The following is an 84179-nucleotide window of genomic DNA, read 5'->3' on the forward strand; positions in this document are numbered from 1 at the left end:
CTTAATTTCCCTCAGGTTTAGATGCGGATATTATGAATTCTTGAGAGTTTAGGAAGTGAATTTCTTCCCTGAAACGGAGAATTCATGAGGATCTTGGGCATTTTGCAGGACCGACTACTTAGACTAAAACAGGCGTAATAAAGGAAGTTGATTGTTGATCAGACTTATTTTGAGACAGATACTATTTACAGCATGGAGTAAATTGAAAAATCAATGATCTAGTTAAGCTGTAACAATAAAGATCCAGAACAAAACAATAAATAAGCTTCTTAATAAGAACTTACCCAGACCGTCTTAGTCTGGATAAGTTTAAGAGCACCTGAAATTCCAGATTATTTAATCTAAGCTAGATCCTTCAAAATCATTCATCAAATGGCTGAGATCTTGGAGTTTCATTATTAGAAGGTGGCAAAATCGGTAATTTAAAATCAGGCTGTTTACCAGTCAGTGTTTTCAAGAATGCTACGATATTAGCAATCTCTTCTTTCTTAAATTCGCGGTTCACTTGTATCTTGCCCATGATATTTACTGCTTCTTCTAGCGTTGCGGCACCGCCATCGTGGAAATAAGGGTATGTCAATGCTACATTTCTCAGGGTTGGAACTTTAAATACATAACGATCTTCTTCTTTACCCGTCACATCCATACGACCTACCGCAGTATTATTTGTCTCATAAGGTTTATAAACACCCATTTTTTCGAATGAATTCCCACCAACTGCCGGACCGTTGTGGCATTTTGTGCAACCACTGCTCTTGAATAATTTGTATCCATCCAATTCTGCTTCCGTCAGTGCATCTTTATCACCTTCCAGCCATTTATCGAAACGAGAATCCGGCGTAACCAAGGTTTCCTCAAAAGCAGCTATCGCAGTCGTGATTCGGTCAATATCAACCTGATTTGAATTAAAAGCTTTCTTAAATTGCTCCTGATATTCCGGAATAGAGCTAATCACTTTTACCGCCATATCGTGGATAAAAGCCATCTCACCAGGATTAGCAATCGGTCCGCCAGCCTGCTCTTTGAGATCCTTAGCACGCCCATCCCAGAACTGCGCCAGATTCATGCTCGAATTTAATACGGTGGGTGCATTGATCGGACCCTGTTGCCATTTATGGCCAATGGAAGTTTTGATATTATCAGTACCTCCCATGCTCAGATTATGGCAGGAATTACAGGAAATAAAGCCGGATTTGGATAACCGAGGATCAAAAAACAGCATCTTCCCAAGCTCAACCATTTCTGCATTCTCTGGCTTTACCGGTTTAATGGATTGTATCGGCTCATTAGCAGCAAATACATGGACGGACGTAATCATTACACCAATCGATAATAGCGAGGCAGTCAGCGTACGCATCATCATTGAGAATCTCCTAAAAAAACGCGGCTGTAATGGCGCAGCCGGTTACGCCTAAATGTACCCTATCAGAATAAAATTCAGCAAAAATGGTTGGCTATAATTTACCTGGAGCCGGCTACTCCTGTATCACACGCAGGAAAAATTATTTTTGTGTTTTCACAGAAGTGACAGCAATCTCTGGGGTGATTTGATCATTTTCCCCATAACCGAAATCGCAGCCTTGCCCAATGTCACAACTAAGTAAGTGAGATAGCTCCACAAGCGCCTGCCGATAAACCTGACGCTTAAATTCAACAACTGAGTCAAGCTCTACCCAATATCGATTCCAACGCCATGCATCAAATTCAGGGTGTAGGCTTTTTCTGAGCGACACATCGCTATCACGCCCAAGCAAACGCAGCAGAAACCAAATCTGTTTCTGCCCCCTGTAGCTCCTGCGCCATTCTCGCCTTATCCAGCACTCTGGCACGTCATAACGCAACCACTCTCGAGTGCGCCCCAAAATTTCTACGTGATAGGGTTGCAGTCCTACCTCTTCAGTTAATTCTCGATACATCGCCTGCGTTGGGGTTTCACCCGATTTAATGCCCCCCTGAGGAAATTGCCAAGAATCCTGCCTGACACGTTTCCCCCAGAAAACTTCATTTCTCGAATTCAATAGAATAATTCCAACATTAGGACGATATCCGTTACGGTCGATCATTTGATTCATCCGTCATTTGATACGTCAATTACTAACCATTTTTCCATACTTTCTCCCAGATTAAAAGTCATCATAAAATAAAAATCTGGGCATACTTTCCTTTAATTCACCCATATCTCCCTTTTTTAACTGTATATGATAAGTCGCAACAAGTTTAAACCGTATAGATAACTGTCTTTTTCAGGGTAAAATTCTTCCTCTTTATTTAATATAACGATAAAACATACGGAATCAATACATGCGTGTTTCTCAATTCTTTATTTCAACGCTCAAAGAAGCTCCCGCAGAAGCGGAATTGATTAGTCATAAGCTGATGCTACGGGCTGGTCTCATCAAGCGCCTTGGTAGTGGACTTTATACCTGGATGCCTTTAGGTTTAAGAGTACTGCGTAAAATCGAACACATCATCCGCGAGGAAATGAATAAAAGTGGCGCTATCGAGCTTTTAATGCCGGCAGTTCAACCCGCAGAACTCTGGCAGGAAACTGAGCGCTGGGAATTATTCGGGCCACAAATGTTGAAAATTCAGGATAGACACAAACACAATTATTGTTTTGGCCCTACTCACGAAGAGATTATCACTGATATCGCACGCAGGGAAATAAAAAGCTATCGCCAATTACCTTTGAATTTTTATCAGATCCAAACCAAATTTCGCGATGAGATTCGTCCCCGTTTTGGCGTCATGAGAGCGCGTGAATTTATAATGAAAGATGCCTATTCGTTTCATACTGCCCTGGAAAGCTTGGAGCAAACCTATCGCCTGATGCATGATACGTATAGCCGAATATTTACCCGTATCGGCTTGAATTTCCGAGCTGTAACAGCAGACACTGGGGCGATGGGCGGTAGCAGTTCACACGAATTCCATGTACTCGCAGACTCAGGTGAAGATGCGATTGCTTTCTGCCCTGATTCAGATTATGCAGCTAATATTGAAATGGCTGAGACCATTTCTCCTGGAAAATCTCGCGAGGCGCCAAATGGCATAAAGCAAAAAATTTCAACACCTGATCAAAAAACCTGTACAGAAGTTGCAGATTTCCTTGGCATCCCCGTACAAAAAACCATAAAAACATTGGCTATTACTGCGGACAATCAGTTTTACCTATTATTACTACGCGGCGATCACCAACTAAACGAAACAAAAGTCAGAAAAATCCCATTTTTAAGCAATTTTGAATTGGCAAGTGAAGAAAGAATTCTAGCCGAGACCGGTTCCAGACCAGGGTTCATCGGGCCTGTGGGGCTAGAAAATTGCATCATCGCTGACAAGGCTGTTATAGAAATGAGTAATTTCGTCTGCGGCGCAAATGAGGAAGGCTTTCATTTCACTCATATCAATTTCGAACGTGACTTGAAATTACCCGATCATATTTTTGATATCCGCAATATCGTTGAAGGTGATCCTTCACCAGATGGTAAGGGTGTACTGGAAATTTGCCGAGGCATTGAAGTTGGTCACATTTTCCAATTACGCACCAAATATTCTGAAAAGATGAAGGCTACTTACCTGGATGAATCCGGCCAGATAAGAGCGATGGAAATGGGATGTTACGGCATCGGTGTGTCACGTGTTGTGGCAGCGGCCATTGAGCAGAATCACGATAAGCATGGCATCATATTTCCCATCGCAATCGCACCATTTCAGCTTGCCATCATCCCAATTGGTTTGAAAAAGAATCCGCAAGTGCAAGCTGAAGCCGAAAGACTGTATCATGAACTTTCTGCAGCTCACATTGAAGTACTGATGGATGATCGTGATGAACGCCCCGGCGTAATGTTTGCTGACATGGAGTTGATAGGTATTCCCCATCGAATCGTTATTGGTGAACGAGGTCTGAAAGATGACATTATTGAATATCGTGGGCGACGTGATGAGAAATCTCAAATGATCTCTCTGAAGGAGATCACTTCATTCATCATTTCAAAAATATGCGGAAATTGATCGGCCTGATTCCGATCCTTATTCCTCCGATTGCACAGGCAGGCGCCCAAATATATGAGCCATTATCCGCCAGCACTAGAACAGTATTGCAACGGGCTGTAAGTGATCAGGCCATTTCACATTTTATTACGTTGCCTGAAGCAGAAAGTAAGGTATGGCTTGTTACTATGTCTGGGCGATTAAAAGGGCGCATGCCTGACCATAATGAACGAGAAGATTTCCTTACTACAGTTCATTATGAGGCCACCCGCGCTGGACTTGATCCACAACTGGTATTGAGTATTATCCATGTCGAAAGCGGTTTCAGAAAATATGCTATATCGACTGCAGGTGCGCGCGGCTATATGCAGATCATGCCATTTTGGGTTGATACCATTGGCAGCAAAGACCATAATCTCTTCCATCTGCGAGTCAATTTACGTTATGGGTGCACCATACTGCGCCACTATCTTGATATTGAAAAAGGCGATTATTTTCGTACTCTCGGAAGATATAACGGAAGCCTAGGGCAAGCAACCTACCCAGAGCTCGTTTTTAATGCATGGAACAAGTACTGGCGCCACCCCGCAACTCAAGAAGTAGCTCAACATTGAAAGTTCTACTCAGTATGAATCGAATCAGTTGTTTTTCCGAGCTAGCACTTTCTAATAACTCTGTATGAATTTCTCAATATCCTCTCGTGTAAGCAATCCAATCTTTCGTGCTGCGGGTTTACCGTCAGGGTCAAATAAATAGGTACTTGGCAACATCGATAACTCATCAAGCTGCGAAGCAATCTGTCTGTTACCCAATACAATAGGATAAGAAACAGACATCGCCTCGGTAAATTTCATCACGGTTTCCGTATCAGCATAATCCATTGCGATACCAATAATCATGACATCATTCCGATCTTCATAAAGCGATATCAGATCGGGAATCTCCTCCAAGCAGGGAGGACACCAGGTTGCCCAGAAATTTACCAGCACCCACTTTCCTTTATAATCGCTCAATCGGTGTATTTTTCCCTTGCTATCCTCAAATCTGAACTGAAATTCTTCCGCTTGAATACAAAAAGATAGGAAATTCAATAAAAAAAGTAAACAAAGGATAAAGTGTTTCATTTCATCAGATCTGCGGATGGGCTCTCTCAAGCTTACTGTACAGTTTATTGAATGCACTTAGATAAGCTTTGGCAGAAGCAACTACAATGTCCGTGTCCGCCCCATGACCGTTTACGATTCTTCCAGACCTCTGCAATCTGACGGTCACCTCACCTTGCGCATCCGTTCCACTAGTAATGTTATTGACTGAAAATAATTGTAATTCAGCGCCACTATTCAATATCTTCTCGATCGCACGGTAAGTTGCGTCAACTGGGCCGCTTCCTTCAGATTCGGCATGTAGCTCATTATTTTCAGCAGCAATCACTATACGAGCAAAAGGAACCTCGCCTGTCTCACTATGCGCAATCAGTGAAAGCAATCGATAATGCTCTTCAGGGGCTTGTACCTCATCCGAGACCAGTGCGTGCAAATCTTCATCAAAAATTTCGTGCTTTTTGTCCGCTAAATCCTTAAAGCGCATGAACATGGTATTCAACACTTCCTCCGACTCAAACTCAATTCCCAGCTCCTTCAAGCGGCTGCGAAACGCATTACGGCCAGAATGCTTACCAAGTAACAGTTTATTGGTCCCCCAGCCGACATCTTCAGCACGCATGATTTCATAAGTTTCACGATGTTTGAGCACGCCATCCTGATGAATTCCTGACTCGTGCGCAAAAGCATTTGCACCAACAATCGCTTTATTAGGTTGTACTGGGAAACCGGTAACTCCTGAAACCAGCTTACTGGCCGGGACGATATGAGTCGTATCTATCCGCGTATCACATGGAAAGAAGTCCTGTCGTGTACGAACAGCCATGACCACTTCTTCAAGAGCCGCATTTCCAGCACGCTCACCCAATCCATTAATTGTGCATTCTACTTGTCTCGCACCATTCATGACCGCTGATAGTGAATTAGCCACCGCCAATCCCAGATCATTGTGACAATGAACTGAAAAAACTACCTTATCTGAATTGGGGATACGCTCACGTAGCGTACGGATAAGCTGGCCAAACTGATCTGGCATGGTATACCCCACTGTATCTGGAATATTCACTGTCTTCGCACCAACATCAATTACCGCTTCCAAAACACGGCAAAGAAAACTGATCTCAGAACGGCCTGCATCCTCTGGAGAAAATTCAATATTGTCCGTATATTGGCGCGCCCATTTTATTGCTTTAACTGCTTGCTCGATCACTTGTTCAGGAGACATGCGCAATTTATTCTTCATGTGAATGGGTGATGTCGCAATAAAAGTATGAATACGCGCTGCATTAGCACCACGTAACGCTTCACCAGCACGGCCTATATCCGCTTCGATAGCACGAGCAAGTCCACAAACCACACTATCCTTAACTGTGTCGGCCACTGCCTTGACCGCTTCAAAATCTCCATTAGAAGCCGCTGGAAAACCTGCCTCAATAACATCTACTCCCATCCGCTCAAGCTGTCGAGCAATGCGCACCTTCTCTTCCTTTGTCATGGATGCACCGGGGCTTTGCTCACCATCGCGCAAAGTCGTATCAAAAATAATCAAATGATCTCGCATCATTTTCTCCATCGAATGAAGTCCGAATTATAAAACAAAGATTAAAAAATTCGGATTCCGAATTTTTTAGATTATTAATGAAATAACGTATTGAATTTAGCGCCCAGGGCGCAGCAGGAAGCCTATTAAATACAACAAGGCCAAAGAAGAGAAGAGGTCCGGAAAAATTGTAGCGTTACTTGTAAAACTTTTCATAGTGGACAATATAAATCGTTTTCGATGTTTCTGCAACAATAAGATCGCTACGTCACATTCTGATTCTGTGCTTCATCGTTCTTTTTGTTCTTACCAAGGTGCCATAATTTCATGAAATAGCCGGATAAAGCGTATAAAGAAAACAGACCAAAAAGCACAACTGGTGGATGACTCGGTATCAACACAAAAAAGAACAATAATAATAATAAAATTGAGAAAAAAGGAACTCGTCTACGCAGATTAAATTCTTTACCGCTATAGTAAGGCAAGTTACTCACCATGGTCAGTCCAGCAAATAACGTAGTTGTCCATACCACCCACTTGATGTCCACACCCTGTATTTGAAAATCCAGTGCTACCCATACCAGTCCGGCAATCAGCGCAGCAGCTGCCGGACTAGGTAGTCCTTGAAAAAATCGCTTATCCACTACTTCTATATTGGTGTTAAAGCGGGCTAGCCGCAATGCAGCACAAGCGCAATAAATAAATGCTGCTATCCAACCCAATTTATCCATATCTTTTAATGCCCACTCATACACGACGAGCGCGGGAGCGACTCCAAAGGAAACCATGTCCGACAAGCTGTCATACTCAGCTCCGAATTCACTCTGGGTATGGGTTAGGCGCGCCACTCGCCCATCTAGGCCGTCCAACACCATCGCAATGAAAATAGCTATTGCAGAATGCTCATAATTACCATTCATCGCCTGCACGATTGCAAAAAAACCCGCAAACAATGCTGCTGTCGTAAATAAATTCGGTAACAGATAAATCCCTCGCCGTCGCAATCGGGATTTGAGCACAAAGCGAGCTGAGTTTGGTTCATGCATTTTCAGTATGAACTATAAAAACTCTATGATAGGGCATAGAAAAATAAATAGCAGAAAAATAGGAGATAATATTACTCTTCCAGCAAACTATTACACAGCAATCAATAAATCTAATAAACAAGTCAAGTTTACTTAACCTCGTAATTCGGCAAGTATGGTTAGTGTCGCATAAACTTTGTCACCAATATTGACATTAATTTTAGTATCAGTGGGAAGATAAACATCTACTCGTGAGCCAAAACGAATAAATCCAAAACGCTGTCCACGTGAAAGGTGATCCCCAGGTTTGACATGACATAAAATACGCTTTGCAATTAAACCTGCAACCTGTACACAAGTAACATCAATACCTCTATCTGTTTTTATCCAGAGAGCATTACGTTCATTCTCTAATGAGGCCTTTGGCAAACTTGCATTAATAAATCTACCCGGGAAATACCAACGGTCATTTACTACACCATCAACAGGACTGCGATTAGAATGAACATTAAATACGTTCATGAAAACACTTACTTTAATTGCTTCACGATTAAGATAAGGATCTTGTGTTTTTTCTACAGCTACAATCCGCCCATCCGCAGGGGCTAATATTGCATTAGCCTGTAACGGAATAATACGGGGAGGATCACGAAAAAACTGCAGTACGAAAAAAGCAATTAACCATAAAGGCAATGCCCATAGCCAACCTAGAAATATATGAACAAATAATGCAATCAGAAACGCTATGGCAATATGAAACCAACCTTCGCGGGCAATGATAGGATGAGGATAAGATGACATAAATAACTCTGAGAAAAGGTAAACCCGATATTTGATAAAATATCGGGTTAATAAAACTGAGTATTTTAAATCAACCTTAGAGAAATGCGTAGATCATTTCTTACTAATGTTCAACTGCATTATTTCATTACATACTTTTTGAGTAAGAATTTCATTTCGGAACAAATAGTTACTCATTAAAATAAAATTACCTATTTTTGCAATCAAACATTAGTTCTTTACCTGGTCGACTAATTTGTTTTTCTTAATCCAAGGCATCATATCACGCAATTTTGCGCCGATTGTTTCAATCGGATGCTCAGCTGCAAGGCGGCGACTAGATTTGAGCATGGGCGCACCCGCATGGTTCTCAAGTATAAACTCACGAGCATACTGACCTGTTTGAATTTCACGCAGGATCTTACGCATTTCTGCACGAGTTTCTTCAGTGATAATGCGGGGTCCACGTGAAATATCACCATATTCTGCATTATTAGAAATAGAATAACGCATATTGGCTATTCCGCCCTCGTAGATCAAATCCACAATCAATTTTACTTCATGAAGACACTCAAAGTAAGCCATTTCTGGTGCATAACCTGCCTCCACCAATGTCTCAAAGCCAGTTTGAATTAATGCAGTAAGACCACCACACAATACTACTTGCTCACCAAACAAATCTGTTTCCGTTTCTTCACGGAAAGTTGTTTCAATCACTCCACCTCGTGTGCCACCATTAGCAGCTGCATAGGATAGGGCCAGATCGCGCGCTTGACCTGATTTATCTTGATGAATAGCAATAAGTGAAGGCACCCCTCCACCCTGGGTATACGTTGAACGCACGAGGTGTCCAGGTCCCTTTGGCGCAATCATGATCACATCAAGATCGTTACGAGGGGTTACCTGCCCATAGTGAATATTAAAACCATGAGCAAATGCAAGTGTTGCATTATTTTTTAAACCTGCCTCAATCTCTGATTGATATATAGCAGCAATTTGCTCATCTGGAAGCAGCAGCATAACAACATCTGCATCCTTAATTGAAGATGCAATTTCTTTTACCGTAAAACCGGCTTTTTTTGCTTTCTCCCAGGATACTCCATCCTTACGCAAACCTACCGTAACTTCGACACCCGAATCACGTAAATTATTAGCATGCGCATGTCCTTGTGACCCATAACCGACTATTGTTACTTTCTTTTTTTTAATGAGAGATAAATCGGCATCTTTATCGTAATAAACTTTCATTATGCTCCTTATTAATATGTGACAGGTGGCGCAAAAAATATCAAAACAAAACGTTAGGAACTAATACCACATGGGATTAGTTAATTATCTTTATTAAATCTATCTCTTATAACTTCAGGATTCGCTCCCCGCGACCCAAACCGGAAGCGCCAGTCCGAATCGTCTCCAGAATCATATTTCGTTCTATTGTTGCAAGAAATGCATCAAGTTTTGAGCTCGTTCCCGTCAACTCTATGGTGTATGACTTGTCTGTTACATCAATAATATTGCCGCGAAAAATATCGGCCAATCGTTTTACTTCATCACGATCACTATCGATGGCCCTTACTTTCACCAACATGAGCTCTCGCTCTATATGATCTCCTTCACTCAAATCAACTATTTTGACGACTTCGATTAATTTATTCAGCTGTTTAGTGATTTGTTCAATTACCTCATCTGAGCCTATTGTGACCAATGTCATACGAGACAAGGTTGGATCTTCCGTAGGCGCTACATTCAGCGATTCAATGTTATAGCCACGCGCCGAAAACAAGCCCGCCACTCGGGACAAAGCACCCGCCTCATTTTCCATCAATAAAGAGATAATATGTCGCATTTCTTACACCAGAATCATTTCAGACAAACCCTTACCACCCGGCACCATAGGGAATACATTCTCTGTCTGGTCAGTGATAAAATCCATAAAAACTAATCGCTCTTTGAGTTTAAAAGCTTCTTTCAGAGCAGCTTCGACATCTTCCGGTTTTTCTATCTTCATACCGACGTGACCATAACTCTCAGCCAGTTTGACAAAATCTGGAAGTGCATTCATATAAGATTCCGAATAACGGTTTCCATGAAAAAATTCCTGCCATTGACGAACCATACCCATATAGCGATTATTAAGATTAATGATTTTAAGCGGCAATTGGTACTGTTTACAGGTCGATAATTCCTGTATACACATCTGTATACTTGCCTCACCCGTAATACAAGCCACTACCCCTTTAGGATTAGCTAATTGCACACCCATTGCTGAAGGCAGCCCAAATCCCATAGTACCTAGACCACCCGAATTAATCCAACGGCGAGGCTTATCAAATTGATAGAATTGTGCAGCCCACATCTGATGTTGCCCCACATCCGAAGTAATAAATGCATCACCTTTTGTCACCGCATAGAGTTTTTCCACAACCATCTGCGGTTTGATGACTGCACTCGTACGATCATACCTCAGGCAATCACGCTCGCGCCATAAATCTATTTGTTTCCACCATTCCTTGAGTGCATGAGCATCCGTTTCTTCTTTACTGGCCTTGATCAGTTTGATCAACTCTTTCAATACTTCTGAAACACTCCCCACTATTGGAACGTCCACCTTGACACGCTTGGAAATAGACGAAGGATCAATATCGATATGAATTATCTTGCGCTCTTCACTGTAAAAATGCTTGGGATTACCAATGACGCGATCATCGAAACGCGCACCTACCGCAATCAATACATCACAATATTGCATCGCCATATTAGCTTCATAGGTTCCATGCATACCTAGCATACCAACAAACCGCTTATCTGTAGCGGGGTAACCGCCAAGTCCCATTAATGTGTTAGTACATGGAAAATTCAGCAAGCGCACCAATTCAGTCAATGCATCCGATGCATTATCCAGAATCACACCCCCACCAGAATAAATCATCGGCCGCTTTGCACTCAATATCAGTTGAGCCGCTTTTTTAATCTGCCGGGAATTTCCATCAACCACTGGGTTATAAGAACGCATACTTACGCTGCTTGGGTAAGCAAATACCGTCTTTTGTTGTGTGACATCTTTCGGAATATCAACCAGAACGGGTCCAGGGCGGCCGCTTGAAGCAATATAAAAAGCTTTTTTTATAGTTGATGCAAGCTCAGTAATGTCTTTCACCAGAAAATTATGTTTTACGCAAGGACGCGTTATTCCAACGGTATCCACTTCCTGAAACGCATCCTGGCCAATTGCCGCTGTAGGTACCTGCCCACTGATAACAACTAACGGAATAGAATCCATATAAGCGGTTGCAATACCTGTTACAGCATTCGTTACGCCAGGTCCCGACGTTACCAAAGCAACCCCTACGTTTTTACTAGAGCGGGCATAACCATCTGCAGCATGAAGTGCTGCTTGTTCATGACGCACCAAAATATGTTTTACTTTATCTTGCTTAAAAAGCTCATCATAAATAAACAATACTGCGCCGCCAGGATAGCCAAAAATATAACTTACGCCTTCTTCCTGCAGGCAACGCACCGTAATCTCGGCACCTGTTAGTTCTACACTCATACTTTGTGTATCCTGGTATCAAAAAAATAAAAAATAAGGATTTTAGCTAGATGCATCTTTGCTCTGCTGTTTCCTGTCATATAAATATATCTCGGCCATAACATCATTATGGCTCTTGGTTTACCTCAGTTTTCCTAACGCAAGCTGTAAGGAGTCATTGCCGCGATTTCGCAATACAAGAAATGCATGCATCTGCATATGTTACTAGGAATCTGGATTTTATTCCCGACTAACTAACGCTAACAAAAATACCCTGGTTTAATTAACCAGCAGCAAGATTACTGATCTCGATCTCGTTAAGAAAGCCCTGAGTAAGTGCCTCCTTAACCCCGAATATTTCATAAATTCGCGTGATGATCACGCAGGATTTTGATTAATAGGGAAGTTTTGAAAAGGAGGGGTGTAGTGACTCATACATCCGACTGAGCAAAATCTTTCTTATTAATCAAAAGACAAGTGAGGGCACGTGCCAATTTATGAAATATTCGGGTTAACTACCACTTCCTGTTCCACCTACGGTTAATCCATCCACTCGTAATGTTGGCTGCCCCACACCCACCGGCACACTCTGTCCCTCTTTCCCACATGTGCCAATGCCTGGATCAAGCGCCATATCATTACCAATCATGGAAACACGTGTCAGCACATCCGGGCCGTTACCAATTAAAGTGGCCCCTTTGACCGGATAAGTGATTTTTCCATTCTCTATCATGTAAGCTTCCGCAGCAGTAAATACGAATTTACCACTTGTAATATCCACTTGCCCGCCCCCAAAATTTGCGGCATACAATCCCTGTTTCACTGACGCAATAATTTCTTCCGGATTTTTATCTCCATTGAGCATATAGGTATTCGTCATACGCGGCATGGGAATATGTGCAAAAGATTCTCGCCTCCCATTACCTGTGAGGGGCTGATTCATGAGTCTTGCATTCAGACTGTCTTGCAGATAGCCTTTGAGCACGCCATTCTCAATCAATACCGTACATTGGGTGGGATTACCTTCATCATCGATATTCAAAGATCCGCGACGCCGGGCAATCGTACCATCATCCACGACGGTTACACCATCGGCCGCAACACGTTCGCCAACGCGTCCAGAAAACGCTGAACTACCCTTCCGGTTGAAATCGCCTTCCAATCCATGGCCAATGGCTTCATGCAGCAGTATACCCGGCCAACCATTTCCCAGGACTACTGTCATGGTGCCTGCTGGAGCAGGCTTTGCATTCAGATTCACTACAGCCTGATGCACTGCCTTTTGCGCATAATCGCTTAATATTTCATCGGTAAAGTAAGTGTAATCAAATCGCCCTCCCCCTCCAGCGACACCCTGCTCACGTCGTCCGTTTTCCTCTGCTATGACCTGTAGCGATACACGCACCAATGGCCGCACATCAGCAGCCAGCAGGCCATCGCTGCGCGCAATCATGACGATCTCATACTCTCCGGCAAGTGATGCCATAACCTGAATAACCCGTTTATCTATCGTGCGCGCAAAACCCTCAAGCTTCTCCAGCAATGCCACTTTATCGCTATCCTTAAAGTGCGCGATGGGATCCTGAGGAAGGTAAAGCGACCGATGTGCTGCCTGCTTAACGAGTTGAACTGAATGCACCTTTCCCTGGCTAGCAATGGCGCGCGTCGCTTTTGCTGCAGATACCAATGCATCAAGGCTGATATCATCCGAATAGGCAAACGCAGTTTTTTCACCGCTGATTGCACGCACCCCTACACCTTGGTCAATATTAAAACTACCTGATTTAACGATACCTTCTTCGAGGACCCAACCCTCAGAACGATTATATTGAAAATAAAGATCGGCATAATCGATCTGATGTGTCAGCATTTGCCCAAACACTTGATGTAATCTACCTGCATCCAGCTCGTATGGCATCAGCAGGCAACGATCAGCAATTGTAAAAAACTCGTTGTTCATCTTAAGATTAAACTCACTTGCCACGGTAGTAGCTTTATCAGTTTGCGGTAAAAAAATCAGACTGGAATCACGCTATTCATCGATACATCAAATTCCTCAATTCTTTCCTGTTCATAGTGAACAGTCTTCCTTCCTATATTTAACATGGCTATAAGCAACGATGTTCCAGCGCGGGCAGACTTGCACGCACGCTGGATTGGTACGCGCGATCCACCGTCGCCACCACAACCCCTGGCCCACGGGCTAATCGATCAATCACAACACCCCAAGGATCAACGATCATACTATCTCCATTGGTTTCACGGCCACTGACATGAAACCCACCCTGCGCTGGCGCAATGACATACGCTTGATTCTCTATAGCACGCGCACGGATCAAAGTTTCCCAATGGGCTTTACCCGTAATTGCAGTAAAAGCAGAGGGAGCAAGAATAATATCAACTTTTCCCATCATACGATAAAGTTCAGGAAACCTAAGATCATAGCAAATAGATAACCCTATTCGCCCAAAAGGAGAATCCAGCGCAATCACTTTATCTCCGGCCTCAATCGTTTTTTCTTCTGCAAAACGTTCATTACCCAATGCAAGGCCAAATAAATGGATCTTATCGTAACGCGCTACCTGTCTACCATCATCGTCATAAACCAGGCAGCTATTATAAATCTTATCAGGCACATGGGATACCAGTGGCACTGATCCGCCCACCAGCCAAACCCCCAAGCGTTTAGCCGTCTCACTCAAAAATGACTGAACCACGCCTTCGCCTGGTTGCTCACGAACACTTAATTTATCGGTATCCTGTAATCCCATGATACAGAAATATTCCGGTAGCACAACCAGCTTCGCTTCTTGTGATACCGCCAGCTCAATCAAACGTAAAGCCTCTTCCAGATTTGCAGACACACTCGGCCCTGATGCCATCTGAACAGCCGCAACACGCAATTCGCTACCACTCTCCTTTTCTAGCAAGTGCTCTGAGAAAATACTCGAATGGCTCAACATAGCTCCCTCCAGCACTCCTCTCCATTTCCACAGGATTCAGGCAAGAAAAGAATTTTGCTCACAAAAACAACAAAGCAATTCATGATACACCCCCCCAAAAAGCAATCCAATCAACACCGGTTAATTCATATTACGCTTGTATTCTGGCTGTGTTTCTTTAATTTCTTGTGAGCTTTGCGACTTATTCACTATGGGTTCAGCCCACGTCCCTGTTATAGCATATTCATTAAACAAAACACGATCAAATGGATCCTTCAGAGACTGGTTTGCAATCATGGAAGCAATTCCTGCCACGGGCGTAGCTAACCCAAGCGAAGGAAACATTTTGACCAGGAGCGCCTGGGTTTCTTCTACTAAATCAATTTCTCCACTCACAGCAAGATAGGCTGCGCTTCCTGCAATCTGCAGCTCATCTATCGCCGCTACCCCTCTGGTGATTCTAACATCGCCCAATATATCATCGAAACCAAAACCTTGACTGAATACATCATAAAAATCCAATGTCAGTCTGCGAGGAAGTGATTTTAGATCAAAAATCCCCAGTAATTTACTCACCCCCGGTCTGAATCGGGTAAATTGTCCTCGCTGGGCAGTTACGCGCAGATCGCCGGATAAAGAAGGAAAATCTATGGAAAAAGGCTTACCTATCCAGGCTAGCGAACCTTCCAGCTCTCCTTCCCCGCGCGCAATACGCCCCGGATAACCCAAACGCGCCAGAAATTTGCCAATGTTACTGGCTTGCAATTTAGCCTCGGCCTGCATTTGAAAAGGCGCAATGCGATTCTGCCATACGCCCTGCATCAAAAGAGAACTCTCAGCATGCGTAATCTGCAGTTTATCGATATGCCAGCCATCTTTCTGCTGTTGAGCCAGCAACATCAATTTACCTAACGGTTTTTCCCTGGCGATAAACTCGTCAGCACGCAGATCAATGGCGGGCCAATCCTTGGGCTGATGCTTTTTTTCTGCTGCCAGGTCAGACTCCGGAACCGCTTCTGGCATCACCAATTTTTTTAACCGCGCTACAGCCTTCCGTTTTACGCCTGAATCCCAGTCTATATTCCCAATGACTTCTGTGCTTGCAACAGAAGTATGCCATTGCCCGCCCTGTTTATTCGCGTTCAAGACAAATTCATTGAAGCGACTTCCCAAGAAATCAAGTCTGCCGATGTTTAGGTTGAAATTAATCTGGTCAGTCAGTAACGACTTGGTTCCCCGATCAGCCTGCCCTGATCGCGCAGCAATCTCATTATGTCGATCGAACAGCTCTCTCCACTTATCCCACTCCAGCGCGGAAATCGTGCCCTGCACCAATGTGACCGCATCCTTGGGTAATTCAACGGACGCAGCACGAAAATTCATCACGCCACGCGCTGGAGTGTAATGACCATTTTCTCCCCGTACACGTTGAATTTCTGCCGTCACGACCTCACCGTACCGGAAGCGCAGCACCTCATGGTCTGAATCAATGGATTTCCTCGCAAAACTGAAAGGAATCACCTCTGCAGCAGATTTGGAAAAAGGTTCGGGTAATAAGAAAGCAGCGCCCGCTAGCGTTGATTCAACCATCATATCCATTCCTTTCTCACCCCTATCAAAAACTGCCGACCAATCAGTCGCTCCCTGCATAAACCGCGCCCACAACTGCAAAGCACCCGCTGATTGCTCAGGTTTAAGTGAGTGCAAGCGATCGAAATTAACCTTGCCTGCCGCTACAATGCGCATCCCACCGTCCGGCGAAGCGGTAGAGTGAATCGTCACCGGCCCCCCTAGCACTTGGGCGCTCACATCCTCAATGGTGAAAGTGGATTGAGTAAAAGCAAGCAACCCGTTGACCTTACTCAAAGCAGGCAAATTATGGCCTAAATTGATCTCATTATCGATCAACTGGTAGCGCCCCATTAGCTCGATGCACCTATCATCACTGCGTGGTGAGTATATCGGCATCGTCAATTCCAGTCGCAATTTTCCATTTCCGGCAACATTGCCCAAGCTGGAGAAATCAGCAGCATGTGTATTTACTGGGTTTTTTCCAATCAAATCGATTATTTTTTGAGTCGCGCCCTCAGCATTCCCTGTCAGTTGCAAAATGGGATTTGCCGTGTGCACCTCCGCAATCTGCAGCCGCGTATCTTTCAATACAATATCCGCCATCCTTGCCCGGGAAACCGTCATGTCGAGATGATTATTCTGAAACGAAAGATTGGCCTGAATATTAGTGATATTCGGCCACCCTTCCGGCAAATTTACCGTGGCGTCAGTGATTTTTGTTGAGAGCTTTAAAGCAAGCTGATTGCGCTGCTCTGACAAGGCTTCATTCAACTCACCGCGGACATGAAACCTGGCCTCAGCTAATCGTCCCGTCACAATTGCCTTACCTAGCCAGTCTTGCGTAGCTTCCTGATCAACCAGGAGTGCCCTATACTTATTAAGATAATTGATCTCTGCATTTGCCAACTTTCCTTCCAGATCAATAGCGCTTGGTTGACCAGGCGTAGCACGATAACGGCCGTGGATCGTTCCGGACATATGGTTATTCGAAAATGAAAGGCGATTGAGTTCAAATAAAGTCATCCCCTGGCCGAGCGATGTCTGCCAATCGGCCTGCGCGATGAGTCTATCGAGTTCCAGCGGTTCATCCAATGCTTCGAGCAACTTCATGCTGGCTTTATCCGAATCAAGACTGAGTGTCCCACCCTGATGGGTTGCCTTGATCTTCCCACTCATCCCGCTCACCGAGGAAACTTTGCCCAAATCATTCATGGCCAGCTCGCGGAAGCGCCCCTCCACACGAAAAGATGAGGGCTTTGTCCAATCACCCTGCCAATAGACTTGCGCACGCTCAATTTCTCCCTTAGGGGACAATTCACCGAGCTGCTTGCGCAATGAATCCTCAATCGGCAGGTAACTCGCCAGGGAAGCAATCACACCCAGATCAAGATCATCTATCCACAGTGTGTTCTCCCCGGACGTGCCCCCGTGCCCTTCCTGCCTTCGCCACAAAATGTTTACCGGCTCAGTGAGCCATTCGTTTTCAATGGCAATGCTCAACTGCCGGGCAAACCATTCCTCTCCCTGCTGTGCCGCGCCGTCATTTCTTTTCCACCCCATACGGCCCCGCAAATGGGCAAGATCAAGCCTGGGGAGATCCTTCGCCCACTGCATACGGGCTTCATGAAGATCCACATCAGCCGTCCAAGATGTGACAAGCTGATCCTCCATGCCAATCCACGCGCGGAAAGCACCCCTGCCACGATTAAATGCCACATCTTGTGGAAACGATAACCAGGTTTGCAAGGCGGCTAAATCGACATGATCCAGTTGAGCGAATAATCGCCCGCGCCACCGGCCCAATGCATTAACCGATTTCCCCGTAAAATCACCGCGTATCTCCAGGGGAGCGGCCACTTCAACGGGCGGAGTGGCCCGCAGCCCGAAACGGTGTCGCCCGCCCTTATTATGCATGTGTAAATTTACTTTTTTCAGATACAACACTGGCGCTGCTCGCAATTCATCTAGCCAATACACATCCGCGTCGTTGATGACCAACTGGCGCTGGCGCAATAGCCAATCGAAAAAGCCATTATCCGCCTCTTCTTGATCAAAGGCGCCACCTGCCATGTGCATAACACCCTCAGCGTCACGGCGGATAATCAGAGCCGGCCGTTCAATTCTGATGTTGCGGAAGCGCAGTTCACCATATAGCAATGATCGCCAGGAAAGCGTTCCATCCAGCTCGGTCAGAATCAGCACCGGGACGCCGAGCCGATCATGCACGCGCACGCCATGCAACTGCAAGTAGGGGCGTAACCCGTCCCAATTAGCATCAATGCTCTCTATGCTGATCGCGCGTCCGGCAACCTGAGAAATGGCTGCTGCAATGTTTGGGCGATACCGTTCAATATCAGGCAGCAGCCAATAACGCAACAACAACAGCGACAAGGAAAAAAACAAGATAACAGCAAACACAGTCCATCCGAGCCAACGCAAGATGAAAGTGCTATGCTTAATAAAAGAATGCATCATGGAACCAATTTAATAAGAAACACAGCCTTATCCTGAAAAAACTGCTTAAAGCAAGTAACAAGAAGAACCTGATAACAATGAATAGCCTATCTAGCAGATTGGCCGCTTATGACACTTCGTCACTTCCGCAGCTCGAGGGCTCAGCACAGAAAACCCATTCTGTCTACGTATCTGCATAGCGGGTCTTGGCAAGTGCAAAATGGCTTATTTTAACCTTGAATATGTTTTCACACACCATCAATCCCTCTGCTGAATCAACGCTTGAGCGCACCCTGCGCTTCAGCCGCTATGCGCAACGTCTATTGGAAAGCGAACCTGAGCTACGCGCCTATCTGGTAGAAACCCTCCACAGCCCATTCTCACGCGAGGAAATGCGTGCATTCCTGGGCACGGCCTGCGCGAACTCAAGCCTGGCTGAAACAGACTTGCATAGCGCCCTGCGCAAACTCCGTAAACGGGTCATGCTGCGCCTGGCTGTCCGCGATCTGGCCGGTATGGCGGATCTGACTGAAGTCATGGTCACCATGACCAACCTCGCGGAGATTACCATTGGCTTTGCGCTCGACCATCACCAAAACTGGATGACCCAGTCCAGTCAGTTTGGTTCACCCATCGGTGAAAAAAGTGCCACTCCCCAGCAATTATTAGTGGTCGCCATGGGCAAATTGGGAGGAGGCGAACTCAATGTCTCCTCCGACGTCGATCTGATTTTCATCTACCCGGAAGATGGGGAAACGAATGGCAGAAAACCCATTTCCAATCACGACTTCTTTGCTCGGCTGGGACGTAAGCTGATTGCCAGTCTGAATGATTACACAGTGGATGGCTATGTATTCCGCGTCGATATGCGCTTGCGCCCGCATGGGGAAAACAGCCCTTTGGCCATCAGTTTCGACATGCTTGAGGATTATTTCGTCACGCAAGGGCGGGAATGGGAGCGCCATGCCTGGCTCAAAAGCCGCGTCATTGCAGGACCCGCCACCGCGACCGCGATGCTGATGGAAGACATCACCCGTCCTTTCGTCTTTCGCAAATATCTGGATTTTGAAGCCTATGAAGCCATGCGCCGCATGCATGCGCAACTGCGCAAGGAAGTGGATCGCCGTGAAATGCATGACAACATTAAGCTGGGCCCTGGCGGAATCCGTGAAATTGAATTCATTACCCAGGTTTTCCAACTGATACGCGGCGGACGGGATGCGGATCTCTGCATCCGTCCGACGCTGACCGCCCTGCAACGCCTGCAGCAAAAACCGCCTCTACCCGCCCAAACCATCACGGAACTGATCGATGCCTACCGCTTTCTGCGCAAGCTGGAACATCGCCTGCAATATCTGGATGACCAACAAACGCAGAATCTGCCGGAAAATGCCGAAGATCAGGAGCTCATTGCCGCGGCCATGGGATATCCCTGCTTTGCCGACTTCATGCAGCAATTCGATATTCACCGCAACAATGTCACCCGCCATTTTGAATTGATCTTCGCCGCTCCGCGCAAATCCCCAGCCCATGACATCCTGGCGAGCCTGTGGCAGGAACAGACCGGAGACAGCACCCAAGTAGAAGCCGCCATAGAAGCCGCCACCACGCAGCTCACGACGCTGGGGTTTACCGAGCCTGAAAAAATCTCGGCGCGCATCCAGCAATTCTATGGTGGTCATTTTTTCCAGCAATCACCGCCAGCCAATCAGCAGAAAATCAAATCGTTGATGCCTATTCTGGTCGAAGCCATTGCCCCGTTTCCGCCCGTGGAAGCCACGCTGGAACGCATGCTGCAGCTCCTGGAGCACATCGGTCAACAAACAGCTTACCTGGCCCTGCTGCAGGAACACCCGCAAACTCTGCCGCGGGTCACCAAGCTGGTCAGTGCCAGTCAATGGGCAAGCAATTATCTGGGCAGGCACCCCATCCTGCTCGATCAGCTGCTGGCGCCGCGTGGTCCGTATCAACTGCCGGATTGGCCGGCGCTCAGGCAGGAACTGGCGCGCCAGCTCAACCATGCCGACAGCCCAAAAAGCAATCTCACCGAATGGCAAATGGATGTGCTGCGGCACTTCCAGCATGCGCAGGTTTTTCAGTTGCTGGTGATCGACCTGGAAGGCAAGCTGCTGCTGGAATCGCTCAGCGATCATCTGACCGAGCTCGCCGATCTCAATCTCAGCAACGTCCTCAGCCTGGCCTGGCGAGGGCTCAAGAAAAAACATCGCGACCAGCCTGCTTTCGCCATCATCGGTTATGGCAAACTGGGCGGCAAGGAGCTCGGCTACGCCTCCGATCTCGACATCATCTTCCTATTCCAGGACAGCCACCCCGATGCGCAGGAGATTTACACCAAACTGGGACAGAGCATCAACACCTGGCTCACCAGCCACACGTCCGCCGGGGTGCTGTATGAAACGGATTTACGGCTGCGTCCCAACGGCGCCAGCGGCCTATTGGCCTGCTCCATCGAAGCGTTTACCGAATACCAGCATAACCAAGCCTGGGTATGGGAGCACCAAGCCTTGACGCGCGCCCGCTTCGTCACCGGCGATCAGCAGGTGGGGAAGCTATTCGAGCAAACCCGTAAGGAGATTTTATGTGAACCGCGCGATCTCACCCGGCTCAGGCTGGAAATCCTGATAATGCGCGAAAAAATGCTGGACGCCCACCCTAATCCCACCGCGCTGTTTGATATCAAACATGACCGCGGCGGCATCATCGATGTGGAATTCATCGTGCAGTACCTGGTGCTGGGCTATGCCCACGTCTATCCGCAGTTTACCGGCAATATCGGCAATATCGCGCTGCTGAAACTGGCTGGAGATCTGGGGCTCATCCCGGCAAAATCCGCCGAGCAGGTGCGCACCGCCTACCGTGAATTCCGCCGCCTGCAACACCGCCTGAGATTGAGCGGCGATCCCGAGCTGGCTGGCTCAGCAGCTTCCCCGGAAAAATCCGCCGGCTTTGCGCGCATCGAAGCCGATTACCTCGGCCATGCGCGCCTGGCGGTATTGCAACTGTGGGAAGAAGTGTTTGGCGGATAAACCGAGTCGAATGGACTAATTGGAAAATAGCCCTTAATAAAGCGCTTATTTCCTACTAAGCTTTTTTTTATGAAGAGTCGTTATACTTCCAGTAGCATGCTTTTTAGCAACAAAGCGGGCGCGAATTCTGCCCGTATATTCCCACACTGGGTGTGGCCGTTTTTTTTAACCCAAAGGAGTGATTCATGCAACAGATGCAAAAAGGTTTTACCCTGATCGAACTCATGATTGTGGTGGCGATTATTGGTATTTTGGCGGCGGTAGCGGTGCCCGCTTATCAGAATTACACACTTAAAGCAAGGTATACTGAAGTTGTTAATGCAACAGCCGGGGTTAAAGCTGGTATAGAGGTTTGTGTGCAATCGGGTAACTGTTTCGATCCAACTGGCCCAGCAATACGAAATGTTGCTTTTAGCGCTTTTGGAGAAATCCCAGCAGCGCCCAATGCAACTCCGCTTCTGACCAGTGTAACAGTAGCAGCTACCGGGAATATAACGGCCACGGCCACTACTGCTAATGGCCTAAATAGTGAAACCTATATTCTCGATCCTGTTGTTGATGCGCAAGGACGCGTAACCTGGACAGTAAATGCCGCCAGTACTTGTCGTACCAGAGCTGCCGGAGCAATTTGCTAATCCGCGATCGGGTCGGGGCAACGGATTGTGTCCGTTACCTCTCCCACACCACCGGACGTGCGGTTTTCCGCATCCGGCGGTTGAACCCAGCGACTCAACCCGCGTAAGGCGCAATAACCACCGGGCATTGCGCCATATGTGCCCATATTGAACTTCCGGTGCAATGCGCTGCGCTGATTGCACCCTACAAATTGTATCCCACCGCCTGAACCGCTCTCGGAAAACCTTGAGCGGCTTTTTTTACTTCCGGATATTATTCCGCCTAAACTAAAAGACAGGGTCCTTCCTTACCTCCTGTCGCTCACACCGCTTCCATCCTGCCAACCAACCCGCGTAGGGCGCAATAACCACCGAGCATTGCGCTCTATGCGCCTCATTTAACCATCCGGTGCAATGCGCTGCGCTTATTGCACCTTATAACCCAAACCGCCTAAAAAAACCCCTCGGTGGTTTTTTTATTGCTATTTTTTAATACCTCTGATGCTTTTATATCAGTATGACTTTCATGATTATCCACATACCCCCACTTCCTGAACTGAGACTGTAACTCGGGATCATCTTTAAATGCCTGAAAATAAATATACTCAGGCGCGAGATCTGCACCATTAGGCCAAACGATTGTTTCCAGTTCTTCGTCAACAACAAAGCTTGAAAATACCGATTTATCTTTTAATGGCTCAAACACCAAACCTTTTAAAGCGCCTGATAGATCGGCCACGCCCCTCCTGCCATTATTAAATGACACGGCTATTTTATAATCTTCCAAATACTCGGCGCTGATAACATGAAGAAACATAATGATCACTCCAGTGGTTCTATAGCCTTTGGGGTTTCACTTTTTTGACAAAGTTCCCAATTCTTGATTAATTCACTTTTATGCAGTTCATACCATTCAAGCACATGCCCTAATGCACGTTTTGGAAATTTTCCTTCTACCACTCCATTTAAAATATTTACAGTTATCTCATATTCTGAATATCTTGCATGAAAATGCGGTGGTGCATGATCTTCCCAATACATCACTATGATTATCCCTAGGAATCTACTAATTACCGGCATTTGAAATATTTGTTTGTTTTTCAATCACTTTCACTGGGAGCGCCTTTCAATTACATAACAATCGTAAATTACAAAACTAAAACTACCCTCTTTTCCAGGCCAGGCAGAAATTTACTTTTACTTGATGCACACCGCCCGTACCTGATGAAGGTCAGTAATGCCCTGTAACACTTTATCGATGCCATCCTGTTTCAAGGTGCGCATGCCATCATTGAGCGCGGTCACGAGCATTTCGGCGACCCGCGCATGTTCCTGGATGTTCTTTTTCAGCGCATCGGTTGCGGTCAGGAGCTCATGTAACGCCACCCGTCCGGCATAACCTGTGCCATTGCAGCGATCGCAGCCAACCGCTTCATACAGCGTGATCTGCTTTTGCTCACCGCCATATTCCTGCAGCCAGCGGCTTTCGATTTCCTGGTAAGCCGCTTCAGGGCTAACCTTGAAATGGTCGATATATTTCAATTCTTCGCAGTATTCTGTCAACAACCTTCTGATTTCTTCGCGCGGTGCGATATGGGGTTTCTTGCACTTGCACAGGCGCTTGGCCAGGCGTTGTGCCAGAATACCCAACAAGGCATCAGAAAAATTGAACGGATCCATGCCCATATCCAGCAGGCGGATAACCGATTCCGGCGCGCTGTTGGTATGCAGCGTGGCAAACACCAGATGACCGGTCAAGGAGGCTTCGATACCGATGCTGGTGGTTTCCTTGTCGCGCATCTCCCCCACCATGATGATATCGGGATCGGCGCGCAGAAAAGACCTCATCACCGCGGCAAACGTCAAACCGGCCTTGACGTTGACTTGCACCTGGCGCAATCCTTTCTGGGTGATCTCCACCGGGTCTTCAGCCGTCCAGATTTTGGTTTCGGGGGTATTGAGGTGCTTCAGCACCGAATGCAGCGTCGTGGTTTTACCGGAACCCGTCGGGCCACAGACGAAAAATAACCCATAGGGCTTGCTGATAATTGACTTGAGTTCCTGCAGATTGCGGGAAGTGAAATTCATTTTGTCCAGCGGTATCGGTTCTCCTGCAGACAGGATCCGCATGACCACATCTTCCAGTCCACCGGCTGAAGGGAGCGTGGCCACCCGCAATTCGATATCGAGCGGCGCAAATTTTCTGAACTTTATTTTGCCATCCTGCGGTTTACGCTTCTCGGAAATATCCAGATCACACATGATCTTGATCCGTGTCACCAGCGCATTGCGGTAGCTTGCCGGAATTTCGATATAGGGCATTAGCGAGCCATCCTTGCGAAAACGGATCTTAGTTTTTTCCTTGCCCGGATAAGGCTCGATATGAATATCTGAAACACCCATCTTATAGGCGTCTACGATGATCTTGTTGACCAGCTTGACGAGCTCGTTTTCAGAAGCGGCAGAAGCTTCGTCTACCTCGATTACAGACTCCTCCTCGTCCTCCTGGAGATTGAAGAGCATGTCATTGATATTGCCGGTATCTTCCAGGGCGGCGCCTTTTCCAGCCCCATAAAATAAATCCAGTGTCGCCCTGAACTCTCTCTGGGTGCAGACGGTATAGATGATGTTGTGCTTGGGAAAAATTTGATTGACGACACGCAGTGCTTTGATTCTTTCAGGATCAAGCGTCAACACCACCAGACCTTCTGCTGTGTCGTCAATCGGTAGCCAGTGGTTGCTTTCGGCAAAATCCCGCTTGAGATGCTTCAGCACTTCCATCGGCTTAAGCCGCTCAGCCTGGTACGGCTCATAGCGCACACGGAAGTAACTCGATAGCGCCTCGCCAATTTGCGCAGGGCTGATCTGAAACTCATCGATCAGCACATTTTCCAGATCACACCCTTGTTCACGTGCAGATCGTGCCGCCAGCTCAAGTTCAGAAGCTGACAGGACAGCACTTGCAATCAAATGATCATATCGGGATTTGACCAGCAATTGCTGCTTCTGGCGTTGCTTGAAAGCAATGGCCAGTGCCTGGCAGATTTCGCCTGCTCCCTCAACGATCATGTTGGGAAAAGGAGTATCCTCCTTATCATTGATGGCTTGCAGCACACCCAGCAATTCGTTATCTCCTGCATTCAGAATCGGTACTGCCAGCATTTGCCTGGTCCGGTAGCCGGTTCGTTTATCCCCTTCCTTGGAAAAGCGCAAGCTTGCGTCCACTTTCACCAGTTCATGCTGATCGTAAACATCCTTCAAATTGACGATTTTTTTGTTCAGGCTGACAAAACCCACAATACTGTGTTCGGTAATCGGTCGCTTCAAATCCTGGAATAAACCGACGCCAGTCTTCACACGTGAAATAATAGACGACTTGTCTTCACTCACCGTATAAACGATCAGACGATCTGCATTGAACAAAGCGCAGATGTCCTTACTGACTTCCAGCATGATCTCATCGAGATTGTTGGCAGCCTGAATCCTGTTGACGATCTCATGTAATTTCTGCGAAAAATTCTGCTGGCGATTGACCCCAGAAAAATTATCTGATAATGGTTCCAGTGCGATTTGCATATTCATAATGATATTTATTCAGGAAGATCTCCATGCAAAAGATTACCCATTAACCTGCGAAGATCGCGCCTGGAAATCACTTCCAGGCGCAATCAGTCAGCGCATTCTTTTATTTCAGGTGCGATCAGCTCAGCCTGCCGAGATGAGCTCGTACTGCATAGATGGCCGATCACTATTGGGAGTATTGGCAACATCGGGCTACTATGCCCATTAGACGCATGCCTAATGCGGGTTTATCCCGAATATTTCATAAATTCGCGTGATGATCACGCAGGATTTTGATTAATAGGGAAGTTTTGAGAAAGAGGGGTGTAGTGACTCATACACCCGACTGAGCAAAATCTTTCTTATTAATCAAAAGGCAAGTGAGGGCACGTGCCAATTTATGAAATATTCGGGTTATCTTTACCAGCTTACCCAGCTTGTGAATTTCAAGATGTGATTACCTTCTTGCCCTGATATTTAACACGACTTGCCTACAGGGCATTTCTGGTAACAGCAGAGGAATTACACCCGATTCCTGTTATTTGATCAAAAGGACCGGAATCGGTGAAAGATGGATCAATTTGCTCGCGACTGAACCGAGCAACACGCCTTGTACCGAGCCAAGTCCACGCGGCCCGATAACAATCTGGTCACACTGTTTTTCTGTCGCAAATTGAACGATCATTTTTGCCGCATCGCCGACTGTCACATGGTACTGATAGGCAACACCTGCCTGGTCCAGCAGATCGCGCGTTTCTTTTAAATCCTTCAATCCTTCTTCCTGATGATATTCCCGGATACTTTCCTGGCTGATAAACATAGAAACATCGCCACGCAAAGGAAACTGCACATTGAGCAAGTGAATTTGCGGCACTTCCTTATACCAGCTGAGCAGCTGGATAAAATGAACAATGGCCTTGTTACAAGCAGTGGAACCATCTACTGGCAGCAGCATTTTTAACATGATGCACTCCTCTAAATTATGTTTTTCATCACATTCCTGATAGCTAGCCCGAATATTTCATAAATTGGCACGTGTCCTCACTTGCCTTTTGAAATATTTGGGCTAGGTCGGTTTATTCGTATCATCCGTAAGATCGACTAAAGCAGTGGTATTTTTCTGTGCTTTAGCTGCCAGCCACTTTCCGCTGGCGATCACGACCAGCGCAGTAAAAACTGGCATAAACCAGTGTAGAAAAGCAGCATGAGCATTGACCCATTCTTTAGTCACCGTATCGGTAATGGCCATATCGCCCGCAATCCAGCCAAGTAATCCAGCCCCCACAAAAATGGTGACGGGAAAACGATTCATCAGCTTCATGACCAGTTTACTGCCCCAGACAATGATGGGAACACTTACAAGAAGACCAAAAATCACCAGCATCAGATCGCCTCTGGCAGCGCCGGCAATGCCTATCACATTGTCCAGGCTCATAACGGTGTCAGCGATGATAATCGTTTTAATGGCTCCCAGGAGAGTGGTATTCGCATCGATTTCATGCGCGCCGCCCGTCGATTCCGGCAACAACAGTTTGATCCCTATCCAGAGCAGCAGCAACGCGCCCACGAGTTTCAGAAAAGGGAGCGTCAGCAGATTAAGCGCGAAAAAAACCAGTCCGACGCGTATCGCTATCGCACCAAATACCCCCCAGAAAATTCCCAAATTACGTTGCTTCTCAGGCAATCGCCGACAAGCAAGCGCAATAACCACTGCATTATCTCCTCCAAGGACGATGTCAATCGCAATAATTTGTAGTGCCGCAACCCAAAACTGGGGATCAGAAAAATCCATATTTTACTTCTCTCAAGACATGGTAATAAATTTCAAAATTTCATCTTTCTGTTGCATCGTGTCACGATAACCCAGATCGATCAAAGCGCGACAATAAGAAGCTTCAAATAAAACATAACTCAACAATCTCGAGCCACTCGGCCCCATCGCGCCCACTGCCCGATATAAGAAACGCATGGTACGTGGCAAGGAATAGGCATGCTGCAGCGCAATTTCATTGATTCTTTCGCTAGGTGAGATCACCATCGATTTAATTGTGCGCAGCAAAGTACCTCCTCCTTTTCTGGTCTCAGGTGGAATGAGCGCTAAGGTTCCATTAATGCGCTGCAAACGCTCCAGATCAACTTCCAGGCTATCGACAAAAATACTGCTCATCACATGACCGGCAATTTGTGCTACGGGAGGATAACTGGTTACCTTGACGCGCTCGGTAGGAAACTCTTTTCTCTTGTTTACCCCAATCACCAGGATTCGATCTGCGCCGAGATGCAATGCCGGGCTCAGCGGCGCGAGCTGTCGCATGGAGCCGTCGCCAAAGTACTCGCGATTTAGCCGGACTGCTGGAAAAATAAAAGGAATAGACGAAGAAGCCAGTAAATGCTGAATGCCAATACGTGCTGCCACGCCCACGCGCATCACGCGGCTCCAGGGGGAGATACTTTTATTGCCTTGATAAAACGTTACCGATTGTCCTGAAGTATATCCCCAGACAGTCACGCCCAGTGCATGCAGCGCACCCATGTGGATACTCCGTTGAATACCGCGAAACGGCAGGCGGCAGCCGAGTAGTTTCCTTAAAGGGGAATTATCCAGCAACGCAAAAGGCGTTTTCGCCAGCTTTCTTGATACCAAGGAACCGACACAATGCATTGTGTTGCGAACGACACCTGGCAAATCTGCGCGGTGCACCTGGTCAACATGCAAATCCCCCCACACTGCCTCCAGTTGTCGCACCCCTGTGGCAAAATGAGTAGCCGACATGGCCAAGCCAGCTGCATTAATGGCGCCGGCTGAGGTTCCACAAATAACAGGGAAAGGACTATGTGCATGGGGAGGGAACATCTCAGCGATTGCCCGCAGGACGCCAACCTGGTAAGCAGCGCGCGCCCCCCCACCCGTCAAGACGAGACCTAACTTGGGTGATGGTGCGGCAATATTATTCGGTTCATTCACTGGCAATCGGCTTCTTTCTTACCTTCTCAAGGGCATCACACAAAGTTTCTTCCGATAAAACATTCAAGTTGACTGATAATGCACGGGCAAATTCACAAGCATTCCCAAGCAATATTTTATTATCAAGTTTAGCAATAAGTTGCGCTGCTGTGCCGGCTATTTTCAGAAGACTCTGCCGTTCACTCATCAGTATTTCTATTTCTGCACGCAACATCGAAATCTCGCGCGCTTCTAATTGGGTATGCATCATAATCGTTTCCTCCAGTCAGGTACACTGCTCCAATCATTGCCCCCACTTTAACAAAATCATTTCTTAAGCAAATAACCAAGCTCTCAGCCATTTGCTATGCTTTTCCTATACCTGCACAATCAGTAAACTACGGAACCCATACCATCAATAACCAGAGGATGACATGTCACACACTGCGCTTTACCCAGAAATCGAACCCTATCACCATGGAATGTTGCCACTCGATGCGCGGCATACCCTATATTGGGAACAATCAGGCAACGCTGAGGGAATACCGGTATTATTCCTGCATGGTGGCCCAGGTGCTGGATCAGCACCCAGCCATCGTCGTTTTTTTGACCCCGCTCACTACCGCATTATCATTTACGATCAACGTGGCGCTGGGCGCTCCACCCCTCTGGGCGAGACTCATGACAATACGACGCCCCATCTTATCGAAGATATTGAAACATTGCGGCAATATCTCGGCATCGAAAAGTGGCTGGTATTCGGGGGCTCCTGGGGCAGCACCTTGGCGCTGGCATATGGAGAAGCGCACCCGGCGCGTTGCCTCGGCTTTATTCTACGAGGCATTTTTCTGTGCCGCAAAAGCGAAATCGACTGGTTTCTCTACGGATTGCGCCATTTCTTTCCTGAAGCCTGGCAAGATTTCGTCGCACCGTTATCCCCACTCGAGCGAAATGACATTCTCGCGGCTTATTATCGCCATCTGATGGATCCTGATCCGGCTATCCATATGCCTGCCGCCCGCGCGTGGGGTCGCTATGAAGGCCGGTGCTCCACTTTGCTGCCGAGCCCGGAAACCGTCAATTATTTTTCAAGTGATACGGTTGCGCTAGGGCTCGCACGCATGGAAGCGCATTATTTCAGTCATGATATTTTCTTGCCACAAAATGCCTTGCTGGATAATGTCACAAAACTTCACCCTCTTCCTGCCATCATTGTGCAGGGACGTTATGATGCCGTGTGTCCGATCGTCAGCGCAAATGACTTGCACCAGGCCTGGCCTCAGGCTGAATATGTGATTATCGAGGATGCGGGTCATTCTGCCTGGGAACCCGGCATTCGATCGGCACTGGTTCAGGCCACGGATAAGTTCAAAGCAATGCTCTCTAATATGAAATAGCTTTACCGTTTTCTCAGTTGCGAAAGTTGCGTGATATCGAGCAAGCCGGCAAACTCTTTTACAGCTATTCTTTCGCGATACGGTAAAACGCCAAGCAGGGGACAATCAAGACGCTTTTGCAGCGCGCGAATGTTTTCTGCCTGGCTCTCCATATGAGGATCAATCTGATTGGCGACCCAGCCTGCCAGTGATAACCCGCTTGCGTGAATAGCGCGGGCGGTCAATAAGGCATGGTTGAGACAACCGAGCCGCAATCCTACTACCAGCACCACGGGCAGCGCCAATGCACGCGCCAGGTCGCTGGTATCGTGCCGCTCATCGAGAGGCACCAGGAAACCCCCTGCCCCTTCAACAATGATGATTTCCGCCCTTTCCTGCAATGCATAAAAAGCCCGTTGTATGACCGCCAGATCAACGACGATACCGGCTTGCGTCGCTGCAATATGCGGCGCAATCGGTGGCAGCAGCGCATAAGGATTGATCAGCGCACGCGCGGCTGAAACGTTACTGGCTTCCGCAAGACGTTCCACATCGACCCACTTACCCTGCTCACAGCCTGCCGCAATGGGTTTCATGCCGACCGCTGATTTACCCGTCATGGCGAACGCATGCAGCAGCGCACAGCTCGTGATGGTTTTACCCACGCCGGTATCCGTTCCGGTCACGAAATAGCCCGTTGGCATCATACTCAATGCTTTATTCCAGACCGAGTTTCCGTCTGGTTTCGGGTTTGAGTGCCGCCTGCCGCGGCTCCGGCTTCCAGGCGTGGCCATATACCACTTCATAGGTCGCTGGCAGCTTCCCTGCCTGACGCAATGATTCATAGTGGGCCACCACCTGCTGCCATGTTCCTTTTCCGGTTAGTCCCCGCCGCCTGCCATGCGTCACATTGTGCGCGCCGATTGCCTTGAGATCGCGCAGGATGCCCATGACATCATCGTAAGTAAGGGTAATGTACTCCATGTCCATCACCGGCGTGGCAAAACCGCTATGCACCAGCAGATCGCCGATATCGTGCATATCCATGAAGCGATTGATATGGCTGTAGCCATCCACCGTTTTAAAGGCCTGCTTTAATTCTTTCAGAGTATCGGGCCCGAAGGTACTGAACATCAGCAACCCTCCGCTTTTTAGCACACGGCGTGCTTCCGTGAACGCCTGCTTGAGATCATTACACCACTGTATGGTCAGATTCGACCAGATCATGTCTACGCAAGTATCCCGCAGCGGAAGCTGTTCGATATCTCCGCCCACATAATGCGCTACGCGGCGCTTTGCCAGCGGCAACCACTGCTGCCAGCGAGGAAGCGGAGGCCGCGCCTGAAGATGCATCGCCAGGGCGATATCCACTGCCACCAGTTGGCTGCGCGGATAACGCTCGGTAAGCTTACGGCTGCCATAGCCCGTGCCGCTGCCCATGTCCAATATCTGGTCAGGAGCGTATTTGATGTAATCCAGGCGTGATAGCATGCGTTCGCATACTTCACGCTGCAATACGGCCGATTGATCATAGCTGGCCGCTGCGCGTTCAAACGCCTGGCGCAACTGGCGCTTATCTAAAATGTGATCATAAATCATACAAATTGGCTACAAACTGATCCGGATACGATAAAAACGGGGCATGACCACAGTGTGGAAAGCCGATAAATTTTGCGTGAGGCAAATGCCGATGCATCCATCTGGCTGCATCCACATGCGTGATCACATCGTTTTCTCCATGCAAAAGCCATACCGGTTGAGAAACATCGGCTAATTTCTCCCGCAGATCATTCGTCAACAGAATCTGCAAACCGGCCCTGAGCGCGTGACTATCGGGTTGTTTATATTGCGACAATTGATTACGCAATTGCGCCAACACATTCGTCATGTCACGGCTGCCATTGACTTGCAGGGTAAAAAAACGGTTTAAGGTTTGCGCATAGTGGCGTTGCAGATTTTCCATGAAAAGCTGCAACGTTGGTTCATCCATTCCCCATCGCCAATTATCCCGTTTGACGAAACAGGGCGTGGTCGCCACCAGAATAAGCTTGCTTACCTGCTGTGGCACGGATAAGGCCAGCTTGATCGCGACCTGCCCCCCAAGCGACCAGCCACACACAATACTCTCCGCAGGTAAAATCTCCGCAACACTTGCCACGATCTCCTCGAACGAATAGGATTCCCAAGCCGGACTCTGGCCATGCCCTGGCAAGTCGACCAGATGCAGCCGGTAATGCCTCGCCAGTTGCTCACGGACACTGCCCCAGATACCGCTGTGCATGGCCCAGCCATGCAGCATCACGAGATCGGGGCCCTTGCCTACAATGTCGACATGGAGTCGATTCATATCATGCTGCTATTTTTCATGTTATGCGTTCTGCCTATTTCCGGTTAAATGATTTTCGCTAAATCACGTAATGTTTCGATTAATTGCTCAATGTCTTCCTTGTGGTGCGCAGCCGATAAGGAAATACGCAGCCGGGCCTGGCCCTGCGGAACGGTTGGCGGACGTATCGCCGGCACGAGAATGCCTCTGTCGCGTAACGCCTCGCTTAAACGCACGGCTTCATCACTGCGCCCTACCATCAAGGGCTGAATCGGCGTCATCGAAGGCAATAATGACCAGCGCAATGATTGCAATCCCCTTTTCAATTGCATCATGAGTCCCATTAGTTTTTCCCGTCGCCAGGTTTCCTGCTCGATCAATGACAGGCTGGCCAACAGGGTATGAGCCAATAATGCTGGTGCAGCCGTGGTGTAGCAATAGGTGCGCGCAAACTGAATGAGGGTTTCTATGATGTCGGACTGAGCAGCCACAAAGGCCCCGGAAACACCCGCTGCTTTACCGAGTGTGGCCATGTAAATAAGGTGAGATGAGTGCAGATTAAGCTCGTCAAACGAATGCAGCACCCCTTGACCGTTTCTGCCGAGCACCCCAAACCCGTGAGCGTCATCGAGTAACAGCCAGGCATCATACTGTTCACATAACGCCAATAGCTTAACGACAGGCACAATATCGCCATCCATGCTGAATACAGCATCGGTTACCACCAGTTTACAGGCTGCTTCTGATTCAGCCAGAGACTGTTCCAGTTTTGTTAAGTCAAGGTGAGGGTAACGCGTGAAGGTTGCCCTGGAAAGCAGCGCAGCATCATTGAGTGAAGCATGATTAAGCTTGTCAGCGAATACGGCATCCCCGCGACTAACCAATGCCGTCACCACCGCCATATTAGCCATGTAGCCGGTAGAAAACAATAATGCCTGGGGCAAGCCAACAAAATGCGCCAATGCCTCCTCGAGTGCGTGATGCGCCGCAGAATGGCCGCTGATCAGATGAGAAGCGCCTGCTCCCACGCCATATCGTTGCGCGCCCGTACAAATCGCTTCAATCAGCGCTGGATGGCTGGCGAGCCCAAGATAATCATTGCTGCAGAAAGCAAGATAGGGCTTTTCTGCGATCGTCACATGCGTTGTCTGAGGACCTTCGAGCATCAGCCTGCGACGGGATAGCCCCGCGTTTTCACGCTCCCTCAGTCGGACTGAGAGATTTGTCAGCATTCCAGTTATAAGGCGCGTAACCCCAGTTTCTCAAATAGCGCTTTGTCGTTTTCTGCTTCAGGATTTCCTGTCGTCAGTAGCTTGTCTCCATAAAAAATGGAGTTGGCTCCTGCTAGAAAACACAGCGCTTGCACAGCCTCTGACATTTGCCGTCTGCCAGCGGATAATCTGACCATCGCTTTCGGCATGGTAATGCGGGCGGCCGCGATGGTGCGTACGAATTCGAATGAATCAAGCGCCTCGGTACCATAAAGGGGTGTCCCCTCAACTTGCACCAGATAATTGATTGGTACTGATTCAGGATAAGGATCCAGATTGGCCAACTGGGCAATCAACCCGGCGCGCGCAAGCCGGGATTCACCCATACCGACAATCCCGCCACAGCATACATTGATGCCTGCCTTGCGCACTTCCTCAAGCGTATCGAGCCGATCTTGGTAGTCGCGCGTGGTAATGATTTCACCATAGAATTCGGGTGAGGTATCCAGATTGTGATTGTAATAATCCAATCCGGCTTGTTTGAGTTGCTCTGCCTGACCTGATTTCAGCATGCCTAAAGTCGCACAGGTTTCGAGCCCCAGTGCTTTTACCGCCTCAATGATTGCAGTCATGCGGTCGATATCTCGCTGTTTGGGTCCACGCCAGGCTGCGCCCATACAGAATCGTGTCGCCCCTTCTGCTTTGGCTGCCGCTGCAGCCTCGACAACGGTATCCGGCGACAGCATGTCCTGATTGTCAACGCCGGTATGATAGCGCGCGGCCTGCGGGCAATAACCACAATCCTCCGGGCATCCCCCTGTCTTGACAGAGATCAGGGTAGATAATTGGATCGCATTGGCATCATGATATTGCCGGTGAATCGTTTGTGCTTGATGCATCAGATCAGTAAAGGGTAAATCCAGTAAAGCCTGGATTTGTAGAATACTCCAACGCGCCACACGACCCCGGTCATACTGATTGCCAATGGGTTTCTCTTGGTTGCTTGAAATGGACTTTGTGCTAGATTCAATCATAATTAACGGTCAAAAAACTTGGCTCTATCTATAATAAGGTGCCTGAAATCATCAAGGATTAGGCTCTAATTGTCAAATTTTCTTTCTAAATTTTTGAACAGGCGATTAAATTTTACGCAAATGCTGTTACCCACAAATTGCCTGCTGTGCCTGGCATCCTGTGAAGGTGATTTATGCTGCGCATGCCATGATAACTTACCTCGGTTACCCTCTGATCATTGCCCATCATGTTTATTACCAACGAGCGATTCACGCATCTGTGGCGCGTGCTTGGCAAGCTATCCCAGTTGGACCCGCGCGATCGCGGCGTTACGCTATGCTTTCCCCATCGATGCCATAATCCATTCGCTGAAATATCAGGAAAATCTGACCGTCGCGCCTGTGCTGGCCAATTTATTAATGGCGAAAATGAATCATTGCGCTCCACCAGATGTCATCATTCCGGTTCCACTGCATCCGGTTAGATTACAAGAAAGAGGTTTTAATCAAGCACTGGAAATTGGGCGGCATCTATCCAAGAAAATGGGTGTTCCCCTCTTGCCGCATGCTTGTGTACGTACCCGAGACACGCTTTCTCAGACTGAGTTATCCTGGAAGAAGCGGCGCAGCAACCTGCGAAATGCATTTACGTGCACCACGCGCTTTACGCAAAAGCATGTCGCCATACTGGACGATGTCATGACCAGCGGGGCGACATTGAATGAATTGGCAAAAGTAGTGCGCAAGCAGGGAGCAATCGAGGTCAGTGTATGGGCTATTGCGAGAGCGATCCCGTCATCCGCTTCAATTAAAACAGTCGAACTTTGAATTATTCTGCAGGATACGCCCTATGTTTGATGTCATTCTCTATCAACCTGAAATTCCTCCTAATACCGGCAATATCATCCGGCTTTGCGCGAATACCGGCGCAACGCTTCATCTTATCAAGCCGTTAGGTTTTCTCCTGAATGACAAGCAGCTACTTCGCGCCGGGTTGGATTACCATGAATTTGCCAATGTGGTATTACATAAAGGCTGGCAAGAATGTATTCACAGCCTGCCAGGGCGGCGTATTTTCGCTGTATCCACCAAAGGCTCTCAACGCTACGATCAGGTTAGCTATGCCAGCCAAGATGCTTTTCTTTTTGGTGCAGAAAGCCGCGGGCTACCGATTGAGATTATGGAAAGTTTTTCGGATAATCAACGTATCCATATCCCGATGCTGCCCGAACGTCGCAGCCTGAATCTTGCTAACGCGGTTTCTATCGTCGTCTACGAGGCCTGGCGACAACGAGGGTTTTCGTAAGCGAGAAATTTTAAAAATACCGCTACATCTCATGCATTTAGCCCGAACAGTCAGCTACGGTTTTTTGGATTTAAACCTTTAGCGCATATTTAGGTTGTCACTCAAGATCCGTGGTGTGACAAAAATCAGGAGCTCCCGTTTGTCATCCCGTTTCGCATTATTCTTGAAGATGTTGCCAAGTAGCGGCACATCGCCCAGCAGGGGCACTTTGTTTGTAGTGACCTTTTCCGCTCGCTCGAAAATCCCGCCAATTACCACCGTTCCACCATTCACGACTAATACTTCGGTTGTAATTTGTTTGGTATCAATAGCTGGCCCAGCAGGGGTATCCGTACCACGTGTATCCTGATTGACTTGCAGTTTCATAATAATATTGTCATCAGGAGTAATCTGCGGCGTCACCTTGAGAGCCAGTACAGCTTTTTTGAATTGAATCTGCGGCCTGCCCAGTTGGCTGACAATCTGAAAAGGTATTTCAGTTCCTTGCTCAATGGTGGCTTCTACCCGGTTAGCTGTTACCAGGCGCGGACTGGCGATCACTCTACCTTTACTATCTGATTCCAGCGCGGACAATTCCAGATTGATCAGCGAATCATCGTTGATCTTGATTAAACTGAGCGCTAAAGCAGCTGGCCCTCCTGCCACACCCGCCATCGCAGCCGCGGGTAAATTGACGTTAAGATTCCCTCCACCTGCCGGAGTGGCGCCCGCTGCGAGTCCACTGGAGCTATCCAGATTGCCAGAAATTCCCAGATTACGGTTTCCAATCTGGGTAGCATTTTGTATCCCAAATCGAGCGCCCAGATTGCGACTAAACGTATCCGTCGCTTCCACGATACGGGACTCGATCATGACTTGACGCACGGAGGTATCAAGGTTGCTGACATGTTTGGCCACCTCTGCCAATCTGAGCGGAATATCGGTTACGGTTAAAGTATTGCTGATATCGTCTATTTCTACCGTTCCACGTTGACTCAAAATTCCTTTGAGAGGAATTGAACTCGCCGTGCGGTAATTTAACTTGAAAGTTTCGGTGCGCAATGGTTCTAATTCGGAAATTTGCTGACGAGACTCCAGCTCGAGTTTTTCCCTGACAGCCAGCTCCTCACGCGGGGCGACAAAAATAACATTACCCATTCGACGCTTATCGAGCTCATGAGACTGGAGCACAATATCCAAAGCCTGGTCCCAAGGAACATCTTTCAGACGCAAGGTAAGATTTCCTTTAACTGAATCGCTGGCGATAATATTCAGATTAGTAAAATCAGCCAAGACCTGCAATACCGAGCGAACCTCCACATTCTGAAAATTAAGCGATAATTTCTCACCGGTATATCCCCCAGTCACCAGTTTCTTGTGCGCAGGAACATCGGCACCCTCAACGATCGGTTTAACCTCCAGAATAAATTTAGTGCCAGCCTGATAGGAAATATGCTCCCACCGCCCTTTTGGCTCAATGACCATCTGCACGCTATCGCCTTTTGTCATTGTTTCTATGGTTTGTACCGGCGTTGCAAAATCGACCACATCCAGGCGCCGCTCTAAATTAGGCGGCAAATACGCCTGGGTGAATTCGACCATGATTCGATTCCCCTGCTGGTGGACATCGATTCCCGCACCCAGCGCGGATAGATCGACTTCCACACGGCCTTCGCCATTCGCACCACGCTTGAAATCGATATCTTGTAGGCTAGGCAGCTTTTTCTTCTGAAGTTCTGCCGTTTTAAAGGAACGAGCGGCAGTGCTGGCCACTTCTCCCGCGTCAAATCCACTTAGCGAAATAAGGACGTGATTTCCGTCAACTTTACTCTCATAAGTCATAGGCCTTAACAAATTCATCACCAGGCGGGTACGGTTTTCAGTTTGAGCAATGTTAATACTGTGCAAATCGCCGTCACCCACTTCCTGTACTTTTTTACCGAGTGCATTCACAGCATTGATAAAATCAAAATAAATCCTGGCCGGATTATTCAATGAAATGCCCACTGGAGCAGAAACAAGCGGTTGATCCAGTGATACCTTGATCATGATCCGCCTATTCCGATCGCTCATAACATCGATTGCATTGATTTTACTCTGCAGCGTTGTCCTCCCAGGCGCCAACTCATCCGCCGTAACAACGGGAATATGAAATAACAGAGACAATAACATCAATTGAGATGCATATTTCCATGCATGGAAAAATTCTCTTGCTATCGCCATTTTCATTATTTCTGTCCCTGAGCCTGTAACATGAGCGCACCACGGCGCTCGGTCCAATCATTGGCGCTGTCTTGTATGATTTCTTTTAGTTTGATTTCTGTCTCAGAAATGCCTGTAATTAACCCGAAATTCTGACCTAAGTAGTTGCCGGCCTTGACACGATACACCGTGTTATCAGGAGCTCTCACTAATGCAAAGATTTGCTTGTTTCGCTGCAGCGTTCCAACCATTGCCAGATTCTCCAGCGGGAAGTTCTCTAATGCTTCCTTGCTGCGCTTTAGGTCAGGCTGGAGTGCACCATGACGCTTTGACTGATTGTTTTTCCGGGCACTGAAAGGATCTGGAATATTAAACGCTTCATAATTAAACTGTGCAAAAGACTTGATTTCAGGCAGTGGATCAACCTTGCCACGCAATCCTTCCCCGGATTTGTTGACAAACTCCTCAAGATCGCTGTAGGTCCCTTCACTGCAGGCAGAAACCACAAGCAATAGCACACACCCTAAATGATAAGACCATTTGATCATTTATTTCCTTTGCTATTGCTCTTGCTCTGGCTGGCAAGTTCTTCGTCATCAAGATAGCGGAAGGTCTTTGCAGTAGCATTCAGTACTAGATGCTGCTCTTTCCCAGGAGTAATATCGATATCATTTAATGTCACGATACGCGGCAATTGAGAAACATCACTTGCGAAGGCGCCGATATCATGATAACTGCCTATCACACGAACAGTTACCGGTAATTCAGCATAAAATTCCTTAATCGTTTCGCTGGCCGCGGGTTTAAATAATTCAAATTGCAATCCTCGCCCCAAACCAGCCCGATTGATATCCACCAGCAAAGCATCTAATTCAGATTTATTGGGCAGCTGTTTCAGCATTACACTCAGCGCCTGTTCAATCTCCTGTAGTTGCTGCCGCATGATCTCCAAGTTAACAGCACTCCTCTTTTTAATCAGGTAAGTTTCCTTGAGTGTGACCTCCTCTGCTTGGGCTCTTTCAAGCGCTTCCGATTGCTCCTGCCAATCTAGAAAATAACCTATAACGATGATGACTACCATCAAGATAGCCAATGCGCCGGCCTTGATGACTGCTGGCCAGTCACCCGGATCATTGGGATCAAGAAGCCGCAACTCTTCCAACATATTCATTGCTATCCACCTTCGCAGCTAATTAGAAATATTCGCCGGAGTATGCTGACTATCAAAACCATTCAATAATTCAGCAAGCTTCACGTTCAAATCAAACTCATTCAAGCGCACATTGTTGACATTAGCTGCCTTGATTTCGATCAATAAAGGAGATTCAAATCTGGGTGACGCGTCCAGGTTTCGCATTAAGGTAGATACCCATGCATTAGATTGCGCATAACCAGAGAGACGAATATGCTGATTCGTCTGCTTGAGGCTCTTGAGATAAACTCCATCCGGCATGAGTCTTGCTACCTGATCTAATATATGAACGACGTTGGTACGATTGGCTTGTAATGTCTCCACTACCCCTTTACGTACCAGCAACTCCTGGATTTGCTGTTTAATTTGCTTGATTTCTTCAATTTGTTTGTCAAGAATCGCAATCTGGCTCTGCAGGTATTGATTACGCCCACTCTGATACTCAATTTTTCCCAAGATAATCTCATGCATTCCCCAGACTATCCCTACCCCCAGCACACAAGTGATTCCAGCCAGCATGGCAAACTGCTGTTGGCGTGCCTTGCGTTTAAGCTCACGATGTGGAAGTAAATTGATACGTATCATGATGGATCAAAACCCCGCATTGCCAGACCACAGGCAATCATTAACAAGGGCGCATCTACTTTTAGCTGCCTGGGAGCAATACGGTTGGATAGCTCCATATTTATAAAAGGATTGACGACTTGTGTTATCACCTGAGTACGTTCAGTTACTATCTCCTCCAAGCCTGGAATCACTGCGCATCCGCCAGAAAGAAAAATATAGTTAACCTGTGTATATTGAGTAGAAGTAAAAAAGAACTGCAAAGCACGGGTTACTTCCAACGCAAGTGTTTCGCAAAAGGGTTGCAATACCTCCGTGTGGAAGTTCTCAGATAAGCTCCCATTGCGCTTGGCTGCTTCTGCTTCTGCTTCTGCTTCTGCTTCTGCTTCTGCTTCTGCTTCTGCTTCTTCAAGTGTCAAATTAAACTGATTCTGAATTTCCTGGGTTAACTGATCTCCCCCAAATGGCTGATCACGCGTATAAACAGATTCGCCATTGTAGAGAACATTAAGGTGGGTAATGCTCGCGCCAATATCGACCAGCGCAATTACTTGGTCCTTGCCTCCTTCAGGCAGTTGACGCTCGATCAACTCAAAAGCGGTTTGGGCTGCAAAGTGCTCGACATCCATCACCGTAGCCTTCAGACCGGCAATTAATGCGGCCGCAACACGATCTTCCACTTTTTCTTTGCGTGAAGCAGCGATCATGACTTCCACTTCATCCGGATGATCAGGCATTGCTCTAACTACCTGGAAATCCAGATTTACTTCGTCCAGAGCAAAGGGAATATATTGGTTAGCCTCTGTTTCAACTTGAAAAGCCAGATCATCTTCCCGCTGTCCGGCTGGCACGACAATCCTTTTGGTAATGACAGCCGCCGCAGGTAGTGCAAGTGCGATGTTCTTCACACGTGTCCCCATACGTTTCCAGGCACGACGGATACTGTCTCCAACAACTTCAAGATTATTAATATTTCCATCGAGAATGGCTTCTTTCGGCATAGGCTCAATTACATAGCTCTCCAGGCGCAATGTATTCTCAGCTTTATTAACCATGGAAAGCTCGATCATTTTCACCGATGAGGAACTAATATCTACCCCTAGGAGCTGGGGTGACTTCGTAGAGAAGAAATTAAGGTGGATATCAAAGCTTTTATTGAACATTGATTTATTAGAAGCAATATCTTAAAGTGAAGCTTTTTTCTGGGCGGAATGCATATAGAAATCCTTATCGACGTGCGTTGAAACTGCCTAGCCAATCTATAATTTCTTTAGCAAGCTACTAGACCGGATAAAAATTCTGGCAGATCCCAAAACAGTTTGATTTGTATAAAAACAGCAGATATACCCTCTATAATTAGAGATTGATTTCTTATCTCACTTAGTTAGAAACTTTATTTCTCATGTTATTCCGTTGGCTGGCCTATCCCTTTCTAGCAGTGCTGGCAGCAAGCTTGATTGGTGTTTTGCTGATCGTTTTTGCAGCACTCATTATTATTCCGACATTACCTTCACTCGAGATATTGACTGATTATCGACCTAAAATACCGTTACGGATCTATAGCGCAGAAGGATTATTAATCGGAGAATTCGGGGAGGAACGTAGAAATTTTATAGAAATAGACGAAACACCAACCTATCTTAAGCAAGCTATTCTGGCTGCTGAAGATGATCGTTTTTATCAGCACGGTGGGGTTGATTACATCGGTGTTTTACGAGCAGCTTATTCCAATTTTACTGGAGGGGGCGCCCTTCAGGGCGCGAGTACGATTACTATGCAGGTTGCACGTAATTTTTTTCTGACCAAAGAAAAAACCTTGACCAGAAAATTCAGTGAAGCATTACTTGCATTCAAAATTGAGCACAGTCTGAGTAAAGATAAAATTCTAGAACTCTATATTAATCAGATATACCTGGGCCAGAGAAGCTATGGTTTCTCGGCAGCAGCCCAAACCTATTTTGGAAAGTCACTGGATGACATAAATCTAGCCGAAGCAGCCATGTTAGCAGGATTACCCAAAGGCCCCTCACGATTTAATCCAGTCGTCAATCCCAAGCGTGCAAAGATACGTCAGCGTTATGTATTGAAACGAATGCATGAACTCAACCTTATCTCCAGCGAAAAGTTAGCTATGGCAGAGAAGCAACCGATAGCTATACATCGCCAAGTACGGAATTTTGCCATGCCGGCTGAATACGTGGTTGAGATGGCTCGACAGGTAATATATCAACGCTTTGGCGAAGAAGCGTATACGCGTGGAATTAAAGTTTTTACAACAGTGACAAAGTCTGATCAAGAAGCGGCCTATGAAGCGCTCCGTAAAGGCGCATTAGAATACGATAACCGCCATGGTTATCGAGGCCCTGAAGCTTTCATTGAGTTACCCAGAAATGATACAAACCTGAAAAAAAATCTAGAAGAGTCTTTGCAGCCATTTAATGACAGCAATGACATCCACATTGCTGTCGTGTTATCCGCCAGTTCAAATTCTGTTAAAGCCTATCACAAAGGTGGAGAGGTTATTCAGATGAGCGGAGATGGTCTCAAATTTGCCAAAAGGTTTCTTACCGATGACCCTAAAGTGAGTAATAAACGTATTCGTCCCGGGGCATTAATTCGGATACAAAAGAACGAGAAAAATGTCTGGCAAATTGTCCAGCTTCCTCAAGTTGAAGCCGCACTCGTTGCAATTGATCCGATGGATGGAATGGTCCGTGCCTTGGTCGGAGGATTTGATTTCAATCTCAATCAATTTAATCATGTCACACAAGCGTGGCGACAAGCAGGTTCTAGCTTCAAGCCATTCATTTATTCAGCTTCATTGGAAAAAGGATTTACCCCTGCGACTATCATCAATGATGCGCCTTTATTTTTCAATGCGGCACAGACCGGCAATAAATCCTGGGAGCCTAAAAATTTTGATGGCAAATTCAGCGGTCCAATACGCATGCGCGTTGCATTGGCTCAGTCGAAGAACCTTGCATCCATTCGCATTCTCCAGGCAATCGGACCACGCTATGCCCAGGATTACATTACTCGTTTTGGTTTTGACAGCAATCGTCATCCGCCTTTTCTACCTATGGCACTAGGAGCAGGTTCCGTTACCCCCATGCAAATGGCCGTAGGTTATGCAGCTTTTGCTAACGGCGGTTTTCGTATTTACCCTTACTTCATTGATAGAATAGAAGATGATCAAGGCAGAATTCTTGATCATGCTCGACCCATGGTTGCTGGAAAAAACGCCAAGCAGGTGATCGATCCACGGAATGCGTTTCTTATGACCAGCATGATGCAGGATGTCATTCAACGTGGAACAGCCACCTCAGCAAAACGACTTGGCCGCAATGATATTGCCGGAAAAACGGGTACAACCAGTAATTTTATTGATGCCTGGTTCTGTGGTTTTCAGAAAGATTTAGTCACGATTACCTGGGCAGGTTTTGATGAACCCAGAACATTGGGCAGGAATGAAACCGGGGGACGAGTCACTTTACCCATCTGGATAAACTACATGGAAAAGGCGTTAAAAAATATTCCTGTTGCGACTTATGCTCCCCCCAAAGGGATCACTGTAGCCAGGATCAACCCGGGAACCGGATTGAGAGAACAGGGAGGAGCGATAAGTGAATATTTTTTCCACGAACAGCTTCCACCCGAGGCTGATTTACCTGTTGAGGAATTTGGGTCGATAGAAGAGCTGTGGAATCAGTCATTCTAAAATTAAGTTTTTTGGCTTACAGACTTTTCCTCAACCAGGTTGCCACATCCATTGCGAAATAAGTCAATATCGCATCTGCTCCTGCACGCTTGCAGGATAGCAAGGACTCTATGACGCAAGCCTCTTCATCTAGCCAGCCATTCATTGCAGCTGCCTTGAGCATGGCATATTCACCACTGACCTGGTAAACGAACGTGGGCGCGCCAAATCTTTCCTTTACCCTGCGCACGATGTCAAGATAAGGCAATCCTGGTTTTATCATGACCATATCGGCTCCTTCTTGCAGATCCAGCCCAACTTCCCATAGTGCTTCGTCCGAGTTGGCCGGATCCATTTGGTAAGTATATTTGTTACCGGAGCGCAGATTAGCTGAAGAACCCACTGCGTCACGGAATGGACCATAAAAACTGGAAGCATATTTTGCTGAATAGGCGAGAATGCGAGTATGAATATACTTATTGTTATCCAATGCAGCACGAATGGCAGCAATCCGTCCATCCATCATATCCGAAGGTGCAACGATGTCTGCTCCCGCTTGCGCGTGGACAAGCGCCTGTTGTTCCAGGACCCTAACTGTTTCATCATTCATCACATAACCACTAGCATCAATCAGTCCATCCTGACCATGACTGGTATAAGGATCGAGTGCAATGTCAGTAATAATCCCTAATTCCGGAAAATTCTTTTTCAATTGACTAACCACTTGAGGTACTATCCCCTCAGGATTGAACGCTTCGTCCGCAGTTAAATTCTTTAATGAAGAATCAATGACTGGAAAAATAGCTATCGCGGGAATACCAAGTTGCAAGCACTTTTCAGCCTGAGGCATGAGCAAATCGATACTTAACCGAACAACGCCAGGCATGGATGTTACTTTCTCTTTTCGTTTTTTCCCATCCAGTATAAAGACAGGATAAATCAAATCGTCTGCTCGCAAATGATTTTCTCGCACTAGGCTGCGGGAAAAATCGTCACGACGCAAACGCCGCATTCTTTTTTGTGGAAATTGACTAATAAATGACATGATTAAAATAAAAATATAATTAACTGGGAACTTACTAGGAAATTCTGTCTCTTATGCATAGACGATGTTTTTTTAATCGTCTCTCGCCTTCCCTCCCTGAGGCGGGGCCTTTGGTATAAGGCGATTCCCCCCGGTTTTTTTCCCCTTTAACCGGGGTTTTTTTCGTCTCTCATTCAATATTATCTTGTTGAATCATTGCACTGCCTGATCTGAACCAATCAGTTAAAATCGTAGTTGCTTCTTCAACGCCACTTGCCAGCATGCTAGAAAAAAGTTGTGCCGTACATTGTGGATATCGTTCAGTTAGAAAACAACTGACTTCTTTCAGTACGCAAGCAGCCTGACTGCGACTTAGTTTATCCGATTTGGTTAATAGAATATGCACCGGCTTTTTCGTTAGAGAAAACCATTCTAGCATCTGCAGATCAAGCTTGGTCATAGGGTGACGTATATCCATAATGAGCACCATACCGTACAGCACTTCACGAGTCTGCAAATAAGTGCTGAGTAGATGCTCCCAATGCTGGCGGATTGCTAAAGGCACTTTGGCATAACCATAACCGGGAAGATCAACCAGAAAATTATCATCCCCAACTCGGAAAAAATTAATATGCTGTGTTCGTCCAGGCGTTTTACTTACATAAGCAAGGCGATCACGTTTGGCAAGTGTATTAATTGCACTGGATTTACCAGCATTAGAACGCCCAGCAAAAGCAACTTCCACACCAGACGCCCGAGGTAGATCCCTCAACTGATTGACGGTAGTATAAAAGCTGATATTCTGAAATAAAAACATACACCTATTCTCTACTGAGTTATTCCAGATTTTTCTTGAGCAATTACCTTTAATCCTTCCAGTACCAAATTATCAACAAATATAGGAAGAGGTATCTTAATATGAGGTAGCAATAAAGTAGCACCGCCACCACTGATAATACAGTCTGGCGTATTACGACCCTGGTTAGCTGAAAGTAGTGTATACATATGGTCTATTGCGCCTATCAATGCGTGAATTACTCCGCTGTGAATGGCATCAGAAGTCATTTTGGGAAAATCTTGGAAATGACCTTCGGTTAACGTTAATAATGCAGTCTTATTCACGAGCGCCTGCTTCATTAAATCAAAGCCAGGCAAAATGATTCCACCTAAAAACTCGCCCCTATCAGAAAGCGTATCTACTGTCATTGCAGTACCTACATTGATAACGAGGCAGCCTTGCCGCCTCATTCTCCACGTAGCGATCAAAGCTGCCCAGCGATCGCTACCCAATTGCGCCGGATTTGAGTAATAGTTCCTGACACCACACTGATAAGCAGTAGCCGAAATCCAATATGGTATTACTTTCCAAATAACGAACAAATTTAATAGCGCCGCTTCAGCTAACGGTCCCGCTACATTGGAAACGATAATAGATGATGGCTCCGGCAACTCCCGCCAAATCTGGTTCAGCAATGCGCGTTGATTCTGAGCGATAATTCCCCGCTTATACCAGTCACTACCATTGTGTAGCCCCCACTTGATAGTAGTATTACCAGAGTCTATAGCTAAAAGATAAGGCATAGGCTTTATTTTAGCCTAATTTACGCAGACTGATTTCACCACCATGAAAACTTTGCTCGCCCGTTAAAGTGCTTACCAGCAACGACCCATCCGATGCCACACCACGCGCCATACCTTGTTCTATAAAGCCATTCGGCAAATGTAACTCAATCAGTTTATTCTCAAAGGCATGATAACGTACCCACTCATCTCTAAATGGTGAAAAACCCTGCCGATCAAAAATATTTAATATTACTGCCAGTTCTCTCAGTAAAACAGCCAATAATTTATTGCGATCAGGAATCTCATGAATAATGGCATAGATGTCTGTCGTTTCTTGATCTATCTTATTCTTAATATGCTCAGGCAACCTTAGATTGATCCCGATACCGATCACTGCAGTAGCCGGTCCAAGCATATCACCTTGTAACTCAATTAACACTCCCCCTAGCTTGATAAAATCAAACAGGAGATCGTTTGGCCATTTTAGAGTCACACCATTGATACCGACTGATGCTAATGTTCGAATGATTGCAACACCTACTGCTAAACTCAACCCGGATAGAAAATTGACACCTCGCTGAAACTGCCATGATAATGAGAAAGTCAGACTGTCTCCTAAGCCTGTATGCCATTGCCGACCGCGACGCCCCCGCCCCCCAGTTTGCAGTTCGGCGGCAATGACACGAATTTTCTCATTATGAGTGCCTTTATCCCTCGTAACGCTATACAGTAATAAACTATTAGTAGATTCAGTAGTCTCTAAAATTTCAATATGAAAGATATCTGCTTCCCTAGCGAGATGCGCCTGAATCACAGTTTTGTCTAACCACTGTACAGGATTAAGCCAGTGATAACCACGGCCTCGAATCTTGTGAAGAACCACGCCTAACCTGTCAAGGCCATATAAAGCATTTGAGATACTCGCACGCGACACGCCCAGAATTCGGGAAAGTTCTGTTCCAGAATGGAATTCGCCATCACTTAATTGTCTTAAAATAGCAAATGTAAGCGATTTCACATTCAGATCTGCGTAAGAATTTACGGGTATTTAAAGCGAGAATAGTTTATGACTAAGTATTCAATCTAAAAATTGATTTTACTTTGAATACTTTTAACCATTGGCGTCCCCAAGGGGATTCGAACCCCTGTACTCACCGTGAAAGGGTGATGTCCTAGGCCTCTAGACGATGGGGACCAGAATATAGTAATAACGGCATTGAGAGAAACTGGTGGAGATAAGCGGGATCGAACCGCTGACCTCTTGCATGCCATGCAAGCGCTCTCCCAGCTGAGCTATACCCCCGACTGAAGGAGAGAGGATTATACTGGTGCACTTGATTATTGTAAAGTTGAAGATCAATCTGGGAAGTTAAATATTTGTTGATTTATTCGTTTCAGCGTCTCTGTCTTTCCGAGCAACTCCAATATCGCATCAATTGAAGGTGTTTGTGCTTCACCTGTAACTACTATACGTAAAGGCATGGCTACCTTTGGTAATTTCACATCAAACGTTGCGGCTGCTTTCTTGATTTCATCCTGAATAACCTGACGGCTCCATTCAATAGATGCAAATTTATTGATTAAATAAAGTAATATCGATTTTGCCTCCTGGTTGAAATGCTGTGCTTTGAGCTCACAAGATGGTTCAAGTGGGCGGAAGAAATAAACGGCTGCATCGGCAAGTTCACTAATTGTACTAACCCTTTCTTTAAGCAAATGAATTACTTTCAATAAATATGGCTCATTAGGTATAACACAATCATCTTTCTCAAGAAATGGTGTGATCAGTTCAGCTATATGAAAATCTTCTTCGTTTTTAAGATAGTGTTGATTAAGCCACATCAGTTTTTCCGGATTAAATTTTGCAGGAGAACGATTTATTGTTGCCAAATCAAACCACTCGATCAACTGATCAGTACTGAATATTTCTTCATCACCATGGGACCACCCAAGTCGTGCGAGGTAATTTACAAAAGCCTTGGGTAAATAGCCTTCCTCGCGATAATGGATCACCGAAACTGCCCCATGTCGCTTAGATAGCCTTTCACCATCGGCACCCAATATCATAGGCACATGTGCATACTGGGGTATGGGTGCGTCAAGTGCTTTAAGGATATTAATTTGACGGGGTGTATTGTTGACATGATCATCGCCACGAATGACATGGCTAATGTTCATATCCAGATCATCCACGATAACACCAAAATTGTATGTAGGTATGCCATCACTTCTCAGCAGGACAAGATCATCAAGCTCACTATTGGCCACCACAATTTTGCCTTTGACTAAATCTTCAAAGACCACATGTCCATCCGTGGGATTCTTAAAGCGTATAACCGGCTTGACCCCAACAGGAGGAGCTTGTTTTGCATCACGCCAACGCCCATCATATCTTGGTTTTAGGCCAGTAGCGCGCTGTTGCTCCCGCAGTAAATCCAACTCCTCTTTGCTAGCATAACAGCGATATGCCAAGTTATTTTGCAACAATTGCTCAGCAACTTCATGATAACGCGCCAGTCTCTGCATTTGATAGAAAGGACCTTCATCATAATCAAGTCCTAACCAAGTCATCCCATCAAGTATAGCTTGCACCGATTGTTGAGTTGACCGCTCAAGATCAGTATCCTCAATTCTTAAAATAAATTTACCACCATGTTTGCGTGCAAATGCCCAAGAAAAAAGGGCCGTTCGAGCCCCCCCAATATGAAGATAGCCGGTAGGGCTAGGAGCAAATCGTGTGCGTACCATTATGAAAATGCTATAAGTAATATCAATTAGAAACTGAACAGTCTACGTCATTCTGCAAAGATAGTGTTCTACTTGGAAATATCTTTTAATTTATATTTCCATTATAAAAAGATCTCTTAGTGAATAAGATCTAACGATCCTTTTTATTCTTTTATTTAATCTCACACTATTTGCTATACTGGACAACTTTAAAAAAACTTCAAAAAACTTCAAAAAACATGAGTGAATACCTTTTTACTTCTGAATCTGTTTCCGAAGGACACCCTGATAAGGTAGCAGATCAAATATCTGATGCAGTTCTAGACGCCATATTGAGTCAGGATAAAAATGCACGGGTGGCCTGTGAAACGATGTGCAGCACAGGATTGATTGTCTTATCAGGTGAAATTACAACACATGCCTCAGTCGATTATAACGTGATCGCGCGTGAAACAGTTAAAAAAATAGGTTATACCAGTTCTGACATTGGCTTTGATTGGAACACCTGCGCTGTACTGACAGCATTCAATAAACAATCACCTGACATTGCACAAGGGGTTAATCGCAGTAAAGAAGAGGAAATGGATCAAGGCGCAGGTGATCAAGGATTAATGTTTGGTTTCGCCTGTGATGAAACACCTCAATTAATGCCGATGCCAATTTACTATGCTCATCGTTTGGTAGAAAAACAATCGCTATTAAGAAAGGATGGACGCCTGCCGTGGTTGCGACCTGATGCCAAATCTCAAGTATCCGTCAGATATATCGATGGCAAGCCGCAGCATATAGATACTGTCGTTATATCGACGCAACATGATCCGGATATCTCTCATGCCACCCTGACTGAAGCGGTTATCGAAGAAATTATAAAGCCAGTCCTTCCCAAGGAAATGTTAGGTGGAAATATTCGGTATCTGATTAATCCTACGGGACGTTTTGTGGTTGGCGGACCTATGGGTGATTGCGGCTTAACAGGTCGTAAGATTATTGTAGATACTTATGGTGGTACCGCCCATCATGGAGGAGGTGCTTTCTCTGGCAAAGATCCCTCCAAGGTAGATCGTTCTGCTGCTTATGCGGTACGTTATGTTGCAAAAAATATCGTAGCGGCTGGCCTTGCTGGCAAATGTGAGGTACAGGTTGCTTACGCCATTGGTGTTGCACGCCCCGTTTCTCTGATGGTTGAAACTTTCGGTACCGGGAAGATCCCTGATGAAGAGCTAGCCAAACTAATAGAACGACATTTTGATTTACGCCCAAGAGCAATTATTCATGAGCTTAATCTGTTACGGCCGATTTATGCAAAAACTGCCGCTTATGGGCATTTTGGCCGGGAAGATGCAGATTTTACTTGGGAAGCAACTGATATCGCCGCACAACTTCGCGCTGATGCTGGAATCTGATTGACTCAATTTCTAGAATAGAATCTATTACTTGAAATTATTATTCCCCATTTGCTTAAGTGCAAGCTTGATTTATTCCCATTTACTGAGGAGCGCTGCAACGGTTATTAATCCGTGAGGCTCAGTTCATGCGGCTAACGAAACAACGGCGCTCGTTCATTTTAGGAGAATTTAACTATGAGCGGCCAGTTTACTGATTATAAAGTTGCTGATATTTCCCTGGCAGACTGGGGAAGAAAAGAAATTGCCATTGCAGAAACAGAAATGCCTGGCTTGATGGCATTGCGCCAAGAATATGCAGATCGGCGGCCCTTGGCTGGTGCACGGATAGCGGGCTCACTGCACATGACAATTCAGACAGCAGTATTGATCGAAACACTCGTTACTTTGGGAGCTGAAGTTCGCTGGGCCTCCTGCAATATTTTTTCAACACAAGACCACGCCGCTGCAGCGATTGCTGCAAAAAATACGCCGGTATTTGCCTATAAAGGTGAATCACTAGAAGATTACTGGGAATATGCTCACCGTATTTTCGAATGGTCAGAAAATGGAAAAATAAGCCATGCTAATATGATTCTGGATGATGGCGGTGATGCAACCTTACTCCTGATCCTTGGCAGTAAGGCCGAAAAAGACCCTTCCGCTATTGAAAATCCTACCAATGACGAAGAGCGTGCACTTTTTGCAGCCATCAAATCACGAATTGACAGTCAGCCTAACTGGTATTCTGAAAAGCTTGCCGGTATCAGAGGAGTCACTGAGGAAACGACTACAGGGGTTCATCGGTTATATGAAATGCAAAAAAAGGGAGCTTTACCGTTCCCTGCTTTCAATGTTAATGATTCAGTGACCAAATCAAAATTTGACAACCTTTACGGTTGCCGAGAATCTTTAGTAGATGGTATCAAGCGTGCAACTGATGTCATGATTGCCGGCAAAATTGCAGTGGTATGTGGCTATGGCGATGTGGGCAAGGGCTGCGCACAATCACTGCGTGGTTTGGGTGCGACTGTCTGGATCACTGAAATCGATCCAATCTGTGCGCTGCAGGCGGCTATGGAAGGCTATCGTGTGGTAACCATGGATGATGCCTGCGATAAGGCAGATATTTTTGTTACCGCAACGGGTAATATTCGCGTGATTCACCATGATCATATGCTCAAAATGAAAGATCAGGCGATTATATGCAATATTGGACATTTTGATTCTGAAATAGATATCGCTTCAATTCAGCCATATCAATGGGAAAATATCAAGCCACAAGTAGATCATGTGATTTTCCCAACAGGCCGCCGAATTATTGTGTTAGCTCAGGGCAGGCTGGTAAACCTAGGCTGCGCGACTGGCCATCCCTCATTTGTCATGTCCAGCTCTTTTACGAATCAAGTATTGGCGCAAATCGAGCTCTGGCAAAATGGAGAAAATTACCAGAAAAAAGTTTATGTGCTTCCTAAGCACCTGGATGAAAAAGTAGCGCGCCTCCATCTTGGAAAATTAGGCGTGAAACTCACCGAGTTAACCGACGAACAAGCGCAATACCTTAATCTGGGTAAAAATGGACCTTACAAACCAGAAACATATCGATATTAACGATGTATCAGAAGCAGGGAAGGTTTGAATAGAATAAAAATTCTTGCTTAAGTAATGCTTTCTATATAGGTAGGTAATATTGCTAAGATAGTGAAACCGATTACCTACCCTCACTTTGTAATAACCATAGATACAATAAGTTGAGATCACAAAAAAATTTTTCGCCCACTTTTAGCTTTGAACTTTTTCCTCCACAAACCCCGGAAGGAGTGGAAAAGTTACGAGCTGCACGTCAACAGCTCGCTCAATTCAAGCCAAAATTTTTCTCAGTCACCTTTGGCGCAGGAGGCTCCACCCGCGACCGCACCTTCGAAACAGTACTCGAAATCCTGGCAGAAGGCCATCCTGTTGCGCCCCATCTTTCCTGTATTGGTTCTACTCGCGAAAATATTTACTCAATCCTAAGCAAGTACCAGGAAAACGGTATTCGCCACATCGTTGCCCTGCGGGGAGATTTGCCTTCCGGGATGGCTCAGTCTGGTGAATTCCGTTATGCAAACGAGCTGATTACATTTATTCGCAAAGAGTTTGGCAATACATTCCACATGGAAGTAGCCGCTTATCCCGAATATCATCCACAAGCCCGTTCTGCCCAGGAAGATTTCAGGAATTTTAAAAACAAAATAGAAGCAGGTGCAGATTCAGTCATTACGCAGTTTTTTTATAATGCAGATGCTTATTTTCATTTTGTTGATATGTGCGAGGCTGCCAACCTGAATGTTCCAATTGTTCCTGGTATTATGCCGATCAACAAATTTTCTCAACTGGTTAGATTCGCAGACACTTGCGGTGCTGAGATTCCTCGCTGGATCAGAAAAAAACTGGAAGGATATGGAGATGATATTGCGTCTATCCACGCTTTTGGACTCGATGTGGTCACTGATTTATGCGAGCGGCTGCTTAAAGCGGGTGCACCGGGACTCCATTTTTATACGCTCAACTCTGCTGTTTTGACCACAAAAATCTGGCAGCGGCTTGGCTTATAGATCATATCGCAACTCTTCTCCAGAATATTCCTGATTTACTTATCTATCTACCTATATAGGAGCTAGGAACTGTGGGAAGAAATACAAATACATAGCTGGATAAAAAGTGACTCTGGAATACGCGATGGCAACGTTGTATTGGCATGATTATGAAACTTTCGGTTCTGACCCGAGATGGGACCGGCCAGCCCAGTTTGCTGGCCTAAGAACCGATGAGGCGCTTAATGAACTCGGTGATCCTCTGGTCATTTATTGCAAACCAGCCAAAGATATTTTGCCCCAGCCAGAGGCCTGCTTACTCACTGGAATTACACCTCAAATGGTGGATAAGCAAGGCTTGCCTGAACCAGAATTTATTGCAAAAATTCACACGGAACTGGCACAGCCGGGGACCTGTAGTCTTGGTTACAATACATTGCGCTTCGATGATGAAGTTACGCGTTTTGCCTTATATCGAAATTTCTACGATCCTTATGCCCGCGAATGGCAGCAGGGAAATTCGCGCTGGGATCTCATCGATTTAGTGCGAATGACTTATGCCTTGAGACCAGAGGGCATTATTTGGCCAAGGCATGATGATGGCAAGCCCAGCTTCCGTCTTGAGGATTTGACAGTGGCCAATGGTATCGATCATGGCTCCGCACATGACGCACTATCGGATGTCAAAGCGACCCTCAAGCTGGCGCGCTTGTTACGTGATAAGCAGCCGCGTCTATATAACTGGCTTTTTCAGCTTCGTAATAAGCATAAAGCAGTTTTGTTATTGGATTTGATTGATCACACTCCTGTCATTCATACTTCCCGTATGTATCCCTCAGAAACAGGTTGCACTACTGTGGTGATGCCGGTAGTTCAGGAGCAGGGAAACGGTAACAGTGTTCTAGTTTATGATCTGCGCCACGATCCCGCTCCTTATTTAGAAATGAGTGTCGAGGAGCTCGCAGAATGTCTGTTCACTCCTCAATCAACATTACCTGCAAGCGTGTCGCGCTTACCGGTCAAATCCGTGAAGATCAACAAATGCCCAGCGCTCGCTCCTCAAAATGTTCTTGATACCCCCACTGCATCACGAATTAGTCTCAATATAGAAGCTTGCAATCAACATTGGCAGTTGTTGCATAAAAATACCGCGTTTATGCAGCGTGTCGCGCTAGCCTATTCCAGTAGGGAATTTGAAGCATCCAGAGATGTAGATCTAGCGCTTTATGACAATTTTTTTAGTGAGCACGATCGCCTCCTCATGACAGAAGTGCGTGATGCCTCGCCTTTGCAGCTGGCACACAATCATTTTGATTTCCAGGATAAGCGGTTGCATGAATTGTTATTTCGATACCGTGCGCGCAATTGGCCCGATACCCTCTCCAAAAATGAGTTACCGCAATGGGAAATCCTCCGCCGCCAACATCTTACAGAAAAGAATTCCGGTAATAGCATTACCTTAACTGAATATGCCGAGAAAATTACCCGTTTGCGTAAAACCTATGCAGAGAATGCTCATCTCTTGGAAATATTAGATTCTATTGAGACATGGGGTAGAGAATTAGCTACAGAAAACAACATACCTTGGGATTGATTAGAAATGAAAGAATAATCCTTCAACTCTGGCAAACTCAATCTTCCTCATGTGGTGTCTCACTCTGCATGAAGCTTAAGTTGTTGCTGTTGGCTAACCACCCAACCACGCTGGATGCCAGTCCTTGGGAAGGCGGGTTAACACACTGAGAGCCCGATCGAATCATCACTGAGGAATATGAATATGCGCTGTTCTTTCATTGAATATTGAAATGATAAAGAACTGAGAAAATCAGCTAAGCCTACCATCTGGTGGATTATAAACCTAGCACGAATCAGGCTATTAGGATTAGTATAGAAATTAATCATGCAAGCAAACTTTAATCTACTTAGAAAAATATGAAAGTATGGCCCGGACAACCTTATCCATTGGGAGCCGTTTATGATGGCTCTGGAACAAACTTCTCAGTATTTTCGGAAACTGCCGAGCGGATCGAGCTGTGCCTTTTCGACGAGAAAGGGAACGAGACGCGAGTTGATCTGCCAGAGGTAACGGGCTATTGCTGGCACGGCTACCTGCCATTCGTCGAACCTGGCCAACGCTACGGCTTTCGCGTTCATGGCCCCTGGGATCCGGCCAACGGTCAATGCTGTAATCCTGCCAAGCTACTGCTCGATCCTTATGCCAAAGCGATCGACGGGCAGGTTCAGTGGAACGAAGCTGTTTTTTTATACCGTTTTAGCAAGGGTCTGGAAGCTCAAAGCAATAGCGATAGCGCACCATTCATGCCACGAAGCGTGGTGCATCAGCCCCATTTTGAATGGAACGGAGATCGCAGACTGCAAATCCCCTGGCATGAGACTGTCATCTATGAGACTCATGTCAAAGGCCTCACTGCCAAACATCCAGAGATTCCGCCTGAGATACGAGGCACTTATGCTGCGCTGGCACACCCGGTAATTATTGATTATTTCAAACAGCTTGGGATCACCGCAGTCGAGCTCATGCCGATCCATTGTTTCATTCACGACAAGCATCTGATAGATCAAGGTTTACGAAATTATTGGGGATACAATTCCATTGGCTACTTCGCGCCTCATAGCGAATATGCATCCCAAAAGCGTCCCGGTGCTGCTGTGGCTGAGTTCAAACAAATGGTCAAAACATTGCATCATGCCGGAATTGAGGTCATTCTGGATGTGGTATACAACCATACAGCAGAGGGGAATCATCTCGGCCCGATACTTTCTTTCAAGGGAATCGATAACGCGTATTATTACCGCCTTTGCGACGATCGATGCTATTACAAAGATTACACCGGCACCGGTAACAGTCTGAATATGCGCAATCCCTTCGTGCTGCAACTCATCATGGATTCCCTGCGCTACTGGATTCTGGAAATGCATGTTGATGGATTCCGTTTCGATCTGGCTGCCACTTTGGCGCGAGAACTGCACGATGTAGACCGCCTCTCAGTATTCTTCAATATCATCCAGCAAGATCCTGTCGTCAGTCAGGTGAAGCTCATCGCTGAGCCTTGGGATGTCGGTGAAGGCGGTTATCAGGTGGGAAACTTTCCTCCAGTATGGACCGAGTGGAATGGTAAATATCGAGACTGCGTACGTGATTTCTGGCGAGGGGAGAATCAAACACTCGGGGAGTTCGCTTCCCGTCTTACCGGCAGTTCCGACCTTTACGAGAAAACTTCCCGCCTGCCATACGCCAGCATCAACTTCGTCACCGCTCATGATGGATTCACTTTAAATGACCTCGTTTCATACAATGAAAAGCATAATGACGTCAACAATGAAAAAAACCATGATGGTGAAAACTACAACCGTTCGTGGAATTGTGGCGTTGAAGGCATGACAGAAGACCTGAAAGTGCTCCAGTTGCGAAATCGCCAGAAACGAAACTTCCTGATCACACTGCTCCTTTCTCAGGGTGTGCCAATGCTGCTGGGAGGAGACGAGATCAGCCGTACGCAGAAAGGTAATAATAATGCCTACTGCCAGGATAATGAGATCTCCTGGTATGACTGGGAAAATGCAGATAAAGACTTGCTTGCTTTTTGTCGGAAGCTCATCGAATATCGCAAAGACCATCCTGTCTTTCGTCGTAGACACTGGTTCCAGGGTCAGCCCATCCATGGAAGCGAGGTAAAGGATATTGCCTGGTTTACGTTAGAAGGCGAGCAGATGTCTGAGAAGCATTGGGGTCTGGGATACGCCAAGTCACTTGGCGTTTTCTTGAATGGCGCAACGATTCCGAATCCCTATCCACGTGGTGAACCGGTAAAAGATGACAACTTTTACGTGATTTTCAATGCACACCATGAAGCGTTGATTTTTACCTTACCCAAGACCAATTGGGGGGCGCTCTGGATTAAGGAATTCGACACTGATATTGGTTGGCTGGAAAATGAGGAAACGCTTAAAGCAGAAAGCCAAATCAAAGTGGAAGACCATTCCGTGGTAGTGTTGCGGCAGATAACCTAGCTAGCCACACCGGTCGGTAGCAGCTAGTTAGGTGGGATAACTTTCGCTTTCGGGCGTTAGTTCACACCCGATTTCTTCGCATAGTATCCCGTTTGTTTCTGTATCCAGGCCGCCACTTTTATCTTTTACTTCCGATAATGTCAGCACCCGCCTCAAAAAGCGATTAAATCGCTATTAGTGATGATGATCGTGATGATTGTCATCACGATGCGTTTCTCCGAACGCCGCATATTGTTCAGCAGTCATGCCAGGAAGTTTGTGAAGAAAAGCAACCGTTGCCCAGATCGCCTCGTCATTGTGCGTGAGCCCCCATGCGGGCATAGCCGTCATTTTGAGACCATTCTTGATTACCCAGAAGTATTTTTTCGAGAGATATAACTTCTCATCTGCATCAGTTACTGGCTCTCTTTTATAGAATACCGGCGCTTGTGGGTAGAGACCCATTGCCAGTTCGGTGGGTTGCTCACCGGGCGCCAAATGGCATTCGGTACACATGGCATGGTAGTGCTTGAAGCCTTTCGCAAGCATATCTGCACTATCAAGCGCTGGAACTTCCAGCTCTTCTGCACGCGCTTTTATTGAGCTTTCACGTACCCACGTAATCATCTTCTCCGTGATCGCCCAATGCTTCTCAGTTGCAGCCATGTTGTAGGCGCCAGAACCTAGCGCGATAAACGTAAGCCCGAGCGCTGCTAGTGCTACGATGACAAGCAATTTCATTTTCATTCCTCCTAAATGGTTATTCAGAACGACTCATGACCGTTTATGCATATAAAGTACCACATTGACTCAAGCTCCGGAAACAAATTACTCTACTTTGCAGCAGGTTGGAGTTGAAAATAAATCATAGCTGAACCAACTCATTCTCTACAATATCGCTTGACAATGATTTATTCTGAGCGCAGCATCTAATCGAAATGTGTGATTAGCCCGAATATTTGATAAATTTAAATTCGCGTGATGATCACGCAGGATTTTGATTAATAGGGAAGTTTTGAAAAGGAGGGGTGTAGTGATTCATACACCCGACTGAGCAAAATCTTTCTTATTAATCAAAAGGCAAGTGAGGACACGTGCCAATTTATGAAATATTCGGGTTAAGACTACTGAATACTGAAATTTCTATCTTTCATGGGTTTTCACTTACTTCATTGCATTCTTCTCTCACGCAATAGGAGAATTTCAAATGAAAACCATTACCATCGAAACCCCTCTCGTTTCCGAATGTAGCGTAACTGAGTGCGCTTATAATCTCGACAGCAACTGCCACGCTCGGGCCATCACCATCGGTGACGGAGTGCATCCCAGTTGTGACACATTTTTCGATAACAGGAATCTTCACACTAAAGCTGCTGTGCGCATGGCAGGGATTGGTGCCTGCAAGATTGAAGCATGCAAGTTCAATGATGACTTTGAATGCATAACTGAAAATATCCGGGTTGGACACAGCAAGGACGAGATTAGCTGCCTGACATTTGCACCGCGCTGATCTCCGAGTACCAAAAAAAGGGATTCGAGCGGCCTTATTAATAGATTCGCATCCCGCATCCATTTGTGGGCTGGGCTTATCAGGCTGTCTGTGCACAGTTCTTTAATGCCCAGGAAGCGGGAAATAGCGTGCGCCTGTAATCTCATTTAAAGCAGGAAATTCAGCATGAAATAAGCTCTCAACTTTTCTCTGCTTCAATCCTAAGAATGGAATCGCGCGAGATGCAAATGCCGCCGCACCTAGACTCACAAAACGATGCCGAGCGATTGCTGGACATCGTGCGCGGCCTTACTCATGAGCTGCGGCCGAATGTACCCGCTACTGGGTACCTTGGTTTGGATCATTCACTGGAGCGCGACTTCGGGCTGGACAGCTTGGCGCGCGTGGAATTACTGAGCCGCATTGAGCGCGAATTGGGTGTGAAGCTGAGTGAGAAAGCATTCGCCGATGCTGAAACGCCACGTGATTTGCTCAAACAGATGGCAAGCACTGTAGCTGCCGAAACGCCTGCTCTGGCTGGAACGCCCGTGTTTGCAGAAAAACAGGTGTACCATCCGCCGGAAACTGCAACCACGCTGACCGAAATACTGGATTGGCATGTCGCAAAGCATGCTGAGCAGGTGCATATCACGCTTTATGATGAAGAAGAGCATACCGAGGACATTACCTATCGCATCCTGCAGGAGCAGGCCAAAGCATTGGCTACCGGTCTGCTGTGCCAGCATGGGTTAAGCTCTGGCGACAAGGTAGCAATCATGCTGCCCACTGGATGTGAATTCTTCGCCGCTTTTTATGGCGCGCTCTATGCTGGCTGTGTGCCGGTACCGTTATACCCGCCAGCGCGTCCTTCGCAAATCGAGGATCACATGCGGCGCATTGCTGGCATCATCGCCAATGCTCAAGCCAGCATTCTTATCACGATTGACCAGGTAAAACCATTGGGACGACTGCTGCGCGCGCAGTGCAAGTCGCTTCGTGCGATTACAACCATAAAGGATTTGTCTGTTCCCGACGCCCCCTCCTCCTTTCCGGAGCTGGGGCCGCAGGACATCGCATTCTTGCAATACACTTCTGGCAGCACCGGCAATCCCAAAGGTGTCGTGCTCACTCACGCCAATCTGCTCGCTAACCTACGGGCGATGGAACATGCTTCGGGCATTACTGCCGCAGATACCTTCGTGTCATGGCTGCCGCTCTATCACGATATGGGATTGATTGGCGCCTGCATGGGCAGCCTCTATGTCGGATTCCGGCTGGTGCTGCTGCCACCACTCTCCTTTCTCGCCCGGCCGGGGCGCTGGTTATGGGCGATCGATCGGCATCGCGCTACCGTTTCAGCGGCTCCCAACTTTGCCTATGAGTTATGCGCCAATAAGCTCGATGATCGCGATCTGAGTGGTCTGGATTTAAGCTGCTGGCGGCTGGCCTATAATGGAGCTGAGCCCATCAGTGCGCGCACGATCGATCATTTCGTTGCGCGCTTCGCTCGCTATGGTTTCAGCCGTACCGCCATGACGCCAGTCTATGGATTGGCGGAATCCTCTGTGGGACTGGCTTTTCCTCCGCTGGAACGCGGGCCGCTGGTTGATCATGTGGATCGCGACGCACTCACCCGTTCGGATATTGCTCGTTGCGCGCAGGCAGACGACCACTATGCGCTGCACATCGTTTCCTGCGGCCTTCCCCTCCCCGGCCACGCGATCCGCATTGTTGACACTGCCGGACGGGTATTGCCCGAACGGACTCAGGGACGCGTGCAATTCTGTGGACCGTCTGCGACCAGCGGTTATTTCCACAACCCCGAAGCGACGGCGCACCTGTTCGATGGACAGTGGCTCAATAGCGGCGATATGGGCTACATTGCGGCTGGAGAGCTTTATCTCACCGGACGCGAAAAGGACATCATCATTCACGGCGGACACAACATTTACCCGCAGGAACTGGAGGAAGCGGTAAGCCAGGTGCGCAGCGTGCGTAAAGGTGGAGTAGCGGTATTCCCGGCCAGTAATGCGCACACTGGTACAGAACGGCTGGTGATACTTGCTGAAACACACGAAAGCAGCGCCATAGAGCGCGACCGGATACTAACCGAAATCAACAACCTGGCCGTCGATTTGGCTGGTATGCCAGCCGATGATATCGTGCTGGCACCGCCGCGTACGGTACTAAAGACCTCCAGCGGCAAGATTCGCCGTGCTGCCTGCCGTGAGCTATACGAGCATGGCGCAATCGGCAGCACCCAGCGTGCGCCGTGGTGGCAAATAGTACGCCTCGGCGGTGCTGCTGCCATCGCGCAAGTTACTCATCTGCTGCGACGCAGCGCCGAGTGGGCATGGGGAGCATGGGCCTGGACGGTTTTTGCTACTATTGTACCCTTTGCCTGGCTACTCATCGTGCTGGCACCCGGGCTTTCACTGCGCCGACGCATCGCCCGAGCGTGCGCGCGCCTGGCGTTTGCGCTGACCGGACTGACGCTGCGGGCAGAAGGCTTGCAGCATCTCAATAACCGCACGCCCGCGATCTTGGTAGCTAATCACGCCAGCTATCTAGACGCGCTCCTGCTTACGGCAATCCTGCCGGCTAAATTCGCCTATGTCGCTAAACAAGAGCTGCAGCGCAATCCGGCCGCCGCCATCCCCCTGCGTCGACTGGGCAGCGCATTTGTTGAACGTTTCGATGACGCACGCGGTATAGAAGACGTACGTAAACTAGAGGAGCGAGTCCGCGCCGGGGAATCCATGGTTTTTTTCCCCGAAGGCACATTTCGGCGTGAAGCCGGACTAATGCCATTCAGATTAGGGGCGTTTCTGACTGCTGCACGATCCGGCACTCCCCTGCTGCCGGTTACCCTGATCGGCACCCGCTCCTTGCTGTGTGCTGGACAGTGGTTCCCCCACCGCAGTGAGCTGAAAGTGCTGATTGATAAACCCGTGCATGTGGCAGGGCATGATTGGCAAGCGGCATTACAACTACAGGGCGCGGCGCGCAGCCAGATACTGGCGCAGCTTAATGAGCCTGACGTCGCTGCCTGATTCAGCAAACCCAAATCATCCAATGATGGTTTTCCGTTAACCCGAATATTTCATAAATTCGCGTGATGATCACGCAGAATTTTGATTAATAGGGAAGTTTTGAGAAAGAGCGGTGTAGTGATTCATACACCCGACTGAGCAAAATCTTTCTTATTAATCAAAAAACAAGTGAGGGCACGTGCCAATTCATGAAATATTCGGGTTAACGCTTATAAACTATTTGCAAATTCCAATTATCTCAAGCGTAACCAGCGATCAATCAAAGATCAATGGTCACCCGCAAAACAGCGGCCAGCAGTACACTGGTTTCAGTCATCTCAATCAATGCTCCCGCCGTATCCCCTGTCATACCATGGATACGCTGCATCATCATAAAGCGCAATACCAGAAACGTCAGAATGGTCGTAAGAAGCAGCCAGAAATAAGCGATGCCCGTAATCTGCAGCAAAAGCAAGGGGGTGGCGGCGACCACAAGCATGTTCAATTTGCGTGGTTGATGAGTGGCCAGGGATGTCCCCAAGCCATGACTGCGTACATAGGGAGTGGTTAAAAACAATAACGGAATCAGCGTTCTGGCCAGTATAGTCGCGCATAATAGGGCAATCCATTCCTGCGCAATAAACAGGCTATGCAGGGCGACAAATTTAAGCAGAATCACCAGCATGATGGCTGCCACACCCACCGGGCCGCAGTTGGGGTCTTTCATGATCGCTAAGGTTTTTTCAGTATTTCCCATGCCGCCAACCCAGGCGTCCGCGCTGTCGGCCAGGCCATCCAGATGCAGCCCGCCAGTGAGCAGAATCCAACCAGTAAGCAGCAGGGCGGCTGCCACCAGCGGGGGGGCGTCACGCAATAACCAGCCCAGCGCAATCAGCAATGCTCCAATCATCAAACCAACCAACGGATAAAACGGCAGGGAATAACCCAAAGTTTTCTCACCGGGTGGAGAAGACAAGTGTACCGGCAATCGGGTAAGGAATTGTAATGCGGCCAGAAAGGGTTGGATCATGCCGAATTATCGCTCTTGAGAGTCAACTGGCAGCCGTTTTCATGCCATTTCGCCTCCACAGCGTGCATGGCAGCATAAGGCACGTCAAATTCCAGCAAGCGTTCCAGTGGCTGCTGCCGGATATGGCACAGCAGCACGCGCATGACGCCGCCATGAGTGATCAACAGGACATTCTGGCCGGCAAACTGAGCCTGAATGTCTTGCCATGCCGCTAGCACGCGCGCCTTAAAATCCAGTAAATGCTCTGCTTGGGGAGGCGGGTTTTCTAACGGATTCTGCCAGAAGCGGGCAAGTGCATCAGCATCAATCCGCATCAGCTCGGCTGCTGTGCGCCCTTCCCATTCGCCGAAATGGATTTCCTGAATGCGTGCGTCCTGGGTGAGTGGAATGGCGCAGCGTTCAGCCAGCGCCTGCGCAAAATGCGCGCAGCGTATCAAGGGCGAAGTGATGATATGTTGCCATCGCCTGGGGGCTCGCTCCACACGCCTCCACATCTGCTGCCACCCAGCCTCGGTCAAAGCATGATCAGAACTGCCGCAATAACGCTCAGCATTTCCGATGTCGCCATGTCTGAGCAAATCAATATACGCTTGGGTAGCCGCCATTTATTGCTTCTTTGTCGAAACCCGGGCTGCAGCAAAAGTCGCCATTTCATTATGCAACGCGCAAGCCAGGCGCAACAGATTGACCGCTACGGCAGCGCCACTGCCTTCACCCAGGCGCATGGCCAGATCGAGCAGCGGGATGGCGTTAAGTGCCTTGAGAACATATGCATGGCCAGCTTCGGCGGATTGGTGCGCATAAATAAACCAGTTTTTACTGCCCGCAAAAATCTGCTCAGCAGCGAGCGCCGCCACGGTGCTGATAAATCCATCAATCAGCAGCGGCAGACCGAGTTGGGCGCCACGGATATAAGCACCCGTTAATGCGGCAATCTCGAATCCACCCACGCGGCGTAATGCTTCCAGAGGTGAGTGAATATGGGAGTGGTGCAATGCCAGCGCTTGTTCGATGACACTGATTTTATGGGTAATTCCTTTGCTATCCAGTCCACTGCCTGCTCCGGCTAGTTGTGTGGGCGATGCATGCAGCAGCAAGCAGGCAAGCGCAGTCGCACTGGTGGTATTGCCGATGCCCATCTCACCCGCTATCAATAACTGCATGTTGTTTGCCCGTGCCTGTTCCGCACAGATACGGCCTGCATTGAGAGCCGCCGCCAGCTGGCCTTCGCTCATCGCGGCGGTGTGCATAAAATTGGCGGTGCCCGCTCCCAGATGATAATGTTTGACACCCGTCAGGAGATCAGTTGAATGCACGGTGCCCAGATTGATGATTTCCAGTTGCGCGCCAAGCGCGCGCGCCAAAACATTAATGGCCGCGCCGCCGGCGGCAAAGTTCCTGATCATCTCGCAAGTGACCGATTGTGGAAAAGCGGAAATGTTCTCTGCAGCAATACCGTGGTCTGCAGCGAATATCGAAATCTGCACCCGTTCAGCGCCAGGTTGCAGGGTATGCTGTAAGGCAGCCAGATGAACCGCAAGGCCTTCCAGACGGCCAAGCGCACCCGGCGGCTTGGTGAGCTGCGCCTGATGCTGCAGCGCTGCCTGGCGGATCTGTTCATTGGGTGCTGCGAGCGGCGCCTTAAGCCAGTCAAGTGCGGTATCGCTAGTCACAAGGATCTCCCTTAAGAGTGTGCGGCAGGCCGGCCACCATCAGAATAACCTGTTCGCATTGCCGGGCAACCAATTGGTGCAACTTACCTGCTTCGTCGCAGTAGCGGCGGCTTAATTCACCCATGGGGATAACCCCCATGTTGGTTTCGTTGCTGACCAGAATAATGCGCCCGGGTAAGCCCGGCAAAACAGATAGCAATGCTGCATACTCATGTTCAAACACGGCGGTATCGGGATGGATCAGCAGATTAGTCAGCCAGAGTGTCAGGCAGTCAACCAGCAGACAGTGATCCTCCATCGCTTGCTGACTCAGTACCGCAGCCAGGTGCAATGGTTCCTCGAGCATCTGCCAGTGAGTAGGACGGTTGGCCCGGTGCAGGGCAATGCGCGCCTGCATTTCAGCATCCTCAATGGTGGCCGTAGCAATATAAGTGATTGGCAAATGGCTCTGCGTCGCCAGACGTTCCGCCAGACGGCTTTTGCCGGAGCGCACCCCACCCAGAATCAGTGTTTTACTATCATTCATGCGGACAAGCCTTGCAGGTTGAGTAACTGAGAGAGTCGGTTGGTGTCCAGGTACTGGTCAACACTATCGGCCAGCCGATTAATGGCGGCATCGCGGACGGCCTGGTAATTGGACGGTTGATTGCTGTCATCCAGACCGGCCCAGTTCAATAATGACGTGCATGCATCAGCAGATTCAAACAGGCCATGCAGATAACTGCCCATAATCAGCCCATCTTCACTGATGGCGCCATCTGGACCCTGTGCCAAATAGACTGCCGGTGGATAGTTTTTCTGGAAGGTGGTCACGCCGTTATGGATTTCATAGCCGGTCACAGTCGCCCCTTTATGGCCAAGTGTTCCCTGCACATTGCGTAATAATTTATCGGGTTGTAATGTCGTGTCCATGTCAAAAAAGGCCAGTCCCTGAGCGCCGCCTGCTTCGCCTTCCAGGCCGTCGGGATCATGGATCCTGTTTCCCAACATCTGAAAACCGCCACAGATGCCAATCAGCTTGCCACCGTAGCGCAGGTGCCGCCGGATGAGCTGTTCCCAGCCCTGTTTGCGCAACCACTCCAGATCGGCGCGCACGCTCTTGGAGCCAGGCAGAATAATCAGGTCTGCCGGTGGGACGGTTTCTCCGGTGCTGATAAATTGCAGCTTGACCTGCGGATGGAGGCGCAGTGGATCAAAGTCAGTGTGGTTACTGATGCGCGGTAGCACTGGCACAATAACCCGTAAGCATTCCTTGTCCGAAGCACCAGCGTCAGGTGTATGCGGCAAGGCATCTTCAGCTTCAAGATGCAATCCATGTAAATAAGGCAGAACACCCAGTACCGGTTTGCCGGTATATTGCTCCAGCCAGTCCAGACCCGGCCGCAATAAGGCTATATCTCCGCGAAAACGATTAATAACAAAGCCCTTGATGCGCGCCTGTTCACTTTCACTGAGGAGCGCCAGTGTACCGACCAGATGGGCAAAAACGCCGCCACGGTCAATATCCGCAATCAGAATCACCGGGCAATCGACTGCTTCGGCAAAACCCATATTGGCAATATCATTGGCGCGCAAATTGATTTCCGCCGGCGAACCAGCCCCTTCCACGATAATCCGGTCGTACTGCGCAGCTAGCCGCGCATGGGATTCAAGCACTGCATTCAGCGCAATTGATTTATAGTTGTGAAAACCAGATGCATCCATATTGGCGATCGCATGACCGTGTATGATGACCTGCGCACTTTTATCCGTGGTGGGTTTCAGTAATACCGGATTCATATCGGTATGAGGCGGCAGACCAGCGGCAAATGCCTGTACCGCCTGGGCACGACCAATTTCCCCACCATCAATGCTGACCACACTGTTCAACGCCATATTCTGCGGCTTGAAAGGCGCAACGCAGATGCCCTGACGTGACAGCCAGCGACACATCGCGGTAACCAGCATGCTTTTGCCGGCATCTGACGTGGTTCCCTGGATCATGAGAGTTTGCGGGTTCATGTATGTTCCGTTAAATTCGAGCCAGCGCCCTGTCTAGCCGCTGCCATTCCGCTTCAGTAGCGGGCAAGCCCAATCGCAGGCTGCCTGGATCACTGAAAAATCGGGTCAGGATACCCTGAAGCGCCAGTTTTTCAAATACATAATGAGCTTCTGCTGAACACACCCATTGAAAAAAGGCAGTACCACCATCGGGTGGGAGATGATGCTGACTCAGCAATGCATGGAAGCGTTGACTGTCCTGCAGCAAACGCTGACGAGCTTTCCCCTGCCAATCATAATCCTGCAGCGCTTGTATGGCTATCCAGCGTGCCGGCGCATTGACCGCCCAGGGGCCAAGCAGGTTATTCAGCGCTACCAGTAATTTTGGGTGGGCGCAGACAAACCCGACGCGTGCGCCAGCCAGCCCAAAGAATTTGCCTAAAGAACGCAGTACAATCAAACCCGGTCTCGATGTGTAGGCGGCAATGCTCAATTCAGGTGTGGCGTCCATAAATGCTTCATCCACAATTAGCCAGCCACCACGTCCGGTAAGTTGCGCATGCCAGTCGAGTAGCCGGGAGATGGGAAATACGTCGCCTGTGGGATTATTGGGATGAATAATGATCAGCACATCGGTATCTAGCAACGCGGCATCTATTTGCTCAGGGGTAACAGCAGAGACCGTATGGTGGTGACGTTTCCATGCGTGCGCATGCTCGGCATAGCCGGGATTCAACACGCTGACACGGGAAGGCGCTCGCAGTTGTGGCAATGCCTGAATAGCCGCTTGTGAACCTGCGACCGGCAAGAGAAAATCGGTTCCATAATAGCGGCAGGCAGTCGCGTTCAGCTCATCCTCCTCCTCAGGCAGTCGCACCCAGGTGGATGCGGGCGGTGTTCTGACAGGCCAGCCATTTGAATTGATGCCGGTGGAAAGATCGAGCCAGTTCTCCAGCGGAATCGCAAAGCGCGTTGCTGCCGCCCGTAGGCGGCCACCGTGATGCAAGGAGCCTGGTTGACTAAGCTGATGATGCAATGTATCCAATGAACCCTTCTCCTGAGCAGATAATAACCAGCCAGAGTAACAGCGAGCGTTTAATCAAATTTAAAGCGCGATCAATGTCGTCGATTCCGGGTACATGCCCTGTTCCTAATAACGGGCGGAATTCCAGTTTGCTGTGATAACAAGCTGGTCCACCGAGTGAAAGGCTTAGACTGCCTGCACCCGCTGCCATGACTGGCCCTGCATTGGGGCTTTTCCAGATGGCTCCTTGCGTTCGCCAGCATGCCAAGGCTTGACGTACTTCACCAGTGAGCGCATAGCTGAGTGCAGTCAGCCGCGCCGGGATAAAGTTCAAACAATCATCCAGCCGTGCTGCCGCCCAGCCAAAATGGCGGTAGCGCTCATTACGATAGCCCCACATGGCATCCAAGGTATTGACCAGGCGATAGGCGATGGCGCCAGGCGCGCCTGCAACGACAAACCAGAAAATGGCACCCAAAATGGCATCATTGCCATTTTCCAAAACGGACTCAATGGTTCCTTGCGTGATGCCGGCACGATCCAGCTCAGCGGTATCGCGGCTCACCATCAAACTCACCTGATGGCGTGCTGCCGCCAGATTATCTGCCAGCAATGCATGCTTTACCTTGCTGGCGTGCATGCCCAGGCTATTCCAGCCAATTGCCAGATATAACACTAAAACGTCAATGGCAACATGCCAGGAGATAAAATTGATACAGGTCGTCAGCAAAATCAATGGAGCAACCATCAGCAGGACGGCCAGGCTACCGTGCAGCCTGGAATCTGCGTAAATAGCGCGCTCAGTCAATTCGGCCAGTTTCCCAAAGCCAACCAGTGGGTGAAAGCGGCGCGGCTCACCCAGCCATGCATCCATGAGCAATGCAGTCAGAACAACCAGGGTGATGTTCATGTTTCGCTGCCGCCCCAAGTGTTGTGGAATACCAATTCGTCCAATGGACGCTCATCTGCCCAGCCTGCCAGTTTTAACATCGGGGCGGGATAGAATGCTGCCACATGACCCAGGCATAAAATAGCGACAGGTTTACTGCCCGCCGGCATATGCAATAATTGGGCAAGTTGTACCGGATCAAATAATGAAACCCAGCCCATGCCCAACCCCTCGGCACGCGCAGCCAACCATAAATTTTGAATGGCGCACGCAACCGAAGCCAGATCCATTTCCGGCAGGGTGCGCCGGCCAAAGATATGCTGTTCACGCTGGTCACCCAAGGCGGCTACAAGAAGTTCTCCGCATTCGCGAATGCCGTCTACTTTCAGGCGCATGAACTCTTCGCCCCGCTCAGCCAGCGCACCGGCTGTACGAATACGCTCTTCTTCTACCAGGGAGGCCAGGGCACTGCGCAGCCGGATATCCGTAATACGAATAAAACGCCATGGCTGCATCAAGCCCACACTGGGCGCTTGATGTGCGGCAGCGAGCAAACGTTTGAACACCATCGGATCAACTGGATCAGGGAGAAAATGGCGCATGTCGCGACGCTCGGCAATCACCCGGTAGACGGCATCCCGTTCTAATTCGTCGAAGGCATGTAGGTTCATGGTGAAAATAAGGCAGCCGTTACAGTTGGGTTTGAAGGCATGTACCAGTGCATATAGGAAGCCGTTAAACGTCCCAAGTGAAATAGTGCTTCAGGCCGGAGCCCTTTTCTTGTGGGTTGTGTCAATGCTGATGGTTGAACGGCCGTTTCCAAAAGTGAATGGTGAAAGGTATGACCGCGTAACTCTCCTTGTGGGAATCTGGCAGAATGCAGGCCTAAATTAACCAGATTTCGCTGCATCGTTGCTTTGCCTGAAAACAGGTTTAGAAAATCAACTGTTTTCCCATGATGATCCGTGAGTGTTGAAAGCAAATAGAGCATGCCGCCACATTCAGCAACAATAGGTTTACCAGCCGCATAATGGGCATGAATGGCTTTGTGTACGCTGAGATTGGCCGCAAGTTTTTCCATATGTAGCTCAGGATAACCGCCAGGCAGATAAAGGCTATCTGCTTCAGGTAGCGAAGTATCGTCAAGCGGTGAGAAAAATTTCAGTTGCGCGCCCATGGCTTGTAGCAGATCCAGATTAGCCTGATAAACAAAACTAAAAGCGGCATCGGTAGCGACTGCAATACGCATTCCTTTGAGCTTTGGCGTTATAGTGGGCAAATTGTCAGGTGCCTTAAAGGTGATAGCAGGCGGCAGCTTGTGTAAGCCGGTCAGAGCTAAGTTTTCAGCTAACTGCTCCAGATATTGATCCAAATAATTGATTTGGTTTGCCTGTACTAGCCCCAGGTGTCGACTGGGTAGTTTTCCATTTATATGGCGTGGGAGTGAGCCAAGCCACGGCAGATATTTGGGCATGCTCTCTTTGAGCATTTCTTCGTGAATAGCGCTTGCAACTTGATTAGCCAATACACCGATAACTTTGCATGCTGGGCGGAAGGTTGCCAGCCCGTGTGCCACAGCACCAAAAGTTTGAGCCATCGCAGTAGCGTCAATTACTGCTAACACTGGAATGCCAAATGCCACAGAAAGATCAGCACTGGATGGCTCGCCATCGAAAAGCCCCATGACGCCCTCGATTAGAATCAGATCTGCAGTAGCAGCAGCCTGATATAAAAGTTGCTGGCAATGTGATTGACCCCCCATCCACAAATCCAGTTGATAAACTGGATGGCCGGATGCTTGCTCCAGAATCATGGGATCAAGAAAATCCGGACCAGCCTTGAATACACGAACCTCTCGCCCTTGATTTCGATGAAACCGGGCGAGTGCAGCAGTAATTGTTGTTTTACCTTGTCCTGATGCTGGAGCCGCAACGAGTAGTGCTGGGCACTGTTTCACAAATCAATCCCTTTTTGCGCCTGAATACCGGCCCGAAAAGCATGCTTGATGTCACGCATTTCGGTTACCGTATCGGCTGCCTCACAAAGCGCTTCGGGAGCGGCACGTCCGGTAATAACCACATGCTGCATGGCCGGACGATTCTTCAAGTCATTCAAAACCGTGGTTAAATCCAGCCAGCCAAATTTAATCGGATAGGTCAGTTCGTCAAGAACAATCACATCCAGTGTCGGATCGCACAGCATCTCACGCACAATGGCCCAGCCGCGTTGCGCCGTTTCGGTATCCCGCGCCAAATCCTGCGTATCCCAGGTAAAACCTTCTCCCAGAACATACCAGATCACATTTTCCTGGCGCCGGAAAAAAGCTTCTTCGCCGGTATCTGAGCGACCCTTGATGAATTGCGCGACACCCACCCGCATACCATGCCCCAGGGCGCGTGCAATCATGCCAAATGCCGAACTGGATTTGCCTTTACCATTACCGGTAAGAACCAGCAATAAGCCTTTTTCCTGATCCGCGCGCGCAATGGCGGCATCAATGACTTCTTTCTTGCGCTGCATGCGCCCACGGTGGCGCTCTGCACGCTCGGAATCTGCCATTTCATTATCTGGTTGTGGTTTGATGCAATGACACGAAGATTCGGTCTCGCGATCGTGTTCGGAATCGACCATTTGGTTATCCCGTTGTGGTGTTGTGTGGATTGAATTGCTGACGTATCAATGCAAAGGCTGCGTGTGTGATTATCGCAATACCCGCATAAAACAGGAATGATTCGATATACATCGGGAAAAAGGTGATCAGTCGCTCACCGAATTCGACCCATGTAGTATCTTCAAAGCGGCCAGAGAAGAAATAAAAGCCGCCACTGGAAAATAATTCGCACAGCGTTAAACCCGCTATCATACTGAGAGAAAGCGGCATCAACGTGCGCCATGTAAATCGATGCTGATTGGCATACCAGCGGCCAGCCAGCCATAATGAAGTATAAGCAGGTAATAAAAATACATAGGCTGGCGTCAGACAGAAACCGCTGGTGCCGCCCCAGGTATAAGCTGCAAAATCAAGTCCCCAGCTGAGCGCCAGAAAGCCCAGTAATGGCCAGGCTGAACGCAAATAAACACCGGCCAGAAAGAAGACTGCCCAGGAAGCACCCGGCAGACTATGCAATGATGCAAAATGATGACCGCGCGTGATCATCATCAGCAATACCAGCGCGAGACCGATACCCATTTGATTGCGAGTGGATAAAATGAACATTTAGTGACTCCTTGTTAAGGTTGATAACGTAAGGTAGCGAAGAAATTACGCCCCGGCTGATTGAAAAATGCTGCTGTTTCATAGTGTTCGTTAAACAGATTCTCGATACGTCCCAGTAGACGCCAGTGTTTGCTCAGTAAATATTCAGCGCGCAGATCGAATTTCACATAGCTGTCAAGCTTGCGCCTATTGCTCAAATCATCAAAGCGTTCGCCTTCAGCAAGAAACATGGCGCCCAACCTGTATCGACCAAATTGGCGATCGATATCCAGGCGAAATGACTGTTCTGCCCGTCTGGGCAATATATTACCCTTATTGAGCCCAGAAGAACGATTTTCCGGATCCAGAAAAGTGAGATTGCCATTTAATTGCCAGCCTTTAATCTGGGTGCTGAGAACAGCTTCCAGTCCACGGATACGCGCCTGATTGATATTAGCCGGTGCACGGATGCTGGCGTCAAACGCAATCAAGTCATCAATGCGGGTTTCATACACATTCAATGCCCAGTTGCCCCAGTCAGCGTTGCCGCGTGCGCCAAATTCAAAACTGCGTGACTCTTCCGGGCGCAGATGGGCATTGCCAAAGCCCGGAAAATAAAGCTCATTAAAGGTAGGCGCTTTAAACGCACTGCCAAAACTGGCCATCAGACGTATTTTGTCGGTGATGGCATAACCCCATCCAGCTCCTCCCGTGACCCGGCTGCCAAATTGCTGATTATCATCATGCCGCAGCGATAACTGCAGGTTATGTGCGGCAAGAGTCGCCTGATGCTGGGCAAACACGCCCCAATTGCTACGCGAGGTCACAGCGTATGCATCTGTGCTGTTGACATGATCATGCTGATAATCCGTACCTACTGTCAGAAGCTGGTTTTTGCCAAAAGATAAATTATTCAGTAAGGAAATGGTATTGCGCTGAGTGTTGAACTTGCTAAAAGGGCTTGAAGGAACATCGTCAATGAAATTTTTGGAATCTTCTCGACTATGGCCACCGATCAAGTTGATCTGCCAGATATCAAAAGGCGAGTAACGCACGGTGCCACCGAAGACCTGCTGAACCATTTTAGTTTTATTAAACTTACTTACAGGAGTTTCATCAAACTTAGATTCATCGAATTCGGCTTTTCCATCAGATTGTAGGAAATTGGCATCGATTTCCAATCCGTTCTGGAAACGATAACCTGCACGAGCAGAACCGGATATATTCTGGTACCCATCCCTGTCCGTGTCTGGTTCTTTGGTACCACAACCCGCGCCACTCGAGCCAGTACAGGCATTAAAACCGCTTGTGCCGATACCGCTTACCATCAGATTAAACCAGCCCTGCTTACTTCCGCCGGAAAGTCCAACCGAACCATTCAGCGTACCGTAGCTACCCCCACCAAAACTAAAATTCGGCTTAATATCAGCGCCATCCCCCTTGCGGGTAAAAATCTGGATCACGCCACCGATTGCTTCGGAACCATAGAGGCTGGAACGCGGGCCGCGCACAATTTCAATGCGTTCAATCTGTTCAATGGGAATATTCTCGAATGCAGTCGTGCCCGATGTGGCCGATCCTACCTTGATGCCATCAATCAATACCAGGACATGATCGGATTCAGTGCCACGCATAAATACTGAAGTATTTTTTCCGGGCCCACCATTATTGGTGATGTTGATACCCGGCACACCGCGGAACAAATCCTCGACTGATCTTGCCTGCTGGCGTTCTATATCCTTGCGCGAAATCACTGTCACCGAAGCGAGCGATGCATCGACTGTCTGTGCAGTGCGTGTTGCTGTAACGATAATAGGCTTTTCTTGATGATCTGTATTGTCAGCCAATACAGTCGTAGCTGCGCCAAGCCATAGCCCAGCCATTGCCGATAGCCGGCATTTTTGCATGATTTCATTCCTCCGCGCACACCCGCGCGTTGTCAGGTTAACAGGTCCGTCTTGCAGAGGAATTCAGTAATAGACAAGCAGATCAGCTTTAACCCGAATATTTCATAAATTCGCGTCATGATCACGCAGGATTTTGATTAATAGGGAAGTTTTGAGAAAGAGGGGTGTAGTGATTCATACACCCGACTGAGCAAAATCTTTCTTATTAATCAAAAGACAAGTGAGGGCACGTGCCAATTTATGAAATATTCGGGTTAATGAAAGCCGATCCGAATGCCGGTTATTGCCCTCCGCAATACCAAAGTATTTAACTTCAGGCCGGTCTCCGGACTCATGAGCGGAATTCATTCCAGATCTGCGCCTTCCCATGTCATCGCACAGTGGCACAATACAGATCGCTAACCCATTTACCGTTGCGGGGGCAGTGCTGGCATTGCCTGAATCATATCAGAGCGCACCAACTTCCCGTTTAACCTTCAAGGTAAAAAAAACCTTGAAGGCACCTGAAGTAAGAGGCGCGCAGACTACAGAATTAAAAAATCAGTGTCAAGTTTTACGGGCAGAGGGCAGTCTGGTGAACTTGTCATTCGAGCCTGAATTTGTCATATACCCGGTCCAAAAACTGTGATCTATTCATCATATTTGTGGAGCTAACAAAGTTTGTTATGATGAAAGCTAAATCGACGCAATTCTATAAAACATAAGGAGATAGCATGCAGCTTGCCGTGTTAGATGTCATTTATGACGTAATATATTGCGTCATTTCGGAGACCTAATTCTAGTTAGACCAAAGAAAATCGGATGCCCGAAAAACGATGGCAAACCTATGAAGAAGTCGCCGCATATCTTCTTAATCAACTTTCTGAACATTTCGGGGTCGGTCGGTTCGAGGGGAAGCAAATCGTCGCTGGTAAGAGCGGAACTGAGTGGGAGATCGATGCGAAGGGCTGCGCGGAAGGCGGTGGCCGAGTAATCGTTGTCGAATGTAAGAGGCATACCAAAAGCGGTATCAGCCAAGCGATCACCGGCTCTCTCGCTTGGACAATTCAAGATGTCGGTGCTGACGGAGGCATACTGGTTTCCCCTCTTGGATTACAAGAGGGAGCGAAAAAAGTCGCCGCCAAAGCCAACATCGTAGAAGTGGTACTGAATCAGGATTCAACAACGACCGACTATATGTTGAGCTTTCTCAATCAGATTCACATTGGAATCTCGGAGACCGTGCACATAACAGAACACCTGCTGATTGAGGTTCGAGACAAGGATGGAAATGTTGTCGATAGACGAGAATACTAGGTCTAACCCTACACTCCAGAGGGATGCTACGCCGACAGGCCGGCTCCGCACCCCTGAGCTTACACGTTAGGGCCCAAGGGTAACTATGACGAACATCGTTATTAAAACAAAGATAGCTCATATAAATATGAGCCCGGTCGGTTTCATTGTTTACGCTGAAAATTTTCTGAGCGCATATAAAAGCTTTGAGCCGGTTGCGCCATTCTGTCCGGCTAAATATTATTTGGTATGTCATTCTCTTGAGTTAGCACTAAAGTCGTACCTTTCGATGAAAGGTGAGCCGACTAAGAACCTTAAATTAGACTTTAAGCATAACCTCCACAGAATCCTACGAAAGTCAAAAGAAATGGGGCTCAACTCGGTCGTCGTGTTATCCGAAGTAGAAGCAGGTGAAATCGAGAAAGCTAATAAATGGTATAACCGAAAGGGCTTTGAATACTTTGACATTCAAAACATTGTTGAGAAAAGAAGCTCGCTGCCTGATTTAGAGGTTCTGTTTGTAATGACAGAAAGAATTATTGGTGTGTTGATGCCTCTATGCTTGGCAGCGGCACAAACGCCCTAACCATACGTTCAAACGGACAATTTAAAGCGGGGCATTTGCTTCGCAAATTTTGTGCCCCGCTTTAAACCACTGCGGTCTACGGCCTCCGTTTTGCCGCTTAACTTGGCATTTGCCTACGAGGAGAAATCGTCGAGGTGACGCTCACGAGTGGTGCGAATGTATGCCTGATGAACAGCTCTGACTTTTCAAGTTATAAGAACGGGCGGCCGCATCGGTGTATCGGAGGGTTGGCGACGAGATCTCGCGTCCGGTTCCAAATCCCGTCTTCCGGTCATACGCGAGGCACCACTTTCTTCGATACCACGCCTCGTTCGTGATCACCCCCGCTCCGGTGCTGGAGACTGGAGATGAAATGTGGCGGAAACATTGTTTTTCTCTAGAAATAGACCATTAACTGCGCACGCGAAAAAAGATATCGGCTTCGTATAGCTTTTACTTAAGCTGCTTTTGCTTAGGCACTTCAATCAACCTGGAAATTTCCTCTTGAAAAATTCTAATTGACAAGAAAATGCTTTTTCATTAACTTTACAAAAAATTTACAAATACATCACAAATAATTAACATAAAAATCACAAATAATTAACAATTTTGTACTTTGTTATATGTAATGTTTTAGTTACTGAGGGAGGACGATATGAAAAAAGGAAAGTTTGTTGCCATATGTTATTCTTTGAGTATAGCGGTAGCGTTATTGGTACAGGTGCTGTTTTAATTGTTAGAAATTAAGAGCATTGGGATCAGGCCTTACCCTTACCATTGACACTCGCTGAATTTCTAAAAGTCAAATACCACCAGCTTCACGGCGGTATTTGACCTTAATTAAGTGAGTTGAGTCATCAAGTCCTATTTGATATCAGGGCAATCGACGTAATCATGATGTGCGGTGATAATCACCACACGATTTTCCTGATTTGGCATATTGTCAGAGCCAGCGGCTTCACCCATCGCCTTGACAACTAATTGGTCGGGACTAGCGCCACTCGCCACCAAGCGTTGTATCACCGCATTGGCTCTTTTTTCTGATAACTCCAGGTTGTAATCTGGTTTACCAATAGTGTCCGCCAATGCAGTAACCGTTGCAGTCACATGGGGATGCGCTTTTAACCAACGCCCCACTCTGTTAATGGTTTCATCTTTGGTTTTAAACGGTACAGCACTACCGCTATTAAAGTAGGCAACTGAATGATGAATCTCGCTCGCTCTCGCTTCATGAAGGTTCTGACTATGCACTTCTGTCAGCCATTTGCACATCTCTTTCTCAGATTCCAAACGATGGTGTGCAGCTGATCTAGCGGCATCCAAAGCCTTTTGTTTCTCATCGATGTTCCAGTAGTGACCCTTCTCAAGATGACCCAGGACATTATTGGCTACTTCCAGATCTTTTTCAGACATCTCCTCATGTAACATGGCTTGACCATAGTGACCAGATCTGGCCGCATCAATCTCAGCTTTCAAATCCGCGGTGTCCATTTTAGGCGTGGCACAAGCTGTCAGGAAGAGTACTAAAGCCGCAAGCGGGAGGTAAATATATTTATTCATGATGATATCCTCGTGACTGAATTAGTCGAAACAGGCTTACTCGCCATTATCCAATGGACCGTAAATAGTCCAATAGCCGGGATAATTCAAACCAAAATAGCGGCTATCTTCACTAAAACGATCCCAGACATAGGCTGGCGCGGCAAACTCGTTAGTTGGAATCGGCGAAGTCAAAAACTCAGCACCACCAACCAACGTTCGGCTCACGCCATGTGCAACTCCTCGAACCAAGCCCCAAGTCAAGCCTACAAGTATGTTTTGTTCATAGGAAATATTGATGATATTTTTCGGGATTTCACCGAGCCCGAAGACCATATTAGCCAGACCTTGGCTTAGTTTGTTGGTAAAACCGGTCATATAGTCTTCTGCCTGGGCTGTTGTTGCCATCATCAGTGAACAGGTTAGAACGCAGGTGGCAAGAATTTTATCTTTACTCATGATGAGCTCCTTGTTTTTCAGATTTGATACCAGGCGAGACCATACACACAGGCATGAAAAAACGCGCAGATCCCACTCCAGATTCTTACCTTGATAAAACACATCTACAAATCAGTGCGTTGTACGTGATATAAACGCCCTTTTTTGTCAAGTTCTAATGCTTCATCAGATTATCGAAATATGCCCACTAAATATATACGTGCAAACACGTAGGGAAATTATTACTGAGAATCGATCAGAAAATCCTTTTTTAGGACTCAAATTATGCAATAAATCCAAAGTTTGAATGCATTTTCACCTCATATTTATTGATCTTAGGTCTTCCTCTTCTTTTTGCTAAAACCCTCTGCCCTGTTCGCATTTCAATCTGTTGTTTAAAACGCTCATGACTAACCGACAAACCCCTGTTAATGCAATGCCTTATCTCTTTCTGTCTGCTTTAAATAAATCTCATGAGCAGACAATAAATTACTTTGCATACCCAGTGCATGACATTAATCACTAGGCCAACTATGATCGGCTGGATCTGAAACCATACCAGCTCGAACTGGATTTAACTCGACATAACGATACAATCCCAGCAAATATACTCATCGCACTTCAAAATTAGGCAGCTATACCTTCTCCCGCTGGGAGAAGGCTGGATTAGGGATAATAAAAACCGAATTTTGAAGTGTGATGAGTATAGTATCCAGTCTACACAAGCAAAGTAAATGGACATGATTTGTCATTAATACCCCGGCATGAATAGAAACTTCATACTTTTTTGCCTATTCTTCCAACCATCCGAGATGCGCCAACATATCTTCATCTGAGGCAAAACAGACTTGACGATTATTGCCTCTCTGGATGATATGCTGCGGAACTCCTATAGGTGATACCAGTGTTAATCGCGCCACGTTACTCATAATATCCTTATTAAAGGTCCGATAATTAGAGCATATTTTATTTCACTCCGACTCCAATTACTCTCTGACTCTAATTACTACTAGAGGTGATACCCAATTGAAAAATACATTTTTACCGTGGCTACCGAATGAGACCAAAGCCTACGCCCATCAATGGTTCTTTATGGCAGCATGTGTGTATGCCATCCTGATGGTGCCATTGGCCATGCTGGCCAGGCATGGCTATGGGCCAGAGGCACTGGCTGCGCCAACCGGCCACGCTTTTGAAATGCTGTTTGGTTTCGCCTTGGCTTTGATCGCCGGCTATCTGCTGGGCCCCATGCCTGCACGACGATTAGCTTTTTTCCTGTTTTTTTGGCTGCTGGCACGGGTAATGGGATTGATCGCCTTAGCCAATTGGCTAACTTTGATCAGTAATGCAATGTTTGTCACACTGCTTGCCTGGCATTTACTCCCTCGTCTGTGGGTTGCGAAGAAATGGCGTAATCGTATGTTGGTGCCATTACTCGGTCTGATTTGTGCGATTACGATTGTCATCGCCTGGATTGACCAGCTTGGCCATCACGGCTTACATCGCTATTTGCTGGATGAAAGCGTGCAATTATTCGCCTTGCTAATGCTGTTCATGGGGGGGCGCATGCTGGCGCCTGCCGTGGCCGGAGAATTTTATCGCCAAGGCATGGAGCTTGAAGCAAGGGTTCAGCCGCGTATCGAAGCCGGGTTGATTGTGACGGTCACAGCGGCTTTCGTGCTTGCTCCGATAGCGGCTTCAGCATCAGGCTTTTTACTGATCATGAGTGGGGCTTTGGCGGGTATTCGTCTGATTCGCTGGCAATTGTGGCATTGCCTGGCGCGGCCTGATCTAATCTGTCTTGGGGTGGGCTACGGTTGGTTGGCGCTGGGACTCGTGCTGCTGGGTTGGGTAAAGCTGAATGGGGGCGATTATTTTAGCACGGCGGTTCATGCGATCACGGTGGGTGCATTAGGCACACTCTCTGCAAATGTTATCGTTCGTGTGACACTGCTGCATGTGAAGCAATATCCTTCACGGATACCGCAGATCGTAGCGATGACCGGGATCATGACCGTTGCCGCAATTACACGCATTGGCGCGGATTTTAGTACACATCGAGAAATGTTATTGGCTGCAGCCGCAGTAGCCTGGAGCGCGAGCTTTCTGTCTGTTCTATTTGTTTTGCTGGATTGCCTAATTAACACGCCACGTCGCAAATCCACATAGGTGTGCCCAAATTTCAGTGTACGAGTCGGTCTATGCAAATGCAGCAGTCAATGCCAATGCTTGATTGCATTAATTCGATCAATATTTTCAGAATTAACGCGAATATCCTCAAATATAATCAGTCTAATTTTTGCAAATAAGCACTGGCATCAGTGTTATCCGTTCCAGTGAAGCTCACTGTTTAAGTACCGGCAGCCGCATAGCTGCCACTGGGACTCTGCTGCGAAGCGCCACCTTCAAAGCCCCAATTCCAGCCACTGATGGAACCCTCGCTATCCGAGCTTCCATCAGTAAAGTTGCACGTCAAACCGGTACACCCCGCGCTCAATGCAGCAACAGGAAGGTTGCTAGCTGGGGCTTCTCATCCACCACTTCCAGCAGCTTGCGATACTTCCCAAGAAAGCGCATTCGACCAGCTATAAAAACTGCTCGCTGCCTTAAAGCCTGATAAGCGAACCCGAAGCTCCCCTTGTGCGGAAATATATTTAGATACATCGGCATTGATTACCCAAGATACGGATACGTCCTCTTCATTGCCAACGGTAGAGGTATTGACAAGTTCCCAGACTTGGCCTTGAAAATTGTACACATAAAAGCTTTGGCTTACGCCAGCTTGGCTATATTGCCCACTATGAGTTACTTTAATCTGCGCGACATTACCAGGAGATTCCGAGATCGTTGTCGTCGCATACCAATCGATTCCCTGACCACCTGATGCTGCAGCGGTCAAGATATCGTAGGTATCATTGTCCACCACCTTAAAGCTTTCCATAGTTCCCCAATCATAGGCTCCTGTGGTAACGGTCACATTCTTGGGATAATAGATCACAGGGGCAGCAGGCGTTGGGTTCGCCGGTGGCGGGTTGCTAACAGTGACATTCTGTGAGCTAGTGGCGCTAGTACCATTATTATCAGTAACAGTGAGCGTTACCGGGTAAGTGCCGGCAGCAGCATAGGTGTAACTGGGGTTCTGCTGTGAGGAAGTAGCGCCACTCCCAAAGTTCCAATTCCAACCGGTAATGGAACCATCACTATCCGAGCTTCCATCGGTAAAATTGCACGTCAAACCGGTACACCCCACGCTAAACGCGGCAACAGGGGAATTGTTAACTGGCGTTCCTCCTCCACTACTTCCCCCCCCACCGCCAGCGGCTTGCGATACTTCCCAAGATAACGCACTCGACCAGCTATAAAAACTGCTCGCTGCCTTAAAGCCTGATAAGCGGACCCGAAGCTCGCCTTGTGCGGAGATATATTTGGATACTCCAGCGTCGATTACCCAAGATACGGGTACGTCCTCTTCATTGCCAACAGTAGAGGTATTGGCAAGTTCCCAGACCTGATCCTGAAAATTGTATACATAAAAGCTTTGGCTTACGCCGGCTTGGCTGTATTGACCACTATGCGTCACTTTAATCTGCACGACGCTACCAGGAGATTCTGAGATCGTCGTCGTCGCATACCAATCGATTCCCTGACCACCTGATGCTGCAGCGCTCAGGATGTCGTAGGTGTTATTGTCCACCGCCTTAAAGCTTTCCATAGTCCCCCAATCATACATCCCTGTGGTAACGGTCACATTTTTGGGATAATAGATCACAGGAGCAGCAGGCGTTGGATTCGGCGGTGGCGGATTGTCGACATTACCGCATATTGGATAAGATGCAGGCGGGCAAATGCCACACATTTGAATGTATTCTGGCGAGTTGGTAGGAAGAGAATTACAAATTGCCGGCCTCACTGTGTGATTCTGCGAGCTAGTTGTGCTGGCACCATTGTTGTCAGTGACAGTAAGAGCTACCGGATAAGTGCCGCCAGCAGCAAAAGTGTGGCTGGGGCTCTGCTGGGAAGAAGTGGTGCCGTCGCCAAAGTCCCAGCTCCAGGCAACAATAGAACCATCGCTATCCGAACTAGTATCAGTAAAATTGCACGTTAGGTCGGTGCACGCCGTGCTGAACGCTGCAACTGGAGGATTGTTAGTTGGCGTTCCTCCCCCACTGCTTCCATCACTATAACTGACAACCACTAACGCATATCGGTTTAACGCTACATTAAAGCTGACTTGCTGATTTGACGTTGTAAAATCCAAGGGATTCAATGTAAGCATACTAAGTAAGTCTGGCGCAGTTACGGCTACACCAGTTACTTGCTTGCCATCTGGAATCTTGAGATTTACTGAAAAAGTGGTTGGTACTGATGTAAAAGAGCCATCGACACCAATAAAATTCACAAATTGCAGAATCGTCTGATTGCCAAGCTGAGACAACTCGAAATGAACGCGGCGGTCAGCATTGGTTGTCAAGGGAATCGTACTGGTTGCCTGAATGGCGCCCGATAATTTCTGAAGTGCTGATGCATCGTTGGAAACAAAATAGTTTTTGCCCAATGTTGCGGAATAGAAAAGTACGCTACCCGCACCAAACGTGTTTTGCTTCTCAGCAGGAAGCGGGCCGCCCTTGCTAAACCCCAGCAGATCAGCCAGCGCGTATTCAGCACGCGCCGTCCCATACTGATCCAGGCCGGTGGGATTGGCACCGGTAATAATCAGCTTTCCGCCGTTCTGGACATACTGCCGCAGGATAGCCGCTTCGCTATCAGAAATCGCTTGAACACCCGGCAAAATCACTGTCTCATAGGGTAATAATTCTGCTGAATCAGCCGGATTGACGACACTCTCAAAAGGAATATGTTGATGCACCAGCATTTTAACCACACCGCGGAATTCGGCCAGATACTGCCGCTCGTATGCGCTGTCTTTCGGGTCTGCGGCCCACCAGAGCGAGTCACCGCCATCTTGCCAGGTAACAAACATTCCCAGTCCCTGAGCCTGATCCACATAGTCCCGGCTTGGAGACGAGTAAAGAACCGCAACCCGTGCGGCAGTTTGAGCCTCAAACAAATAGGGCGTGTTCTGCCGAGCCCAGTCGAACATGCGGGTTCGGAAATCGACGCCTACGGTCGTCGTCATCTCTGGTATCTGTAATTCATAAGGATTGTTCCCAGTTGACAACGCTTGAGCCATCACCAATTCTGCATCATCGGCCTGCTTGCCATAGCTGAATACCCATGATGGCTTCTTGCCCGAAGCTGCACGGGTATACTTATATGCCGAAATAAAAGAGATCCAATCATCCTCAAGCGCGTTGCGCATGCCGACATTATTACTCATCGTGTCCACTTCCCAAACATGGGTCAGCCCCTCTATATGTTTGAGATAACTACCGTCCAGACCATATATTGTCGCACCGTTATAGTCGGTAGGAAGTGTTTCGGCAAAAATAGGAAATTCAGGGTTTACTGAACGGGCCGCTGCTGTCACATCGCGCAGGAATCGAGCAAGCTCCTCATGACGCCAGGCAATCCAACGGCGCCAGCCAGGATCATTCCAATCCTCAGCCACTGGTATAGTAAAACCCGTGTCCACTTCGAACTTGGCCACGGCATCAGGATTAAAGTCGCTCCACTTAGTCGGGCCAAAATCGGCGTATATGGGGACATCAACCCAGAGTCCATCGATGCCGGTTGCAGCTATCTTGCGCACACGCTCGAAGAAATAGCTTCGATAGCCGGGTGAGCTGGGTGACATCCAGGCACTTTCATCATTCGCGGCAACCCAGAAAACTTGACCGCTGCCACCATAAAAAACATTAGGTATCCCACCCAAACCGATTTGTACCCAATCCGGATGTTCCCTGGCCATGGTTTGTTCAATATTCTTGCCGTTGACCGTAATCACTTCTAAGCTGGGGTAATACCAGACTACTTTTAAACCCTGCGCATGTGCTGCGGCTGCGAAGCTTCGCATGAGAGCAAGTTCCTGCTCAAATTCGGCATCAGTTAAATAGTTTGAAAGATCAGAGTCGGCCTCGATGACGGTAACTTTCTGGGCCACCATATTCGAGATGACCTGATCCATCTCTTGTGCTGTCATTCCTATAAATACAGCGGCGCCACCAAGCTTAGCGGTTTTGGCCCAACTACTGAATGCAGCAGGCTCCGCCGCTAGGGCAGTATTAGCTAGGCTGAATGGGTTTATTTGCGAGGGGGAAAATATGGCTGACAACGTGAAGATAAAAAAAACTGCTAATCCTCTCAGACTAATGCACCTTCTTTTCTTAACATACATTTTAACCTCCATCAGTAATGAATAATTATTTGCTAATCGTCGTACCTATAAAACCTCAGCCCCCCCTCTTACTCAGATTGCAAGCGATAGCCTGATCGAAATGCATCTTAGATGCCACCCATCAAAAAAAATATAAGTAAAACACTTAATTTCAACTAAGCAATTTTCTTAAGAATATGAATTAATTGTGAAATATTTTCAGAAACTCAATTTGGCATGTAAATACACCAAGCATGAGTAAATTTCTTTAGAAAATTTACTCATGCTCACGATTTATTCAGAAACACAGCGATACCAAGGAAAAGCACCATATCAAACCGGCAGACCGACTGACGGCAATGCTCACCGATATCGTGAATTTGCGTGATGGCAGCGACCGGTCATTCTGATTTATTGATCAGATCTTGACGCCTACAAGTACTATTCTCTGTGACGTGCCTCAGTGATGGTTGATAGAATCTTCAGTCTGACCTACGATGCCGTTAGGCAGAAGAGTCCAATCCTCTCAAGAAACACAATATATCCACATGATTAGTTGAATGATTTTTTAAGTTGATTGAGGAGCGGGAACGAGTTGCATACCAAGTTTTTCAGCGC

At 47.6% G+C, this 84179-nt stretch carries 72 protein-coding genes, 2 tRNA genes and 2 riboswitches; of the genes, 21 read left to right on the forward strand and 53 right to left on the reverse strand.

What is annotated here, in order from left to right:
- Positions 1-361: 361 nt before the first annotated feature.
- Complete coding sequence (locus tag BLW34_RS05700) at positions 362-1183, reverse strand: cytochrome-c peroxidase (protein WP_256203622.1); 822 nt, start codon at positions 1181-1183, stop codon at positions 362-364.
- Between BLW34_RS05700 and BLW34_RS16810 the strand changes: the two genes are divergently transcribed.
- Positions 1065-1415, forward strand: coding sequence for a hypothetical protein (locus BLW34_RS16810; RefSeq protein WP_256203624.1), 351 nt, complete (start codon positions 1065-1067; stop codon positions 1413-1415). The genes BLW34_RS05700 and BLW34_RS16810 overlap by 119 nt on opposite strands.
- An 87-nt stretch (positions 1416-1502) precedes the next feature.
- Here the strand turns inward: BLW34_RS16810 and BLW34_RS05705 are convergent, their stop codons facing one another.
- Positions 1503-2063: an RNA pyrophosphohydrolase gene (locus BLW34_RS05705; RefSeq protein ID WP_090576963.1), complete on the reverse strand. Its 561-nt coding sequence runs from the start codon at positions 2061-2063 to the stop codon at positions 1503-1505.
- A 238-nt stretch (positions 2064-2301) separates the two neighbouring features.
- Here BLW34_RS05705 and BLW34_RS05710 point away from each other — a divergent pair, with 238 nt between their 5' ends.
- Together BLW34_RS05710 and BLW34_RS05715 are read left to right on the forward strand one after the other, a co-directional pair.
- A complete protein-coding gene (locus BLW34_RS05710; RefSeq protein WP_090576794.1) occupies positions 2302-4011 on the forward strand; it encodes a proline--tRNA ligase in 1710 nt (569 codons plus the stop codon).
- On the forward strand, positions 3999-4604 hold the full coding sequence (locus tag BLW34_RS05715) for a lytic transglycosylase domain-containing protein (protein ID WP_090576797.1): 606 nt from the start codon (positions 3999-4001) through the stop codon (positions 4602-4604). The genes BLW34_RS05710 and BLW34_RS05715 overlap by 13 nt, the downstream gene beginning before the upstream one ends.
- Positions 4605-4655: 51 nt before the next feature.
- On the opposite strand, the gene BLW34_RS05720 is transcribed toward BLW34_RS05715, so the two are convergent.
- The 10 genes from BLW34_RS05720 to BLW34_RS05765 form a co-directional block, all read right to left on the reverse strand.
- Positions 4656-5081, reverse strand: coding sequence for a TlpA family protein disulfide reductase (locus BLW34_RS05720; protein WP_371128801.1), 426 nt, complete (start codon positions 5079-5081; stop codon positions 4656-4658).
- A gap of 37 nt (positions 5082-5118) precedes the next feature.
- Positions 5119-6651, reverse strand: coding sequence for a 2-isopropylmalate synthase (locus BLW34_RS05725; protein WP_090576800.1), 1533 nt, complete (start codon positions 6649-6651; stop codon positions 5119-5121).
- 242 nt (positions 6652-6893) lie between these two features.
- Positions 6894-7676, reverse strand: coding sequence for a CDP-diacylglycerol--serine O-phosphatidyltransferase (gene pssA / locus BLW34_RS05730; protein WP_090576802.1), 783 nt, complete (start codon positions 7674-7676; stop codon positions 6894-6896).
- Positions 7677-7808: 132 nt separating this feature from the next.
- Positions 7809-8456: a phosphatidylserine decarboxylase gene (locus BLW34_RS05735; RefSeq protein ID WP_090576805.1), complete on the reverse strand. Its 648-nt coding sequence runs from the start codon at positions 8454-8456 to the stop codon at positions 7809-7811.
- A 210-nt stretch (positions 8457-8666) separates the two neighbouring features.
- Positions 8667-9683, reverse strand: coding sequence for a ketol-acid reductoisomerase (gene ilvC, locus BLW34_RS05740; protein WP_090576809.1), 1017 nt, complete (start codon positions 9681-9683; stop codon positions 8667-8669).
- Between the two features lie 106 nt (positions 9684-9789).
- Positions 9790-10281, reverse strand: coding sequence for an acetolactate synthase small subunit (gene ilvN, locus BLW34_RS05745; RefSeq protein ID WP_090576813.1), 492 nt, complete (start codon positions 10279-10281; stop codon positions 9790-9792).
- A gap of 3 nt (positions 10282-10284) precedes the next feature.
- Positions 10285-11988, reverse strand: coding sequence for an acetolactate synthase 3 catalytic subunit (locus BLW34_RS05750; RefSeq protein WP_090576816.1), 1704 nt, complete (start codon positions 11986-11988; stop codon positions 10285-10287).
- Between the two features lie 490 nt (positions 11989-12478).
- The gene (tldD, locus tag BLW34_RS05755; RefSeq protein WP_177165968.1) at positions 12479-13927 is read right to left on the reverse strand and encodes a metalloprotease TldD; all 1449 of its coding nucleotides are present in this window, start codon (positions 13925-13927) and stop codon (positions 12479-12481) included.
- A gap of 148 nt (positions 13928-14075) precedes the next feature.
- Positions 14076-14930: a carbon-nitrogen hydrolase family protein gene (locus tag BLW34_RS05760; RefSeq protein WP_090576822.1), complete on the reverse strand. Its 855-nt coding sequence runs from the start codon at positions 14928-14930 to the stop codon at positions 14076-14078.
- A gap of 120 nt (positions 14931-15050) precedes the next feature.
- Complete coding sequence (locus BLW34_RS05765) at positions 15051-18956, reverse strand: YhdP family protein (RefSeq protein WP_090576825.1); 3906 nt, start codon at positions 18954-18956, stop codon at positions 15051-15053.
- 221 nt (positions 18957-19177) lie between these two features.
- Between BLW34_RS05765 and glnE the strand changes: the two genes are divergently transcribed.
- Together glnE and BLW34_RS05775 are read left to right on the forward strand one after the other, a co-directional pair.
- Positions 19178-21982 carry a bifunctional [glutamate--ammonia ligase]-adenylyl-L-tyrosine phosphorylase/[glutamate--ammonia-ligase] adenylyltransferase gene (gene glnE, locus BLW34_RS05770; RefSeq protein ID WP_090576827.1) on the forward strand — a complete coding sequence of 935 codons (2805 nt, stop codon included), beginning with the start codon at positions 19178-19180 and terminating at the stop codon, positions 21980-21982.
- A gap of 185 nt (positions 21983-22167) precedes the next feature.
- The gene (locus BLW34_RS05775) at positions 22168-22617 is read left to right on the forward strand and encodes a pilin (protein WP_090576830.1); all 450 of its coding nucleotides are present in this window, start codon (positions 22168-22170) and stop codon (positions 22615-22617) included.
- Here the strand turns inward: BLW34_RS05775 and BLW34_RS16070 are convergent.
- From BLW34_RS16070 to BLW34_RS05790, 4 genes are all read right to left on the reverse strand, one after another.
- The gene (locus BLW34_RS16070; protein ID WP_177165970.1) at positions 22614-22763 is read right to left on the reverse strand and encodes a hypothetical protein; all 150 of its coding nucleotides are present in this window, start codon (positions 22761-22763) and stop codon (positions 22614-22616) included. The two genes, BLW34_RS05775 and BLW34_RS16070, sit on opposite strands and share 4 nt — an antisense overlap.
- 284 nt (positions 22764-23047) lie before the next feature.
- Positions 23048-23413 carry a DUF2442 domain-containing protein gene (locus BLW34_RS05780; RefSeq protein ID WP_090576833.1) on the reverse strand — a complete coding sequence of 122 codons (366 nt, stop codon included), beginning with the start codon at positions 23411-23413 and terminating at the stop codon, positions 23048-23050.
- Between the two features lie 5 nt (positions 23414-23418).
- Entirely contained in the window at positions 23419-23676 is a 258-nt protein-coding gene (locus BLW34_RS05785) for a DUF4160 domain-containing protein (RefSeq protein WP_090576835.1), read from the reverse strand.
- Between the two features lie 117 nt (positions 23677-23793).
- Positions 23794-26172, reverse strand: a complete 2379-nt coding sequence (locus tag BLW34_RS05790; RefSeq protein ID WP_090576965.1) for a GspE/PulE family protein — start codon at positions 26170-26172, stop codon at positions 23794-23796.
- A gap of 7 nt (positions 26173-26179) precedes the next feature.
- Here BLW34_RS05790 and BLW34_RS05795 point away from each other — a divergent pair, with 7 nt between their 5' ends.
- Positions 26180-26386: a hypothetical protein gene (locus BLW34_RS05795; RefSeq protein ID WP_090576838.1), complete on the forward strand. Its 207-nt coding sequence runs from the start codon at positions 26180-26182 to the stop codon at positions 26384-26386.
- A gap of 309 nt (positions 26387-26695) precedes the next feature.
- On the opposite strand, the gene BLW34_RS05800 is transcribed toward BLW34_RS05795, so the two are convergent.
- The 4 genes from BLW34_RS05800 to BLW34_RS05815 all read right to left on the reverse strand — a co-directional run bounded on the left by BLW34_RS05800 (position 26696) and on the right by BLW34_RS05815 (position 29372).
- On the reverse strand, positions 26696-27121 hold the full coding sequence (locus tag BLW34_RS05800; RefSeq protein ID WP_090576841.1) for a universal stress protein: 426 nt from the start codon (positions 27119-27121) through the stop codon (positions 26696-26698).
- 102 nt (positions 27122-27223) lie between these two features.
- Positions 27224-27949: a TerC family protein gene (locus BLW34_RS05805; protein ID WP_090576845.1), complete on the reverse strand. Its 726-nt coding sequence runs from the start codon at positions 27947-27949 to the stop codon at positions 27224-27226.
- Positions 27950-27961: 12 nt separating this feature from the next.
- Positions 27962-29122, reverse strand: a complete 1161-nt coding sequence (locus BLW34_RS05810) for a patatin-like phospholipase family protein (protein WP_256203619.1) — start codon at positions 29120-29122, stop codon at positions 27962-27964.
- Complete coding sequence (locus tag BLW34_RS05815) at positions 29115-29372, reverse strand: hypothetical protein (protein ID WP_371263917.1); 258 nt, start codon at positions 29370-29372, stop codon at positions 29115-29117. The genes BLW34_RS05810 and BLW34_RS05815 overlap by 8 nt, the downstream gene beginning before the upstream one ends.
- 163 nt (positions 29373-29535) lie before the next feature.
- On the opposite strand from BLW34_RS05815, the gene pip reads away from it, so the two are divergent.
- On the forward strand, positions 29536-30498 hold the full coding sequence (pip, locus tag BLW34_RS05820) for a prolyl aminopeptidase (RefSeq protein ID WP_090576848.1): 963 nt from the start codon (positions 29536-29538) through the stop codon (positions 30496-30498).
- Positions 30499-30500: 2 nt separating this feature from the next.
- Here the strand turns inward: pip and bioD are convergent, their stop codons facing one another.
- Genes bioD through bioB form a run of 5 tightly spaced genes read right to left on the reverse strand, consistent with a single transcriptional unit; the run spans position 30501 to position 35045 of the window.
- Positions 30501-31181, reverse strand: coding sequence for a dethiobiotin synthase (gene bioD, locus BLW34_RS05825; protein WP_090576974.1), 681 nt, complete (start codon positions 31179-31181; stop codon positions 30501-30503).
- Positions 31182-31194: 13 nt separating this feature from the next.
- Positions 31195-32076: a malonyl-ACP O-methyltransferase BioC gene (gene bioC, locus BLW34_RS05830; protein WP_090576850.1), complete on the reverse strand. Its 882-nt coding sequence runs from the start codon at positions 32074-32076 to the stop codon at positions 31195-31197.
- A complete protein-coding gene (gene bioH, locus BLW34_RS05835) occupies positions 32066-32824 on the reverse strand; it encodes a pimeloyl-ACP methyl ester esterase BioH (protein WP_090576853.1) in 759 nt (252 codons plus the stop codon). Before bioH ends, bioC begins: the two co-directional genes overlap by 11 nt.
- A gap of 44 nt (positions 32825-32868) precedes the next feature.
- A complete protein-coding gene (gene bioF, locus BLW34_RS05840; protein ID WP_090576856.1) occupies positions 32869-34035 on the reverse strand; it encodes an 8-amino-7-oxononanoate synthase in 1167 nt (388 codons plus the stop codon).
- A 5-nt stretch (positions 34036-34040) separates the two neighbouring features.
- On the reverse strand, positions 34041-35045 hold the full coding sequence (gene bioB, locus BLW34_RS05845; RefSeq protein ID WP_371263918.1) for a biotin synthase BioB: 1005 nt from the start codon (positions 35043-35045) through the stop codon (positions 34041-34043).
- Positions 35046-35318: 273 nt separating this feature from the next.
- Between bioB and BLW34_RS05850 the strand changes: the two genes are divergently transcribed.
- Positions 35319-35855 carry a ComF family protein gene (locus BLW34_RS05850; RefSeq protein WP_305728576.1) on the forward strand — a complete coding sequence of 179 codons (537 nt, stop codon included), beginning with the start codon at positions 35319-35321 and terminating at the stop codon, positions 35853-35855.
- Between the two features lie 22 nt (positions 35856-35877).
- The gene (trmL, locus tag BLW34_RS05855) at positions 35878-36333 is read left to right on the forward strand and encodes a tRNA (uridine(34)/cytosine(34)/5-carboxymethylaminomethyluridine(34)-2'-O)-methyltransferase TrmL (protein WP_090576865.1); all 456 of its coding nucleotides are present in this window, start codon (positions 35878-35880) and stop codon (positions 36331-36333) included.
- A 78-nt stretch (positions 36334-36411) separates the two neighbouring features.
- Here the strand turns inward: trmL and pilQ are convergent, their stop codons facing one another.
- From pilQ to BLW34_RS05880, 5 genes are read right to left on the reverse strand one after another with little or no spacing between them, the layout of a single operon-like run.
- On the reverse strand, positions 36412-38541 hold the full coding sequence (pilQ, locus tag BLW34_RS05860) for a type IV pilus secretin PilQ (RefSeq protein WP_090576868.1): 2130 nt from the start codon (positions 38539-38541) through the stop codon (positions 36412-36414).
- The gene (locus BLW34_RS05865; RefSeq protein ID WP_090576871.1) at positions 38541-39062 is read right to left on the reverse strand and encodes a pilus assembly protein PilP; all 522 of its coding nucleotides are present in this window, start codon (positions 39060-39062) and stop codon (positions 38541-38543) included. Before BLW34_RS05865 ends, pilQ begins: the two co-directional genes overlap by 1 nt.
- Entirely contained in the window at positions 39059-39685 is a 627-nt protein-coding gene (locus tag BLW34_RS05870) for a type IV pilus inner membrane component PilO (protein ID WP_090576874.1), read from the reverse strand. Before BLW34_RS05870 ends, BLW34_RS05865 begins: the two co-directional genes overlap by 4 nt.
- Before the next feature lie 18 nt (positions 39686-39703).
- On the reverse strand, positions 39704-40291 hold the full coding sequence (locus tag BLW34_RS05875; RefSeq protein ID WP_090576877.1) for a PilN domain-containing protein: 588 nt from the start codon (positions 40289-40291) through the stop codon (positions 39704-39706).
- Positions 40288-41433 (reverse strand): pilus assembly protein PilM, encoded by a 1146-nt coding sequence (locus tag BLW34_RS05880; RefSeq protein WP_090576880.1) that lies wholly within the window; start codon positions 41431-41433, stop codon positions 40288-40290. Before BLW34_RS05880 ends, BLW34_RS05875 begins: the two co-directional genes overlap by 4 nt.
- Before the next feature lie 239 nt (positions 41434-41672).
- On the opposite strand from BLW34_RS05880, the gene BLW34_RS05885 reads away from it, so the two are divergent.
- Positions 41673-43988: a penicillin-binding protein 1A gene (locus BLW34_RS05885; RefSeq protein ID WP_090576883.1), complete on the forward strand. Its 2316-nt coding sequence runs from the start codon at positions 41673-41675 to the stop codon at positions 43986-43988.
- Positions 43989-44004: 16 nt separating this feature from the next.
- Here BLW34_RS05885 and hemB read toward each other — a convergent pair whose 3' ends face one another.
- The 7 genes from hemB to gltX form a co-directional block, all read right to left on the reverse strand.
- Entirely contained in the window at positions 44005-45012 is a 1008-nt protein-coding gene (gene hemB / locus BLW34_RS05890) for a porphobilinogen synthase (protein ID WP_090576885.1), read from the reverse strand.
- Between the two features lie 169 nt (positions 45013-45181).
- Positions 45182-45808 carry a ribosome biogenesis GTP-binding protein YihA/YsxC gene (gene yihA / locus BLW34_RS05895; RefSeq protein WP_090576888.1) on the reverse strand — a complete coding sequence of 209 codons (627 nt, stop codon included), beginning with the start codon at positions 45806-45808 and terminating at the stop codon, positions 45182-45184.
- 11 nt (positions 45809-45819) lie between these two features.
- Complete coding sequence (locus BLW34_RS05900) at positions 45820-46572, reverse strand: type III pantothenate kinase (protein ID WP_090576891.1); 753 nt, start codon at positions 46570-46572, stop codon at positions 45820-45822.
- 10 nt (positions 46573-46582) lie between these two features.
- Positions 46583-47572: a biotin--[acetyl-CoA-carboxylase] ligase gene (locus tag BLW34_RS05905; RefSeq protein ID WP_090576894.1), complete on the reverse strand. Its 990-nt coding sequence runs from the start codon at positions 47570-47572 to the stop codon at positions 46583-46585.
- Positions 47573-47673: 101 nt separating this feature from the next.
- Positions 47674-47749, reverse strand: a tRNA-Glu gene (locus BLW34_RS05910).
- Between the two features lie 32 nt (positions 47750-47781).
- Positions 47782-47857, reverse strand: a tRNA-Ala gene (locus BLW34_RS05915).
- Between the two features lie 53 nt (positions 47858-47910).
- Entirely contained in the window at positions 47911-49302 is a 1392-nt protein-coding gene (gene gltX / locus BLW34_RS05920; protein WP_090576897.1) for a glutamate--tRNA ligase, read from the reverse strand.
- Between the two features lie 218 nt (positions 49303-49520).
- Between gltX and metK the strand changes: the two genes are divergently transcribed.
- The 5 genes from metK (at position 49521) to glgX (ending at position 57271) form a co-directional block, all read left to right on the forward strand.
- Positions 49521-50684: a methionine adenosyltransferase gene (gene metK, locus BLW34_RS05925; RefSeq protein ID WP_090576900.1), complete on the forward strand. Its 1164-nt coding sequence runs from the start codon at positions 49521-49523 to the stop codon at positions 50682-50684.
- A gap of 81 nt (positions 50685-50765) precedes the next feature.
- Positions 50766-50845, forward strand: a riboswitch (S-adenosyl-L-homocysteine riboswitch).
- Positions 50846-50861: 16 nt separating this feature from the next.
- Entirely contained in the window at positions 50862-52274 is a 1413-nt protein-coding gene (gene ahcY, locus BLW34_RS05930) for an adenosylhomocysteinase (protein ID WP_090576902.1), read from the forward strand.
- A gap of 140 nt (positions 52275-52414) precedes the next feature.
- Complete coding sequence (metF, locus tag BLW34_RS05935; protein ID WP_090576905.1) at positions 52415-53260, forward strand: methylenetetrahydrofolate reductase [NAD(P)H]; 846 nt, start codon at positions 52415-52417, stop codon at positions 53258-53260.
- Positions 53261-53384: 124 nt separating this feature from the next.
- A complete protein-coding gene (sbcB, locus tag BLW34_RS05940; RefSeq protein WP_090576907.1) occupies positions 53385-54833 on the forward strand; it encodes an exodeoxyribonuclease I in 1449 nt (482 codons plus the stop codon).
- Positions 54834-55171: 338 nt separating this feature from the next.
- Positions 55172-57271: a glycogen debranching protein GlgX gene (glgX, locus tag BLW34_RS05945; RefSeq protein ID WP_090576910.1), complete on the forward strand. Its 2100-nt coding sequence runs from the start codon at positions 55172-55174 to the stop codon at positions 57269-57271.
- Between the two features lie 174 nt (positions 57272-57445).
- Here the strand turns inward: glgX and BLW34_RS05950 are convergent, their stop codons facing one another.
- Positions 57446-57991, reverse strand: coding sequence for a c-type cytochrome (locus tag BLW34_RS05950; RefSeq protein WP_090576915.1), 546 nt, complete (start codon positions 57989-57991; stop codon positions 57446-57448).
- A 466-nt stretch (positions 57992-58457) separates the two neighbouring features.
- Here BLW34_RS05950 and BLW34_RS05955 point away from each other — a divergent pair, with 466 nt between their 5' ends.
- Both BLW34_RS05955 and BLW34_RS05960 read left to right on the forward strand, forming a co-directional pair.
- A complete protein-coding gene (locus BLW34_RS05955) occupies positions 58458-58760 on the forward strand; it encodes a DUF1540 domain-containing protein (protein WP_090576917.1) in 303 nt (100 codons plus the stop codon).
- 227 nt (positions 58761-58987) lie between these two features.
- On the forward strand, positions 58988-61792 hold the full coding sequence (locus tag BLW34_RS05960; protein ID WP_218138783.1) for an AMP-binding protein: 2805 nt from the start codon (positions 58988-58990) through the stop codon (positions 61790-61792).
- 259 nt (positions 61793-62051) lie between these two features.
- Here the strand turns inward: BLW34_RS05960 and BLW34_RS05965 are convergent, their stop codons facing one another.
- The 12 genes from BLW34_RS05965 to btuB all read right to left on the reverse strand — a co-directional run bounded on the left by BLW34_RS05965 (position 62052) and on the right by btuB (position 73470).
- On the reverse strand, positions 62052-62801 hold the full coding sequence (locus BLW34_RS05965) for an adenosylcobinamide-GDP ribazoletransferase (protein WP_218138784.1): 750 nt from the start codon (positions 62799-62801) through the stop codon (positions 62052-62054).
- Positions 62798-63406, reverse strand: a complete 609-nt coding sequence (locus BLW34_RS05970; RefSeq protein ID WP_090576920.1) for a histidine phosphatase family protein — start codon at positions 63404-63406, stop codon at positions 62798-62800. Before BLW34_RS05970 ends, BLW34_RS05965 begins: the two co-directional genes overlap by 4 nt.
- A complete protein-coding gene (cobT, locus tag BLW34_RS05975) occupies positions 63407-64474 on the reverse strand; it encodes a nicotinate-nucleotide--dimethylbenzimidazole phosphoribosyltransferase (RefSeq protein WP_090576923.1) in 1068 nt (355 codons plus the stop codon).
- Entirely contained in the window at positions 64467-65000 is a 534-nt protein-coding gene (cobU, locus tag BLW34_RS05980) for a bifunctional adenosylcobinamide kinase/adenosylcobinamide-phosphate guanylyltransferase (protein WP_090576926.1), read from the reverse strand. The genes cobT and cobU overlap by 8 nt, the downstream gene beginning before the upstream one ends.
- Positions 64997-66475: a cobyric acid synthase gene (locus BLW34_RS05985; RefSeq protein WP_090576929.1), complete on the reverse strand. Its 1479-nt coding sequence runs from the start codon at positions 66473-66475 to the stop codon at positions 64997-64999. Before BLW34_RS05985 ends, cobU begins: the two co-directional genes overlap by 4 nt.
- Before the next feature lie 10 nt (positions 66476-66485).
- Positions 66486-67499, reverse strand: coding sequence for a threonine-phosphate decarboxylase CobD (gene cobD, locus BLW34_RS05990; protein ID WP_256203620.1), 1014 nt, complete (start codon positions 67497-67499; stop codon positions 66486-66488).
- On the reverse strand, positions 67474-68388 hold the full coding sequence (gene cbiB, locus BLW34_RS05995) for an adenosylcobinamide-phosphate synthase CbiB (RefSeq protein ID WP_090576932.1): 915 nt from the start codon (positions 68386-68388) through the stop codon (positions 67474-67476). The genes cobD and cbiB overlap by 26 nt, the downstream gene beginning before the upstream one ends.
- The gene (gene bluB / locus BLW34_RS06000) at positions 68385-69038 is read right to left on the reverse strand and encodes a 5,6-dimethylbenzimidazole synthase (RefSeq protein WP_090576935.1); all 654 of its coding nucleotides are present in this window, start codon (positions 69036-69038) and stop codon (positions 68385-68387) included. The genes cbiB and bluB overlap by 4 nt, the downstream gene beginning before the upstream one ends.
- Positions 69035-70324, reverse strand: a complete 1290-nt coding sequence (locus BLW34_RS06005; protein ID WP_090576939.1) for a cobyrinic acid a,c-diamide synthase CobB — start codon at positions 70322-70324, stop codon at positions 69035-69037. Before BLW34_RS06005 ends, bluB begins: the two co-directional genes overlap by 4 nt.
- On the reverse strand, positions 70321-70926 hold the full coding sequence (gene cobO, locus BLW34_RS06010) for a cob(I)yrinic acid a,c-diamide adenosyltransferase (protein ID WP_090576986.1): 606 nt from the start codon (positions 70924-70926) through the stop codon (positions 70321-70323). Before cobO ends, BLW34_RS06005 begins: the two co-directional genes overlap by 4 nt.
- A gap of 76 nt (positions 70927-71002) precedes the next feature.
- Positions 71003-71584: a hypothetical protein gene (locus BLW34_RS06015; protein WP_090576942.1), complete on the reverse strand. Its 582-nt coding sequence runs from the start codon at positions 71582-71584 to the stop codon at positions 71003-71005.
- A gap of 14 nt (positions 71585-71598) precedes the next feature.
- Positions 71599-73470, reverse strand: a complete 1872-nt coding sequence (gene btuB, locus BLW34_RS06020) for a TonB-dependent vitamin B12 receptor (protein WP_090576945.1) — start codon at positions 73468-73470, stop codon at positions 71599-71601.
- A gap of 298 nt (positions 73471-73768) precedes the next feature.
- Positions 73769-73990, reverse strand: a riboswitch (cobalamin riboswitch).
- A 281-nt stretch (positions 73991-74271) separates the two neighbouring features.
- Between btuB and BLW34_RS06025 the strand changes: the two genes are divergently transcribed.
- The 3 genes from BLW34_RS06025 to BLW34_RS17345 all read left to right on the forward strand — a co-directional run bounded on the left by BLW34_RS06025 (position 74272) and on the right by BLW34_RS17345 (position 75648).
- The gene (locus tag BLW34_RS06025) at positions 74272-74766 is read left to right on the forward strand and encodes a restriction endonuclease (RefSeq protein WP_090576948.1); all 495 of its coding nucleotides are present in this window, start codon (positions 74272-74274) and stop codon (positions 74764-74766) included.
- A gap of 85 nt (positions 74767-74851) precedes the next feature.
- Complete coding sequence (locus BLW34_RS06030; RefSeq protein ID WP_090576951.1) at positions 74852-75331, forward strand: hypothetical protein; 480 nt, start codon at positions 74852-74854, stop codon at positions 75329-75331.
- Between the two features lie 125 nt (positions 75332-75456).
- Positions 75457-75648 (forward strand): DUF1883 domain-containing protein, encoded by a 192-nt coding sequence (locus BLW34_RS17345; protein ID WP_371263920.1) that lies wholly within the window; start codon positions 75457-75459, stop codon positions 75646-75648.
- A 526-nt stretch (positions 75649-76174) separates the two neighbouring features.
- Here BLW34_RS17345 and BLW34_RS06040 read toward each other — a convergent pair.
- Together BLW34_RS06040 and BLW34_RS06045 are read right to left on the reverse strand one after the other, a co-directional pair.
- Positions 76175-76870 (reverse strand): OmpA family protein, encoded by a 696-nt coding sequence (locus BLW34_RS06040; protein ID WP_218138786.1) that lies wholly within the window; start codon positions 76868-76870, stop codon positions 76175-76177.
- A 36-nt stretch (positions 76871-76906) separates the two neighbouring features.
- Complete coding sequence (locus BLW34_RS06045) at positions 76907-77308, reverse strand: exosortase system-associated protein, TIGR04073 family (RefSeq protein ID WP_090576957.1); 402 nt, start codon at positions 77306-77308, stop codon at positions 76907-76909.
- Positions 77309-78313: 1005 nt separating this feature from the next.
- On the opposite strand from BLW34_RS06045, the gene BLW34_RS06055 reads away from it, so the two are divergent.
- Positions 78314-79456, forward strand: a complete 1143-nt coding sequence (locus tag BLW34_RS06055; protein ID WP_256203621.1) for an NnrS family protein — start codon at positions 78314-78316, stop codon at positions 79454-79456.
- Between the two features lie 361 nt (positions 79457-79817).
- On the opposite strand, the gene BLW34_RS16390 is transcribed toward BLW34_RS06055, so the two are convergent.
- The gene (locus BLW34_RS16390) at positions 79818-83582 is read right to left on the reverse strand and encodes a PKD domain-containing protein (protein ID WP_218138787.1); all 3765 of its coding nucleotides are present in this window, start codon (positions 83580-83582) and stop codon (positions 79818-79820) included.
- Positions 83583-84179 lie beyond the last annotated feature (597 nt).

This window comes from Nitrosomonas sp. Nm58 (assembly GCF_900107335.1).
GTDB lineage: Bacteria > Pseudomonadota > Gammaproteobacteria > Burkholderiales > Nitrosomonadaceae > Nitrosomonas.

Bases quoted from the DNA above. Each gene is read 5' to 3' on its own strand.
- BLW34_RS16810 (WP_256203624.1), top strand. From the start codon at position 1,065: ATGCTCGAATTTAATACGGTGGGTGCATTGATCGGACCCTGTTGCCAT.
- BLW34_RS05705 (WP_090576963.1), bottom strand. From the start codon at position 2,063: ATGATCGACCGTAACGGATATCGTCCTAATGTTGGAATTATTCTATTG.
- BLW34_RS05710 (WP_090576794.1), top strand. From the start codon at position 2,302: ATGCGTGTTTCTCAATTCTTTATTTCAACGCTCAAAGAAGCTCCCGCA.
- BLW34_RS05715 (WP_090576797.1), top strand. From the start codon at position 3,999: ATGCGGAAATTGATCGGCCTGATTCCGATCCTTATTCCTCCGATTGCA.
- BLW34_RS05725 (WP_090576800.1), bottom strand. From the start codon at position 6,651: ATGCGAGATCATTTGATTATTTTTGATACGACTTTGCGCGATGGTGAG.
- pssA (WP_090576802.1), bottom strand. From the start codon at position 7,676: ATGCATGAACCAAACTCAGCTCGCTTTGTGCTCAAATCCCGATTGCGA.
- BLW34_RS05735 (WP_090576805.1), bottom strand. From the start codon at position 8,456: ATGTCATCTTATCCTCATCCTATCATTGCCCGCGAAGGTTGGTTTCAT.
- ilvC (WP_090576809.1), bottom strand. From the start codon at position 9,683: ATGAAAGTTTATTACGATAAAGATGCCGATTTATCTCTCATTAAAAAA.
- ilvN (WP_090576813.1), bottom strand. From the start codon at position 10,281: ATGCGACATATTATCTCTTTATTGATGGAAAATGAGGCGGGTGCTTTG.
- BLW34_RS05750 (WP_090576816.1), bottom strand. From the start codon at position 11,988: ATGAGTGTAGAACTAACAGGTGCCGAGATTACGGTGCGTTGCCTGCAG.
- tldD (WP_177165968.1), bottom strand. From the start codon at position 13,927: ATGAACAACGAGTTTTTTACAATTGCTGATCGTTGCCTGCTGATGCCA.
- BLW34_RS05760 (WP_090576822.1), bottom strand. From the start codon at position 14,930: ATGTTGAGCCATTCGAGTATTTTCTCAGAGCACTTGCTAGAAAAGGAG.
- BLW34_RS05765 (WP_090576825.1), bottom strand. From the start codon at position 18,956: ATGATGCATTCTTTTATTAAGCATAGCACTTTCATCTTGCGTTGGCTC.
- glnE (WP_090576827.1), top strand. From the start codon at position 19,178: ATGTTTTCACACACCATCAATCCCTCTGCTGAATCAACGCTTGAGCGC.
- BLW34_RS05775 (WP_090576830.1), top strand. From the start codon at position 22,168: ATGCAACAGATGCAAAAAGGTTTTACCCTGATCGAACTCATGATTGTG.
- BLW34_RS16070 (WP_177165970.1), bottom strand. From the start codon at position 22,763: ATGGGCACATATGGCGCAATGCCCGGTGGTTATTGCGCCTTACGCGGG.
- BLW34_RS05780 (WP_090576833.1), bottom strand. From the start codon at position 23,413: ATGTTTCTTCATGTTATCAGCGCCGAGTATTTGGAAGATTATAAAATA.
- BLW34_RS05785 (WP_090576835.1), bottom strand. From the start codon at position 23,676: ATGCCGGTAATTAGTAGATTCCTAGGGATAATCATAGTGATGTATTGG.
- BLW34_RS05790 (WP_090576965.1), bottom strand. From the start codon at position 26,172: ATGCAAATCGCACTGGAACCATTATCAGATAATTTTTCTGGGGTCAAT.
- BLW34_RS05795 (WP_090576838.1), top strand. From the start codon at position 26,180: ATGATATTTATTCAGGAAGATCTCCATGCAAAAGATTACCCATTAACC.
- BLW34_RS05800 (WP_090576841.1), bottom strand. From the start codon at position 27,121: ATGTTAAAAATGCTGCTGCCAGTAGATGGTTCCACTGCTTGTAACAAG.
- BLW34_RS05805 (WP_090576845.1), bottom strand. From the start codon at position 27,949: ATGGATTTTTCTGATCCCCAGTTTTGGGTTGCGGCACTACAAATTATT.
- BLW34_RS05815 (WP_371263917.1), bottom strand. From the start codon at position 29,372: ATGATGCATACCCAATTAGAAGCGCGCGAGATTTCGATGTTGCGTGCA.
- pip (WP_090576848.1), top strand. From the start codon at position 29,536: ATGTCACACACTGCGCTTTACCCAGAAATCGAACCCTATCACCATGGA.
- bioD (WP_090576974.1), bottom strand. From the start codon at position 31,181: ATGCCAACGGGCTATTTCGTGACCGGAACGGATACCGGCGTGGGTAAA.
- bioC (WP_090576850.1), bottom strand. From the start codon at position 32,076: ATGATTTATGATCACATTTTAGATAAGCGCCAGTTGCGCCAGGCGTTT.
- bioH (WP_090576853.1), bottom strand. From the start codon at position 32,824: ATGAATCGACTCCATGTCGACATTGTAGGCAAGGGCCCCGATCTCGTG.
- bioF (WP_090576856.1), bottom strand. From the start codon at position 34,035: ATGCTGACAAATCTCTCAGTCCGACTGAGGGAGCGTGAAAACGCGGGG.
- trmL (WP_090576865.1), top strand. From the start codon at position 35,878: ATGTTTGATGTCATTCTCTATCAACCTGAAATTCCTCCTAATACCGGC.
- pilQ (WP_090576868.1), bottom strand. From the start codon at position 38,541: ATGAAAATGGCGATAGCAAGAGAATTTTTCCATGCATGGAAATATGCA.
- BLW34_RS05865 (WP_090576871.1), bottom strand. From the start codon at position 39,062: ATGATCAAATGGTCTTATCATTTAGGGTGTGTGCTATTGCTTGTGGTT.
- BLW34_RS05870 (WP_090576874.1), bottom strand. From the start codon at position 39,685: ATGAATATGTTGGAAGAGTTGCGGCTTCTTGATCCCAATGATCCGGGT.
- BLW34_RS05875 (WP_090576877.1), bottom strand. From the start codon at position 40,291: ATGATACGTATCAATTTACTTCCACATCGTGAGCTTAAACGCAAGGCA.
- BLW34_RS05880 (WP_090576880.1), bottom strand. From the start codon at position 41,433: ATGTTCAATAAAAGCTTTGATATCCACCTTAATTTCTTCTCTACGAAG.
- BLW34_RS05885 (WP_090576883.1), top strand. From the start codon at position 41,673: ATGTTATTCCGTTGGCTGGCCTATCCCTTTCTAGCAGTGCTGGCAGCA.
- hemB (WP_090576885.1), bottom strand. From the start codon at position 45,012: ATGTCATTTATTAGTCAATTTCCACAAAAAAGAATGCGGCGTTTGCGT.
- yihA (WP_090576888.1), bottom strand. From the start codon at position 45,808: ATGTTTTTATTTCAGAATATCAGCTTTTATACTACCGTCAATCAGTTG.
- BLW34_RS05900 (WP_090576891.1), bottom strand. From the start codon at position 46,572: ATGCCTTATCTTTTAGCTATAGACTCTGGTAATACTACTATCAAGTGG.
- gltX (WP_090576897.1), bottom strand. From the start codon at position 49,302: ATGGTACGCACACGATTTGCTCCTAGCCCTACCGGCTATCTTCATATT.
- metK (WP_090576900.1), top strand. From the start codon at position 49,521: ATGAGTGAATACCTTTTTACTTCTGAATCTGTTTCCGAAGGACACCCT.
- ahcY (WP_090576902.1), top strand. From the start codon at position 50,862: ATGAGCGGCCAGTTTACTGATTATAAAGTTGCTGATATTTCCCTGGCA.
- sbcB (WP_090576907.1), top strand. From the start codon at position 53,385: ATGGCAACGTTGTATTGGCATGATTATGAAACTTTCGGTTCTGACCCG.
- glgX (WP_090576910.1), top strand. From the start codon at position 55,172: ATGAAAGTATGGCCCGGACAACCTTATCCATTGGGAGCCGTTTATGAT.
- BLW34_RS05950 (WP_090576915.1), bottom strand. From the start codon at position 57,991: ATGAAATTGCTTGTCATCGTAGCACTAGCAGCGCTCGGGCTTACGTTT.
- BLW34_RS05955 (WP_090576917.1), top strand. From the start codon at position 58,458: ATGAAAACCATTACCATCGAAACCCCTCTCGTTTCCGAATGTAGCGTA.
- BLW34_RS05960 (WP_218138783.1), top strand. From the start codon at position 58,988: ATGCCGCCGCACCTAGACTCACAAAACGATGCCGAGCGATTGCTGGAC.
- BLW34_RS05965 (WP_218138784.1), bottom strand. From the start codon at position 62,801: ATGATCCAACCCTTTCTGGCCGCATTACAATTCCTTACCCGATTGCCG.
- BLW34_RS05970 (WP_090576920.1), bottom strand. From the start codon at position 63,406: ATGGCGGCTACCCAAGCGTATATTGATTTGCTCAGACATGGCGACATC.
- cobU (WP_090576926.1), bottom strand. From the start codon at position 65,000: ATGAATGATAGTAAAACACTGATTCTGGGTGGGGTGCGCTCCGGCAAA.
- BLW34_RS05985 (WP_090576929.1), bottom strand. From the start codon at position 66,475: ATGAACCCGCAAACTCTCATGATCCAGGGAACCACGTCAGATGCCGGC.
- cbiB (WP_090576932.1), bottom strand. From the start codon at position 68,388: ATGAACATCACCCTGGTTGTTCTGACTGCATTGCTCATGGATGCATGG.
- bluB (WP_090576935.1), bottom strand. From the start codon at position 69,038: ATGAACCTACATGCCTTCGACGAATTAGAACGGGATGCCGTCTACCGG.
- cobO (WP_090576986.1), bottom strand. From the start codon at position 70,926: ATGGCAGATTCCGAGCGTGCAGAGCGCCACCGTGGGCGCATGCAGCGC.
- BLW34_RS06015 (WP_090576942.1), bottom strand. From the start codon at position 71,584: ATGTTCATTTTATCCACTCGCAATCAAATGGGTATCGGTCTCGCGCTG.
- btuB (WP_090576945.1), bottom strand. From the start codon at position 73,470: ATGCAAAAATGCCGGCTATCGGCAATGGCTGGGCTATGGCTTGGCGCA.
- BLW34_RS06025 (WP_090576948.1), top strand. From the start codon at position 74,272: ATGCCCGAAAAACGATGGCAAACCTATGAAGAAGTCGCCGCATATCTT.
- BLW34_RS06030 (WP_090576951.1), top strand. From the start codon at position 74,852: ATGACGAACATCGTTATTAAAACAAAGATAGCTCATATAAATATGAGC.
- BLW34_RS06040 (WP_218138786.1), bottom strand. From the start codon at position 76,870: ATGAATAAATATATTTACCTCCCGCTTGCGGCTTTAGTACTCTTCCTG.
- BLW34_RS06045 (WP_090576957.1), bottom strand. From the start codon at position 77,308: ATGAGTAAAGATAAAATTCTTGCCACCTGCGTTCTAACCTGTTCACTG.
- BLW34_RS16390 (WP_218138787.1), bottom strand. From the start codon at position 83,582: ATGTATGTTAAGAAAAGAAGGTGCATTAGTCTGAGAGGATTAGCAGTT.